111 protein-coding genes and 7 tRNA genes (2 of these 118 only partly in view) are annotated in these 114,118 nt (G+C 54.3%); 78 read left to right on the top strand and 40 right to left on the bottom strand.

From position 1 onward, the window contains the following. A protein-coding gene (gene tal, locus HV242_RS16745; protein ID WP_014171101.1) for a transaldolase crosses the window boundary here: on the bottom strand, nt 1-215 show its 5' portion. Its footprint begins 736 nt before the window's first position; only the first 215 of its 951 coding nucleotides appear in the window; the start codon lies at nt 213-215; its stop codon lies beyond the left edge, outside the window. A 290-nt stretch (nt 216-505) separates the two neighbouring features. Between tal and maeB the strand changes: the two genes are divergently transcribed. Continuing rightward, on the top strand, nt 506-2,785 hold the full coding sequence (gene maeB, locus HV242_RS16740; protein WP_014171100.1) for an NADP-dependent oxaloacetate-decarboxylating malate dehydrogenase: 2,280 nt from the start codon (nt 506-508) through the stop codon (nt 2,783-2,785). 18 nt (nt 2,786-2,803) lie between these two features. On the opposite strand, the gene hemF is transcribed toward maeB, so the two are convergent. Both hemF and amiA read right to left on the bottom strand, forming a co-directional pair. After that, entirely contained in the window at nt 2,804-3,703 is a 900-nt protein-coding gene (hemF, locus tag HV242_RS16735; RefSeq protein WP_025203494.1) for an oxygen-dependent coproporphyrinogen oxidase, read from the bottom strand. Next, nucleotides 3,703-4,578 carry an N-acetylmuramoyl-L-alanine amidase AmiA gene (amiA, locus tag HV242_RS16730; protein WP_014171098.1) on the bottom strand — a complete coding sequence of 292 codons (876 nt, stop codon included), beginning with the start codon at nt 4,576-4,578 and terminating at the stop codon, nt 3,703-3,705. The genes hemF and amiA overlap by 1 nt, the downstream gene beginning before the upstream one ends. A 212-nt stretch (nt 4,579-4,790) precedes the next feature. Between amiA and HV242_RS16725 the strand changes: the two genes are divergently transcribed. The 10 genes from HV242_RS16725 to pdxK all read left to right on the top strand — a co-directional run bounded on the left by HV242_RS16725 (nt 4,791) and on the right by pdxK (nt 13,130). After that, a complete protein-coding gene (locus HV242_RS16725; RefSeq protein ID WP_020883079.1) occupies nt 4,791-5,216 on the top strand; it encodes a GNAT family acetyltransferase in 426 nt (141 codons plus the stop codon). Then, complete coding sequence (locus HV242_RS16720) at nt 5,203-5,652, top strand: DUF2919 domain-containing protein (RefSeq protein ID WP_032678656.1); 450 nt, start codon at nt 5,203-5,205, stop codon at nt 5,650-5,652. The genes HV242_RS16725 and HV242_RS16720 overlap by 14 nt, the downstream gene beginning before the upstream one ends. A gap of 63 nt (nt 5,653-5,715) precedes the next feature. Next, nucleotides 5,716-6,291, top strand: coding sequence for an RpoE-regulated lipoprotein (locus HV242_RS16715; RefSeq protein ID WP_044866813.1), 576 nt, complete (start codon nt 5,716-5,718; stop codon nt 6,289-6,291). A gap of 92 nt (nt 6,292-6,383) precedes the next feature. After that, nucleotides 6,384-7,283: a Dyp-type peroxidase gene (locus tag HV242_RS16710; protein WP_063858280.1), complete on the top strand. Its 900-nt coding sequence runs from the start codon at nt 6,384-6,386 to the stop codon at nt 7,281-7,283. A 175-nt stretch (nt 7,284-7,458) separates the two neighbouring features. Then, nucleotides 7,459-8,472: a sulfate ABC transporter substrate-binding protein gene (locus HV242_RS16705; protein ID WP_050737157.1), complete on the top strand. Its 1,014-nt coding sequence runs from the start codon at nt 7,459-7,461 to the stop codon at nt 8,470-8,472. Continuing rightward, the gene (cysT, locus tag HV242_RS16700) at nt 8,472-9,305 is read left to right on the top strand and encodes a sulfate/thiosulfate ABC transporter permease CysT (protein ID WP_020883084.1); all 834 of its coding nucleotides are present in this window, start codon (nt 8,472-8,474) and stop codon (nt 9,303-9,305) included. The genes HV242_RS16705 and cysT overlap by 1 nt, the downstream gene beginning before the upstream one ends. After that, nucleotides 9,305-10,180, top strand: a complete 876-nt coding sequence (gene cysW, locus HV242_RS16695; protein WP_020883085.1) for a sulfate/thiosulfate ABC transporter permease CysW — start codon at nt 9,305-9,307, stop codon at nt 10,178-10,180. The genes cysT and cysW overlap by 1 nt, the downstream gene beginning before the upstream one ends. Then, complete coding sequence (gene cysA / locus HV242_RS16690; protein ID WP_014171090.1) at nt 10,170-11,264, top strand: sulfate/thiosulfate ABC transporter ATP-binding protein CysA; 1,095 nt, start codon at nt 10,170-10,172, stop codon at nt 11,262-11,264. The genes cysW and cysA overlap by 11 nt, the downstream gene beginning before the upstream one ends. 112 nt (nt 11,265-11,376) lie before the next feature. Further along, nucleotides 11,377-12,288, top strand: coding sequence for a cysteine synthase CysM (gene cysM, locus HV242_RS16685; protein ID WP_044866660.1), 912 nt, complete (start codon nt 11,377-11,379; stop codon nt 12,286-12,288). A gap of 5 nt (nt 12,289-12,293) precedes the next feature. Then, nucleotides 12,294-13,130 carry a pyridoxine/pyridoxal/pyridoxamine kinase gene (pdxK, locus tag HV242_RS16680; RefSeq protein WP_063858281.1) on the top strand — a complete coding sequence of 279 codons (837 nt, stop codon included), beginning with the start codon at nt 12,294-12,296 and terminating at the stop codon, nt 13,128-13,130. Between the two features lie 44 nt (nt 13,131-13,174). Here the strand turns inward: pdxK and crr are convergent, their stop codons facing one another. From crr to cysZ, 5 genes are all read right to left on the bottom strand, one after another. Beyond that, on the bottom strand, nt 13,175-13,684 hold the full coding sequence (crr, locus tag HV242_RS16675) for a PTS glucose transporter subunit IIA (protein WP_003861316.1): 510 nt from the start codon (nt 13,682-13,684) through the stop codon (nt 13,175-13,177). 40 nt (nt 13,685-13,724) lie between these two features. Next, nucleotides 13,725-15,452, bottom strand: coding sequence for a phosphoenolpyruvate-protein phosphotransferase PtsI (gene ptsI, locus HV242_RS16670; RefSeq protein WP_014171087.1), 1,728 nt, complete (start codon nt 15,450-15,452; stop codon nt 13,725-13,727). 44 nt (nt 15,453-15,496) lie between these two features. Continuing rightward, the gene (ptsH, locus tag HV242_RS16665) at nt 15,497-15,754 is read right to left on the bottom strand and encodes a phosphocarrier protein Hpr (protein WP_000487600.1); all 258 of its coding nucleotides are present in this window, start codon (nt 15,752-15,754) and stop codon (nt 15,497-15,499) included. A gap of 317 nt (nt 15,755-16,071) precedes the next feature. After that, on the bottom strand, nt 16,072-17,043 hold the full coding sequence (gene cysK / locus HV242_RS16660; RefSeq protein ID WP_020883087.1) for a cysteine synthase A: 972 nt from the start codon (nt 17,041-17,043) through the stop codon (nt 16,072-16,074). Nucleotides 17,044-17,206: 163 nt separating this feature from the next. Further along, the gene (cysZ, locus tag HV242_RS16655) at nt 17,207-17,968 is read right to left on the bottom strand and encodes a sulfate transporter CysZ (RefSeq protein ID WP_044857952.1); all 762 of its coding nucleotides are present in this window, start codon (nt 17,966-17,968) and stop codon (nt 17,207-17,209) included. Nucleotides 17,969-18,198: 230 nt separating this feature from the next. Between cysZ and zipA the strand changes: the two genes are divergently transcribed. The 3 genes from zipA to HV242_RS16640 all read left to right on the top strand — a co-directional run bounded on the left by zipA (nt 18,199) and on the right by HV242_RS16640 (nt 21,469). Beyond that, nucleotides 18,199-19,167 (top strand): cell division protein ZipA, encoded by a 969-nt coding sequence (zipA, locus tag HV242_RS16650; RefSeq protein WP_181616796.1) that lies wholly within the window; start codon nt 18,199-18,201, stop codon nt 19,165-19,167. 69 nt (nt 19,168-19,236) lie between these two features. After that, entirely contained in the window at nt 19,237-21,252 is a 2,016-nt protein-coding gene (gene ligA, locus HV242_RS16645; RefSeq protein ID WP_025203500.1) for an NAD-dependent DNA ligase LigA, read from the top strand. A 1-nt stretch (nt 21,253) separates the two neighbouring features. Beyond that, nucleotides 21,254-21,469: a DUF3820 family protein gene (locus HV242_RS16640; protein ID WP_014171082.1), complete on the top strand. Its 216-nt coding sequence runs from the start codon at nt 21,254-21,256 to the stop codon at nt 21,467-21,469. Here the strand turns inward: HV242_RS16640 and HV242_RS16635 are convergent. After that, nucleotides 21,466-22,461 carry a bile acid:sodium symporter family protein gene (locus tag HV242_RS16635; RefSeq protein ID WP_050737156.1) on the bottom strand — a complete coding sequence of 332 codons (996 nt, stop codon included), beginning with the start codon at nt 22,459-22,461 and terminating at the stop codon, nt 21,466-21,468. The genes HV242_RS16640 and HV242_RS16635 overlap by 4 nt on opposite strands. Nucleotides 22,462-22,550: 89 nt before the next feature. Between HV242_RS16635 and HV242_RS16630 the strand changes: the two genes are divergently transcribed. Then, complete coding sequence (locus tag HV242_RS16630) at nt 22,551-23,486, top strand: LysR family transcriptional regulator (protein ID WP_044868007.1); 936 nt, start codon at nt 22,551-22,553, stop codon at nt 23,484-23,486. Here HV242_RS16630 and HV242_RS16625 read toward each other — a convergent pair. After that, complete coding sequence (locus tag HV242_RS16625) at nt 23,483-23,824, bottom strand: FlxA-like family protein (protein WP_020883093.1); 342 nt, start codon at nt 23,822-23,824, stop codon at nt 23,483-23,485. The genes HV242_RS16630 and HV242_RS16625 overlap by 4 nt on opposite strands. 207 nt (nt 23,825-24,031) lie before the next feature. Between HV242_RS16625 and xapA the strand changes: the two genes are divergently transcribed. From xapA to HV242_RS16610, 3 genes are all read left to right on the top strand, one after another. After that, nucleotides 24,032-24,856: a xanthosine phosphorylase gene (gene xapA / locus HV242_RS16620; protein ID WP_050737155.1), complete on the top strand. Its 825-nt coding sequence runs from the start codon at nt 24,032-24,034 to the stop codon at nt 24,854-24,856. A gap of 51 nt (nt 24,857-24,907) precedes the next feature. Further along, a complete protein-coding gene (locus HV242_RS16615) occupies nt 24,908-26,164 on the top strand; it encodes a nucleoside permease (protein WP_050737154.1) in 1,257 nt (418 codons plus the stop codon). A gap of 68 nt (nt 26,165-26,232) precedes the next feature. After that, nucleotides 26,233-27,120 carry a LysR family transcriptional regulator gene (locus HV242_RS16610; protein WP_020883096.1) on the top strand — a complete coding sequence of 296 codons (888 nt, stop codon included), beginning with the start codon at nt 26,233-26,235 and terminating at the stop codon, nt 27,118-27,120. Between the two features lie 204 nt (nt 27,121-27,324). Here the strand turns inward: HV242_RS16610 and HV242_RS16605 are convergent. The 4 genes from HV242_RS16605 to HV242_RS16590 all read right to left on the bottom strand — a co-directional run bounded on the left by HV242_RS16605 (nt 27,325) and on the right by HV242_RS16590 (nt 27,702). After that, nucleotides 27,325-27,400 (bottom strand) — tRNA-Lys (locus tag HV242_RS16605). Nucleotides 27,401-27,404: 4 nt separating this feature from the next. Continuing rightward, nucleotides 27,405-27,480 (bottom strand) — tRNA-Val (locus HV242_RS16600). Nucleotides 27,481-27,509: 29 nt separating this feature from the next. After that, nucleotides 27,510-27,585, bottom strand: a tRNA-Val gene (locus tag HV242_RS16595). Between the two features lie 41 nt (nt 27,586-27,626). After that, nucleotides 27,627-27,702: transfer RNA gene (locus tag HV242_RS16590), tRNA-Val, on the bottom strand. Nucleotides 27,703-27,960: 258 nt separating this feature from the next. Here HV242_RS16590 and gltX point away from each other — a divergent pair. After that, nucleotides 27,961-29,376: a glutamate--tRNA ligase gene (gene gltX / locus HV242_RS16585; RefSeq protein ID WP_014171074.1), complete on the top strand. Its 1,416-nt coding sequence runs from the start codon at nt 27,961-27,963 to the stop codon at nt 29,374-29,376. Between the two features lie 44 nt (nt 29,377-29,420). Here the strand turns inward: gltX and HV242_RS16580 are convergent, their stop codons facing one another. After that, entirely contained in the window at nt 29,421-29,813 is a 393-nt protein-coding gene (locus HV242_RS16580) for a YfeC-like transcriptional regulator (RefSeq protein WP_042866304.1), read from the bottom strand. Between the two features lies 1 nt (nt 29,814). Next, nucleotides 29,815-30,177, bottom strand: a complete 363-nt coding sequence (locus HV242_RS16575) for a YfeC-like transcriptional regulator (RefSeq protein ID WP_014171072.1) — start codon at nt 30,175-30,177, stop codon at nt 29,815-29,817. A gap of 217 nt (nt 30,178-30,394) precedes the next feature. Between HV242_RS16575 and HV242_RS16570 the strand changes: the two genes are divergently transcribed. The 3 genes from HV242_RS16570 to HV242_RS16560 all read left to right on the top strand — a co-directional run bounded on the left by HV242_RS16570 (nt 30,395) and on the right by HV242_RS16560 (nt 32,991). After that, a tRNA-Ala gene (locus tag HV242_RS16570) sits at nt 30,395-30,470 on the top strand. A gap of 42 nt (nt 30,471-30,512) precedes the next feature. Beyond that, nucleotides 30,513-30,588 (top strand) — tRNA-Ala (locus HV242_RS16565). A 213-nt stretch (nt 30,589-30,801) separates the two neighbouring features. After that, on the top strand, nt 30,802-32,991 hold the full coding sequence (locus HV242_RS16560) for a sensor domain-containing phosphodiesterase (RefSeq protein WP_050737153.1): 2,190 nt from the start codon (nt 30,802-30,804) through the stop codon (nt 32,989-32,991). Between the two features lie 44 nt (nt 32,992-33,035). Here HV242_RS16560 and HV242_RS16555 read toward each other — a convergent pair whose 3' ends face one another. Continuing rightward, complete coding sequence (locus tag HV242_RS16555) at nt 33,036-34,223, bottom strand: NupC/NupG family nucleoside CNT transporter (protein ID WP_014171069.1); 1,188 nt, start codon at nt 34,221-34,223, stop codon at nt 33,036-33,038. A gap of 350 nt (nt 34,224-34,573) precedes the next feature. Between HV242_RS16555 and HV242_RS16550 the strand changes: the two genes are divergently transcribed. Further along, complete coding sequence (locus tag HV242_RS16550) at nt 34,574-35,812, top strand: Nramp family divalent metal transporter (RefSeq protein ID WP_020883097.1); 1,239 nt, start codon at nt 34,574-34,576, stop codon at nt 35,810-35,812. 75 nt (nt 35,813-35,887) lie between these two features. On the opposite strand, the gene HV242_RS16545 is transcribed toward HV242_RS16550, so the two are convergent. Both HV242_RS16545 and mgrA read right to left on the bottom strand, forming a co-directional pair. Beyond that, nucleotides 35,888-36,235 carry a DUF2502 domain-containing protein gene (locus tag HV242_RS16545; RefSeq protein ID WP_047743015.1) on the bottom strand — a complete coding sequence of 116 codons (348 nt, stop codon included), beginning with the start codon at nt 36,233-36,235 and terminating at the stop codon, nt 35,888-35,890. Nucleotides 36,236-36,362: 127 nt separating this feature from the next. Further along, on the bottom strand, nt 36,363-37,361 hold the full coding sequence (mgrA, locus tag HV242_RS16540; protein WP_063858282.1) for an L-glyceraldehyde 3-phosphate reductase: 999 nt from the start codon (nt 37,359-37,361) through the stop codon (nt 36,363-36,365). Between the two features lie 184 nt (nt 37,362-37,545). On the opposite strand from mgrA, the gene ipdC reads away from it, so the two are divergent. Next, entirely contained in the window at nt 37,546-39,204 is a 1,659-nt protein-coding gene (gene ipdC / locus HV242_RS16535) for an indolepyruvate decarboxylase (RefSeq protein ID WP_063858283.1), read from the top strand. On the opposite strand, the gene HV242_RS16530 is transcribed toward ipdC, so the two are convergent. Continuing rightward, nucleotides 39,205-40,440 (bottom strand): ion channel protein, encoded by a 1,236-nt coding sequence (locus HV242_RS16530; RefSeq protein ID WP_020883101.1) that lies wholly within the window; start codon nt 40,438-40,440, stop codon nt 39,205-39,207. It abuts the gene before it with no gap. A 205-nt stretch (nt 40,441-40,645) separates the two neighbouring features. Here HV242_RS16530 and glk point away from each other — a divergent pair, with 205 nt between their 5' ends. After that, nucleotides 40,646-41,611 (top strand): glucokinase, encoded by a 966-nt coding sequence (glk, locus tag HV242_RS16525; RefSeq protein WP_020883102.1) that lies wholly within the window; start codon nt 40,646-40,648, stop codon nt 41,609-41,611. Between the two features lie 32 nt (nt 41,612-41,643). On the opposite strand, the gene HV242_RS16520 is transcribed toward glk, so the two are convergent. Together HV242_RS16520 and HV242_RS16515 are read right to left on the bottom strand one after the other, a co-directional pair. After that, entirely contained in the window at nt 41,644-42,375 is a 732-nt protein-coding gene (locus tag HV242_RS16520) for a LytR/AlgR family response regulator transcription factor (protein WP_050737151.1), read from the bottom strand. Nucleotides 42,376-42,388: 13 nt separating this feature from the next. Beyond that, nucleotides 42,389-44,086 carry a sensor histidine kinase gene (locus HV242_RS16515; RefSeq protein ID WP_050737150.1) on the bottom strand — a complete coding sequence of 566 codons (1,698 nt, stop codon included), beginning with the start codon at nt 44,084-44,086 and terminating at the stop codon, nt 42,389-42,391. A 385-nt stretch (nt 44,087-44,471) separates the two neighbouring features. Between HV242_RS16515 and alaC the strand changes: the two genes are divergently transcribed. Next, on the top strand, nt 44,472-45,710 hold the full coding sequence (gene alaC / locus HV242_RS16510; protein ID WP_014171059.1) for an alanine transaminase: 1,239 nt from the start codon (nt 44,472-44,474) through the stop codon (nt 45,708-45,710). Nucleotides 45,711-45,762: 52 nt separating this feature from the next. Here the strand turns inward: alaC and ypdK are convergent, their stop codons facing one another. The 3 genes from ypdK to HV242_RS16495 all read right to left on the bottom strand — a co-directional run bounded on the left by ypdK (nt 45,763) and on the right by HV242_RS16495 (nt 47,869). After that, entirely contained in the window at nt 45,763-45,834 is a 72-nt protein-coding gene (gene ypdK / locus HV242_RS16505) for a membrane protein YpdK (protein ID WP_099458937.1), read from the bottom strand. Between the two features lie 354 nt (nt 45,835-46,188). Then, the gene (lpxP, locus tag HV242_RS16500) at nt 46,189-47,109 is read right to left on the bottom strand and encodes a kdo(2)-lipid IV(A) palmitoleoyltransferase (protein ID WP_025203512.1); all 921 of its coding nucleotides are present in this window, start codon (nt 47,107-47,109) and stop codon (nt 46,189-46,191) included. A gap of 283 nt (nt 47,110-47,392) precedes the next feature. After that, complete coding sequence (locus HV242_RS16495) at nt 47,393-47,869, bottom strand: WbuC family cupin fold metalloprotein (protein ID WP_050737148.1); 477 nt, start codon at nt 47,867-47,869, stop codon at nt 47,393-47,395. A gap of 173 nt (nt 47,870-48,042) precedes the next feature. Between HV242_RS16495 and HV242_RS16490 the strand changes: the two genes are divergently transcribed. Further along, nucleotides 48,043-48,717, top strand: coding sequence for an ECs1377 family protein (locus HV242_RS16490; protein ID WP_072126464.1), 675 nt, complete (start codon nt 48,043-48,045; stop codon nt 48,715-48,717). Here the strand turns inward: HV242_RS16490 and HV242_RS16485 are convergent. Together HV242_RS16485 and HV242_RS16480 are read right to left on the bottom strand one after the other, a co-directional pair. Further along, nucleotides 48,677-48,751, bottom strand: a tRNA-Arg gene (locus HV242_RS16485). The genes HV242_RS16490 and HV242_RS16485 overlap by 41 nt on opposite strands. 75 nt (nt 48,752-48,826) lie before the next feature. Beyond that, nucleotides 48,827-49,756, bottom strand: coding sequence for a formate/nitrite transporter family protein (locus HV242_RS16480; protein WP_020883107.1), 930 nt, complete (start codon nt 49,754-49,756; stop codon nt 48,827-48,829). Nucleotides 49,757-50,071: 315 nt separating this feature from the next. Between HV242_RS16480 and mlaA the strand changes: the two genes are divergently transcribed. Next, on the top strand, nt 50,072-50,824 hold the full coding sequence (mlaA, locus tag HV242_RS16475) for a phospholipid-binding lipoprotein MlaA (protein WP_020883108.1): 753 nt from the start codon (nt 50,072-50,074) through the stop codon (nt 50,822-50,824). Nucleotides 50,825-50,887: 63 nt separating this feature from the next. Here the strand turns inward: mlaA and fadL are convergent, their stop codons facing one another. Then, nucleotides 50,888-52,216, bottom strand: coding sequence for a long-chain fatty acid transporter FadL (fadL, locus tag HV242_RS16470; protein ID WP_020883109.1), 1,329 nt, complete (start codon nt 52,214-52,216; stop codon nt 50,888-50,890). A 372-nt stretch (nt 52,217-52,588) separates the two neighbouring features. Here fadL and HV242_RS16465 point away from each other — a divergent pair, with 372 nt between their 5' ends. The 4 genes from HV242_RS16465 (at nt 52,589) to sixA (ending at nt 57,265) form a co-directional block, all read left to right on the top strand. After that, entirely contained in the window at nt 52,589-52,873 is a 285-nt protein-coding gene (locus HV242_RS16465) for a YfcZ/YiiS family protein (RefSeq protein WP_014171053.1), read from the top strand. 239 nt (nt 52,874-53,112) lie between these two features. Then, nucleotides 53,113-54,423 (top strand): acetyl-CoA C-acyltransferase FadI, encoded by a 1,311-nt coding sequence (fadI, locus tag HV242_RS16460; RefSeq protein WP_032678623.1) that lies wholly within the window; start codon nt 53,113-53,115, stop codon nt 54,421-54,423. Continuing rightward, nucleotides 54,423-56,570 (top strand): fatty acid oxidation complex subunit alpha FadJ, encoded by a 2,148-nt coding sequence (gene fadJ / locus HV242_RS16455; RefSeq protein ID WP_050737147.1) that lies wholly within the window; start codon nt 54,423-54,425, stop codon nt 56,568-56,570. Before fadI ends, fadJ begins: the two co-directional genes overlap by 1 nt. Nucleotides 56,571-56,779: 209 nt before the next feature. Then, nucleotides 56,780-57,265, top strand: coding sequence for a phosphohistidine phosphatase SixA (sixA, locus tag HV242_RS16450; RefSeq protein ID WP_050737146.1), 486 nt, complete (start codon nt 56,780-56,782; stop codon nt 57,263-57,265). Between the two features lie 48 nt (nt 57,266-57,313). Here sixA and smrB read toward each other — a convergent pair whose 3' ends face one another. Then, complete coding sequence (gene smrB, locus HV242_RS16445) at nt 57,314-57,865, bottom strand: endonuclease SmrB (RefSeq protein WP_014171047.1); 552 nt, start codon at nt 57,863-57,865, stop codon at nt 57,314-57,316. Between the two features lie 145 nt (nt 57,866-58,010). Here smrB and prmB point away from each other — a divergent pair, with 145 nt between their 5' ends. The 6 genes from prmB to HV242_RS16415 are packed head-to-tail and all read left to right on the top strand — an operon-like array spanning nt 58,011 to nt 62,562. After that, the gene (gene prmB / locus HV242_RS16440) at nt 58,011-58,943 is read left to right on the top strand and encodes a 50S ribosomal protein L3 N(5)-glutamine methyltransferase (protein WP_014171046.1); all 933 of its coding nucleotides are present in this window, start codon (nt 58,011-58,013) and stop codon (nt 58,941-58,943) included. 60 nt (nt 58,944-59,003) lie between these two features. Next, nucleotides 59,004-60,089, top strand: a complete 1,086-nt coding sequence (gene aroC / locus HV242_RS16435; RefSeq protein WP_025203566.1) for a chorismate synthase — start codon at nt 59,004-59,006, stop codon at nt 60,087-60,089. A 2-nt stretch (nt 60,090-60,091) separates the two neighbouring features. Further along, entirely contained in the window at nt 60,092-60,916 is an 825-nt protein-coding gene (gene mepA / locus HV242_RS16430; protein WP_014171044.1) for a penicillin-insensitive murein endopeptidase, read from the top strand. Then, nucleotides 60,916-61,725, top strand: coding sequence for a sulfite exporter TauE/SafE family protein (locus tag HV242_RS16425; protein ID WP_014171043.1), 810 nt, complete (start codon nt 60,916-60,918; stop codon nt 61,723-61,725). Before mepA ends, HV242_RS16425 begins: the two co-directional genes overlap by 1 nt. Further along, nucleotides 61,725-62,270 (top strand): elongation factor P hydroxylase, encoded by a 546-nt coding sequence (locus tag HV242_RS16420; protein WP_050737145.1) that lies wholly within the window; start codon nt 61,725-61,727, stop codon nt 62,268-62,270. Before HV242_RS16425 ends, HV242_RS16420 begins: the two co-directional genes overlap by 1 nt. Nucleotides 62,271-62,283: 13 nt before the next feature. After that, nucleotides 62,284-62,562, top strand: a complete 279-nt coding sequence (locus tag HV242_RS16415; protein WP_020883115.1) for a YfcL family protein — start codon at nt 62,284-62,286, stop codon at nt 62,560-62,562. 49 nt (nt 62,563-62,611) lie between these two features. Here the strand turns inward: HV242_RS16415 and mnmC are convergent, their stop codons facing one another. Continuing rightward, nucleotides 62,612-64,609 carry a bifunctional tRNA (5-methylaminomethyl-2-thiouridine)(34)-methyltransferase MnmD/FAD-dependent 5-carboxymethylaminomethyl-2-thiouridine(34) oxidoreductase MnmC gene (gene mnmC / locus HV242_RS16410; protein WP_050737144.1) on the bottom strand — a complete coding sequence of 666 codons (1,998 nt, stop codon included), beginning with the start codon at nt 64,607-64,609 and terminating at the stop codon, nt 62,612-62,614. A gap of 158 nt (nt 64,610-64,767) precedes the next feature. On the opposite strand from mnmC, the gene fabB reads away from it, so the two are divergent. Together fabB and HV242_RS16400 are read left to right on the top strand one after the other, a co-directional pair. Then, nucleotides 64,768-65,985: a beta-ketoacyl-ACP synthase I gene (gene fabB / locus HV242_RS16405; protein ID WP_014171039.1), complete on the top strand. Its 1,218-nt coding sequence runs from the start codon at nt 64,768-64,770 to the stop codon at nt 65,983-65,985. A 206-nt stretch (nt 65,986-66,191) separates the two neighbouring features. Next, nucleotides 66,192-67,370, top strand: coding sequence for an MFS transporter (locus HV242_RS16400; RefSeq protein ID WP_050737143.1), 1,179 nt, complete (start codon nt 66,192-66,194; stop codon nt 67,368-67,370). 76 nt (nt 67,371-67,446) lie between these two features. On the opposite strand, the gene flk is transcribed toward HV242_RS16400, so the two are convergent. Next, nucleotides 67,447-68,451, bottom strand: a complete 1,005-nt coding sequence (gene flk / locus HV242_RS16395) for a flagella biosynthesis regulator Flk (protein WP_025203569.1) — start codon at nt 68,449-68,451, stop codon at nt 67,447-67,449. A 113-nt stretch (nt 68,452-68,564) separates the two neighbouring features. Here flk and pdxB point away from each other — a divergent pair, with 113 nt between their 5' ends. The 15 genes from pdxB to hisP all read left to right on the top strand — a co-directional run bounded on the left by pdxB (nt 68,565) and on the right by hisP (nt 82,634). Beyond that, nucleotides 68,565-69,701, top strand: coding sequence for a 4-phosphoerythronate dehydrogenase PdxB (gene pdxB, locus HV242_RS16390; protein ID WP_050737142.1), 1,137 nt, complete (start codon nt 68,565-68,567; stop codon nt 69,699-69,701). Nucleotides 69,702-69,768: 67 nt separating this feature from the next. Next, a complete protein-coding gene (locus HV242_RS16385; RefSeq protein ID WP_014171035.1) occupies nt 69,769-70,782 on the top strand; it encodes an aspartate-semialdehyde dehydrogenase in 1,014 nt (337 codons plus the stop codon). After that, entirely contained in the window at nt 70,782-71,594 is an 813-nt protein-coding gene (gene truA, locus HV242_RS16380; RefSeq protein WP_025203571.1) for a tRNA pseudouridine(38-40) synthase TruA, read from the top strand. Before HV242_RS16385 ends, truA begins: the two co-directional genes overlap by 1 nt. 28 nt (nt 71,595-71,622) lie before the next feature. Next, nucleotides 71,623-72,282, top strand: coding sequence for a DedA family protein (locus tag HV242_RS16375; protein ID WP_020883122.1), 660 nt, complete (start codon nt 71,623-71,625; stop codon nt 72,280-72,282). A 154-nt stretch (nt 72,283-72,436) separates the two neighbouring features. After that, entirely contained in the window at nt 72,437-73,342 is a 906-nt protein-coding gene (gene accD, locus HV242_RS16370) for an acetyl-CoA carboxylase, carboxyltransferase subunit beta (RefSeq protein WP_020883123.1), read from the top strand. A gap of 67 nt (nt 73,343-73,409) precedes the next feature. Then, nucleotides 73,410-74,678, top strand: coding sequence for a bifunctional tetrahydrofolate synthase/dihydrofolate synthase (folC, locus tag HV242_RS16365; RefSeq protein WP_050737141.1), 1,269 nt, complete (start codon nt 73,410-73,412; stop codon nt 74,676-74,678). Next, on the top strand, nt 74,668-75,369 hold the full coding sequence (gene dedD / locus HV242_RS16360) for a cell division protein DedD (protein ID WP_014171030.1): 702 nt from the start codon (nt 74,668-74,670) through the stop codon (nt 75,367-75,369). The genes folC and dedD overlap by 11 nt, the downstream gene beginning before the upstream one ends. A gap of 211 nt (nt 75,370-75,580) precedes the next feature. Next, the gene (gene cvpA / locus HV242_RS16355; protein WP_000262116.1) at nt 75,581-76,069 is read left to right on the top strand and encodes a colicin V production protein; all 489 of its coding nucleotides are present in this window, start codon (nt 75,581-75,583) and stop codon (nt 76,067-76,069) included. Between the two features lie 36 nt (nt 76,070-76,105). After that, complete coding sequence (purF, locus tag HV242_RS16350) at nt 76,106-77,623, top strand: amidophosphoribosyltransferase (protein WP_014171028.1); 1,518 nt, start codon at nt 76,106-76,108, stop codon at nt 77,621-77,623. Between the two features lie 89 nt (nt 77,624-77,712). Further along, on the top strand, nt 77,713-78,282 hold the full coding sequence (locus HV242_RS16345) for a UbiX family flavin prenyltransferase (protein WP_014171027.1): 570 nt from the start codon (nt 77,713-77,715) through the stop codon (nt 78,280-78,282). A gap of 290 nt (nt 78,283-78,572) precedes the next feature. Then, a complete protein-coding gene (gene argT / locus HV242_RS16340; protein WP_014171026.1) occupies nt 78,573-79,355 on the top strand; it encodes a lysine/arginine/ornithine ABC transporter substrate-binding protein ArgT in 783 nt (260 codons plus the stop codon). A 226-nt stretch (nt 79,356-79,581) separates the two neighbouring features. Further along, nucleotides 79,582-80,364, top strand: coding sequence for a histidine ABC transporter substrate-binding protein HisJ (gene hisJ, locus HV242_RS16335; RefSeq protein WP_020883126.1), 783 nt, complete (start codon nt 79,582-79,584; stop codon nt 80,362-80,364). Nucleotides 80,365-80,452: 88 nt separating this feature from the next. Then, complete coding sequence (locus tag HV242_RS16330) at nt 80,453-81,139, top strand: histidine ABC transporter permease HisQ (protein ID WP_020883127.1); 687 nt, start codon at nt 80,453-80,455, stop codon at nt 81,137-81,139. Further along, nucleotides 81,136-81,852: an ABC transporter permease gene (locus HV242_RS16325; RefSeq protein ID WP_008502590.1), complete on the top strand. Its 717-nt coding sequence runs from the start codon at nt 81,136-81,138 to the stop codon at nt 81,850-81,852. Before HV242_RS16330 ends, HV242_RS16325 begins: the two co-directional genes overlap by 4 nt. An 8-nt stretch (nt 81,853-81,860) precedes the next feature. After that, complete coding sequence (gene hisP / locus HV242_RS16320; RefSeq protein WP_020883129.1) at nt 81,861-82,634, top strand: histidine ABC transporter ATP-binding protein HisP; 774 nt, start codon at nt 81,861-81,863, stop codon at nt 82,632-82,634. Between the two features lie 2 nt (nt 82,635-82,636). Here hisP and HV242_RS16315 read toward each other — a convergent pair whose 3' ends face one another. From HV242_RS16315 to yfcG, 4 genes are all read right to left on the bottom strand, one after another. Then, nucleotides 82,637-83,191: a GNAT family N-acetyltransferase gene (locus HV242_RS16315; RefSeq protein WP_050737140.1), complete on the bottom strand. Its 555-nt coding sequence runs from the start codon at nt 83,189-83,191 to the stop codon at nt 82,637-82,639. A gap of 41 nt (nt 83,192-83,232) precedes the next feature. After that, nucleotides 83,233-84,126, bottom strand: coding sequence for a TIGR01777 family oxidoreductase (locus HV242_RS16310; protein WP_014171021.1), 894 nt, complete (start codon nt 84,124-84,126; stop codon nt 83,233-83,235). 13 nt (nt 84,127-84,139) lie between these two features. After that, a complete protein-coding gene (gene folX / locus HV242_RS16305; protein WP_020883131.1) occupies nt 84,140-84,508 on the bottom strand; it encodes a dihydroneopterin triphosphate 2'-epimerase in 369 nt (122 codons plus the stop codon). Nucleotides 84,509-84,582: 74 nt separating this feature from the next. Next, the gene (yfcG, locus tag HV242_RS16300; RefSeq protein ID WP_050737138.1) at nt 84,583-85,212 is read right to left on the bottom strand and encodes a GSH-dependent disulfide bond oxidoreductase; all 630 of its coding nucleotides are present in this window, start codon (nt 85,210-85,212) and stop codon (nt 84,583-84,585) included. Between the two features lie 140 nt (nt 85,213-85,352). Between yfcG and yfcF the strand changes: the two genes are divergently transcribed. From yfcF to yfcD, 3 genes are read left to right on the top strand one after another with little or no spacing between them, the layout of a single operon-like run. Further along, nucleotides 85,353-85,997: a glutathione transferase gene (yfcF, locus tag HV242_RS16295; RefSeq protein ID WP_044868745.1), complete on the top strand. Its 645-nt coding sequence runs from the start codon at nt 85,353-85,355 to the stop codon at nt 85,995-85,997. A 54-nt stretch (nt 85,998-86,051) separates the two neighbouring features. Then, entirely contained in the window at nt 86,052-86,603 is a 552-nt protein-coding gene (yfcE, locus tag HV242_RS16290) for a phosphodiesterase (RefSeq protein WP_050737137.1), read from the top strand. Between the two features lie 55 nt (nt 86,604-86,658). Beyond that, a complete protein-coding gene (yfcD, locus tag HV242_RS16285; protein WP_014171016.1) occupies nt 86,659-87,213 on the top strand; it encodes an NUDIX hydrolase YfcD in 555 nt (184 codons plus the stop codon). Nucleotides 87,214-87,216: 3 nt separating this feature from the next. On the opposite strand, the gene HV242_RS16280 is transcribed toward yfcD, so the two are convergent. Further along, entirely contained in the window at nt 87,217-88,236 is a 1,020-nt protein-coding gene (locus HV242_RS16280) for a LacI family DNA-binding transcriptional regulator (RefSeq protein ID WP_014171015.1), read from the bottom strand. A gap of 238 nt (nt 88,237-88,474) precedes the next feature. Here HV242_RS16280 and HV242_RS16275 point away from each other — a divergent pair, with 238 nt between their 5' ends. The 5 genes from HV242_RS16275 (at nt 88,475) to HV242_RS16255 (ending at nt 92,456) form a co-directional block, all read left to right on the top strand. After that, nucleotides 88,475-88,918 carry a PTS sugar transporter subunit IIA gene (locus tag HV242_RS16275; protein WP_050737136.1) on the top strand — a complete coding sequence of 148 codons (444 nt, stop codon included), beginning with the start codon at nt 88,475-88,477 and terminating at the stop codon, nt 88,916-88,918. A gap of 79 nt (nt 88,919-88,997) precedes the next feature. Further along, entirely contained in the window at nt 88,998-89,270 is a 273-nt protein-coding gene (locus HV242_RS16270) for a PTS sugar transporter subunit IIB (RefSeq protein ID WP_014171013.1), read from the top strand. Nucleotides 89,271-89,291: 21 nt separating this feature from the next. Continuing rightward, nucleotides 89,292-90,683 carry a PTS ascorbate transporter subunit IIC gene (locus HV242_RS16265; RefSeq protein WP_020883137.1) on the top strand — a complete coding sequence of 464 codons (1,392 nt, stop codon included), beginning with the start codon at nt 89,292-89,294 and terminating at the stop codon, nt 90,681-90,683. Beyond that, nucleotides 90,680-91,510, top strand: coding sequence for a transketolase (locus tag HV242_RS16260; protein WP_050737135.1), 831 nt, complete (start codon nt 90,680-90,682; stop codon nt 91,508-91,510). The genes HV242_RS16265 and HV242_RS16260 overlap by 4 nt, the downstream gene beginning before the upstream one ends. Then, nucleotides 91,503-92,456 carry a transketolase family protein gene (locus HV242_RS16255; RefSeq protein ID WP_025203581.1) on the top strand — a complete coding sequence of 318 codons (954 nt, stop codon included), beginning with the start codon at nt 91,503-91,505 and terminating at the stop codon, nt 92,454-92,456. Before HV242_RS16260 ends, HV242_RS16255 begins: the two co-directional genes overlap by 8 nt. Before the next feature lie 44 nt (nt 92,457-92,500). Here HV242_RS16255 and pta read toward each other — a convergent pair whose 3' ends face one another. Both pta and ackA read right to left on the bottom strand, forming a co-directional pair. Continuing rightward, nucleotides 92,501-94,642: a phosphate acetyltransferase gene (gene pta, locus HV242_RS16250; RefSeq protein WP_014171009.1), complete on the bottom strand. Its 2,142-nt coding sequence runs from the start codon at nt 94,640-94,642 to the stop codon at nt 92,501-92,503. A gap of 76 nt (nt 94,643-94,718) precedes the next feature. Next, on the bottom strand, nt 94,719-95,921 hold the full coding sequence (gene ackA / locus HV242_RS16245) for an acetate kinase (RefSeq protein WP_014171008.1): 1,203 nt from the start codon (nt 95,919-95,921) through the stop codon (nt 94,719-94,721). Between the two features lie 337 nt (nt 95,922-96,258). Between ackA and yfbV the strand changes: the two genes are divergently transcribed. The 4 genes from yfbV (at nt 96,259) to HV242_RS16225 (ending at nt 99,879) form a co-directional block, all read left to right on the top strand. Further along, nucleotides 96,259-96,714, top strand: a complete 456-nt coding sequence (yfbV, locus tag HV242_RS16240; protein ID WP_008502875.1) for a terminus macrodomain insulation protein YfbV — start codon at nt 96,259-96,261, stop codon at nt 96,712-96,714. 92 nt (nt 96,715-96,806) lie between these two features. Next, nucleotides 96,807-97,301: a YfbU family protein gene (locus tag HV242_RS16235; RefSeq protein ID WP_020883140.1), complete on the top strand. Its 495-nt coding sequence runs from the start codon at nt 96,807-96,809 to the stop codon at nt 97,299-97,301. Between the two features lie 11 nt (nt 97,302-97,312). Continuing rightward, entirely contained in the window at nt 97,313-97,972 is a 660-nt protein-coding gene (locus HV242_RS16230) for a sugar phosphatase (RefSeq protein ID WP_044866750.1), read from the top strand. 74 nt (nt 97,973-98,046) lie between these two features. Further along, complete coding sequence (locus HV242_RS16225; RefSeq protein ID WP_014171004.1) at nt 98,047-99,879, top strand: SLC13 family permease; 1,833 nt, start codon at nt 98,047-98,049, stop codon at nt 99,877-99,879. Nucleotides 99,880-99,919: 40 nt separating this feature from the next. Here HV242_RS16225 and yfbR read toward each other — a convergent pair whose 3' ends face one another. Together yfbR and alaA are read right to left on the bottom strand one after the other, a co-directional pair. After that, entirely contained in the window at nt 99,920-100,519 is a 600-nt protein-coding gene (yfbR, locus tag HV242_RS16220) for a 5'-deoxynucleotidase (protein WP_014171003.1), read from the bottom strand. Between the two features lie 93 nt (nt 100,520-100,612). After that, on the bottom strand, nt 100,613-101,827 hold the full coding sequence (alaA, locus tag HV242_RS16215) for an alanine transaminase AlaA (protein WP_014171002.1): 1,215 nt from the start codon (nt 101,825-101,827) through the stop codon (nt 100,613-100,615). Between the two features lie 941 nt (nt 101,828-102,768). Here alaA and lrhA point away from each other — a divergent pair. From lrhA to nuoK, 11 genes are all read left to right on the top strand, one after another. Next, nucleotides 102,769-103,707, top strand: a complete 939-nt coding sequence (gene lrhA / locus HV242_RS16210) for a transcriptional regulator LrhA (RefSeq protein ID WP_025203584.1) — start codon at nt 102,769-102,771, stop codon at nt 103,705-103,707. 630 nt (nt 103,708-104,337) lie between these two features. Further along, a complete protein-coding gene (gene nuoA, locus HV242_RS16205) occupies nt 104,338-104,778 on the top strand; it encodes an NADH-quinone oxidoreductase subunit NuoA (RefSeq protein ID WP_014171000.1) in 441 nt (146 codons plus the stop codon). A 15-nt stretch (nt 104,779-104,793) separates the two neighbouring features. Beyond that, nucleotides 104,794-105,468, top strand: coding sequence for an NADH-quinone oxidoreductase subunit NuoB (gene nuoB, locus HV242_RS16200; RefSeq protein ID WP_003861482.1), 675 nt, complete (start codon nt 104,794-104,796; stop codon nt 105,466-105,468). A gap of 89 nt (nt 105,469-105,557) precedes the next feature. Then, the gene (nuoC, locus tag HV242_RS16195) at nt 105,558-107,360 is read left to right on the top strand and encodes an NADH-quinone oxidoreductase subunit C/D (RefSeq protein WP_014170999.1); all 1,803 of its coding nucleotides are present in this window, start codon (nt 105,558-105,560) and stop codon (nt 107,358-107,360) included. A gap of 2 nt (nt 107,361-107,362) precedes the next feature. Next, complete coding sequence (gene nuoE, locus HV242_RS16190) at nt 107,363-107,863, top strand: NADH-quinone oxidoreductase subunit NuoE (protein ID WP_014170998.1); 501 nt, start codon at nt 107,363-107,365, stop codon at nt 107,861-107,863. Further along, nucleotides 107,860-109,197 carry an NADH-quinone oxidoreductase subunit NuoF gene (gene nuoF / locus HV242_RS16185; protein WP_014170996.1) on the top strand — a complete coding sequence of 446 codons (1,338 nt, stop codon included), beginning with the start codon at nt 107,860-107,862 and terminating at the stop codon, nt 109,195-109,197. The genes nuoE and nuoF overlap by 4 nt, the downstream gene beginning before the upstream one ends. Nucleotides 109,198-109,250: 53 nt before the next feature. After that, nucleotides 109,251-111,977: an NADH-quinone oxidoreductase subunit NuoG gene (nuoG, locus tag HV242_RS16180; protein WP_020883144.1), complete on the top strand. Its 2,727-nt coding sequence runs from the start codon at nt 109,251-109,253 to the stop codon at nt 111,975-111,977. Continuing rightward, nucleotides 111,974-112,951, top strand: coding sequence for an NADH-quinone oxidoreductase subunit NuoH (gene nuoH / locus HV242_RS16175; RefSeq protein WP_014170994.1), 978 nt, complete (start codon nt 111,974-111,976; stop codon nt 112,949-112,951). Before nuoG ends, nuoH begins: the two co-directional genes overlap by 4 nt. Nucleotides 112,952-112,964: 13 nt before the next feature. Next, entirely contained in the window at nt 112,965-113,507 is a 543-nt protein-coding gene (gene nuoI, locus HV242_RS16170; protein WP_003861491.1) for an NADH-quinone oxidoreductase subunit NuoI, read from the top strand. 10 nt (nt 113,508-113,517) lie between these two features. Continuing rightward, entirely contained in the window at nt 113,518-114,072 is a 555-nt protein-coding gene (nuoJ, locus tag HV242_RS16165) for an NADH-quinone oxidoreductase subunit J (RefSeq protein WP_014170993.1), read from the top strand. After that, a protein-coding gene (gene nuoK, locus HV242_RS16160) for an NADH-quinone oxidoreductase subunit NuoK (protein WP_003861496.1) crosses the window boundary here: on the top strand, nt 114,069-114,118 show its beginning. It continues 253 nt past the right edge of the window; only the first 50 of its 303 coding nucleotides appear in the window; its start codon is at nt 114,069-114,071; its stop codon lies beyond the right edge, outside the window. Before nuoJ ends, nuoK begins: the two co-directional genes overlap by 4 nt.

Here is a 114,118-nt window from a genome sequence, read left to right as displayed (position 1 = left end):
GCTTCGGCGACCTGCTGCTCCTGTGTTTTACCGCGCTGTTTACCGTAGTCGATAGCGTCATCAATCAGATGACTAAAATGAGCAAGACCGGCCGCTTTGAGCAGCAGCGAAGGGTTAGTGGTCGCATCTTCGGGCTGATAGTGGCGAATCGACTCGATATCACCGCTGTCGGCGACCACGGTAGTGAATTGTTTGATGCCGTCTAGTTGGTTCATAAATAATTACTCCTTGGAAATAAAAGAGTTACTCGAGTGCGTTAGTTCACACTTCTGCGAAAATCATGATGGACTTAACAAAAAAGCATAGCAGACGGGGGAGGCATTGCTTTCTGAGACGGGTAACATGGCTGTTATAAATTGATAACAATTTTTATTCTGCAATGGTGAGAGTTTGGCAGCCTTCAAAGTTTATGTGGCTGCCTGCGGCGATACTAGGCGGCACACCAGGGTGTGCTTCAGGATCGCAAACGTCACCCTTTTGACCGATACGTGAAAGGAAAAATAAGATGGATGATCAGTTAAAACAGAGTGCTCTCGATTTCCACGAGTTCCCTGTCCCAGGTAAAATTCAGGTCTCCCCGACAAAACCGCTGGCGACTCAGCGCGATCTGGCGCTGGCCTACTCGCCCGGCGTCGCGGCGCCGTGCCTCGAAATCGAAAAAGATCCGCTGGCAGCCTATAAATATACCGCGCGTGGCAACCTGGTCGCCGTGATCTCTAACGGGACGGCGGTGCTGGGATTAGGCAATATTGGTGCGCTGGCCGGTAAGCCCGTGATGGAAGGCAAGGGCGTTCTGTTCAAGAAATTTGCCGGTATTGACGTGTTCGATATCGAAGTGGATGAGCTCGATCCTGATAAATTCATCAACGTGGTTGCCGCGCTGGAACCGACCTTCGGTGGGATCAACCTCGAAGACATCAAAGCGCCGGAATGTTTCTATATCGAGCAGAAACTGCGCGAGCGTATGAACATTCCCGTGTTCCATGATGACCAGCACGGTACTGCGATTATCAGCACCGCGGCCATTCTGAACGGTCTGCGTGTGGTTGAGAAAAATCTCTCTGACGTGCGTATGGTGGTCTCCGGCGCAGGCGCGGCGGCAATCGCCTGTATGAACCTGCTGGTGGCGCTGGGCATGCAGAAGCACAACATTGTGGTCTGCGACTCCAAAGGCGTTATCTACAAGGACCGTGAGCCGAACATGGCGGAAACCAAAGCGGCCTACGCGGTAGAAGACGACGGTAAACGCACGCTGGAGGACGTGATTGACGGCGCGGATATCTTCCTTGGCTGTTCAGGCCCGAAAGTGCTGACCCAGGAGATGGTGAAGAAAATGGCGCGTGCGCCAATGATTCTGGCGCTGGCAAACCCGGAACCGGAAATTCTGCCGCCGCTGGCAAAAGCCGTGCGTGAAGATGCCATTATCTGTACAGGTCGTTCCGATTACCCGAACCAGGTGAACAACGTTCTCTGCTTCCCGTTCATCTTCCGCGGGGCGCTGGACGTGGGCGCGACGGCGATCAACGAAGAGATGAAGCTCGCGGCCGTTCATGCTATTGCGGAACTGGCGCACGCCGAGCAGAGCGAAGTGGTCGCCTCGGCATATGGTGACCAGGATCTGAGCTTTGGCCCGGACTACATCATTCCAAAACCATTCGACCCGCGTCTGATTGTCAAAATCGCCCCGGCGGTTGCTAAGGCGGCAATGGACTCCGGCGTGGCGACGCGCCCTATCAAAGATTTCGATGCTTACGTCGATAAGCTCACCGAGTTTGTCTACAAAACCAACCTGTTTATGAAGCCCATTTTCTCCCAGGCGCGTGCCGACGCGAAACGCGTGGTGCTGGCGGAAGGGGAAGAGGCGCGCGTTCTGCATGCCACGCAGGAGCTGATCACCTTAGGTCTGGCGAAGCCAATCCTGATTGGTCGTCCGAGCGTTATCGAAATGCGTATTCAAAAGCTGGGGCTGCAGATCAAAGCGGGTGTGGATTTTGAGATCGTTAATAACGAATCCGATCCGCGCTTTAAAGAGTACTGGAACGAATACTACGCGATCATGAAACGTCGCGGGATCACCCAGGAGCAGGCGCAAAAGGCCGTGATCAGCAACACCACGGTGATCGGGGCGATCATGGTCCACCGCGGTGAAGCGGATGCGTTGATCTGCGGCACGATCGGTGATTACCACGAGCACTTCAGCGTGGTGCAGGAGATCTTCGGCTATCGCGAAGGGGTCCACACCGCCGGGGCGATGAACGCGCTGCTGCTACCAAGCGGCAACACCTTTATTGCCGACACCTACGTCAACGACGATCCGAGCCCGGAAGAGCTGGCGGAGATCACCGTGATGGCGGCAGAAACCGTGCGTCGCTTTGGTATTGAACCGAAGGTAGCGCTGCTGTCGCACTCCAACTTCGGTTCGTCAAAATCAGCGGCGGCGTGCAAAATGCGCCAGACGCTGGAGCTGGTTCGTCAGCGTGCGCCGGAACTGATGATTGACGGCGAGATGCACGGTGATGCTGCGCTGGTGGAGAGCATTCGTAACGAACGCATGCCGGACAGCCCGCTGAAAGGTTCTGCAAACGTGCTGATTATGCCGAACGTGGAAGCGGCCCGCATCAGCTACAACCTGCTGCGTGTCTCCAGCTCTGAAGGGGTCACCGTAGGACCGGTGCTGATGGGCGTGGCGAAGCCAGTGCACGTGTTGACGCCGATTGCTTCGGTGCGTCGTATCGTGAATATGGTGGCACTGGCGGTGGTTGAAGCGCAGACGCAGCCGCTGTAAGCGCTGCGCCTGCCGGTATTACACCCAGTCCCGAATCGTAATAAAGTCTTTCAGGGCAGCCTCCGGGCTGCCTTCTTTTGGCTCGTAGCTGTACTCCCAGCGAACCAGCGGCGGCATCGACATCAAAATGGACTCCGTGCGCCCGCCGGTCTGCAGGCCAAACAGCGTGCCGCGATCCCATACCAGGTTGAACTCTACGTAGCGCCCGCGGCGGTAAAGCTGGAACTCGCGCTCGCGCACGCCGTAGTCGGTATCTTTACGTCGCGCCACGATCGGCAGATAGGCCCCGGTATACCCTTCACCTACCGCCCGCATAAAGCTGAACGCGGTATCAAAATCTGGCGTGTTGAGATCGTCAAAGAACAGCCCGCCAATGCCGCGCTGCTCATCGCGGTGCTTCAGATAAAAATAGTCATCGCACCATTTTTTAAATTTCGGGTAGATGTCATCCCCAAACGGCTGACAGAGATCGCGTGCGGTGGTGTGCCAGTGCACGGCATCTTCTTCAAACCCGTAGTAGGGCGTTAAGTCAAAACCGCCGCCAAACCACCAGACCGGATCGGCCCCGGGTTTTTCAGCAATGAAAAAGCGCACGTTGGCATGGCTGGTCGGCACATACGGGTTGTGCGGATGAACCACCAGCGATACGCCCATTGCTTCGAAGCTGCGGCCTGCCAGTTCTGGTCGATGGGCCGTGGCGGAAGCGGGCATCGCGTCTCCGTGGACGTGGGAAAAATTGACGCCAGCCTGCTCAAAGATGCCACCGTTACGCAGCACGCGGCTGCGTCCGCCGCCACCGGCTTCGCGCTGCCAGCTATCTTCCTGAAATTCACCGCCATCTGCGGCGGCCAGTTTCTGGCAAATCTCATCCTGCAGCTGCAGCAGGAATGTTTTTACCAGCTGTGCATTGGGTTTCATCAACGTTTCCTGGAGTGCGCTTTCTGGTTATCGAACCAGTTGAAGTAACTGATTATGCCTGAGGCGATGGCGTTGGCGATCTTCTGGCGAAACGCGGTGGTGCCGAGCAGGCGCTCTTCCTCCGGGTTGGTGATGAACGACGTCTCCACCAGCACGGACGGAATTGATGGCGACTTAAGCACCACGAACGCCGCCTGTTCGGTGCTCCTGCTGTGCAGGCGATGCACCGGTTTAATCTTCTTCAGAATATGCGAGCCGAGCGTCAGGCTGTTTTTAATGGTGTCCGTCTGAACGAGGTCAAACAGCACCTGCTGTAAGAGATGATCTTTGTCGGTGGCTTTTTTCCCCGCAACCTCATCCGCCCGGTTTTCACGATCGGAGAGATATTTCGCCATGGCGCTACTCGCCCCACGGTTGGAGAGGGCGAACACCGAAGCCCCCGCCGCCGACGGGTTGGTAAAACCGTCCGCGTGAATCGACATAAACAGATCGGCACCGTGCTGGTGGGCGATCTCTACGCGGTCGTACAGCGGAATAAACGTGTCGCCAGAACGCGTCAGGCGGGCGTCAATGCCATTGCTGCGTAAAATTGCGCGCACATTTTTTGCAATCGCTAACACGACATGCTTTTCTTTCGCACCGTTTTTACCAATAGCGCCGGTATCAATTCCGCCGTGACCGGGGTCCAGCATGACCAGACGCTTCGCGCCCGGCTTTTTCGATTTCGGTTTACTGTGTCCGTTACTGGTTTTGAGCGTGCTCTCTTCTTTAGCCTGAGCCTGCTGTGCGATGCCCGTTAACGTTAAGGCCGCCAGCCCCGCTTTGAGAACCTGACGACGCGATGTGAGTGCTTTTAATGGTTTGAATGTGCTCATGCGGCCTGAATTGTAAAAATTGGGGTCCTGGTGTTATATCGTATCGTGATTAGCGTTACGACAGTCCTTATTGAGAATTGTTTTACTTTTCATTTCAATACGTGACAAAGTGACATTATGCCAAATTTTGGCGAGTTTTTCCCCGGTTATTGGCTAAACGCGATGTTCACGCCATAATCACTGTTTTTAAACCCGAAAAGGCGGTTAATACCATGGAGATACGCGTTTTTCGCCAGGAAGATTTCGAAGAGGTGATCACCCTTTGGGAGCGCTGCGATCTGCTGCGTCCGTGGAACGATCCGGAAATGGATATTGAACGTAAGCTGAATCATGACGTCAGTCTGTTTCTGGTGGCAGAAGTCAACGGCGAGGTGGTGGGAACAGTGATGGGCGGGTACGACGGCCATCGCGGCTCGGCCTATTATCTGGGCGTGCACCCGGAATTTCGTGCGCGCGGCATCGCCAATGCGCTGCTCAATCGGCTGGAAAAGAAACTCATTGCCCGCGGCTGCCCGAAGATTCAGATCATGGTGCGGGAAGATAACGACGTGGTGCTGGGCATGTATGAACGCCTGGGTTATGAACATGCGGACGTACTGAGCTTAGGTAAGCGCCTGATAGAAGATGAAGAGTACTGAGATCCATCCGGCAGATTATGATGCGCAAGGGCGTGTCAGGCTGCCCTTTTTGTTCTGGTGCGTTCTGCTGCTGCAGGCCCGTACCTGGGTGCTGTTTGTGATGGCCGCCGCGTCGCGCGGGCAGGGCGATACGCTTCTGACGCTCTTTTATCCCGATCACGATGCCTTCTGGCTCGGCTTGCTACCGGGCGTGCCGGCAGTGATGGCGTTTTTATGCAGCGGGCGACGGCATACGATCCCGCGCCTGTGGGGTGCGCTTCGCTGGCTGCTGATCCTCGCTCAGCTTGCGCTGCTCGTCTGGCAACCGGTGCTCTGGTGGAGCGGTGAACCGCTTACGGGGATCGGTATTGCGCTGGTCGTGGCGGATATCGTGGCGCTGCTGTGGCTGCTGACGAATCCCCGCCTTCGCGCCTGTTTTACGCATCAGGAAGATTAACCTGGCACTTTTTGCCGATACCGCACTCCAACAAGCGTTGATTTAACACGTAAGGACGTTTCAATGAAATCGCTGCGTTTACTTTTATGCGCTCTCCCGCTGGCGTTAACCGGCTGTTCAACGCTCTCATCAATTAACTGGTCTGCGGCCTATCCGTGGAACTGGTTTGGCTCTTCAACGGAAGTGACCGAGCAGGGCGTGGGGAAAATTACCGCCGCGACGGCACTGGATCAGGACACCCTTCAGGATGCTCTGGGTGGCGGTTATCGCCTGCGCAGCGGCATGAAAACAGAAAACGGCAATATCGTGCGTTATTTCGAAGCGCTGAAGGGTGACACGCTGGCGCTGGTGATTAACGGTGATAAAGGCACGGTAAACCGCATTGCTGTGATGGACGACGACATCCCAACCGAAAGCGGTGTGAAAGTGGGAACCCCGTTTAGCGAACTCTATAAACAGGCCTTCGGCAACTGCACCAGTGCCCCGTCTGACGACGGCGTGGCGGTGGAATGTAAAGCGCAGGGCAGCCAGCATATCAGCTATCTCTTCACCGGTACCTGGAGTGGTCCGGAAGGTTTAATGCCATCTGACGACACGCTGAAAAGCTGGAAAGTGAGCAAAATTATCTGGAAGCAGTAATTTGCGCCTGGACAAACCGTCTCGCTGAAATACGGGTATAATAGCCGCCATCAATGCCACGCTGACGTGGCATCTTTATTTCAGGAGGAGCGATGTCTCAGGTTCAGAGTGGCATTTTGCCAGAACATTGCCGCGCGGCGATTTGGATTGAAGCCAATGTTAAAGGGGATGTGGATGCCCTGCGTGCGGCCAGTAAAGCGTTCGTTGATAAGCTGGCCACCTTCCAGGCCAAATTCCCGGATGCCCATCTGGGCGCGGTCGTTGCCTTTGGTCATAACGTCTGGCGTCAACTGAGCGGTGGCGAAGGCGCCGAAGAGCTGAAGGATTTTATCCCTTACGGTAAAGGCCTGGCGCCCGCAACGCAGTTCGACGTGCTGATCCACATTCTCTCGCTGCGTCATGATGTGAACTTCTCCGTTGCCCAGGCGGCGGTTGCGGCTTTTGGTGACAGCATTGACGTTCAGGAAGAGATCCACGGTTTCCGTTGGGTGGAAGAACGCGACCTGAGCGGCTTCGTTGACGGAACTGAAAACCCGGCGGGTGAAGAGACGCGTCGTGAAGTGGCAGTGATCAAAGACGGCGTCGACGCGGGCGGCAGCTATGTGTTCGTCCAGCGCTGGGAGCACAACCTCAAGCAGCTGAACCGCATGAGCGTGCATGACCAGGAGATGATGATTGGCCGTACGAAAGAGACCAACGAAGAGATCGACGGCGATGCCCGTCCTGTCACCTCTCACCTGAGCCGCGTTGACCTTAAGGAAGACGGGAAAGGTCTGAAGATTGTTCGCCAGAGCCTGCCATACGGCACAGCAAGCGGTACCCACGGTCTTTACTTCTGTGCGTACTGCGCGCGCCTGCATAACATCGAACAGCAACTGCTGAGCATGTTTGGCGATACCGACGGCAAGCGTGACGCCATGCTGCGCTTCACCAAACCGGTGACCGGCGGCTACTACTTCGCCCCGTCCGTCGAGCGTCTGCTGGCGCTGTAAGTGCTGTCCACCCTCTCCCGCACGGAGAGGGCTGGGGTGCGGACCACGACGGGCTGCACCCTTATTCTCTTTTCTGCTTGTAAATCACCAAACGGTATATAAAACCGTTACTCCTTTCGTCCTCGTTATAAATATTATGACTATAAGATAGTCATCACATTTATAAGGGTGCGCAATGGCCGTTACTGTACTGAAAAAAGGATCGCTGGCACTGGCAGGTTTGCTGCTGGTGGCACAGGCGCAGGCTAATGAGCTGCTGAACAGTTCGTATGATGTTTCCCGCGAGCTGTTTGCCGCCCTTAACCCACCGTTTGAACAGCAGTGGGCGAAAGACAACAACGGCGACAAGCTGACCATTAAACAGTCACACGCAGGGTCGTCCAAGCAGGCGCTGGCCATTCTCCAGGGGCTGAAAGCGGATGTGGTGACCTATAACCAGGTCACTGACGTGCAGATCCTGCACGACAAAGGCAAACTGATCGCCGCTGACTGGCAGAGTCGTTTGCCGAACAACAGCTCGCCGTTCTACTCCACCATGGGTTTCCTGGTGCGTAAGGGCAACCCGAAAAATATCCACGACTGGAATGACCTGGTGCGTTCCGACGTGAAGCTGATTTTCCCGAATCCAAAAACCTCCGGTAACGCGCGCTATACCTATCTGGCAGCGTGGGGCGCGGCGGACAAAGCTGACGGTAACGATAAAGCGAAAACCGAGCAGTTCATGACCCAGTTCCTGAAAAACGTCGAGGTGTTTGATACCGGCGGTCGCGGCGCGACCACAACCTTTGCAGAGCGCGGCCTGGGCGATGTGCTGATCAGCTTTGAGTCGGAAGTGAATAATATCCGCAAACAGTACGACGCGCAGGGCTTCGAGGTCGTTATCCCGAAAACCAATATCCTCGCCGAGTTCCCGGTAGCGTGGGTAGATAAAAACGTGCAGTCCAACGGCACAGAGAAAGCGGCAAAAGCTTACCTCAACTACCTGTACAGCCCACAGGCGCAGACGATCATTACCGATTACTACTACCGCGTGAATAACCCGGATGTGATGAACAAACTGAAGGATAAATTCCCGCAGACCGAGCTGTTCCGCGTGGAAGACCATTTCGGCTCCTGGCCTGATGTCATGAAAACGCATTTTGCCAGCGGCGGTGAGTTAGACAAATTGCTGGCGGCGGGGCGTAAGTAATGTTTGCAGTCTCTACCAGACGTGTGCTGCCGGGCTTTACCTTAAGCCTTGGGACCAGCCTGTTGTTCGTCTGCCTGATCTTATTGTTGCCGCTCAGCGCGCTGGTGATGCAGCTTGCGCAAATGAGCTGGGCGCAGTACTGGGAAGTGATAACCAACCCGCAGGTCGTCGCAGCCTATAAAGTGACGCTGCTGTCGGCGTTTGTGGCGTCCATTTTTAACGGGGCCTTTGGCCTGCTGATGGCGTGGATCTTAACCCGCTACCGTTTCCCGGGCCGTACGCTGCTCGACGCGTTAATGGACCTGCCGTTTGCGCTGCCGACGGCGGTGGCGGGGTTAACCCTTGCCTCGCTCTTTTCCGTGAACGGGTTTTACGGTGAGTGGCTGGCAAAACTTGATATCAAAGTGACCTATACCTGGCTCGGTATCGCGGTCGCGATGGCCTTTACCAGCATTCCTTTTGTTGTACGCACCGTGCAGCCAGTGCTCGAAGAGTTAGGCCCTGAATACGAAGAAGCGGCGGAAACGCTGGGTGCCACGCGCTGGCAGAGCTTCCGCAAGGTCGTCCTGCCTGAGCTTTCTCCGGCGCTGCTGGCCGGTATCGCGCTGTCGTTTACCCGTAGCCTCGGTGAGTTCGGCGCGGTTATTTTCATTGCCGGGAACATTGCGTGGAAAACCGAAGTCACCTCGCTGATGATTTTTATCCGCTTGCAGGAGTTTGATTACCCGGCGGCGAGCGCGATTGCCTCGGTCATTCTTGCCGCATCGCTGCTGCTGCTCTACTCAATTAACACTCTGCAAAGTCGCTTTGGTCGACGCGTGGTAGGTCACTGATGGCGGAAGTTACTCAATTGAAGCGATACGATGCTCCCCGTATCAACTGGGGAAAATGGTTTCTGATTGGTACGGGCGTGCTGGTGTCCGCCTTCATTCTCGTCGTGCCGACGATTTATATTTTTGTTCAGGCGTTCAGCAAGGGGTTGATGCCCGCGCTGGAAAACCTGGCGAACCCGGATATGCTGCACGCCATCTGGCTGACCGTCCTGATTGCGCTTATCACGGTGCCGGTCAACCTGGTGTTCGGTACGCTGCTGGCCTGGCTGGTAACGCGCTTTAACTTCCCGGGACGTCAGCTGCTGCTGACCCTGCTGGATATCCCGTTTGCCGTGTCGCCGGTAGTGGCCGGTCTGGTTTATCTGCTCTTCTACGGCTCTAACGGCCCGCTGGGCGGCTGGCTGGATGAGCATAACCTGCAGGTCATGTTTGCCTGGCCGGGCATGGTGCTGGTCACGGTGTTTGTAACCTGTCCGTTTGTGGTGCGCGAACTGGTCCCGGTGATGTTAAGCCAGGGCAGCAATGAAGACGAAGCGGCAATTCTGCTGGGCGCATCCGGCTGGCAGATGTTCCGCCGCGTGACGCTGCCGAATATTCGCTGGGCGCTGCTCTACGGCGTCGTGCTGACCAATGCCCGCGCCATTGGCGAGTTCGGTGCAGTTTCGGTCGTCTCGGGCTCCATCCGCGGCGAAACGCTGTCGTTACCGTTACAAATTGAATTACTGGAACAGGACTACAACACCGTCGGTTCCTTTACTGCCGCAGCGTTACTGACGCTGATGGCGATTTTGACCCTGTTTTTGAAGAGTGTGGTGCAGTGGCGTTTAGAGAACCAGGAAAAACGTCAGCACCAGGAGGGAAATCATGAGCATTGAGATTGCCAATATTAAGAAGTCTTTTGGTCGCACCCAGGTGCTGAATGATATCTCGCTGGATATCCCTTCCGGACAAATGGTGGCACTGCTCGGGCCGTCTGGCTCGGGTAAAACCACGCTGCTGCGCATTATCGCCGGGCTTGAGCATCAGACCAGCGGACATATTCGTTTTCACGGTACCGACGTAAGCCGTTTGCACGCCCGCGACCGTAAAGTGGGCTTTGTGTTCCAGCATTACGCGCTGTTCCGCCATATGACCGTGTTCGATAACATCGCTTTCGGTCTGACCGTCCTGCCTCGCCGCGAGCGTCCGGATGCGGCCACCATCAAAGCGAAAGTGACCAAACTGCTGGAGATGGTACAGCTTGCGCATCTGGCTGACCGCTTCCCGGCGCAGCTTTCCGGCGGCCAGAAGCAGCGCGTCGCGCTGGCGCGGGCCCTGGCCGTTGAGCCGCAAATTCTGCTGCTGGATGAGCCGTTTGGCGCGCTGGATGCGCAGGTGCGTAAAGAGTTACGCCGCTGGCTGCGTCAGCTGCATGAAGAACTGAAGTTCACCAGCGTCTTCGTCACCCACGATCAGGAAGAGGCGATGGAAGTCGCGGACCGCGTGGTGGTGATGAGCCAGGGGAACATCGAACAGGTTGATGAGCCAGAGCAGCTCTGGCGTGAACCGGCAACCCGATTTGTCCTCGAGTTTATGGGTGAAGTTAACCGGCTTCAGGGCACCATCCGCGGTGGGCAATTCCACGTGGGTGCACACCGCTGGCCGCTGGGATACACCTCCGCACATCAGGGGCCGGTCGATCTGTTCCTGCGTCCCTGGGAAGTGGACGTGAGCCGCCGAACGAGTCTGGATTCACCGCTGCCGGTGCAGGTGCTGGAAGCTAGCCCTAAAGGGCACTACACCCAATTGGTGGTACAACCGCTGGGCTGGTATACCGAGCCGCTGACGGTGGTGATGCGTGATGACGAGCCGCCGTACCGGGGCGAACGCCTGTTTGTTGGGCTGCAGCATGCCCGTATTTATCATGGCAATGAGCGCATAGAGACGCGCGAGGATATTGCTCTGGCGGAGTCAGCCTGATAGGTTAATGACACGTAGTTTGGCCGGAGGCGCTGCGCTTAGCCGGTCTGGAATATGATCTCCGTATGCCCGGAGCGCTGCGCGCCACCGGGCTTTTTATTGGACAGCGATCTTGAACACATTAGAACACACCATCGGCAACACCCCTCTGGTCAAACTTCAGCGCATGGGGCCGGACAACGGCAGCGAAATCTGGGTCAAACTCGAAGGCAATAACCCTGCCGGTTCGGTGAAGGACCGGGCTGCATTGTCCATGATTGTGCAGGCCGAGAAACGCGGTGAAATTCAGCCCGGCGACGTGCTGATTGAAGCCACCAGCGGTAACACCGGTATTGCGCTGGCAATGATTGCCGCGCTGAAAGGCTATCGCATGACGTTGCTGATGCCCGATAACATGAGCCAGGAGCGCCGTGCGGCGATGCGCGCCTATGGTGCTGAACTGATTCTGGTCTCTAAAGAAGAGGGGATGGAAGGGGCGCGCGACCTGGCGCTAGCCATGGCCGAACGCGGTGAAGGCAAACTGCTCGATCAGTTTAATAACCCGGATAACCCGTACGCTCACTACACCACTACCGGTCCGGAAATCTGGCAGCAGACCAACGGGCGCATCACTCACTTCGTCTCCAGCATGGGCACGACAGGGACCATTACCGGCGTATCCCGTTTTCTGCGCGAGCAGGAAAAGGCGGTAACGATTGTGGGTCTGCAGCCGGAAGAGGGGAGCAGCATACCGGGTATTCGCCGCTGGCCGGCGGAATACATGCCGGGCATTTATAACGCCCAGCTGGTGGATCAGGTGCTGGATATTCATCAACGCGAGGCGGAGAATACGATGCGTGAACTGGCCGTGCGTGAAGGTATCTTCTGCGGGGTCAGCTCGGGTGGCTCGGTAGCGGGAGCATTGCGTGTTGCGCAGGCACATCCCGGGGCTGTCGTGGTGGCGATTATCTGCGACCGCGGCGATCGCTATCTTTCTACCGGCGTCTTTGGTGAAGAGAGTTATACGCAGGGGGCGGGGATTTAAGCGTCATGGAGATGATTTTATTCCGGGATAACACCCGGGCGCAGCAAACCGATATTGTCGCGGTACAGTCGCAGGTGGTTTACGGCAGCGTGGGGAACAGCATTGCGGTGCCGAACATTCGTACCCACCGGCTGACCGTCACCGCCGTGCCGACCGTGCTGTTCAGCAACACGCCGCACTACGATACCTTTTACGGCGGCGTGATCCCCGATGAATGGTTCAGCGGGTATCTTAAGGCGCTGGAAGAGCGCGAGATCCTGCGCGAGCTTAAAGCCGTTACCACGGGCTACATGGGCAGCGCCAGCCAGATAAAATGCCTGGCGCAGTGGCTCACCACGATCAAAGCGCAGCATCCTGACCTGCTGGTGTTGGTTGACCCCGTTGTTGGCGATATTGACAGTGGGATGTATGTGAAACCTGATATCCCTGAGGCGTATCGGGAGTACCTGCTGCCACTGGCGCAGGGGATCACGCCTAACGTCTTTGAGCTGGAAGTGTTAAGCGGTAAACCGTGTCGTACGCCTGAAAGTGCCATAGCGGCAGCGCAGGGGTTACTTTCCGACACGCTGAAATGGGTGGCCATTACCAGTGCGCCGGTGGCGGACGATCCGGAGAATATTCACGTGGTGCTGGTTACCCGAGACGGTGTGACCGTCAGTGCGCATCCGCGTGTTGAAACGGACCTGAAAGGCACGGGCGATCTCTTCTGTTCAGAGCTGGTAAGCGGGATCGTTGAGGGCAAAACCGTTGCCGATGCGATTCGCATGGCCGGAGACCGCGTCACAGATGTGATGATTTATACGCAGTCGAAAGGCTACGACGAGCTTATCCTGCCCGCATAAACAAAAATGGCGCCCGAAGGCGCCATTTTTCTGTGCGGCAAGAATTACTTCTTGATGCGGATAACCGGGGTTTCACCCACGGTGACGCTGCCAGACAGTTTGATCAGTTCTTTGATTTCGTCCATGTTGGAGATAACAACCGGCGTCAGGGTAGACTTGGCTTTTTCTTCCAGCAGTGGCAGATCGAATTCAATGACCGGGTCGCCAACTTTAACACGCTGGCCTTCTTCCGCGATACGTTTGAAGCCTTCGCCTTTCAGTTCAACGGTGTCGATACCGAAGTGAACGAACAGTTCGATACCGCTATCAGATTCGATAGAGAACGCATGGTTGGTTTCAAAAATTTTACCGATGGTGCCGTCAACTGGAGCAACCATTTTGTTGCCAGTTGGTTTGATAGCAATGCCATCACCAACGATTTTCTCAGCAAACACTACATCCGGCACGTCTTCGATGTTGACGATCTCGCCGGAGAGCGGAGCAACAATCTCAATAGTTCCGGAGTCTTTCTTATCATCAGAAACCAGAGATTTCAGTTTATCGAACAAACCCATGATCTTCTCCTAAGCAGTAATTTGGGCCGCATCTCGTGGATTAGCAGATTGTTTTTTCTTCAATGAACTTGTTAACCAGCGTCATTAACTCGTCCGTTGTCGGTTGAGCAAGAGCCTGCTCTGCTAACACCTTCGCATCTTCGAAGTTCGTGTTACGGATAATCTTCTTAATGCGCGGGATGGAAATGGCGCTCATAGAGAATTCGTCCAGACCCATACCCAGCAACAGAAGTGTAGCACGTTCGTCGCCTGCAAGCTCACCACACATGCCAGTCCATTTACCTTCTGCATGAGAAGCATCAATAACTTGCTTGATCAAGTTCAGTACGGACGGTGACATTGGCTGGTAGAGATGTGAAATCATATCATTACCACGGTCAACTGCCAGGGTGTACTGCGTTAAATCATTGGTACCGATACTAAAGAAATCAACTTCTTTGGCTAAATGACGCGCAATGGTCGCCGCCGCAGGTGTTTCCACCATCACGCCGATCTCAATTGACTCGTCAAATGCTTTACCTTCGTCGCGCAGTTCCTGTTTGTAGATTTCGATCTCTTTCTTCAGTGCACGCACTTCTTCAACAGAGATGATCATCGGGAACATGATGCGCAGTTTACCGAAAGCAGACGCACGCAGGATAGCGCGAACCTGATCGCGCAGGATCTCTTTACGATCCATCGCGATACGAATCGCACGCCAGCCCAGGAACGGGTTCTCTTCTTTCGGGAAGTTCATGTACGGCAGCTCTTTGTCGCCACCGATATCCATGGTACGGACGATAACCGCCTGAGAGCCACACGCTTCAGCAACAGCTTTGTACGCAGCAAACTGTTCTTCTTCAGTTGGCAGCGCGTCACGGTCCATGAACAGGAATTCAGTACGATAGAGACCCACACCTTCCGCGCCGTTGCGCTCAGCGCCATCGACGTCACGTACGGTACCGATGTTTGCGCACACTTCAACCTGATGACCGTCCAGAGTGATGGCTGGCAGGTCTTTCAGCTTAGCGAGTTCCGCTTTTTCAGTCGCAACTTGCTCCTGAACCGCGCGCAGTTTTTCGATCTCTTCGTTAGTTGGGTTGACGTAAACCACGTTGTTTACGGCATCCAGAATCAGATAATCGTCGTTTTTAACCTGAGAGGTGACGCTACCGGTACCCACAATGGCAGGCAGTTCCAGAGAACGCGCCATGATAGAGGTGTGGGAGGTACGGCCGCCCGCGTCAGTGATGAAACCGAGGACCTTTTTCAGGTTCAACTGTGCGGTTTCAGACGGGGTCAGATCGGCGGCAACCAGGATGACTTCATCCTGAATAGCGCTCAGGTCGATAATGGCCAGACCCAGGATGTTGCGCAGCAGGCGCTTACCGATGTCACGTACGTCAGCCGCACGTTCTTTCAGGTATTCATCATCCAGTTCTTCCAGGGCAGTTGCCTGACCTTCGATAACTTCATGCGCAGCAGCGTCTGCCGTCATGCTTTTATCTTTAATCAGGGCTATGATTTCCTGCTCCAGCTCCTCATCTTCGAGCAGCATGATGTGCCCTTCGAAGATGGCTTCTTTTTCTTCACCGAAAGTTTCGCCAGCTTTAGTCTTGATTGCTTCCAGTTGCGCAGATGCCTTGGCACGACCGCTCAGAAAACGTTCAACTTCCTGATCAACCTTGTCGGCAGAAATTTTTTTCCGGTCGATGACGATCTCGTCTTCTTTCAGCAGCAGTGCTTTGCCGAAAGCGATACCCGGGGATGCTAAAATGCCTGAAATCATAACCCTACCTTACTTGTGACTGATATTTAAAAGAACCCGGAAACTTACTCGAGCTCAGCCATCAGTTTTACCAGATGCTCAACTGCTTTCTGCTCGTCTTCACCTTCAGCAGAGATGGTGACAACGGTACCCTGAGTCAGACCCAGAGTCTGCAGTTTGAACAGGCTTTTTGCGCTGGCGCTTTTGCCGTTGGAAGTCACAGTGATTTCAGAAGTGAAGCCTTTCGCTTCTTTAACAAACTGAGCAGCAGGGCGGGTGTGCAGACCGTTCGGAGCGGTAATGGTAACTTCTTGCTGGAACATTGTATTTCCCCAACTTATAGGTTTAGTGTTGTGGAACTAAAGTCTAGCCTGGCGACTTAACTTTAGCCTGTATTGTTAGCGCTGACGTTTCGATCGTCATTAAACATTATGCAGCGAAAGCAAGACTTGAACCAAATCATAAAATCGATTCAGCAAGGCTATTTCGTTCACTGATTAATTTCACGCATCAAAATAATTGCTGGTTTAAATACCAGACCCAACGGGGTGAATCAATGCCAGGAGGGGTAAAACTTTGAAGCAGGCCACAAAAAAGCACCCAAAAAGGTGCTTTTTTACGCGTTATTAACATGCTGGCATTACTGTTGCAGTTCTTTTTCAGTGAACAGATCGGCAAACAGTGCGGTGCTCAAGTAACGCTCACCCGATGAAGGCAGGATAACCACAATATTCTTATTGGTAAAGGCCTCGTCTTCCTGAAGTTTGAGCGCTGCCGCAACAGCAGCACCGGAAGAGATGCCCGCCAGAATACCTTCCTCGTCCATCAGACGACGTGCGGTAGAGATAGCTTCTTCGTTGGTGATGGTCACCACTTTATCAATAAGCTTCAGATCCAGGTTGCCCGGAATGAAGCCGGCACCGATACCCTGAATTTTATGTGGGCCGGGTTTGATCTCTTCGCCCGCCAGCGCCTGGGTGATCACCGGTGAGTCGGTTGGTTCCACGGCAACGGTGATCAGGTCTTTTTTACCTTTTGTGCCTTTTATATAGCGCGACACGCCAGTCAGGGTTCCGCCGGTGCCTACACCGGAGATAAATACATCAACCTGACCGTCGGTATCTTCCCAAATTTCCGGGCCGGTGGTCTTTTCGTGAATTTCCGGGTTCGCCGGGTTGCTGAACTGCTGCAGCAGCAGATATTTCGCCGGATCGCTGGCGACAATCTCTTCTGCTTTCTGAATCGCACCCTTCATGCCTTTGGCACCTTCGGTCAGCACCAGGTTCGCGCCCAGCGCTTTCAGCAGTTTGCGACGTTCGATGCTCATAGTTTCAGGCATGGTCAGCGTCAGTTTATAACCGCGCGCCGCCGCAACATAGGCCAGTGCGATACCGGTGTTACCGCTGGTTGGTTCAACCAGCTCAACGCCTGGCTTCAGCACGCCACGTTTTTCAGCATCCCAAATCATATTTGCACCGATACGGCACTTCACGCTGAAGCTCGGGTTACGTGATTCGACCTTCGCCAGAATGCGTCCATTACCGATACGGTTCAGTCGAACCAGGGGCGTATGACCGATAGTCAGCGAGTTGTCTTCATAAATCTTACTCATGGCCTGTCCTTAACTGTATGAAATTGGGATACCGTCCCAGCATACCTGTTGAACAGGTAGGGGGAAGTAAGGAATTCGCATATCTATATACTGCAAGGAAATAATGGGGATCAGTATGGAATAAGGGGCGGCATAAGCCACCCCCTTTTTACACATTTTTGCATTACTTCCATAACGCGTGCTTAGCACGGTAGCAGTCAACCCACATCGCCGTTGCGCCGCAAACGGCGACCGGCATGATGAACAGGTTGAGCACCGGGATCATGGTGAACAGACTGGTCAGCGCCCCGAACTGCATATTCGCGACTTTTTGCGTGCGCAGGGCGCTGCGCATCGTTTTGAACGGCACCTTGTGGTTATCGAACGGATAATCGCAGTACTGGATTGCCAGCATCCAGGCGCTGAACAGGAACCACAGCACCGGGGCCACCGTCTGACCGACGCCAGGGACAAAATAAAGGATAAGCAGCACAATGGCGCGGGGAAGATACCAGGCAAACTTCTGCCATTCGCGCTTCATGATGCGTGGGAGATCTTTCATGATCCCCAGCATGCCCGTATCCGGCGGCGTTGCGCCGGTAAGACGTGCTTCCAGCTGTTCTGCCAGCAGGCCGTTAAACGGCGCAGCTATCCAGTTTGCAATCGTCGAGAAGAAGTAGCCGAACACCAGCAGCACGGAGATGACCGCTACCGGCCAGAGCAGGTAGTTCAGCCACTGCAGCCAGTCCGGCACATGGCTCATCAGCGAAGGGATCCAGCTCTCCAGTCTGGTGAACAGCCACCAGAACGCGCCGCCCATCAGGATAATGTTAATCAGCAACGGCAGAATGACGTAGCGACGAATCCCCGGCAGTGAGACCAGTTTCCAGCCCTGAGAAAAATACCAGACGCCGCTGCGCGGGGGAGAAGATGATGTTGAAACCATAACCAGGCTGTACTCCTTTTTTCACAACCAGTGGAATTGCCCGCCTATATTATCCACTTACGGACCAATGACCAGTTCGGAAATGTTCGAAAAAACAGCAAAAAGCACGATTTAGTTCATCTTTATGCTGTGAATGCTCTGCACACACTTGCACTTGACGTAAACGGCAAATACTCTTAGTGAGTAAATGTTTGCCGTGGTGGCAAGGTGTTAGAACAACAGAGAATATAATGATGCAGGATTTGCGTCTGATATTAATCATTGTTGGCGCGATCGCCATAATCGCTTTACTGGTACATGGTTTCTGGACCAGCCGTAAAGAGCGTTCCTCTATGTTTCGCGATCGCCCACTGAAGCGCATGAAGTCCAGTCGTGATGACGATGACAGTGAAAATGACATCGACGGAAGCGACGACGACGGCGTGGGTGAAGTTCGTGTTCATCGGGTCAATACTGCGCCCGGCGCGGCTCATGGGGAGCATGAAGCCCCTCGTCAGCCTCCGCAGCACCAGTATCAACCGCCGTATGCTTCTGCACAGCCGCGCCAGCAGGCGCCGCAGCCTGGAGAAGAGCCGGTGCGTCAGCCGCCGCAACAGCCTGTCCATCAGCAGCCTGCTGCGCCACAGCCGGTTCAGCAACAGCCTGTGCAGCAACCCGCGCCACAACAGCCTGCACAGCCGGTACACCAACCGCAGCAGCCTGTTCACGTGCAGCCTGCACCTCAGCCTGCGCCGGCCCCGCTCGTTGAGCCAGAACCGGTTGTTGAAAAACCGCAGCGTAAAGAAGCGGTCATCATCATGAACGTGGCTGCGCATCATGGCACCCACCTGAATGGCGATGTCCTGCTTAACAGCATTCAACAGGCAGGCTTCAAGTTTGGCGACATGAATATTTTCCATCGTCACCTGAGTCCTGACGGTAGCGGTCCGGCGCTGTTTAGCCTGGCCAATATGGTCAACCCTGGCACCTTTGACCCGGAAATGACCGGTGATTTCGTGACGCCGGGTGTCACTATCTTCATGCAGGTGCCGTCCTACGGTGATGAACTGCAAAACTTTAAGCTGATGCTGCAGTCCGCACAGCACATTGCTGACGAAGTCGGTGGTGTGGTGCTCGACGATCAGCGTCGTATGATGACGCCGCAGAAACTGCGCGAGTATCAGGACCGCATCCGCGAAGTTAAGGAAGCCAACGCGTAATCATCGCGTTTACATCGACTCCTCCTCAACCCCCGCATGTCGGGGGTTTTTTCTCATTGATGGTGTGATATGGACTCAATCGAACAACAACTCACTGAACTGCGAACCACGCTTCGCCATCATGAATACCTCTATCATGTTATGGACGCGCCGGAAGTGCCGGATGCGGAGTATGACCGTCTGATGCGCGAGCTGCGCGAGCTAGAGGCGCAGCACCCGGAATTGATTACGCCCGACTCACCCACGCAGCGCGTGGGCGCGGAGCCGCTGGGTGCTTTCAGTCAGGTACGTCATGAAGTCCCAATGTTGTCTCTGGATAACGTCTTTGATGAAGAGAGCTTCCTCGCGTTTAACAAGCGCGTGCAGGATCGCCTCAAAAGCAGCGACTCCCTGACCTGGTGCTGCGAGTTGAAGCTGGATGGTCTGGCGGTCAGCCTTCTCTATGAAAACGGTGTGCTGGTGCGTGCCGCGACGCGGGGTGATGGTACGACGGGTGAAGACATTACCACCAACGTACGCACCATCCGTGCGATCCCGCTGAAGCTGCAAGGGGATAATATTCCAGCCCGACTGGAAGTGCGCGGTGAAGTATTCCTCCCGCAGGCGGGCTTCGAGAAAATCAACGAAGAGGCGCGCCGTACCGGCGGGAAAGTGTTTGCTAACCCGCGTAATGCGGCGGCAGGCTCCCTGCGCCAGCTTGATCCCCGTATCACCGCGAAGCGACCGCTTACTTTCTTCTGCTATGGCGTCGGGATTCTGGAAGGCGGTGAACTGCCGGATACCCATCTCGGACGTTTATTGCAGTTTAAAGCGTGGGGCCTGCCGGTGAGTAACCGTGTTCAGCTGTGCGACTCCCCGGAAGCCGTGCTGGCGTTCTACCACAAAGTGGAAGAAGACCGCCCGACGCTTGGTTTTGATATTGATGGCGTGGTTATCAAGGTTAACTCACTTGCGCTGCAGGAGCAGTTAGGCTTTGTGGCGCGCGCGCCACGCTGGGCAGTGGCGTTTAAATTCCCGGCGCAGGAGCAGATGACCTTTGTCCGTGACGTGGAGTTCCAGGTGGGCCGTACGGGCGCAATTACCCCGGTTGCCCGTCTGGAGCCGGTGCAGGTTGCCGGCGTGCTGGTGAGTAACGCCACGCTGCATAACGCCGATGAAATTGAACGTCTTGGCCTGCGCATTGGTGACAAAGTGGTGATTCGTCGCGCGGGCGATGTTATCCCGCAGGTGGTGAACGTGGTTGAGTCAGAGCGTCCTGACGATACGCGCGCCATCGTGTTCCCGACGCATTGCCCGGTATGCGGATCTGACGTTGAGCGCGTTGAAGGTGAAGCGGTGGCTCGCTGTACGGGGGGCTTAATCTGCGGGGCACAACGTAAAGAGTCACTGAAGCACTTCGTTTCCCGTCGGGCGATGGACGTCGACGGAATGGGCGACAAAATTATCGATCAGCTGGTAGAGAAAGAATATGTTCATACGCCTGCAGATCTCTTCAAACTGACCGCGGGTAAACTCACGGGTCTTGATCGCATGGGACCTAAGTCGGCCCAGAATGTGGTTAATGCCCTGGATGCTGCCAAAGAGACAACCTTTGCCCGATTCCTTTATGCGCTCGGTATTCGCGAAGTGGGCGAAGCCACAGCGGCGGGGCTGGCGGCGTATTTCGGTACGCTGGAAGCTCTGGAAAAAGCGAGTATTGACGAGCTGCAGAGAGTCCCGGACGTGGGGATTGTCGTCGCGACGCATGTCTTTAACTTCTTTGCCGAAGAGAGCAACCGCGAGGTGATCGGCAAGCTGCTGGAAGAGGGCATCAGATGGCCGGCTCCGGTCGTGGTCAACGCTGACGAGATCGACAGCCCGTTTGCCGGCAAAACGGTCGTTCTGACCGGCAGCCTGAGCCAGCTTTCCCGTGATGATGCTAAAGCACGACTGGTTGCGCTGGGCGCAAAAGTGGCAGGCAGCGTGTCGAAGAAAACCGACCTGGTTATTGCCGGGGAAGCCGCCGGTTCGAAGCTTGCTAAAGCTCAGGAGCTGGGCATTGAGGTTATCGACGAAGCGGAAATGATGCGCCTGTTAGGAGAGTAACGTGGAGAAAGAGCAGCTCGTTGAGATCGCCAACACGGAGATGCCATTCGGTAAATATAAGGGCCGCAGGCTGATTGATTTACCGGAAGATTATTTGCTGTGGTTTGCCCGCAAAGATGGGTTCCCGGCCGGACGACTGGGTGAGCTGATGGCTATCACGTTACTGATTAAAACCGAGGGGCTGACGCAGTTGGTCCAGCCCCTGAAACGTCCTTAAGCTTTCGCGGCGCGGGTCTCTTCCTGCGCCAGTTTTTCCGTCTGGCGTTTGTAACGACGTGCCAGCACCGCGCAGACCATCAGCTGGATCTGATGGAAAATCATCAGCGGCAGTACCATCATCCCTATCATTGAGGTCGGGAAGAGAATGTTTGCCATAGGAATGCCGTTCGCCAGGCTCTTCTTCGAGCCACAGAAGACAATGGTAATTTCATCGGCTTTGTTGAAGCCGCACTTGCGGGCCACAAAGACGTTTACGGCAATCACAATCGCCAGCAGAACAAGGCTGACCACCACGATAAACAGCAGCGAGCCTGCGCCCACCTTATGCCAGATGCCATTCACAACCGCTTCACTGAAGGCTGAATAGACCACCAGCAGAATCGATGACTGGTCGGTTTTTGAGATCCATTTTTTGTGCTTTGCAACAAACGCGCCCGTCCACGGACGAGAGAGATGACCCAGCACAAACGGCAGCAGCAGCTGCAGACAGATTTTACCTACCTGTTCCAGGTTACCTTCCGCGCCGTGCATGTTCATCAGCAGACCCACCAGCAGCGGCGAAACGAAAATCCCTAACAGGCTGGATGCCGACGCTGAACAGACTGCGGCTGCGACGTTACCGCCCGCCAGAGAGGTAAACGCGATAGCGGACTGCACGGTGGCCGGCAAAATGCACAGATACAGGAAGCCGGTATAAAGGGCCGGGTCGACATTCACCGGCGCCCACCATGCGAATAGCACGCCGAGTACAGGGAAGAGGATGAACGTGCTGCACATCACCCACAGGTGCAGTCGCCAGTGGCTCCCCCCCGCAATAATGGCTTCGCGCGAGAGCTTTGCGCCGTGCATAAAGAACAACAGCGCGATGGCCGCGGTCGTCAGTCCTTCAAAAAAAGGAACGAACCCGCCCCGCGCGGGGAAGAAGGAGGCCAGTAATACCGTGACAACCAGAGTAAGCGTAAACGGATCAAGAATACGAAATAGTTTCATAATGACTCCTGAAAACAGATATCGTTATTGTGCTTTTTTCCGTTTGAGAAATAAAATTGATTTATTGCATCCATTCATGAATTAAAAAGATGAATTATTCCTTACGCCAGCTTCGCATCTTCGTCACCGTAGCCCATGCCCGCAGCTTCAGTCGGGCAGGGGAGATCATCGGCCTGAGCCAGTCCGCGGTAAGCCACAGCGTGAAAGAGCTGGAGAGCCAGACGGGTGTCCGGTTGCTTGATCGCACAACGCGTGAAGTCGTGCTCACGGAAGCCGGACAGCAGTTGGCTCAGCGCCTTGAACGGCTGCTGGACGAACTCAACAGTACGCTCAGAGATGTAGGTCGACTGGGGCAGCAGCTGTCGGGTACCGTACGGGTTGCGGCCAGCCAGACGATATCCGCGCACCTTATCCCGCAGTGTATTGCAGAGGGTAATCATCGCTATCCGGATATCGATTTTGTTTTGCATGACAGGCCGCAGCAATGGGTGCTGGAGAGCATCCGTCAGGGTGATGTGGATTTTGGTATTGTTATCGATCCCGGTCAGGTGAGTGACCTGGAGTGTGAAATTGTGCTGTCTGAGCCATTTCTGTTGCTTTGCCGGGACGACGATCCGCTAGCCGCGCAGCCGTCTGTTCACTGGCAGGCGCTGCAGGGAGCGAACCTGGTATTACAGGATTATGCCTCAGGTAGTCGTCCGCTGATTGATTCTGCGCTGGTGACGCAGGGCGTTGAGGCGACCATTGTGCAGGAGATTGGACACCCGGCAACGCTGTTTCCCATGGTGGAGGCCGGCATAGGGATCAGTGTATTACCCGCCCTGGCGCTCCCTTTGCCGCAGGGAAGCCGTCTGGTCGTGAAGCGACTGACGCCTGCTATTGAGCGAAAACTGATGCTGGTACGGCGAAAAAACCGTTCGCTCTCCGGGGCTGCGCAGGCTATCTGGGAAGTGGTGCGTATCCAGGCGCAACGATTAACCGAGGCCCGTATACGCGATCCACTGTTTAACTCAACAGAGCGTTAGACGTAGATGTCTATTTGATGATTGTCTGATGCGTTCTTCGGACCTTCCACGTTGACCAGACTTTGCTCTTGTTTCTTCTGGGCTTCTTCCGCCTGCTGGCGCTGCAGCTGTGCGAGCTGTGCCTGCAGCACTTTGATTTGCACCTGGATAAGCTCCTGCTGCTTCTTCTTCTCTTCCGCACTGCCGGAACCGTTCGCAACCTCTTTTAGCTGTTGAGTCAGCTTGGTTATCTTGTCAGTGATGCGGCTGATTTGGGCAGCGATATCGTTGCCGCCGGAAGAACGACTCCCGCCACCGCTGGTTTGAATGGGCTGGGTTGTAGCCTGAATGGTCGTCATACTTTTTCCTCTCGCTGTAAAACAGAGGTATCGGCGCCAACGCAATTAGCTTGAGCAAAACTGCCATATCTGGCAGGGAAAGGTATTGATACCAAATCAGTATTGATGGTGCAGAGAAAGTGTATTGGAGGTAACCCGCAGGCTCCAGATATAAGACTAAGGTCATGCGATCGGTGATATCGCGATCTTAATTCTCAAGGAGCTTTTATGACCCTCTCGAATAATCCCTGGTTCTCTGCCGACATCATTCGTGCCGCTAAACCTGATTTCACTCCGCGGGTTGCGTTTATTCTCGGCTCAGGTCTTGGCGCGCTCGCCGAGCAGATTGTTGACGCTGTGGTACTGAGCTATGAAAAACTGCCGGGCTTCCCGGTGAGCACCGTTCACGGTCACGCCGGTGAGCTGGTGTTGGGGCATCTTGCCGGTGTTCCGGTCGCCTGCATGAAAGGGCGCGGTCACTTCTATGAGGGCCGCGGCATCGCCGTCATGACCGATGCAATCCGCACCTTCAAACTGCTGGGCTGCGAACTGCTGTTCAGTACCAATGCCGCCGGTTCATTACGTCCGGAGGTTGAACCGGGAAGCCTGGTTGCCCTCAGCGACCACATCAACACCCTGCCGGGTACCCCGATGGTCGGGCTGAACGATGACCGTTTTGGCGACCGTTTTTTCTCGCTGGCCAATGCTTATGATGCAGATTGCCGTGCCCTGCTGCAGACCGTGGCGAGCGAGAAGGGCTTTCCATTGCATGAGGGGGTGTTTGTCTCTTATCCAGGCCCTAACTTCGAAACCGCGGCTGAGATCCGCATGATGCAGATCATCGGCGGAGATGTGGTGGGAATGTCAGTGGTGCCGGAAGTGATCTCGGCGCGCCACTGTGGCCTGAAGGTGGTCGCCGTTTCGGCCATAACCAACCTTGCTGAAGGTTTGAGCGATGTAAAACTGTCGCATGAACAAACACTTGCCGCCGCCGAACTCTCTCGCCAGAACTTCATCAATCTTATCTGCGGTTTTCTGCGCCAGCTTGCCTGAGCGAAACAACACCGTGGCCCGTGAGGGCCACTCTGCTATAAGGAATCGGGTATGAACATCACGACGCGCTTAAAGATGATGTCCTTTATGCAATATTTTATCTGGGGAAGCTGGCTCGTTACTCTCGGCGCTTACATGATTAACACCCTGGGTTTTTCCGGCTCGGACGTGGGTATGGTCTACAGCTCGAAGGGGCTTGCCGCGATCGTCACGCCCTCGCTGGTGGGCATTATTGCCGATAAGTGGCTGCGGGCAGATCGTGCATATGTGATTTGCCATCTCGTCTGTGCCGTTGCGCTTTGCTATGCCGCGCAGGTCAATGAACCGGGGCTGATGTTCTGGGTCATGCTGGTTAATGCCATGGCCTTTATGCCAACCATTGCGCTTTCGAATACCCTTTCCTACTCCTGTCTTGAGCAGGCAGGGCTGGACACGGTGACCCATTTTCCAACGGTGCGGGTCTATGGCACGGTAGGCTTCATTGTGGCGATGTGGGCCATAAGCCTGATGGGGGCAGAGTTAACTAACATTCAGCTCTACATTGCTGCTGCCGCGTCGCTGGTACTGGCGCTCTATTCACTGACTTTACCGGCCATTCCGGTGGCGAAGAATAAAACCTCATCGACGCTGGCAAGCAAACTTGGCCTGAATGCGTTCGTCCTGTTTAAACAGCCCCGAATGGCGGTGTTCTTTTTGTTTGCGATGCTGCTGGGCGCCGTGCTGCAAATCACCAATACTTTCGGTAGCCCCTTTCTGCATGATTTTGCGCGTAATCCGGCGTATGCGGAAAGCTTTATCGTTAAATACCCTTCTATTTTGCTCTCCGTCTCGCAGATGTCAGAGGTGCTGTTCATCCTGACCATTCCTTTCTTCCTCCGACGTTTTGGCATAAAAACCGTGATGCTGATGAGCATGGTGGCCTGGATGCTGCGTTTTGGACTCTTTGCGTATGGCGATCCTTCCGCGACAGGCGTCGGGCTGTTGATACTGTCAATGCTGGTCTACGGTTGCGCGTTCGACTTCTTCAACATCTCCGGTTCGGTGTTTGTCGAACAGGAGGTAAGCGCTGATATCCGCGCCAGCGCGCAAGGGCTGTTTATGACGACCGTTAACGGTATAGGTGCTTATTTCGGATCGGTATTGAGCGGCGCGGCGGTAGATTATTTCTCCGTGGACGGGGTGAAAGACTGGCAGACCATCTGGCTGGTATTTGCGGCGTATGCGTTGGTGCTCGCCGTGGTATTTTATTTCAGCTTTAACTATCGCCACACCAGTAAAAACAGCGAGTTGCGCACAGTTGCGCATTAAAGTTTTCCCGGCAGGCGGTGAAAGGCTTTAAGGTGGGAGCATAAGTGTTATCGCCAGGATATGTGTTGATGGAACGCGTCTACCGAACCGACCTCAAGCTGCTGCGCTATTTTCTGGCCGTCGCTGAGGAACTTCATTTTGGACGGGCTGCGGCCCGGCTCAATATGTCGCAGCCGCCGTTGAGCCTGCATATAAAAGAGCTGGAAAGTCAGCTCGGTACCTTACTGTTTATTCGCCACTCACGAAGTGTCGCCTTGACCCATGCGGGTAAAGTATTGATGGAAGAGTCCCGTCGACTTCTTGCCAGCGCAAACCAGGCACTGGCGCGGGTCGAACAAATTGGACGGGGTGAGGCAGGGCGGATTGCGCTGGGCATTGTCGGTACCGCCATGTGGAGCGAAGTGCGCACGGTCATGCGCACATTTTTAAAAGAGCATCCGAACGTTGATGTCGTTTTTCGCGAAAAGTCGCCGGTAATGCAAATGGCGCTGCTGGAGCGTCGGGAGCTGGATGTCGGGATCTGGCGAATGGCTACCGAGCCCACCGCAGGGTTTACCAGTATCCGCTTACGGGATGCGGCGTTTCTGGTTGCGCTGCCGGAGGATCACCGGCTGGTGGGGGAAAGCGCAATTGCGCTCACCGAACTACAGAATGAGTACTTTGTCACTATGCCGTCTGCGCATTCTGACTGGTCGTTCTTACAGCGAGTGTGTCAGCAGGCCGGTTTTTCACCGATGATAGTGCGTGAAGCCGATGAACCGCAGACGGTGCTGGCAATGATCAGTATGGGAATGGGGATTACGTTAGCTGCTGACAGCTATGCGCAAATGCAGTGGCCCGGTGTGGTATTTCGTCCATTACAGGTACGTATACCGGCAGATTTGTATGTGGTGTATGACGAGAAGCAGGCGACACCGGCGATTAAGTCGTTGATCGCAACGTTGACGGAAGAGTAATGTTATACCGCAGATAGCAAAAAAGCGCCTTTAGGGCGCTTTTTTACATTGGTGGGTCGTGCAGGATGACTCGCTTCGCTCGCCCTTCGGGCCGTCGCCGTAAACGGCTCCGTTGCCTCACTGCGTTCGGCTTGGACCTGCTGCAGGTTCGAATCATCCATACCGCAGATAGCAAAAAAGCGCCTTTAGGGCGCTTTTTTACATTGGTGGGTCGTGCAGGATTCGAACCTGCGACCAATTGATTAAAAGTCAACTGCTCTACCAACTGAGCTAACGACCCGAAATGGTGGGCGATGACGGGCTCGAACCGCCGACCCCCTCCGTGTAAAGGAGATGCTCTACCAACTGAGCTAATCGCCCATTTCGGAACTGCTGCGATAAGGTGAGAATGGTGGGCGATGACGGGCTCGAACCGCCGACCCCCTCCGTGTAAAGGAGATGCTCTACCAACTGAGCTAATCGCCCAATCTCAATACTTATCTACACTGCGAGTCTACTTAAGTAGATGGTGGGTGATGACGGGCTCGAACCGCCGACCCCCTCCGTGTAAAGGAGATGCTCTACCAACTGAGCTAATCACCCCCGCTGTGTGGAGTCGCATTATAGGGAGAGTTGAAAATGAGTCAACGCATTTTCTAAAGTTTTTATTCGTTCGTCGTAAAATTAAACAAAACGATCGCGAAACGGGCGATGACGCATGATTTCTAAACAAAAATCGCAAACTCCCTCACGATAAAGGGATCAACATTGAGGAATCCCCCCACAGTGATAGAATATTGCCCATTGTTTTTTTCCCAGGATTTGCCGATTGCCGGCATCTTTATAACGTAAGGCCATTTCATGAAAATCAAAACTCGCTTCGCGCCGAGCCCGACAGGCTATCTGCACGTCGGTGGTGCACGTACCGCTCTCTATTCCTGGCTTTTTGCACGCCACAACAAAGGTGAGTTCGTACTGCGTATTGAAGACACCGATCTTGAGCGCTCCACGCCGGAAGCAATTGAAGCCATTATGGATGGTATGAACTGGCTGAATCTGGAGTGGGACGAAGGCCCGTATTTCCAGACCAAACGTTTTGACCGCTACAACGCCGTGATTGATGAGATGCTGGTCGCGGGTACAGCGTATAAATGCTATTGCTCCAAAGAACGCCTTGATGCGCTGCGTGAAGATCAGATGGCGAAGGGTGAAAAACCGCGTTATGACGGCCGCTGCCGCCATGACCATAGCGAGCATGCTGCTGATGAACCGTGCGTGGTGCGTTTTGCTAACCCGCAGGACGGCTCGGTAATTTTTGACGACCAGATCCGTGGCCCGATCGAATTCAGCAACCAGGAGCTGGACGATTTGATCATCCGCCGCACCGACGGTTCCCCAACCTATAACTTCTGCGTTGTGGTTGACGACTGGGATATGGAAATCACGCATGTTATCCGTGGCGAAGACCATATCAACAACACCCCACGTCAAATCAACATCCTGAAAGCGCTGAACGCCCCTGTTCCGGTCTATGCGCACGTGTCCATGATCAATGGCGACGACGGCAAAAAACTGTCTAAACGCCACGGTGCGGTCAGCGTCATGCAGTATCGCGACGACGGCTATCTGCCGGAAGCGCTTCTGAACTATCTGGTGCGTCTGGGCTGGTCCAGCGGCGATCAGGAGATCTTTAGCCGTGAAGAGATGATCAATCTGTTCTCTCTGGGCGCGGTGAGCAAATCTGCGAGCGCGTTTAACACTGATAAGCTGCTCTGGCTGAACCACCACTACATCAATACCATGCAGCCGGAATATGTGGCGACATACCTGCAGTGGCACATCGAGCAGGCAAATATTGATACTCGTACTGGCCCTGAACTGGCGGAACTGGTGAAACTGCTCGGCGAGCGTTGCAAAACGCTGAAAGAGATCGCTGAAAGCTGCCGCTACTTCTATGAAGAGTTTGACGAGTTCGATGCAGACGCGGCGAAGAAGCACCTGCGTCCGGTTGCGCGTCAGCCACTCGAAGTGGTGCGTGACAAACTGGCGGCGATGACTGACTGGACTGCCGAGAATGTGCATCATGCCATTCAGGCGACGGCAGATGAGCTGGAAGTTGGTATGGGCAAAGTGGGTATGCCACTGCGTGTGGCAGTCACCGGTGCGGGTCAGTCTCCGGCACTCGATGTTACCGTTCATGCCATTGGTAAATCACGCAGCGTAGCGCGCATTAACAAGGCGCTGGATTTTATTACTGAGCGCGAAAACCAGCAGTAATAACGCCTGAACCATGAAAAACGGCAGGGAGACCTGCCGTTTTTTTATGCATTAAATTCAGCAATGCCGAGACGTGCAAGAAAGCCGCGTATCCCTTCACGCTTTAGTAAGGCATCCAGACGCTCCTGCTCAAGGTGCGTCATATTCTCCAGCGTCTCGATGATCCCAGGACGCAGAGTAGAGGAGGGTTCACTGTACAACGATGTCACCTCCGCCAGATGGTACACCGCCTGACGGTTACGGACAGCCGGGAGGCTCATGATGTGCTCCTTCACGCGGGCATCAATGTGAATCAGCCGTGCACGTCCGCCTTTCACCCCATTGACGCCCTCGGTTTTCCATCCCTGCTGGCGTATCCAGCGGTTCACCGTTTGCCGTGCAACACCCAAATTTTCTGCCAGCTCTTCGGTGGTCATTTTGCTACGGAATCTTTTCATATCAGTTTTGGTCGCGTATCCCTAAACGTTGCAACAATCCGGTAATCCCTTCCCGCAGTAACAGTGATGTCATCTGCCTTTGCTCTTCCGGCGTCATTTCATTTGCCAGCGTCAGGAGCAGGGAGTGAAGCGAGCCATCATGGCTGGCACTTTCTGGTATCTCAGACGTTTCACTTGCCCGGCGCGCGCTGCGGATAAACTCACGCACTTTTTCATTAACGTGCACCAGACGCGCTTTGCCGCCCTGGACTCCTGGTTTTGGCGATGTAATCCAACCCTCTTTGCGTACCCATTTATTGATGGTCTGGCGGCTATAGCCAGTGAGCAGGGCTAACTCTTCTGGCGTCATTCGTTCCTTGATCATGCAATTTCCTGAATATTCGTGGGGTTAATTAACGGCTCATTTTATAGCACCGTTTTAGAGGAAAATGTGACAGGCTTAACTCATGACTGCGAGCAGACTCGCAAAGTGATTCATTTGCATGATTTTTCGGCGATTGAACCGCCGTCATTGATTTTGCCGTTGACACTCCGCAGCGGAATTCATATTATGCCGCCCGTCAACATGACAGCTTTACGATGGGGCTATAGCTCAGCTGGGAGAGCGCTTGCATGGCATGCAAGAGGTCAGCGGTTCGATCCCGCTTAGCTCCACCATACTCTGAACCCAACAGAGTGCGGTCAGTAAAGTCAACATGTGGGGCTATAGCTCAGCTGGGAGAGCGCTTGCATGGCATGCAAGAGGTCAGCGGTTCGATCCCGCTTAGCTCCACCAAAATTTGAACCCTCGTCGAAAGACGGGGGTTTTTTTATGCTTTTGTAAAACTCTTCACCCTAATTTGTTGCTGAAATAGAGGTATTTTTGTACCTCACCTCAATCAAAATCAATAAAGCGGTCTATAAATAGACTTCAACTTGATTCGCGCAATTAATAAACCTATTATCCATCCGGTCAATGATACGAATGGAAAATAGATTATCTAACTTAATGAATAGAAAAACTTACAATAATGTAAAGATATTTATAACTGCCCTCGCGCTTTGCCTGGTTGCGGTGCCATTCTCCCGTTATATCTCTCCGCGCGCTGTTGTTAATGGTCATGACGTATATTTAGCATGGCTGCCTTTAAGCGTAATGCTGGCGGTTATTCTGGTATTTGGGCGCCGGGCGGTTATTCCTGTTCTGTTAAGTTTTACTATCACTAATATATTCAGCATTGATTTAGCACCGCTACAATATTCAGTTTTATTGTTCTGTCAGACGTTCTCGGTGTTTGCGGGGTGCGGCATCCTCAGGATCATACTGGGCAAGCGCTGGCGCTACTGCGTGCCGAACAAGCATATTGGGTTACGGATATTTTGGCTCGGCTTTATGGTACCGATAGGCATAAAAGTGTCGATGTACCTGGCAGGTTATTTGTTCCATTTCCCGGTTACTATCTCAACCTTCTTCGGTGAAGGTACCGCAATTTATAACGTAGTCGATATACAAAGTCTGATCTGCGCGGCGTTGATATTTACCATGATGTTCTATTACCCGTTAAGAATGATAATTAATCCACGTTATGCCATCACCTTCTGGCGACGCAGTGTGAAGCCCGTGTTTTTTCAAAAGAAATCGCTATATATATTAGTCTGGCTGATGCTTTTAATCGTCATCCTCGCAATTTTATGTGCTCCTTTTGAGTCACCTATTATTGCGGGCTATTTAATGCCAGTGATTTTTATTCTCTTTACGTTAGGGATCAGTCGCCTGAGCTACGCGCTCATTTCTCTTTTCTGGGCGGCATCCGCACTTCTGCTGTTGACCTATAACTATAATTTCCTCAATGGTGTGGAGTCAGGCCATTCGCTCTCCTTTATTTTGTCTGTCCTTATCTCTTTCGCCATCTGTTTGCTCTACATGTCGCGGATTTATCAGCGCAGCGAGTGGCTGAAGCAGGACTGGCAGGACAGGGCGCTAACCGATCCGCTGACCGGTTTACCGAACATTCGTGCACTGGAAGATTTTTTGCAGGACCACCCTGATGCCAAAGTGTGCTGTCTGCGAATGGACAACCTCGAGTTCTTGAGTCGTCACTACGGCATTCTTATGCGGGTACATTGCAAACGGATGGTGACCACCTCGCTGCAGCCATTTTTGCAAAAAGATGAGCGGCTTTTCCAGCTCCCGGGCAGCGAACTGGTGCTGGTATTGCTGGGGCCGGGAACCGCTGAGCGCCTGCAGCATATGGTCGATCAGCTGAACAGCCGTAAGATTGTCTGGAACAACACCGGGCTGGATATTGAATTTGGCGCTTCCTGGGGAATGGTTGAAAACGGTGAGAAGTTACACCATACGCTGGGGCAGCTCAGCTGGCTGGCTGAGCAATCTTGCGGAGCGCATAATGTACTGGCGCTCACCAATAGCCTCGAGGTGGCATCAGGACAAACAACCGAGCGGGTTTTGATGTTAGCGCGCATTAAACATGCTCTGGATGCCGGACAGTTTCATTTATACGCCCAGCCAATCCAGAAGGCAGATGGTAGCGGGTATTACGAAATACTGACGCGCATGGAAAGCGAGGGCGAGATCATCACCCCAGACCGCTTTATACCGCTGATTGCCCAGTTTAACCTGAGCCACCGCTTCGACATGTGCGTGATGGAAAAATTACTGGTGTGGCTGCGCGATCATCCAGCGACGCATGCCGGAGTGCGTTTTTCTGTCAATCTGATGCCCCTGACGTTGATGCAAAAAGAGGTGGCCATCGAGATTTGCTCGCTCTTTGAACGCTATGGGGTTGCACCACAGGCGGTGGTGATTGAGATCACCGAAGAGCAGGCTTTCTCTAATTCGGGCAGCAGTATCAAAAACATTCAGCAGTTGCGGGATTGCGGTTTCCGGATCGCGATTGATGATTTCGGCACCGGATATGCCAACTACGAACGTCTCAGACGTCTGCAGGCGGACATCATCAAAATTGACGGGTGCTTTGTAAAAGATATCTGTACCGACGATATGGATGCGATGATCGTGCAGTCGATTTGCAACCTGGCGAAGACGAAATCACTGAGTGTGGTGGCCGAATATGTTGAAACGCCGGAACAGCGGGAGAAGCTGCTTCACTTCGGGGTCGACTATCTGCAGGGTTACCTGATTGGCAAACCCAAACCGCTTAATGAATTACGGATATAAAAAAACCGGGAGCTGAGCTCCCGGTTTTTATTTCGCTACAGGTGTTACAGTACCAGTGCCGCAATAGAGGCAGACAGTACGCTCACCAGCGTAGAACCGTAAACCAGCTTCAGACCGAAGCGAGAAACCACGTTACCCTGTTCTTCATTCAGACCTTTAATCGCACCGGCGATAATACCGATGGAAGAGAAGTTAGCGAAGGAGACCAGGAACACGGACAGGATGCCTTCCGCGCGTGGCGAGAGCGTGCTGGCAATTTTCTGCAGATCCATCATCGCAACGAATTCGTTAGAGACCAGTTTAGTCGCCATGATACTGCCTACCTGCAGCGCTTCATGTGCAGGAACACCCATCACCCAGGCAACCGGGTAGAAGATGTAGCCCAGAATGCCCTGGAAGGAGATACCCAGAACCGCTGCGAACAGGGCGTTCAGAGCAGAAATCAGGGCAATAAAGCCGATCAGCATCGCCGCAACGATAATCGCCACTTTGAAACCAGCCAGAATGTACTCACCCAGCATTTCGAAGAAGCTCTGACCTTCATGCAGATTTGCCATCTGCAGGTTTTCTTCGCCTTCGTCAACACGGTACGGGTTGATCAGAGAGAGAACGATAAAGGTACTGAACATGTTCAAGACCAGCGCGGCAACCACGTATTTAGGTTCCAGCATCGTCATATACGCACCCACGATAGACATGGAGACGGTAGACATTGCGGTGGCTGCCATGGTGTACATGCGGTTGCGGGACATCTTACCGAGGATGTCTTTATAGGCGATGAAGTTCTCAGACTGACCCAGGATCAGGGAGCTGACGGCGTTGAACGATTCCAGTTTACCCATGCCGTTAACTTTGGAGAGTACGGTACCAATGGCGCGGATAACGACGGGCAGCACACGAATGTGTTGCAGAATACCGATCAGCGCAGAGATGAAGACGATAGGGCACAGTACCTTCAGGAAGAAGAACGCCAGACCTTCGTCGTTCATTTTACCGAAGACAAAGTTCGTCCCTTCGTTGGCGAATCCGAGCAGTTTTTCGAACATTTCGGAGAAGCCTTTTACGAAGCCAAGCCCCACGTTGGAGTTCAGGAAGAACCACGCGAGCAAAACTTCAATAACGAGAAGCTGAACAACAAAGCGGATGCGGATTTTTTTACGGTCATGGCTGACCAGTAACGCAAGCGCAGTAACGACAACGAGTGCCAGGACAAAATGAAGGACGCGGTCCATATTTGCTCCAAATATGAGGCAGGTTTAATTTTCGTGCACATTCTATGTAACAAGCGAAAAGAAAACGAGATCAAGGACACACTATAGTTACATCCTGTGACGAGTCTCAAAATTAGTGATCCACAATACATTTTTGTTATGTTAGGTAAATGCGTGAAAAGTTAAGTTTGTGTGCTAGTCTTCACAAAAGCGTGCGCGATTGCAGGTTTTGTTAGATCGCCCCACCTTACCCGCCCGTCTATTGTTCAAAGCTATCAGAGAAATCACTATAAACTCACTAAATGATCTTGATAATCATTCTCATTTTGATAGCATTAAACATAGCAAAGGCTATATTTCCAGAGGCAGAAATGACAAACAGTCGCGTAGAGGGTAGCAGTGGCAGAGCAGCGCGCAAGTTGCGGTTCGCGTTAATGGGACCTGCGTTCATTGCTGCCATCGGCTATATCGATCCAGGTAACTTTGCGACCAATATTCAGGCCGGGGCCAGCTTCGGCTATAAGCTGCTCTGGGTGGTCGTGTGGGCTAACCTGATGGCCATGTTGATCCAGATGCTGTCTGCGAAGCTGGGGATTGCCACGGGCAAAAACCTGGCTGAACAAATTCGCGATCATTATCCGCGTCCGGCGGTATGGCTTTACTGGGTTCAGGCGGAAATTATCGCCATGGCAACCGACCTCGCCGAATTCATCGGGGCCGCGATTGGTTTTAAATTGATCCTCGGCGTCTCGCTGCTTCAGGGCGCGGTGCTCACCGGGATTGCCACTTTCCTGATCCTGATGCTGCAGCGTCGCGGTCAAAAACCGCTGGAAAAAGTTATCGGCGGGCTGCTGCTGTTTGTGGCGGCGGCCTATATCGTCGAGCTGATTTTCTCTCAGCCGAATCTGGCACAGCTCAGCAAAGGGATGATTATCCCGAGCCTGCCAACCTCTGAAGCGGTGTTCCTGGCCGCCGGGGTGCTGGGCGCAACCATCATGCCGCATGTCATTTACCTGCATTCCTCGCTGACACAGCACCTGCACGGTGGGACGCGCAAAGAGCGTTACTCTGCGACGAAATGGGATGTGGCGATCGCCATGACCATTGCCGGTTTTGTGAACCTGGCGATGATGGCGACCGCTGCCGCCGCTTTCCATTTTAACGGTCACACCGGTATTGCCGATCTCGACCAGGCATACCTTACGCTGGAACCGTTACTGAGCCACGCTGCTGCCACGATATTCGGGCTGAGCCTGGTGGCGGCCGGTCTCTCGTCAACGGTTGTGGGGACGCTGGCAGGGCAGGTGGTGATGCAGGGCTTTGTCCGTTTCCACATTCCGCTTTGGGTTCGTCGCTCCGTGACCATGCTGCCCTCCTTTGTTGTGATTCTGATGGGGCTGGATCCCACGAGAATTCTGGTCATGAGCCAGGTACTGCTGAGTTTTGGTATCGCGCTTGCACTGGTGCCGCTGCTGATCTTTACCAGTGACAAAAGCCTGATGGGCGAACTGGTGAACAGCACGCTGGTGAAACGAACCGGTTGGGTCATTGTGGCGGTAGTGGTGTCGTTGAACCTGTGGCTCCTGGTCGGCACTGCTCTGGGGTTATAGCATCGCGTTGAACCAAATAAAAAGGAGCCGGGAGGCTCCTTTTTGCATTATTGATGATGCATTACTGATGACGCATTAGTGATGATGGCCGTGACCACCGCGTCCTCTGCCACCGTGACCCCAGCCACCGCGGCGGTCGTCACGATCGTTCCAGCCTTCACGGTAACCACGTTCATAGGCGTTGTTTTTGTACCAGCCGCGATGCAGGCCATTATCATGTCTGCGCCAGCGGTCGCCGCGCCACTCATAGTGACGGTTCCAGTAATCACGGTCGCGCCAGTAGCCACCGTCCCAGTATCTGCCGTAGTCGTCACGATCGCCAATTTGTAATTTAACTGATGGCAACAGGGTGATTTCGCCCGCAGTGGCGATCAGCGGGGCCGAAGCCAGTAATACCGCTGCAAGAATCAGTGACCTGAACATACTCTTTCTCCTTCACGATCGGGGCCTTTGTGGGGCCTGTTAACGCAATATTACGAGTTGGTAAAGGCTCGTTTCATCGCCTCAACTCCTAATTCATGAATGAGAGCACTTTTTGCTAAAAGTGATTTTATTTTGAGCTGTTCAGGATCCCATCAATGATTGCCAGTTCTTCCGCCGAGAAATGGCGGTTTTCCAGCATTGCCACGGCATCGTCAATCTGGGCAGTTTTACTGGCCCCAATCAGGACTGACGTTACCGACTCGTGGCGTAAAATCCACGCCAGCGCCATCTGTGACAGTTTCTGGCCGCGGCTTTCCGCCAGCGCGTTCAGTTGACGAACCTTATCCAGCTTCTCTTCGGTGATCTGATCGGGGTTCAGGAACTTACTGCCGCTTGCCGCACGCGAGTCTGCAGGAATACCGTTCAGGTAGCGGTTAGTCAGCTGTCCCCCTGCCAGCGGCGAGAAGGGAATGCAGCCGACGCCTTTTTCCTGCAGCACGTCCAGCAGGCCTTCCTCTGGCGCACGTTCAAACATCGAATATTTCGGCTGGTGGATCAGACACGGCGTCCCAAGGTCGTTCAGGATATCGATAGCCTTGCGGGCCTGTTCTGCAGGGTAATTTGATAACCCGACGTAAAGGGCTTTTCCCTGGCGCACCACATGGTCAAGCGCTTTCATGGTTTCCAGCAGTGGCGTTTGTGGGTCAGGACGGTGATGATAAAAGATATCCACATATTCCAGCCCCATACGCTTCAGGCTTTGATCCAGGCTGGCAACCAGATATTTGCGTGACCCCCAGTCGCCGTAGGGGCCATCCCACATGGTATAACCCGCTTTGGTCGAGATGATCAGCTCGTCGCGCCATGGCAGGAAATCTTCCTGCAAAATGCGACCGAAGTTACGTTCGGCTGAGCCGGGAGGAGGACCGTAATTATTGGCAAGGTCGAAATGCGTAATACCCAGATCGAACGCGCGTTGTAAAAGTTGACGGCTGTTTTCGACAAGCGTGGCGTCGCCAAAATTGTGCCACAACCCGAGTGAGATGGCGGGCAACCTGAGTCCGCTTTGCCCGCAGCGGCGATACTGCATTGTCTGATAACGATTTTTGTCCGGCTGGTAACCCATTCTGATGCCCTCTGGCGCTGAAAGGAAAAATCAGTGTATACGTTTACATTTACATGAAAAAAAAGAGCATAGCGCAGCCTTTTTTGTAAAGCATTCTTTCCATGCCCTTCTTACGACCAATTCTGGACAGCCATCACGCTTCTTTAATACTCAAAGTGAGGTCAACGTCAGAAGGACACCTGTTATGCTAACCCCATACTGCGTCGCCGATTACCTGCTGGACCGTCTTACAGATTGTGGTGCCGATCATCTGTTTGGCGTGCCGGGCGACTATAACCTGCAGTTTCTCGACCACGTAATAGACAGCCCGGATATTTGTTGGGTGGGCTGTGCCAATGAGCTGAACGCATCCTATGCCGCTGACGGATACGCCCGATGTAAGGGCTTTGCCGCGCTGCTGACCACATTCGGCGTTGGGGAGTTAAGTGCCATGAACGGCATTGCCGGCAGCTATGCCGAGCATGTCCCGGTTTTACATATTGTGGGGGCGCCGGGTACGGCGGCACAGCAAAGGGGAGAGTTGCTGCATCATACGTTGGGGGATGGGGAGTTCCGTCACTTTTATCATATGAGCGAGCCGATCACCGTCGCACAGGCGGTCCTTACCGAACAAAATGCCTGTTATGAAATCGACCGTGTGCTGACAACCATGCTTCGGGAACGTCGCCCCGGTTATCTGATGTTACCCGCCGATGTGGCAAAAAAAGCCGCCACGCCGCCTGTAAACGCTCTCACTCATAAGCAGGCTCATGCCGATAGCGCCTGCCTGAAAGCGTTCCGGGATGCTGCTGAGAACAAACTGGCGATGAGCAAACGTACCGCGCTGCTGGCCGACTTCCTTGTTCTGCGCCATGGCCTGAAGCATGCGCTACAGAAGTGGGTGAAAGAGGTACCGATGGCCCATGCCACCATGCTGATGGGGAAAGGGATATTCGACGAGCGTCAGGCGGGTTTTTACGGTACATACAGTGGTTCAGCCAGCACCGGTGCGGTAAAAGAGGCGATTGAAGGGGCTGACACGGTATTGTGTGTTGGCACGCGTTTTACCGATACCCTGACGGCCGGGTTTACGCACCAGCTTACCCCGGCGCAAACCATTGAAGTCCAGCCGCATGCCGCACGCGTCGGGGATGTCTGGTTTACCGGCATCCCAATGAACCAGGCGATTGAGACGCTGGTCGAACTCTGCAAACAGCACGTGCATGCTGGCCTTATGTCGTCATCATCCGGCGCAATACCGTTCCCGCAGCCGGACGGTTCGCTTACCCAGGAGAATTTCTGGAGAACGTTGCAAACCTTTATTCGCCCGGGGGACATTATCCTTGCCGACCAGGGAACATCCGCCTTCGGCGCGATTGATCTGCGTTTACCGGCTGATGTGAATTTTATCGTCCAGCCGCTGTGGGGCTCGATTGGTTACACGCTGGCGGCGGCGTTTGGTGCACAAACCGCATGCCCGAACCGACGCGTGATTGTGCTAACGGGGGATGGCGCGGCCCAGCTCACCATTCAGGAACTAGGCTCGATGCTGCGTGATAAACAGCACCCCATTATTCTGGTGCTCAACAACGAAGGATACACGGTTGAAAGGGCTATCCATGGGGCGGAGCAGCGGTATAACGACATTGCTTTGTGGAACTGGACGCACATTCCGCAGGCGTTGAGCCTCGATCCTCAGTCTGAGTGCTGGCGGGTCAGTGAAGCGGAACAGCTGGCGGACGTACTTGAAAAAGTGGCGCACCACGAGCGGCTCTCGTTGATTGAGGTGATGCTCCCGAAAGCGGATATCCCGCCGCTGCTCGGGGCGCTTACCAAAGCTCTGGAAGCGCGTAATAACGCCTGATTACTTGTCGTTTCGCCAGGCCATCATCATCGGTTTGCCCGCCAGCAGGAGCCAGGCGGGCAACATCACGATACAGAGCAGGGGGAAGAGCGTTGAATCCGGCACCACTACCGCCGCCATAAACAGGCTCAGCCACGCATCGCGCGTCACCACCAGCACCAGCCCCAGAATTGAGCAAGAGACCGTTATCGCTGCCGGCACCGCATCCACATGCTCATGCAGCATCAGCCCCAACGCCACGCCGATAAACACCGCCGGGAAGATACGCCCACCGCGGAACCCACATGCTGCAGCTACCACCAGCGCCGCCAGTTTAACCAGCGCAAACAGCAGGTAATCAGACACGCTGAACACCTGGCTGAAAGCCAACTGCTGCATTTCATCAAGGCCTTTAAACAGCGTTACCGTTCCGCCGATAGCCCCTAATACGCCCAGCATCAGACCACCCGCCCCCAGAATCAGCACCGGGTGCTTCAGCCGGTGCATCAGACGGTGCAGGCGCGGAAGGCACCATACCGCAATCATCCCAAGTGCAATGGCGATCGCGACGACGATGGCACCGCTGAAAATATCGGCAATATGCATCTGACCGTAGTGGGGCAGAGAGAGTGAGAAATGAGGATGGAAAAACAGACTGGTCGTGAGCGCGCCAGCCGCAGCGGCCATCAGCGGCGCAAAGAGTTTATCCCAGAGCGGGACGTCGTTATTGCTGGTAAGCGTCTGAGAAAAAATAAGGGCGGCGGCAACGGGTGTGCCGAAAAGCGCCCCGATGGTGCCTGCAGAGGCGAGGATGGTCCAGTCCAGCGCACCGACCCGGGGTAAAATGCGCGAACCGAGAAAGACCGCCATACCAATGTTTACCGCCATGATGGGGTGTTCAGGACCAAGGCTGACACCGCCCGCCAGACCCAGGATCAACGCGATAATCAGCCCCGGCAGCGCCGAGGGGGGAACGGGCGCACCGATCAGTGGCTCAAGCGCCGGATCCGGCCCGGCGTGCCCGGGGCTAAAGCGGATCACCAGACCCACCGCAACGCCGGTGAGCGTCAGCATCAACATGATCCATCCCGGCGAATCCACGCTGACGCCCAGTTGTGCAGGAAGCGCCGTCCATAACATCGCCTGCAACACCGACGCGACTTTCATCACGACAATGAGCACCAGACTTGAGGCAACGCCAATGATCAGCGCCGGTATTGCCAGTAAGAGCATGGTTCTGGCTCGCGGATGGAGCATGATGATTTCCTTGTACAAAACGCTATTACGTTACTTTGCACAATCAGCTTTATGGCAATAGTGCAAAAGGTGCTGAAACGGTAAAGTTATTCTGTGACGAAGATCGATAATCCACGGGCATTCACCTTCCGGTCGTTGTTGTTATCACGCCTTGAACTTACAGTGTCCCAAAGATTTATTCTGACTTTAGCGGAGCAGTAGAAGAATGACAAAGTATGCTTTGGTAGGCGATGTGGGCGGCACGAATGCTCGCCTTGCCCTATGCGATGTAAATAGCGGTGAAATTTCCCGGGCGAAAACCTATTCAGGGCTGGATTATCCAAGTCTTGAGGCCGTTGTTCGGGTCTATCTTGAAGAGCAACAGGTGAGCATCGAAGACGGATGTATCGCCATTGCCTGCCCGATTACCGGTGACTGGGTGGCGATGACCAACCATGTCTGGGCATTTTCCATCGCTGAGATGAAAAAAAACCTTGGTTTTGCGCATCTTGAAATCATCAATGACTTTACTGCCGTGTCCATGGCGATCCCGATGCTGAAGCCAGAGCATCTGATCCAATTTGGCGGTACAGCGCCAGTAGAAGGTAAGCCGATTGCGGTCTACGGTGCCGGTACCGGTCTTGGCGTTTCACATCTGGTTCACGTCGACCAGCGTTGGGTAAGCCTGCCGGGTGAGGGCGGTCACGTAGACTTTGCGCCCAACAGCGAAGAAGAGGGCATTATCCTCGAAGAGCTGCGTGCTGAAATCGGCCACGTCTCCGCCGAGCGCGTGCTTTCCGGTCCGGGTCTGGTGAATCTGTACCGGGCGATTGTAAAATCAGACGGCCGTCTGCCGGAGAATCTGCAGCCAAAAGATGTGACCGAGCGCGCGCTGGCGGATAGCTGCATCGACTGTCGCCGTGCGCTGTCGCTGTTCTGTGTGATCATGGGACGGTTTGGCGGCAACCTGGCGCTGACGCTGGGTACCTTCGGGGGAGTCTACATCGCGGGCGGGATCGTACCACGTTTCCTCGACTTCTTTACAGCCTCAGGCTTCCGCGGTGCGTTTGAAGACAAAGGTCGCTTCAGAAGCTATGTGCAGGACATTCCTGTGTACCTGATTGTGCACGATAACCCTGGCCTGCTTGGCTCGGGCGCGCACCTGCGTCAGGTACTGGGTCAAATCCTCTGACGACTATCCCTCTCCTGCGGGAGAGGGGATTTTTACAGATGCATCAGCTGGCGGAACTCTTTCACCTTGCTGCGACTCACCGGGACCTGAAAATCAAGATCCTTCAGACGCAAAATATAGGTGTTGTTAAACCACGGTTCGATCTCGCGGATCTTGTTTAGATTGACGCAAAACGAACGGTGGCAGCGGAAAAAGTGTGCCGCCGGCAGTTTGTTGCAAAACTCGGTGATGTTCATTGCCATCACGTACGATTCACGCCGTGTATAGACAAACGTCATCTTCTCGTGCGCTTCGGCATAGTAGATATCGTCGATAGGCGTCACGATGATGCGTTCATCCTTGACCAGGTTTATGGTGTCGTTTTCACGTATCGCCGGGCTTGCGTTAGCAGGCGTGGCCTGTTGTTGCCATGCGGCTTCCAGCTTTCGCAGCATGCTGACAATACGCGATTCCTGGTAAGGCTTCAGAATATAGTCAAACGCTTCCAGTTCGAAGGCTTCTACGGCGTGCTCTTTCCAGGCGGTGACGAAAACAATAAACGGCTTATAAGCAAACTGATTAATATTTTGCGCCAGTAATACACCGTCCAGTGATGGAATGTTGATATCCAGAAAAATGGCGTCGACCCGGTTATGCTGCAAGAACTTGAGCACGTCCAGACCATCCTCAAAGGTACCCACAATCTCCATCTGGCTGTGCGTTTTGATAAGCCAGCTCAGCTCCTGTTGAGCCAGAATTTCATCTTCCACGATGATGACTTTCATTGATTACTCCGGCCTATGGCAACAGTGATGTCGCCGCATGAACGGGGGAGCGTTCATTCGGGACGTAAAAAGCAATTTCGGTGCCGGGTTCGAGACGGTGAATGTGCAGTCCGTCGCCGAACAACAGCTTGACCCGATGGTGCACGTTCAGCAGTCCAATTTTATTGCCCGGCATTTCGTTAGACTCCACGCGCTCAATGACTTTTGGATCAATACCGTGGCCGGTATCGCGCACGGCAATGCGCACGCGGTTACCGCTTTCGGTTACGCTGATGGTGACCACGCCTTTACCTTTACACGGCTGAATGCCGTGAACAATCGCGTTTTCCACCAGCGGCTGGATCAGCAGGCTTGGGATCACACAGTTGACCTCTTCATCGATATCGTAAATCACCGTGAGCTTGTCGCCAAAACGGGCCTGCTCAATCGCGATATAGTCCTTGATCTGATACAGCTCTTTTTTGATGTCGATCTGCTCGTCATCGTTCAGTTCAATGTTGTAGCGCAGGTAGCGCGACAGATTGAATATAAGTTGACGCGCGGTGTCCGGATTCATCCGGATGGAGGACGAGATGGCGTTCAGCGCGTTAAACAGAAAATGAGGATTGATTTTGCTCTGAAGCGCGCGCAGCTCTGCCTTATTTGCCATCTCGCGCAGCTGTTCTGCACGGGAAACTTCCAACTGGGTAGAGATAATCTGCGACAGGCCGATGGCCATCTCCTGAAGCGTGGAGGTGATCTGGTGCGCGTGGCAGTAGTAGATTTTTAGTGTGCCCGTTACCACGCCTTTTTCCCACAGCGGAATCACCAGCATGGAGTGGATTTCCGGCGTTCGGTGAGCTTCATCATTGTTCTTAATGATGATTTTACCGTAGTTGATCGCCTGTCGGGTGGTGGGGCTAATGGTATCGTCATTATCGCGGTAATTGTGTTCCCCGACGCCGACGTAAGCCAGTACGTGGTCGTTATTGGTAATGGCGACCGCATCGGCATGAATATCGCGGCGGATAATATCGCAGACCTGACGTAATGACTCCGCGTTCACATGGCGGAAGAGTGGCAGCGTTTTGTTGGCGATATCCAGCGCAAGCTTGGCCTGACGCGCGGCACTGGCCTCTTTTTCTCCCTCAACGCTTTGTACCAGCAGCACGATAAAACCGATGCAGACGCTGCCGAGGATCATGGGAATACCGATTTTCGAAACGATATCCAGCCCCAGTGCGATAGTGGGGGCCCACACCACCACCAGGATCATGGTCAGCGTTTCGCACACCATGCCGGCGATGATCCCGGCGCGCCAGCGCTGCTTTTTCGGGATCTTGCGGTTAATCCATCCTGACAGTATCCCGGCAATAATACTGGTAATAAAACAGGGAATTGCCGTCACGCCACCGATATCAATCAGGTAACGGTGCGTACCGGCAATCAGTCCGGTGATGACGCCGACCCACGGGCCAAACAAAATCCCGCCGGACATGACGGCAATGATGCGCACGTTAACCAGCGATCCCTCGACCGGCACGCCGGACCAGGTGCTGAACAACGCGAACAGCGAGAAGATAGCCGTTACGGCCAGCAGCTCTTTTGGCGAGTGCGCAGACTTGTGCAAAAGCTCGCGGAACAGGCGAATGCGGATAAGGAAAAACAGGCAAATCAGCATTAATGCCGCGCGGTCAAAAACCGCCAGCAGCATATTGAATATTTCGTGCACGAGTAGACCAGGGAAAACGGGAAAGAATCATGATAAAAAACCTGGCGCGTATTGACCAGCTATCCGTCAGGTTTATCAAATGGGGAAAAACCCTGTTTTGCAAAGGGGATTATCAGGAGAGGGCTGAAGTCTCCCGATTTTTTGTGATAACGCCTGAGCAGGTAACGGTTTTGATATCATCGTGTTACACAACAGATATCAGAAAGAGGCTGTCACTTCGGACGCTTCCGCTTTTCAATGCAGCAGGGTTCCGATTTTAGCGCGCACTCTTTTTTTTCATTTCCCTCTCGACAGCATGATTTTTTTCAGGTTATTTTCTAAACATGCCACATCGGTGGCAGCGTCGCTCGGACGGTCCGGGCGCTAACGTTAATCTGAGGAATCTATGGCTGAATTCAGTCCTGAACGCCGTTTTACGCGTATCGATCGTCTCCCCCCTTATGTATTCAACATCACTGCTGAACTGAAAATGGCTGCGCGTCGGCGCGGCGAAGACATTATTGATTTCAGTATGGGTAACCCTGACGGCCCAACACCACCGCATATTGTTGAGAAATTATGTACGGTTGCTCAGCGTCCGGATACGCACGGCTACTCCACCTCTCGCGGTATTCCTCGATTACGTCGTGCAATTTCTCGCTGGTATCAGGATCGCTACCAGGTCGATATCGATCCTGAAAGCGAGGCGATTGTCACCATCGGCTCAAAAGAGGGTCTGGCGCACCTGATGCTGGCGACTCTGGATCATGGTGATACCGTACTGGTGCCCAATCCGAGCTACCCGATTCACATCTATGGCGCAGTGATTGCCGGAGCGCAGGTTCGCTCCGTACCACTGGTGGAAGGGGTCGATTTCTTTAACGAACTGGAACGTGCGATTCGCGAAAGCTACCCGAAACCTAAGATGATGATCCTCGGTTTTCCGTCGAACCCGACGGCGCAGTGCGTAGAGCTCGATTTCTTTGAAAAAGTGGTCGCCCTGGCTAAACGTTACGACGTGCTGGTGGTGCATGATTTAGCCTATGCCGATATTGTCTATGACGGCTGGAAAGCCCCTTCGATTATGCAGGTTCCTGGCGCACGCGATGTGGCGGTTGAGTTCTTTACGCTGTCGAAAAGCTACAACATGGCTGGCTGGCGCATCGGCTTTATGGTGGGCAACAAGACGCTGGTGAATGCCCTGGCGCGCATCAAGAGTTATCACGACTACGGTACCTTTACCCCGCTTCAGGTCGCGGCTATTGCAGCACTTGAAGGCGATCAGCAGTGTGTGCATGAGATTGCTGCGCAGTATAAGCGTCGCCGTGATGTGCTGGTCAAAGGGTTGCATGAAGCGGGCTGGATGGTGGACATGCCGAAAGCGTCCATGTACGTCTGGGCTAAAATTCCGGAGCCGTATGCGGCAATGGGATCGCTGGAGTTTGCCAAAAAGCTGCTGCAGGACGCGAAGGTATGTGTCTCGCCGGGCATTGGCTTTGGTGATTATGGCGACACCCATGTGCGATTCGCTCTGATTGAAAACAGTGACCGCATCCGCCAGGCGGTGAGGGGCATCAAGAGTATGTTCCGCGCCGACGGACTTCTCTCATCGAAAAGCGTCACCGAACCTCACGCGTCATCATGACATAAAAAAACAGGAGCCATCGGCTCCTGTTTTTTTGACTGCATGTTCTTCACTAGATCATCAGGGCAAACGTTCCGGCCCAGACTAAAACAATCACCGAAATGCCCATAAAGAAATATTTCACGTTTCATCGCTCCGCGTATCTTGTGGTACGCATTTAAAAACAGAGTCCACCTGATTATAGAGAGCTGAAGTTGGCTTATAGCGGAAATAAGATTTTTCCCGTAATACCGCCGACTCCCGCTCAGAATTCTGTACTTTCCTGTTGCCAGACGGCGCTAATGTACGCCTAAAAATGGGGGGTGACAAGAGGGATTTTTTTAAATAATTTCCGTCACTTACGGGTGTCGTGGAACGGCGACAGTTTGATTTCAGAACGCAATAAATTCACTTTGAGCGACGCAAAGAAAGACAGTACACAGCGTGATTACAGGTCATTGAAAAGGTTAGTTTCTTAACGAAACTAACCTTCTGGAATTTAGATATACAGCGAGGCTTCGCCAAGAGGGCGTGTTTTGAAACGGCGATGCATCCAGAGATATTGCTCAGGCGCACGCATGATTTCCATTTCGATAACTTTATTGATGAACGTAGCGGCTTCGCCTTCGTTTTCCGGATAGTTAGCCATCTCAGGGGAGATATGCAGGCGATAGCCTGATTTATCCGCTTTTCTGACCATCGTGACGGTCAACATGGAGGCACCGGAAAGGCGTGAAATCACAAAGGTACCATTGGTCGTGGCGACATCTTTCACTGCAAAGAACGGAGCGAAGCTACTGCCTTTACGCCCATAATCCTGGTCCGGTGCGAACCAGACGGCCTCACCTTTTTTCAGTGCGCCAACCATGCCGCGCAGGTTGTTACGGCTGATCATCGCCTTATTCGAGCGCATACGACCACGTGTCTGCACCCATTCCATCACAGCGCTGTTGTGCGGACGGTAGGTTGCCATCATCGGCTGGCAAAGCCCCATGACGCGCCCCCCCAGTTCCAGAGACATAAAATGAACGCCGACCACCATCACGCCGCGGTTTTGCAACTGGGCACGTTTCAGGTTATCCAGGCCTTCCACATCAAACCATTTACGAACACGCTCATCAGACCAGAACCATGCCATACCGGTTTCAAGCAGAGCCATGCCGATAGATTTAAAGTTTTCAGCAATCAGTTTTTCGCGCTGTTCCGCATTGTACTGTGGAAAGCAAAGTTCGAGATTTTTACGCGCAATAGACTCACGACGCTTAAGGAAGTGGCGCGATGCGCTGCCAAGCCTGGAGCCCAGAATGCGGATTACGGGATAAGGAAGCTGAACCAGTAACCAGAGCACGCCAAGACCAAACCATGTGAACCAGTAACGCGGGTGCAGAAACGCGCGTTTGAATTTGGATTGTGACAAAATAATGGGAACCTATATAAAGTCGGTGAAAGTCACGCATTGCGTAACCACGTACCTGTTAGACCGTAGTACAAGGTCATGGTTGCAGGCTTTACCGATCTTTACGGCGTTGCCTGGCCATTGCTGACGTTGGGTGGGCGGTATAATGTAGCACCCTTTATACGGTATGTGCTATTACTCGTTCTTGATTAAAAAAGCGGCAATTCGAAAGGTCTTTGATTTTTCTGTTTTTATAAACCAGAACAGATGCGCGACGGCATCTGTTTGGATATTTTGAAAGCAGTCGCTATGTTTTCCAGGCCGCATCGCCAGGCTGTACCTGTTTATACCATGCCATCAGCGCGGCTGTACCGGGCTCTCCCTCGGCGGGGGCCCAGGTAACGAAATCCTCATCAGCCACCGGTTGATAGCCACCGTGTTTAACTTCAAAAATAACGCCGCCGTGATCCAGTGACAGCACGGCATGCCAGGTTCCCGCCTCCATCTCCAGCGCCATACACGCTTCACCTAATACGACGCGACGGGTGACGACGCCCTGGTCGTCAAAATTCAGCACGACAAAACGCCCGCGAAGGGGAAGTAACAGCTCAAAGGTATGCGGATGACGATGAGGGCGAACATAGGTGCCAGGTTCCATCGCGATGGCCAGTCGCTGAACCGGGTCGCTCAGTTCAGGATGAAAGTTACGATGTGCGCGTAAACGCGGGGCGTTAGCCGCCGCTTCACTTTGTTGCGTCAAATCGGAGAGCGTGATTTTTTTCATGATGGTTGCCTAAAGAGAAGAGGGCCTGTGGAGCAAAGCAGTGGAATTGTAATACGGAATAACATAACCCGTATAAATAAGGGTTCAATCTCTGCACATCACCTCTGGAGCATAATAACCTGTGCTGCTAAATTCTCTTTAGCGGCTAAAACGTGACTGACAGGGAAAAGCGGGTGACAGAGCAAATCGATTATCAGATTGAAAAATACAGATTTACCGAGGCGAATGAACCTCCGCGTCTTACCCGTCAGTGGGCCGACGTTTTAAGCGAGTGCAAGGCGATCCAGGCCGGGGCCGAGGCGCGTCTGCGTATTGCCCTGATCAATGTCGATTACGTTACCAGCTTTGAGCTGCCTTTCCGCCTGCTGCTCGTGCGGACACCTCAGTTAATTGCCGGCTTGCGTGATGAACTGCAGCTCAGCCAGAAGAATGTCATTTTTAACGGGAAACGGTTTGGCTGTGTCTGGAGCGTGAAGTCCGATTTGAGCGATGTACCTGACGTTTTTCAATATCATCTGTCCACACGTATACGGCGAACGGAAGCGACACAATTGACCGCGGAACCTTTTCTGCAGATAGCCAAAGAAATTAAGCCCCCCACGGAACGTCTGAAGCGTGCTCTGTTAAGTGGTCTGGAGGTAACCGCGCTTGATGCGCTGTTCTGGTTTGGGATCCAGCGGATTGCTGCTGAGGTGTCACGTCTGAGAAAGGCCGGAATGAGAATTATCACTGCGGAAAAACAGGTATTTGATAATCTTACCGGAACCACTCGCCTTGTACCGGTGTATCGGCGCGCCGATGAGAGCATGGTGTCCCCTGCAGGAATCGAACCTGCAACTAGCCCTTAGGAGGGGCTCGTTATATCCATTTAACTAAGGGGACAAGGCGGCACGAGTATAGCCTCATTTACACTTTGCGTTAAGCTCATCGCCGCCTGACTGCTCAAAGAGTCACCATTCAGGTCGATTTTTTTGCAGATTTATCATCGTTTTCCCGCGCTTTCTGTTCGGCCTTGCGCTTATTAGACATGTCGTTACGGATTTGCGCATGGCTTAACAGTGCGAAGATAAACGTTCCGCCGCAGATATTGCCTGCCAGCGTCGGCAGGGCGAACGGCCAGAAAAAATCGCTCCAGTGAAGCGTACCATTAAAGACCAGATAGAGGATTTCAACGGTTCCGACCACGATGTGCGTGGTGTCAGCCAGTGCTATCAGCCAGGTCATTAATATGATCACGACAATTTTGGCACTGCCCGCGGAAGGAAACATCCACACCATGGTCGCGATTATCCAGCCGGAGATGATGGCATTCGAGAACATTTCGAACGGCGTGTTTTTCATTACGTCCATACCGATTTTCACGAAGGCATCCCGGGTGGGCTCATCGAATATCGGCATATATTCAAATGCCCATGCCGCCACGCCTGTACCGATGATATTCCCCAGCAGCACCACGCTCCATAAACGCATCAGTAAACCGAAATTACCGAGGGTAGGGTTTTGCATCACCGGGAGAACGGCGGTAACGGTGTTTTCAGTAAACAGCTGCTGGCGCGCCATAATGACAATCACAAAGCCAAAGGTGTAGCCGAGATTTTCAAGTAAAAACCCACCGGGTACCCCTTCCAGTTGCACATGGAATATGCCCTTGGCGAGGAGTGAGGCGCCCATCGACAAGCCTGCCGCGATGGCCGACCAAAACAGAGCCATGGCATCACGCTCCATCTCTTTTTCGCCATCCTGTCGGATATGTTCATGGATCGCCATCGCACGGGAAGGAAGGCGATCTTCATTGATTTCTATCTCCTCACCGCGCTCTTTTTCCTCGCTTTCAATTTCAATTTCCTCATTACTCTCGCCAATTTTTTCTTCGCCCACTTCTTTCATAGCCACTCCAACACGATGATCTTTCTATAAAGCGTAGCGGCTTTTAATGAAATGCCCGTGGGGATGCTCTTAAATTGGCGGCAATGGCAACAAAGGCGATACATCTCATTAAAAGACATTATAAAATTGCCAGCGAAACGAATTCTAAAAGCCAGGCTATGCTGAGATCAGAGTGACGGTGGTTACTGCCCGTAATTGTGCTCGTAGACATCGGTAAACGTGCTGTTACAATCACTTGCACGTTTACAGGCGGAGCAACCCATGCTCCGTTACGGATGGCAATCAACGATAGCCATACTGAACAGGGAGATATTTATGAAACTTCGGCTGTCGGCGCTTGCGCTGGGCGCGACGATGCTTGTGGGCTGCGCCAGCTCTGGAGAGCAAACGGGACGCTCCGATCCTCTCGAAGGATTTAACCGCTCAATGTACAGCTTCAACTACAACGTGCTGGACCCGTATGTGGTTCGCCCGGTGGCAGTTGCATGGCGTGATTATGTTCCACAACCTGCGCGTAACGGGTTGAGTAACTTCACCAGTAACCTGGAAGAACCTGCGGTGATGGTGAACTACTTCCTGCAGGGCGATCCGTATCAGGGTATGGTGCACTTTACCCGCTTCTTCCTGAACTCATTGCTGGGGATGGGGGGCTTCATCGATGTTGCCGGTATGGCGAACCCGAAACTTCAGCGTGAGCAACCGCACCGTTTCGGCAGTACGATGGGGCATTATGGCGTGGGTTATGGTCCGTATGTTCATCTGCCATTCTACGGCAGTTTCACCGTACGAGATGACGGCGGCGACATGGTGGATACGCTGTATCCGGTTCTGTCGTGGCTGACCTGGCCGCTGTCGGTAGGGAAATGGACGGTGGAAGGGATCGAGACGCGTGCGCAACTGCTTGATTCGGACGGTCTGCTGCGTCAGTCTTCTGACCCGTATATTATGGTCCGCGAAGCTTACTTCCAGAATCACGACTTTATTGCCAATGGTGGCAAGCTGAAGCCGGAAGAGAATCCGAACGCGAAAGCAATCGAGAACGAATTAAAAGATATCGACTCGGAATAAAGATATCGAACCGGAATAAAGAAAAAAGGTGAGCCATGCTCACCTTTTTTAATCCCTGCGCGATTAGAACGCGTAGTTGAAGTTCATGCCATACAGCCAGGCTTTACCTTCAGAAGAGAACTCATACGGCCCCTCCTTAAAGTTAACTTTTTGACCGTGCATGTAAGAGATGCCCGCATCGATAGAAGCATCTTTATTGAAGGCATAGGTTGCACCTGCGCTCAGCCAGAAGCGGTCCTGGTCCGGAATGGAGATGGAACGCTTGTCAGCCGGTACCGGACTATCATCGAAGGCAATACCGGTACGGAATGTCCAGTTGTCATCCATATAGTAGGTGGTACCCAGCGCGATACGGTAGGCATCACGGAAGCTTTCATCTTTATAGAAGAGCGTGTCACCATTGCTGTTGGTCGCTTTCAGCTCCTGGAACTGGCTCCAGCTGGTGTAGGTCAGGCTATAGTGAACCGCCCACTGCGGCGCCACTTTGTTATAACCCGACAGTTCCCACATTTCTGGCAAGTGCAGGCTCAGAGAACCGCCAGTGGTACGGCCGTCGGTGCCCATTGGCAGGCCGAAGCTACCCAGAATCTGGTTATAGGCTGAAGGCAGGCTGCTCTTATAATCGCCATCGAAGTCAATTTTCACTTCGGAACGGTAGGTTAAACCGTAGCGGTTATTTTTATCGATTTCATAAAGGATACCGGCGTTCCAGCCGAAGCCCCATTCGTCACCCTTAAGGTAAGCAATCTGGGTATCTGCCGGAATACCTGCAACCTGCTGTGCCAGACCCGGAATCGGCGGCAGAGCGCCTGAGCCAGCAACGACTTTACCCAGGTCACCCGCGTAGCGCTCGATCTTCGCTTTAGCATAAACCGCATCAAAGCCGACGCCGAAGCTCCAGTGGTTGTCCAGACGGTAAGCACCGCTCAGGTTCAGGTTCAGGGTTTCAAGGTCGGTTTTACCGCCATACGCCCCTGCGGCGTAGTTATTATTAAACTCGGTAGCCAGGCCGTAGTTAGACGTCACGGAAGCGCCCCAGCCGAACTGGTCATTAATTGGCGCAACGAAGTGGAGGTTTGGCACCCAGGCTGTTGGCGCGATGTTGTCTGCCTTCAGGCTGGCGCCTGTTGGCGAGCGGCCCGAGATATCAACACCCGGATCAACAAAGATTGCACCAGCAGAGAAGGTCGGACGATCGAACATCATGATCAGTGCAGGGTTACGACTCGCGTTGCCCGCATCATCAGCAATTGCGCCTTCCCCGGAATACGCACGGCCAAGGCCAGAGGAAGAAAATTCGTTTAACTGAAAGCCCGCGGACCAGGCGGACGTAGAGACGATTGCCACTGCGACTGCCAGCGCAGTCTTTTTGAACAGGGTTTTCTGGCTCATGACCATAACCTCATTGAGTTATTTTTATTCAATAATTGTTACATACCGTAACAGGAGCGCGAAGTGTAGGGTCTGAGGTATGACATACAAATCAGACCAGTGGCGAGAGTATAGGTCTGACCAGCCAGAATGTTGCAAGTTTGTTTATTAATATTTTCAAACATGTTTCTTGAAACGAGATCTGGTTGGCAAAATTGTGACCATTGCGAATCGTCTGAAAGGGTGATTTTTGTTCTAGATCATTTTTTAGTGTGATATTGGTCACTTATCCGCTTTTGCGCCATTAACGGCTGGAGAGAGCCAGCCCCGGGGCGTAAAATAGCAGCATCGTGTTTATCTCGCGCCTTGCGCGAATACAGAGGAAATTGAGCTATGAGTAAATGCAGTGCTGATGAAACCCCGGTTTGCTGCTGTATGGATGTTGGTACCATCATGGACAACTCCGATTGCACCGCCTCTTACAGCCGTGTATTCAGCAACCGCGCCGAAGCGGAAGAAACCCTGGCCGCGCTGAGCAAACGTGCACGTGAGGTCGAATCCGATCCGTGCGAAATCAAATCCACCTTTACTGACGTGGACGGCGGTGTGAAGCTGGATATCGACTTTGTGTTCGCCTGCGAGGCGGAAACGCTGATTTTCCAGCTGGGTCTGCGCTAACCTCAACGGCGTAATGCCCTCATCCTGGCCCCTCTCTCACAGAAGAGGGTGCACACTAAAACGGTAACCTTCGGGTTACCGTTTTGCTTTTGTTTTCGCAGAGACATTTTCTTTTTCTTCTCTGTGCCTTAGCTCGCACTTTTTCGTTTCCCTGATTGGCTGAATGTAAAAAAATGGTTAAGACTGTTATCAGGTCAGACCACTTTATGTTTGAGTAAAAAATTTTACAGGGGAAGGTTATGAGTCAGGCGTTACCGCTTATTACCCGTCAGGGCGATCGCATTGCCATTGTCAGTGGATTACGTACGCCATTTGCACGTCAGGCGACAGCGTTTCATGGCATACCGGCTGTCGATCTGGGGAAAATGGTGGTGGGGGAGATGCTGGCTCGCAGCGAAATTCCGCCTGAGGTCATCGAGCAGCTGGTTTTTGGCCAGGTTGTGCAGATGCCTGAAGCACCCAATATTGCGCGCGAAATCGTCCTCGGTACGGGGATGAACGTCCACACTGATGCCTACAGCGTCAGCCGGGCATGTGCTACCAGCTTCCAGGCGGTGGCTAACGTGGCTGAAAGCCTGATGGCAGGTACCATTCGCGCTGGGATCGCCGGCGGGGCGGACTCCTCTTCGGTTCTGCCGATTGGGGTCAGTAAAAAGCTGGCCCGGATCCTGGTTGACGCCAACAAAGCCCGTACCGTCGGTCAGAAACTCAAACTTTTCTCACGCTTACGCCTGCGTGACCTCATGCCTGTACCGCCCGCAGTGGCGGAGTATTCCACCGGTCTGAGAATGGGCGATACCGCCGAGCAGATGGCAAAAACTTACGGGATCACCCGTGAGCAGCAGGATGCGCTGGCTCATCGCTCACATCAGCTGGCGGCGAAAGCCTGGTCGGAAGGCAAACTGGCTGATGAAGTCATGACGGCGTACATCCCGCCATACCGTGAACCGCTCTCAGAAGATAACAATATTCGCGGCAGTTCGACGATGGCGGATTACGCCAGGCTCCGTCCGGCATTTGACCGCAAACACGGTACCGTCACGGCCGCCAACAGTACTCCGCTGACGGACGGTGCCGCCGCAGTGATCCTGATGACGGAATCCCGTGCCAAAGAGCTGGGCATAAAACCGCTGGGCTACCTGCGCAGCTACGCCTTCACGGCGATTGATGTGTGGCAGGACATGTTGTTAGGGCCGGCGTGGTCCACACCGCTGGCGCTGGAACGCGCGGGACTTACCCTCGCGGATTTAACCCTCATTGATATGCACGAAGCCTTTGCCGCACAAACCCTGGCAAACATACAACTGCTGGCGAGTGAGCGTTTCGCGCGCGATGTTCTTGGCCGGGCGCATGCCACTGGCGAAGTGGATCAGAGCAAATTTAACGTCCTGGGTGGCTCCATCGCCTACGGTCATCCATTTGCGGCGACGGGGGCGAGGATGATCACCCAGACATTACATGAGTTACGCCGCCGGGGCGGTGGTTTTGGTCTCGTAACCGCCTGCGCAGCGGGTGGTCTGGGCGCGGCAATGGTTCTGGAGGCTGAATAATGGATATGCCATCTGCATTTAATCTGACGGTACGCCTCGATAACGTCGCCGTTATTACTATCGATGTTCCCAACGAAAAGATGAACACCCTGAAAGCCGAGTTCGGCGTTCAGGTGCGCGCGATGCTAAAGCAGATCCGCGAGAACAAAGCGATTCGCGGCCTGGTGTTTATCTCAGCGAAACCGGACAACTTTATTGCCGGAGCCGATATCAACATGATTGCCAGGGCGCAAAACGCTCAGGAAGCCGAAGAGCTGGCGCGTCAGGGGCAACAGGTCATGGCGGAGATCCATGCGCTGTCTATCCCGGTCATCGCGGCGATCCACGGTGCCTGTCTGGGCGGTGGGCTGGAGCTGGCGTTGGCCTGTCACAGCCGCATTTGTACCGACGATGCGAAAACCGTTTTGGGCCTGCCTGAAGTACAGTTAGGCCTCCTGCCAGGCTCCGGCGGGACGCAGCGTCTGCCGCGTCTGGTTGGGGTCAGCACTGCGCTGGAAATGATATTAACCGGCAAACAACTGCGTGCCCGTCAGGCGCTGAAAGCCGGCCTGGTCGACGAGGTGGTTCCTCACGCCATTTTGCTTGAGGCGGCGGTTGAACTGGCGCTCAAAGGACGGCAGGCAAAACGTCCTCTGCCGGTGCGTGAGCGCGTGCTGGCCGGGCCACTGGGCCGCACACTCCTGTTCAGCATGGCGGGCAAGAAAACCGAACAAAAAACCAAAGGTAACTACCCGGCGGCGAAACGTATCCTTGAGGTTATTGAAGTGGGCTTATCTCAGGGCAGCAGCAGCGGCTATGCCGCAGAAGCAAAAGCCTTTGGCGAGCTGGCGATGACGCCGCAGTCTCAGGCGCTGCGTAACATCTTTTTTGCCAGTACAGAGGTAAAAAAAGACCCCGGCAGCGAGGCGCAGCCTGCCCCGCTGCATGCCATTGGCGTACTGGGTGGCGGGCTGATGGGGGGCGGAATATCTTTTGTTACCGCCAGCAAAGGCAAATTGCCTGTACGTATCAAAGACATCAATGCGAAAGGAATCAATCACGCGCTGCAGTACAGCTGGCAGAACCTTGATCAAAAGGTTAAACGCCGCCATATCAAGGCCAATGAGCGTGATAAAACCCTGGCACTGATCTCCGGCACGACAGATTACAGCGGTTTTGCCCATCGCGATCTGGTGATTGAAGCGGTGTTTGAAGACCTGGCGCTTAAGCAGCAGATGGTGGCTGACGTTGAGCAACATTGCGCACCCCATACCATTTTTGCGTCGAACACCTCGTCATTGCCCATTGGCGATATTGCGGCCAGAGCCCAGCGTCCGGAGCAGGTGATTGGCCTGCACTATTTCAGTCCGGTTGAAAAAATGCCGCTGGTGGAGGTTATCCCGCACGCCAGCACCAGCCCACAAACCGTTGCTACCGTGGTTAAACTGGCCAAAATGCAGGGGAAAACACCGATAGTGGTGGCGGACAAAGCCGGCTTTTACGTTAACCGCATTCTGGCGCCTTATATAAATGAAGCGATGCGGCTTCTGACGGAAGGGGAGAAGATCGAACACGTCGACGAGGCGCTGGTGAAGTTTGGGTTCCCCGTTGGCCCAATCCAACTTTTGGATGAGGTGGGAATTGACACCGGCACTAAAATTATACCTGTGCTGGAAGATGCTTATGGAGATCGTTTTAGCCCGCCTGCAAACATTGTTTCTGCAATTTTGAAGGACGATCGCAAAGGCAGAAAAAATGAACGCGGTTTCTATCTTTACGGCGCGAAAGGGCGTAAAAGCAAGAAACAGGTCGACCCTTCGGTTTATGGGCTTATTCCGACAACCGGTCAGGGAAAACTGTCATCCGTTCAATGTGCTGAACGGTGTGTGATGATGATGCTTAATGAAGCGGCACGCTGCTTTGGTGAGCAGGTGATTAAAAGCGCGCGCGATGGTGACATCGGTGCGGTATTTGGCATTGGTTTCCCGCCGTTCCTCGGCGGCCCGTTCCGTTACATGGACACTCTCGGTGCGGGTGAAGTGGTTGCAATCCTGCAACGTCTGGCCTCGCAATACGGTCCGCGGTTTACACCGTGTGACGAATTATTGCAGATGGCGGAACGGGGCCAGACATTTTGGCCTTCAAGGGAAACTGTCCTCGTAAGTTGAGGTCAAAAAAGGGTAAATCCTGAAGTGTATGAACCTGTTTTGGCGATTTTGTAAACAGAGATTGACTATACTTACGCCATTGAGGTAAAAAACAGCGTTTCATTCACCGAATGGATCAGGCACAATGCCCGACCATCGGGTTTTCTACCTCGGAGCGGTAATCGCGGGTAGTCAACGCCGGTGATTCTGGTTAACAAAAGCGGTGCAATATGCAAGTTTTTATCATGCGTCACGGCGACGCGGCACTCGATGCCGCCAGTGACTCAGTACGTCCTTTGACCGTCTGTGGCTGCGACGAATCTCGTCTGATGGCGACCTGGCTTAAAGGTCAAAAAGTGGACATCGAACGCGTTCTGGTGAGTCCGTTCCTGCGTGCAGAACAGACGCTGGAAGTGGTGGGGGAGTGTATGAACCTGCCAGCCAGTGTGGATGTTCTCCCGGAACTCACTCCGTGCGGTGATGTCGGCCTTGTCAGCGTTTATCTTCAGGCGCTGTGCAATGAAGGTGTCGCTTCCGCGCTGGTCATTTCCCACCTGCCACTCGTTGGCTATCTGGTATCTGAGCTGTGCCCGGGCGAGACGCCGCCGATGTTCACGACTTCCGCCATTGCCAACGTCGCTCTCGACGAAACGGGCAAAGGGGTCTTCAACTGGCAAATGAGTCCGTGCAATCTGAAGATGGCAAAAGCTATCTGATGTGACGTGCGATATGGCGGGGAGCAGAACATGCCTCCCGCCGTCCTGTCAGGGTAATTCTGGCGGCTGCCACTCTTCTACTTCAATCAACACCAGTAATGCGGCATCTCCGCCGTACTCTTTGGGTGCCTGATGAAACGCCATCACGTGGGGATGCTGAGCCAGCCACAGCGGTGTTTGTTGCTTCAGGATATGTTTGCCGTGGCCGTGCATCACGCAGGCGCAGAAAACATGTTCGCGACGACAGGCGGCAATTAACGCGCCCAGCTCCTGCTTCGCCTGCATCTGCGTCAAACCGTGCAGATCAAGAAACAGTTCGGGCGAGTAATCCCCCCGGCGTAATTTTTTCAGCTCAAAGTGGCTGACATCTTCCCGTACGTACTTCACCGCGCCCTGCGTATTGAGCAGGGGCTGAAATTCATCTGAAAAATAGTGGCTATTATCCGCCTGCTCCTGGAGCAATCGCTTGACCGGGACTTCCGTGATTTTTTTGCGCATCGGACGGTGGACAATGATGTCCTGCTTGATTTGACGCGTCCCGGTCATCAGCTGACGGAAGAGCGCCTGATCCTCCTCGCTAAGGGATGTTTTCTTTTTCATGGGTCATTCTCATCTCGTATTTCCGACAGTGTACCCGACTAAACGCATTTTTTAACCTCAAGCGCGACGCGTCATTGCTGATTTATCGCCGTCTTCATGGCAAACTAGCCGCCGAAAATTATGCGAGCATGCCCTGGAGGAAAGAGTGGATAAAATTTTTGTCGATGAAGCAGTAAACGAGCTGCATACCATACAGGACATGTTGCGCTGGTCGGTTAGCCGCTTCAGCGCCGCAAATATCTGGTACGGGCACGGTACCGATAACCCGTGGGATGAGGCCGTTCAACTGGTGCTGCCGTCCCTCTACCTGCCGCTCGACATTCCGGAAGACATGCGTACCGCACGCCTGACCTCCAGCGAAAAGCACCGTATCGTGGAGCGTGTTATCCGCCGCGTTAACGAGCGCATTCCGGTTGCCTATCTGACCAACAAAGCCTGGTTCTGTGGACACGAGTTCTATGTTGATGAACGCGTTCTGGTGCCGCGCTCGCCGATTGGCGAACTGATCAACAACCACTTTGAAGGCCTGATTAACCATCAGCCAGAGCATATTCTTGATATGTGTACCGGCAGCGGCTGTATCGCGATTGCCTGTGCGTACGCCTTCCCGGAAGCGGAAGTGGATGCCGTGGATATCTCCACCGATGCGCTGGCTGTGACCGAGCACAATATTGAAGAGCACGGTCTGATCCATCACGTTACGCCAATCCGCTCCGATCTGTTCCGCGATCTGCCAACGCTGCAGTACGATCTGATCGTCACCAACCCGCCGTATGTAGATGCAGAAGACATGTCCGATCTGCCAAACGAATATCGCCACGAGCCGGAGCTGGGTCTGGCGTCAGGCTCTGATGGCCTGAAGCTTACCCGTCGTATTCTGGCCTGCGCGCCGGATTATCTGACCGACGACGGTGTTCTGATTTGTGAAGTGGGCAACAGCATGGTACATCTGATAGAGCAGTACCCGGATGTGCCGTTCACCTGGCTTGAGTTCGATAACGGCGGTGACGGCGTCTTTATGCTGACCAAAGCGCAACTGCTTGACGCGCGCGAATACTTCAGCATTTACAAAGATTAATCCAGCGGGCTTCGGCCCGTTTCACAACGCTCAAACACAAATAACGACATCGGAGCCGTGATGGCAGGAAACAGTATTGGACAATTATTCCGGGTGACCACCTTTGGTGAATCGCACGGGCTGGCACTGGGCTGTATCGTTGACGGCGTACCGCCAGGCATCGAACTGACCGAAGCCGATTTACAGCACGACCTCGACCGTCGTCGTCCGGGGACTTCTCGCTACACCACGCAGCGTCGCGAACCGGACCAGGTCAAAATTCTTTCCGGCGTTTTCGAAGGCCGCACCACCGGCACCAGCATCGGGCTGCTGATTGAAAATACCGATCAGCGTTCGCAGGATTACGGCGCCATCAAAGATGTGTTCCGTCCCGGACACGCCGATTACACCTACGAACAAAAGTATGGCTTCCGTGATTATCGCGGCGGCGGACGTTCGTCTGCCCGTGAAACCGCGATGCGCGTTGCGGCAGGGGCTATCGCCAAAAAATACCTGCAGCAGAAATTTGGCATTGTGATCCGCGGCTGTCTGACCCAGATGGGCGATATTCCACTGGCTATCAAAGACTGGGATTTGGTCGAGCAAAATCCGTTCTTCTGTGCCGATGCAGATAAGCTGGAAGCGCTGGACGAACTGATGCGTGGCCTGAAAAAAGAGGGCGACTCCATTGGTGCCAAAGTCACCGTCGTGGCTGATGGCGTACCGCCAGGCTGGGGTGAACCGGTATTTGACCGTCTGGATGCGGACATCGCTCACGCACTGATGAGCATCAACGCGGTGAAGGGCGTAGAAATTGGCGACGGTTTTGACGTCGTTGCGCTGCGGGGCAGCCAGAACCGCGACGAAATCACCAAAGACGGTTTCCAGAGCAACCACGCGGGCGGTATCCTCGGCGGTATCAGCAGCGGTCAGCAGATTATTGCCAATATTGCGCTGAAACCGACCTCCAGCATTACCGTGCCAGGCCACACGATTAACCGCTCTGGCGAAGAAGTTGAGATGATCACTAAAGGACGTCACGATCCTTGTGTGGGGATCCGTGCGGTGCCGATTGCAGAAGCGATGCTGGCGATCGTACTGATGGATCACTTCCTGCGCCAGCGCGCGCAGAATGCGGATGTGACGACCACCATTCCACGCTGGTAAACATGAAAAAAACCGTCATTGCTCTGCTGGCACTGCTTGCCAGTGGAGCCAGTCTGGCCGCGACGCCATGGCAGAAAATTACCCATCCTGTGGCGGGCAGCGCGCAGTCAATTGGCGCGTTCTCGAACGGCTGTATCGTTGGGGCACAGGAACTTCCGCTGCAGTCCGATACCTATCAGGTGATGCGTACCGACCAGCGTCGTTATTTTGGCCACCCGGATCTGGTGCTGTTTATCCAGCGTCTGGGAAACCAGGTGCATAACCTGGGGCTGGGCACGATGCTGATTGGCGATATGGGGATGCCTGCTGGCGGTCGGTTCAACGGCGGACACGCCAGTCACCAGACCGGTCTCGATGTCGATATCTTCCTGCAACTGCCGAAAGCGCGCTGGAGTTCAGCCCAGTTGCTGAAACCGCAGGCGCTGGATCTGGTGGCGCGCGACGGTAAAAACGTCGTGCCATCGTTGTGGACGCAGGACGTCTTCAGCATGATTAAGCTGGCGGCGAAAGATAACGATGTCACGCGGATTTTCGTGAACCCGGCCATCAAGCAGCAGCTCTGCCTGGATGCCGGCACCGATCGCGACTGGCTGCGTAAAGTGCGCCCGTGGTTCCAGCATCGTGCACATATGCACGTTCGTCTGCGCTGCCCGGCAAACAGCCTGGAATGTGAAGATCAGCCGTTACCCCCGCCAGGTGATGGCTGTGGTGCGGAACTGCAGAGCTGGTTTGAGCCGGCAAAACCTGGAACCTCTAAGCCTGAGAAGAAGACACCGCCTCCGTTGCCGCCTTCCTGCCAGGCGCTACTGGATGAGCATGTACTTTAATGGATAATTTCGTCGAACTGTTTATGGTGTCGCCGCTTCTGCTGGTGGTGCTTTTCTTTGTGGCGATGCTGGCCGGGTTTATTGATGCTCTGGCGGGCGGCGGTGGTTTGTTAACCGTACCGGCGCTGCTGGCCGCGGGCATGAGCCCGGCACAGGCGCTCGCCACTAACAAGCTTCAGGCGTGCGGCGGCTCGCTCTCCGCGTCGCTCTATTTTATTCGCCGTAAGGTCGTCAGTCTGGCTGACCAGAAGCTCAATATTCTGATGACCTTTATTGGCTCGACCTCGGGTGCACTGCTGGTTCAGCATGTACAGTCCGATATTCTGCGGCAGATCCTCCCCATTCTGGTTATCTGCATCGGTCTCTACTTTTTGTTGATGCCAAAGCTCGGGGAAGAAGACCGGCAGCGTCGTCTGCATGGCCTGCCGTTCGCTCTTATCGCGGGTGGCTGCGTCGGGTTTTACGATGGCTTCTTTGGCCCCGGAGCAGGCTCGTTCTATGCCCTTGCGTTCGTGACGCTGGCCGGCTTTAACCTCGCTAAATCCACCGCCCACGCCAAAGTGCTCAATGCGACGTCAAACGTCGGCGGCCTGCTGCTGTTTATCATTGGTGGCAAAGTTATCTGGGCAACCGGGTTTGTGATGATGGCAGGGCAGTTTTTAGGCGCACGTGCGGGCTCGCGTCTGGTATTAAGCAAAGGACAGAAGCTCATTCGCCCGATGATTGTTGTCGTCTCAGCGGTCATGAGTGCCAAACTGCTTTATGACAGCCATGGACAAGAGATCCTCACCTGGCTGGGAATGAATTAATGAACACAACGCATAAATACGAACAGCTGATTGAGATTTTTGATGGCTGTTTTGCTGATGATTTTAATACCCGTCTGATTAAAGGCGACGACGAACCGATCTATCTTCCTGCTGATGCGGACGTGCCGTATAACCGTATCGTGTTCGCGCACGGCTTTTACGCCAGCGGGTTACACGAGATTTCGCACTGGTGTATAGCGGGGAAAGCGCGTCGTGAGCAGGTGGACTTCGGATACTGGTATTGTCCGGACGGCCGTGACGCCGCCACGCAGAGCCAGTTTGAAGATGTGGAGGTGAAACCGCAGGCGCTGGAATGGTTATTCTGTGTGGCGGCAGGTTTCCCGTTCAACGTCAGCTGTGACAACCTCGAAGGAGAGGTCGAGCCAGACCGTATTCTCTTCCAGCGCCGCGTTCATGCGCAGGTGATGGAGTATCTTGAGAAAGGCATCCCGGAACGCCCGGCGCGCCTGATCGAGGCCTTACAGAATTATTACCACACGCCGGAGATCACGGCGGAATGCTTCCCTTGGCCGGAAGATCTTTAACAGAGGAAAGAAGATGATCGCAGAATTTGAATCACGCATTCTGGCGTTAATTGATGACATGGTGGAACACGCCAGTGATGATGAGCTGTTCGCCAGCGGTTATCTGCGTGGTCACCTGACGCTGGCTGTCGCTGAGCTGGAAGCAGGGGACGATCACTCTGCCGAGGCCATTCATGATGAAGTGAGCCGCAGCCTGGAGAAAGCGATCCAGGCAGGGGAACTCTCTCCGCGAGACCAGTCATTAGTGCTGGGTATGTGGGACACCCTGTTCCAGCAGGCAAAAGCCAGGTAGTCATTTTCCTCCCTCTCCCGGTGGGAGAGGGAGGACATCGGCCCGCACGTTACTTCACCCTTTTTCCTTTCAGTAACTTCCGTACCCACAAACGGTTGGGATTGAGCCCCGCAAGCGTAACGCTGTCCAGCGGAACGGGCTCATCACTCATCTGTGCCGCCAGCACTTCGGCCAGCAACGGCGCTGAGCACAATCCCCGTGAACCGAGCCCCCCGAGCATAAACAGCTGCGGATAAACTGGCGCACTCACCGCGGTATCACGGTTTTCAGCAAGATCCTGATAGGCCTCAAGCGTTGCTTCATAGTCAGGCACATTTCCCGCCATCGGCAGATGGTCCCGGGTGGCGCAGCGTACGCCACAGCGCGCGTCACCGGCGCTGGTATCAACCTCTTTTGCCCAGTCGGCCTGCGGGAAGCAGTTGAGCAGGCGCTGGCGATTTTGCTGCTGATCGTCTTCGCTGTAGCGCATGTCGGTCTCACCGCGATGGTAGCTGGCACCAATGCAGTGGTGGCCGTTGGACGGATTTTGTGGCGTCAGATAGCCGTCGTAGCAGAGTACCTGCTTCAGTTTTTCCAGCGCTGGCGAGGTGGGGATATGGCTGACCTGGCCGCCGACAGGGTAAAGCGGCAGCTTTTCCGTCTGGATGAACTGGCTGATAGGGTGACCGTTGGCCAGCACTACGCAGGTATGCTGCGCCACGTCTCCCGTGGTGAAATGCAGGTTCCAGTGCTCCGTGTGGTGAAGTGAGGCGACCTGGCGGGAATAGTGCACCGTCAACCCGCGCGACTGCGCCAGCGCAATGGCTGCCGTCGTCAGATCTGCCGGACACAGCCAGCCACCGAGCGGATAGTGGATACCGTCGCAGCCCGTATTGACGCCCGCGGTTTCGGTTATCTGCTGCGCATTCACCGCCCGGGCAATTTCGAGCGGCAGACCCAGCGACAACATGTGCGCGATTTTTTGCTGGCTCTTCTCATCCCAGCCCAGTTGCGTAACGCCACACCAGTCGTGGTCAAACGCCACAGGCAGGGCATCATACAGGCGCCGGGCAAAGGTAAAGGCTACCGGGAAAAACTGGCTCAGCGCCGGATCGTGAGCGCTTAACAGTGGGTAGAGCGCCCCCTGGCGGTTGCCGGAAGCGCCCTTTGCCGGCGCGTCGTCGGCGCAGTAGAGCGTTACCTGCCAGCCACGGTGTAAAAGCGCGAGCGAAAGCAGGGCGCTGGCAATCCCGCCGCCGACAATTGCTACCTCTCGTGAAGTGCTGGCGCTGCGTGAAAACCAGGGCGTCTGAGCGGGGATCTCCAGCATCTGATCCATTCTTCCGACCAGCATGTCGCGCTTGCGACCAAAACCTTTGGTCTTTTGCATGGTAAAGCCGGCCTCCTGCAATCCGCGGCGGACAAAGCCTGCCGAGGTGAAGGTCGCGAGCGTTGCGCCAGGACGTGCCAGGCGTGCCATTGCGTTAAACAGATGCTGGCTCCACATGTCCGGATTCTTGGCGGGGGCAAAACCATCGAGGAACCATGCGTCCACTTTCTGGTTCATCGAATCATCAAGCTTATCGGTCAGATCATTGATGTCGCCGAGCCACAGATCCAGCGTGACGCGCCCGCCGTCCAGCAGCAGACGATGGCAACCGCCGAGGTGCGGCGGCCACTGCGCCTGAAGCTGCTCCGCCCATGGCGCAAGTTCCGGCCAGTGTTGATGGGCCAGACGAAGGTCATGCGCGGTGAGCGGAAATTTTTCAAAACTGATGAAATGTAATCTTTGCAGTGTAGCGTCAGGGTGAGCAGCGTGAAACTGATCGAACATCTGCCAGAGGGTGAGAAAATTCAGACCGGTACCAAACCCGCTCTCGGCGACCACGAACAGACTGCGCGGATGCGTGGGGAAACGGGCGTTTAACTGGTTTCCGTCGAGGAAAACATAGCGGGTTTCTTCCAGTCCGTTATCATTAGAAAAGTAGACGTCATCAAAATCTCGGGAAACAGGTGTACCCTCAGCGTTGAATTCGAGGTTGGCGGGTTGTATAGCGTTTTGTTTCACGTAAGTTACTCGTCTGACAGGCAGTGACACGATCTTAACGATGTGCGTCCATCGGTGCAAATTTCCGCAGAAAATGTCTGATCGGACTTGTTCGGCGTACAAGTGTACGCTATTGTGCGACTCGAAACTTAATATAGTGCGACTTACAGAGGTATTGAATGAAACGTGCAGTGATTACTGGCCTGGGCATCGTTTCCAGCATCGGTAATAACCAGCAGGAAGTCCTGGCATCTCTGCGTGAAGGACGCTCCGGGATCACTTTCTCTGAAGAGTTTAAAGATTCAGGTATGCGTAGCCACGTATGGGGTAACGTCAAACTGGACACCACCGGTTTGATTGACCGTAAAGTGGTTCGTTTCATGAACGATGCCTCTATTTATGCTTATCTCTCCATGCAGGAAGCGATTGCGGATGCGGGTCTGAGCGCGGAAGTTTACCAGAACAACCCACGCGTAGGTCTGATCGCCGGTTCCGGTGGCTCATCTAAAGCGCAGGTTTTTGGTGCCGACGCAATGCGTAGCCCACGTGGTCTGAAAGCGGTAGGTCCTTATGTTGTGACTAAAGCCATGGGTTCAGCGGTTTCCGCTTGCCTGGCGACCCCGTTCAAAATCCACGGCGTTAACTACTCCATCAGCTCTGCCTGTGCGACCTCCGCACACTGCATCGGTAATGCGGTTGAGCAGATCCAGCTGGGTAAACAGGACATCGTGTTTGCTGGCGGCGGCGAAGAACTGGGCTGGGAAATGGCCTGTGAATTCGACGCAATGGGGGCACTGTCCACCAAATATAACGAAACTCCGGATAAAGCATCCCGTACCTATGATGCGCACCGTGACGGTTTCGTTATCGCAGGCGGCGGCGGTATGGTTGTGGTTGAAGAGCTGGAGCACGCGCTGGCACGTGGTGCGCACATCTACGCTGAGATCGTGGGCTACGGTGCAACGTCTGACGGCGCTGACATGGTGGCTCCATCCGGTGAAGGCGCAGTGCGCTGCATGAAGATGGCGATGCACGGCGTTGACACGCCAATCGACTACCTGAACTCCCACGGTACCTCTACTCCGGTAGGCGACGTGAAAGAGCTGGGTGCGATCCGTGAAGTGTTCGGTGACAACAGCCCGGCTATCTCTGCGACCAAAGCCATGACCGGTCACTCTCTGGGTGCTGCTGGCGTTCAGGAAGCGATCTACTCTCTGCTGATGCTGGAAAATGGCTTTATCGCCCCAAGCATCAACATTGACGAGATGGACGAGCAGGCCGCAGGTCTGAACATCGTGACCCAGCCAAAAGAAGCGACACTGACTACCGTCATGTCCAACAGCTTCGGTTTCGGCGGTACTAACGCCACGCTGGTGATGCGTAAGTACAACGCATAAGTTCTGACTGATTCAAAAGGGGAGCCTGACGGCTCCCTTTTTTTATGCATTGACAAGCGGCTGATCTCGCAGGCAAACTTCCTACCTCAACATTATCCTCACGATAATGCGTAAGCGTTCAACGTCAACCAACGCACCTAAATCCTGGTTATCAGGAAGAGGGGGCGTGGTTTTTCCCCGCCTTACTCTTCATTTCGGAGTAAAGCATGACTGCAGTCACTCAAACAGAAACAACCTCTTCAGCGAACGTCTCGCTGTTTCGCATCGCGTTTGCGGTGTTCCTGACCTATATGACCGTCGGCCTGCCGCTGCCGGTGATCCCGCTGTTTGTTCATCAGGAGCTGGGCTATGGCAACACCATGGTCGGCGTCGCCGTGGGTATTCAGTTCCTGGCTACGGTATTAACCCGCGGTTATGCCGGACGTCTGGCGGATCAGCACGGGGCAAAACGCTCGGCGTTACAGGGCATGTTCGCCTGTGGTCTGGCAGGAGGTGCATGGCTGCTGGCCGCTCTTCTGCCGGTTGACGCTGCGTATAAATTTGCGCTGCTGATCGTGGGGCGTTTAATCCTGGGCTTTGGTGAAAGCCAGCTCCTGACCGGTACGCTGACATGGGGTATGGGACTGGTGGGGCCTGCGCGCTCCGGCAAAGTCATGTCCTGGAATGGCATGGCCATTTATGGCGCGCTTGCCGCAGGTGCCCCGCTCGGGTTGCTTATCCACAGCCACTTTGGCTTTGCCGCGCTGGCAGCGACCACTCTGATACTGCCGCTGCTGGCATGGGCATTCAACGGTCCGGTGCGTAAAGTCCCTGCCCATAAAGGGGAGCGCCCGTCTTTGTGGAGCGTGGTGGGTCAAATCTGGCAGCCGGGCCTTGGCCTGGCCCTGCAGGGCGTCGGTTTTGCGGTAATCGGTACGTTCGTCTCGCTCTACTTTGTGAGCCGCGGCTGGGCGATGGCAGGTTTTACGCTGACCGCCTTTGGTGGCGCATTTGTCTTAATGCGCGTGCTGTTCGGCTGGATGCCGGATCGTTTTGGCGGCGTGAAGGTTGCAGTGGCATCACTGGTGATTGAAACCCTGGGTTTGCTATTACTGTGGAATGCACCCGTTGCGTCCGTAGCGTTGTTAGGCGCGGCGTTGACCGGCTGCGGATGCTCGCTTATTTTCCCGGCGCTGGGTGTGGAGGTGGTAAAGCGTGTCGCCCCGCAGGTGCGTGGCACGGCGCTTGGCGGCTATGCGGCGTTTCAGGATATCTCATACGGGGTAACCGGGCCGCTGGCAGGTCTGTTAGCGACATCGTTCGGGTATCCGTCTGTTTTCCTGGCGGGCGCGGTTGCAGCGGTTGTGGGCATTGTGGTGACGCTGGTGGCGTTTCGTCAGTCTTAGCGGTTAAGTGCCGGGGCGGCAAGCCTTCCCCGGTATGCTGTCGGCCCGGCAGGCGTAGCGCCACCGGGCGAAACCGTTATGCGACCAGCCAGAAAATCGCCAGTGCAATCATTAACGCAATAAACATCAACCCTGGACGGGCAGAGAGGGTTCTGAACGTTTCCACCACCGGCGCAAACAGCGGATTGTAGATTGGCTGAATGTTTCGTGCTTCCGGCACGCCCCCTTCGCGTTCGGCGCGGCGAACGAAAATCTGATTGAGCACATCCTGCACTTGCGCGGTGGTCAGTACCGTTTGCGGTGTGGCCTGCCAGGTTTGCTGGGCGTAATCACGAATGGCGTCAAATTCGTTCGGCTCCAGCGGCTGCTTAAGTGCCGCCTGAACCGTGTGCAGGGTTGGAGCGGTCTGGGTGCTGAGCGTCTGACGCGCCTGTAGCCAGGTCACCAGATGCGTAAACTGTTTCGCCGGGATCAGCTCGCCCGCTTTTACGCCGGAGAGTTCCAGCATTGATTGCCAGATAAGCTTCGTCGGTTCGCCGGTGGCGGCGGCCAGCTTGGTCACCATCTGCTTGAGCGTATTGTGCTCGGCAGGCAGCAGCGGACGCTCGGTCGCAGGGCGTTGCTGAGGCTGTGGAATTGACAGCTGATTGGTTTGCAGCAGCGTCAGTACGGTTTTGAGCTGTTCCGGGGTCAGCTGGCTCAGGGCGGTCTGACCAAACTGCTGGCGAATAAAATCACTCACCGCCTGGCGGTTATTTCCCTGGCCCAACAGCTCGGTCAGCTGCGAGACAATCTGGCGTGTGCTGTGATTCTGCTGTGCAGTATCAATCCGCTGGTTCAGGTTTTGCTCGGCAGCAGGGAAATGGCGCGACTGCAAAGGTGCGTCGTTCCTGACACCTAAATCGTGCTTTACCCCAGCCCAGACTTCCGCGTTTTGCTGCGACGTCAGCGCGATCAGACGCGTGATCAGTCGCTCCAGCACGGTGCGCTGTTGTGTGGATAGCGGTTGTTCGCCTGCAACGTTTGGTGTGACAGGGCCTTCACCCGGAGGGCGCGGCGGCGTACCTGAAATGGGCTGCATCGTCAAAAATCCTTAAAGTCAAAACTCAGCGTAAACCTGGCAGACGTATATGCCTGGCGGCCAGATTATGGCACACTTGATGGGTTTTCTTCCTCTCAAACAGGTACTCAGACGTGAAAATCCTCGTTGATGAAAATATGCCTTATGCCCGCGAGCTCTTTAGCCGCCTCGGCAACGTTAAGGCTGTCCCGGGTCGGCCGATCCCGGTAAACGAGCTGGATGATGCAGACGCGCTGATGGTGCGCTCGGTAACCAAAGTAAATGAGGCGTTGCTCTCCGGCAAAGCGGTGAAATTTGTCGGGACCGCAACGGCAGGGACGGATCATGTGGATGATAAATGGCTTAAGCAGGCGGGGATCGGTTTTTCAGCCGCGCCGGGCTGCAACGCCATTGCGGTCGTGGAATATGTCTTCTCCTCCCTGCTGATGCTGGCAGAGCGCGACGGTTTTGCGTTGCAGGACCGTACCGTCGGGATTGTTGGTGTGGGCAACGTGGGCGGGCGCCTGCATAAACGCCTTGAGGCGTTAGGCATTCGCACTCTGCTGTGCGATCCGCCGCGTAAAGACAACGGTGATGAAGGCGACTTCCGTTCGCTGGATGAACTGGTTGCACAGTGCGATGTGATCACTTTCCATACGCCGCTGTTTAAAGAGGGGCCTTATAAGTCGCAGCACCTTGCTGACGAAGCCCTGATCCGTCGTCTGAAGCCTGGCACTATTCTGATAAATGCCTGCCGGGGTCCGGTGGTCGATAACCTTGCGCTGCTGAAATGTCTGGACGAGGGGCAAGCGCTTAGCGTGGTGCTGGACGTCTGGGAGCCGGAGCCTGAGCTTAACGTTGCGCTGCTTAACAAGGTGGACGTCGCAACGGCGCATATTGCCGGTTATACCCTTGAAGGAAAAGCCCGCGGCACAACGCAGGTCTTTGAGGCCTATAGCGCCTTTATCGGCCATCCACAGCAGGTGGCGCTGGATACCTTACTGCCTGCCCCTGAGTTTGGCCGCATCACCCTGCACGGGCCACTCGATCAGGCAACGCTGAAACGACTGGTCCATTTGGTGTATGATGTGCGCCGCGATGACGCGCTGCTGCGTAAAGTGGCGGGTATTCCGGGTGAGTTTGATAAGCTGCGCAAGAACTATGTTGAGCGCCGCGAGTGGTCTTCCCTGTATGTGATTTGCGACGACGCAACGGCTGCGACGCAGCTGCATAAACTGGGTTTTAACGCCGTTCATCACCCGGCACATTAATGTCTTCTTAATGCTCCCTGTTGGATACTCCGACAGGGACGCTTTTTTATTTCTGGAGTAAACCACCATGTCTGAAGGCTGGAACATTGCCATTTTAGGTGCCACGGGTGCCGTGGGTGAAGCCCTGCTCGAAACCCTTGCTGAGCGTCAGTTCCCGGTGGGTGATATCTATGCGCTGGCGCGTACAGATAGCGCGGGTGAACATCTGCGTTTTGGCGGTAAATCTGTCATGGTTCAGGATGCGGCCGGGTTCGACTGGACTCAGGCGCAGCTGGCGTTTTTTGCAGCCGGTGCTGAGGCTACGGCGTCTTACATTGAAGAGGCCACCAACTCGGGTTGTCTGGTGATTGATTTAAGCGGCCTGTTCGCGCTTGAGCCGGATGTGCCGCTGGTGGTGCCGGATGTGAACCCGTTTGTGCTGGCAGACTACCGAAACCGCAACGTTATCGCCGTACCGAACAGCCTGACCAGTCAGCTGCTTACCGCGCTGAAACCGCTGATCGACGAAGGCGGCCTGTCGCGTATCTTCGTCACCAGCCTGCTGTCTGCGTCTGCCAACGGCAAGCAAGCGGTTAACGCACTGGCCGGGCAGAGTGCGAAATTGCTGAGCGGCGTTCCGATTGATGAAGACGACTATTTTGGTCGCCAGCTGGCGTTTAACATGCTGCCACTGCTGCCGGATCGCGAAGGCAGCGTGCGAGAAGAACGCCGTATTGTCGATGAAGTCCGTAAAATTCTGCAGGATGACGGCCTGATGATCTCTGCCAGCTGCGTGCAGTCTCCTGTCTTCTACGGCCACGCGCAGATGGTCGGTTTTGAAGCGCTGCGCCCGCTCGCCGCAGAAGAAGCGCGTGACGCGTTTGGTCGTGGTGAGGATATCGCCCTCTCCGAAGAGAGTGAGTTCCCGACGCAGGTTGGTGATGCGACCGGTAGCGCACATCTGTCTGTTGGCTGCGTGCGTAACGATTACGGAATGCCTGAGCAGATCCAGTTCTGGTCAGTTGCCGATAACGTTCGCTTTGGCGGCGCGCTGATGGCGGTGAAAATTGCGGAGAAACTCGTGCAGGAGTACCTGTACTGATGTCAGAAGTGGATCACAAGCCTGTTCATAAAATTGCCCTCGGTATTGAGTACGATGGCAGTAAGTATTATGGCTGGCAGCGTCAAAATGAGGTGCGCAGCGTCCAGGAAAAACTGGAAAAAGCGCTCTCTCAGGTGGCGAACGAACCGATAAGCGTTTTCTGTGCCGGGCGTACGGATGCCGGCGTTCATGGCACGGGGCAGGTGGTTCATTTTGAAACCACCGCTGTGCGAAAGGACGCTGCATGGACGCTGGGGGTGAATGCGAATTTACCTGGAGACATTGCGGTTCGTTGGGTTAAAGATGTTCCCGATGATTTTCATGCGCGTTTCAGCGCCACCGCGCGCCGTTACCGCTATGTCATCTACAATCAGCGTCTACGTCCGGCGGTGTTAAGCCAGGGCGTGACGCATTTTTATGAACCGCTTGATGCTGAACGTATGCATCGTGCGGCGCAGTGTCTGATTGGTGAAAATGACTTTACCTCGTTCCGTGCGGTGCAGTGCCAGTCCCGTACGCCGTGGCGTAATGTCATGCACATAAACGTCAGCCGTTATGGCGCGTATGTGGTGGTGGATATCAAAGCCAATGCCTTTGTACATCATATGGTGCGGAATATTGTGGGCAGCCTGATGGAAGTGGGTGCCGGACACCAGCCGGAGAGCTGGATTGCAGAACTGCTGGCAGCGAAGGACAGAACGCTTGCGGCAGCCACGGCGAAAGCGGAAGGGCTGTATCTGGTCTCGGTAGACTATCCGGATCGGTTTGACCTGCCGAAACCGCCAATGGGCCCGCTGTTTTTAGCGGACTAATCAAAGGTGCAATTAAGGCTTAGACAAAATGGACGTAATACGTTTTTTGATTGATTTCATCCTGCATATTGATGTTCACCTGGCGGAGCTGGTCGCGCAGTACGGCGTCTGGGTTTACGCTATTCTGTTCCTCATTCTGTTCTGTGAAACCGGTCTGGTTGTCACCCCGTTCCTGCCGGGGGATTCACTGCTGTTCGTGGCCGGCGCGTTATCCGCGTTACCGACTAACGATTTGAATGTGCATCTGATGGTTGTGTTGATGGTTATCGCCGCGATTATTGGTGATGCGGTGAACTACACGATTGGACGGGTGTTTGGTGAGCGGCTTTTCAGCAATCCGGACTCGAAAATTTTCCGTCGCAGCTATCTCGATAAAACCCATGCGTTCTATGAACGCCATGGCGGCAAAACCATTATCCTTGCCCGTTTTGTGCCTATTGTGCGTACATTTGCACCGTTTGTGGCGGGAATGGGGCATATGTCCTATCGTCACTTTGCGGCATATAACGTTGTTGGCGCGCTGCTGTGGGTGTTGCTGTTTACCTATGCCGGCTACCTGTTTGGCGATCTCCCGGTGGTCCAGGAAAACCTTAAGTTACTGATTGTAGCGATTATTGTGCTTTCGGTACTGCCTGGCGTTATTGAGATTATTCGTCACCGACGTGCGGCAGCAAAGCAAGCGAAGTAAATGCATACTGGCGGTTCGACCACTTTTTTATCCAAAGTTTCGGGCTGTTATGTTTTAATGTGCAACATTCATGGTCTGTTGGAGGCAAAAATGGCATTATTCGCCTCTTATAGCAAAACTGGCATATGACCAGGTTCAGGCAGAAAGGTTATCAATGAGCTGGATTGAACGAATTAAAAGCAACATAACCCCGACTCGTAAAGCGAGCATTCCTGAAGGGGTATGGACGAAGTGTGATAGCTGCGGCCAGGTTCTGTACCGCGCAGAGCTGGAACGCAATCTTGAGGTGTGTCCGAAATGTGACCACCATATGCGTATGACGGCGCGTAATCGCCTGCATAGCCTGCTGGACGAAGGTTCTCTGGTAGAACTGGGTAGCGAGCTTGAGCCAAAAGACGTGCTGAAGTTCCGTGATTCCAAAAAATACAAAGACCGTCTGGCCTCTGCACAGAAAGAGACCGGCGAGAAAGACGCGCTGATCGTCATGAAAGGCACCCTGCACACGATGCCGGTGGTGGCTGCCGCGTTTGAGTTCTCCTTTATGGGTGGCTCAATGGGCTCTGTCGTGGGTGCGCGCTTCGTGCGTGCCGTTGAGCAGGCGCTGGAAGACAACTGCCCGCTGATCTGCTTCTCCGCCTCCGGTGGTGCACGTATGCAGGAAGCGCTGATGTCGCTGATGCAGATGGCGAAAACCTCTGCTGCGCTGGCGAAAATGCAGGAGCGCGGTTTGCCGTACATCTCCGTGCTGACCGACCCGACGATGGGTGGCGTTTCCGCAAGCTTTGCCATGCTGGGCGATCTGAACATCGCTGAGCCGAAAGCGCTGATCGGTTTTGCGGGTCCACGCGTTATCGAACAGACCGTACGTGAAAAACTGCCGCCGGGCTTCCAGCGCAGTGAGTTCCTTATCGAGAAAGGCGCTATCGACATGATCGTCCGCCGTCCGGAGATGCGCCTGAAACTGGCAAGCATCCTGGCGAAGCTGATGAATCTGCCAGCGCCGAACCCGGATGAGCCGCGCGAAGGCGTGGTGGTACCGGATCAGGAACCCGAGGCCTGATAACTGAAAAGGGCAGGGCCGGATGGCGCTGCCCTTTTGCTTTCTCAACTGTTAATGACCGGGCATCATGGAAAATAAAAGCATTCCCCAAGCCACGTCGCCCCTGGCCGCGTGGCTTTCTTATCTGGAAAACCTGCACAGTAAAACCATCGATATGGGGCTTGAGCGCGTAAGCCAGGTTGCCGCGCGTCTCGACGTACTGAAACCAGCGCCGTTTGTGTTCACCGTTGCCGGAACGAACGGTAAAGGCACGACGTGTCGCACGCTGGAATCTGTCCTGATGGCAGCAGGCTATAAGGTTGGTGTTTACAGCTCTCCACACCTCGTGCGGTATACCGAGCGGGTGCGTGTGCAAAATCGCGAGCTGCCGGAATCAGCGCATACCGCCTCTTTCGCGGAAATTGAAGCTGCGCGCGGTGAAATTTCATTAACCTATTTTGAATACGGCACTCTGTCGGCACTGTGGTTGTTTAAGCAGGCGCAGCTGGACGTGGTGATTCTGGAAGTCGGCCTCGGCGGGCGTCTTGATGCCACCAACATGGTGGATGCGGATGTGGCCGTCGTGACCAGCATTGCGCTGGATCATACCGACTGGCTGGGGCCGGATCGCGAAAGCATTGGTCGCGAGAAAGCCGGGATTTTCCGGGCGAATAAACCTGCCGTGGTCGGCGAGCCGGATATGCCTCACACCATTGCAGAGGTGGCGAATGAGACGGGGGCGCGTCTGCTGCGCCGTGGCGTAGAGTGGCAGTATGAGGTTCAGGCAGACGGCTGGCGCTTTAGCGATGCGCAGGGCGCACTGGACAACCTGCCATTGCCGCAGGTGCCGCAGCCTAACGCGGCAACCGCGCTGGCGGCATTGCGTGCAAGCGGTCTGGCGGTGAGCGAGCAGGCGATTCGCGAGGGCATTGAGCGGGCGATCCTGCCCGGGCGTTTCCAGATTGTCAGCGAGTCACCGCGCCTGATCCTCGATGTGGCGCACAACCCGCATGCCGCGGCGTATCTCGCGGGACGTCTCAAATCGTTACCAAAAACCGGGCGCGTGCTGGCGGTTATCGGTATGCTTCATGATAAAGATATTGGCGGTACGCTGGCCTGCATGGAGAGTGTGGTCGATAGCTGGTATTGTGCTCCTCTGGAGGGGCCACGCGGGGCGACCGCTGAGCAGTTGATGGAACATCTCGGCAAAGGCGCAATCTATAATAGCGTGGCTCAGGCCTGGCATGCCGCGATGGCGGATGCTAAACCAGAAGATACCGTGCTGGTGTGTGGCTCGTTCCACACGGTGGCACATGTCATGGAAGTGATGGACGCGGGGAGAACCGGTGGCGAGTAAGTTTCAGAACCGTTTAGCAGGAACAATAGTGCTGGTGGCGCTGGGAGTCATTATTCTTCCGGGCCTGCTCGACGGGCAGAAAAAGCACTATCAGGATGAGTTTGCAGCCATTCCACTGGTACCGAAACCGGGCGATCGCGACGAGCCGGATATGCTGCCTGCGGCGACACAGGCCCTTCCTGCTCAGCCGCCGGAAGGCGCAGCGGAAGAGGTTCGCGCGGGCGATGCGGCTGCGCCGTCTCTTGATCCGTCTCGTCTGGCGGCGAGCAACACCAACGATATCGATCCTGTACCGGTTCCGGTCGTGCAGCCTAAACCGGCTGAGAAACCGAAGCCGGTCGAAAAAACGCAGCCGAAACCGCAGCGTGATAAAACGAGCGAACAGCTTGCCGCAGCGACAGAGACACCGCCTCCGGCGAAACCGGCTCAGCAGGAAGCCGCTCCGACGGGCAAAGCCTACGTCGTGCAGCTGGGTGCGCTGAAAAATGCCGATAAGGTCAATGAGGTGGTGGGTAAACTGCGCAGTGCGGGATATCGTGTTTACACTTCACCTTCCACGCCGGTACAGGGTAAAATTACCCGTATTCTCGTGGGGCCAGAAGCGTCCAAAGATAAGCTTAAAGGATCGCTGGGTGAGCTGAAGCAGATCTCCGGCCTGAGCGGTGTGGTGATGAGCTACAGCGCGAACTAACCCCTCCCTCACCCTTATCCTTTCTATGAGGAGAGGGTGGGGGGAAGAGTGACGGCAGACGTCCACAGAGACGTAAAAAGCCACGGCGTTGAACATTTTTTCAGCGCCTTTTTTATTTACGCGCGGGAAGGAAATCCCTACGCAAACGTTTTCTTTTTCTGTTAGAATTCGCCCCGAACTGGATGACAGGGCGTTAAATCGTGGGACACATATGGTCTGGATTGATTACGCCATCATTGCGGTGATTGGTTTTTCCTGTCTGGTTAGCCTGATCCGTGGCTTTGTTCGTGAAGCGTTATCGCTGGTAACCTGGGGTTGTGCTTTCTTTGTTGCCAGTCATTACTACACTTACCTGTCTGTCTGGTTCACGGGCTTTGAAGATGAACTGGTCCGAAATGGAATCGCTATCGCGGTGCTGTTTATCGCGACGCTGATTGTCGGCGCTATCGTAAATTACGTGATAGGTCAGCTGGTCGAGAAAACCGGTCTGTCAGGAACAGACAGGGTACTCGGGATCTGTTTCGGCGCACTACGAGGCGTGCTGATTGTGGCCGCGATCCTGTTCTTCCTGGATACCTTTACCGGGTTCTCCAAAAGTGAAGACTGGCAAAAATCGCAGCTCATTCCAGAGTTCAGTTTCATCATCAGATGGTTCTTTGACTATCTGCAAAGCTCGTCGAGTTTCTTGCCCAGAGCGTAATGCGCTCTGAGATGTGGCTTAACGAGGAAAAGACGAATGTGCGGTATTGTCGGTATCGCCGGTTTCATGCCGGTAAACCAGTCGATTTATGACGCGTTAACGGTGCTTCAGCACCGTGGGCAGGATGCTGCGGGTATCATCACCATTGATGCAAACAACTGCTTCCGTTTACGTAAGGCGAATGGTCTGGTAAATGATGTGTTTGAAGCCCGCCATATGCAGCGTCTGCAAGGTAATATGGGGATCGGTCACGTTCGTTATCCTACTGCTGGCAGTTCCAGCGCCTCTGAGGCTCAGCCTTTCTACGTCAACTCACCGTATGGCATCACGCTTGCCCACAATGGCAACCTGACCAACGCGCACGAGCTGCGTAAGAAGTTGTTCGAAGAGAAACGTCGCCACATTAACACCACCTCTGATTCTGAAATTCTGCTCAATATCTTTGCCAGCGAGCTGGATAACTTCCGTCACTACCCGCTGGAAGCAGACAACATTTTTGCCGCCGTTGCCGCGACTAACCGCCAGATCCGTGGTGCGTATGCCTGCGTGGCGATGATTATCGGCCACGGGATGGTTGCCTTCCGCGATCCAAACGGCATCCGCCCGCTGGTGCTCGGTAAGCGCGATCTCGGTGATGGTCGTACCGAATACATGGTTGCCTCTGAAAGCGTGGCGCTGGATACCCTGGGCTTCGAGTTCCTGCGTGATGTTGCGCCTGGCGAAGCGGTCTATATCACTGAGAAGGGCCAGCTGTTCACCCGCCAGTGTGCTGACAACCCGGTGAGCAATCCGTGCCTGTTTGAATATGTTTACTTCGCCCGTCCGGACTCGTTTATCGACAAGATTTCCGTTTACAGCGCGCGCGTGAACATGGGGACAAAACTTGGCGAGAAGATTGCCCGCGAATGGGACGATCTGGATATCGACGTCGTTATTCCTATTCCGGAAACGTCCTGCGATATCGCTCTGGAAATCGCCCGCATTCTGGACAAGCCATACCGTCAGGGGTTTGTGAAAAACCGCTACGTTGGTCGTACCTTTATCATGCCGGGTCAGCAGCTGCGCCGTAAGTCCGTGCGTCGTAAACTGAACGCAAACCGCGCTGAGTTCCGCGACAAAAACGTCCTGCTGGTGGATGACTCCATCGTTCGTGGCACCACCTCAGAACAGATTATTGAGATGGCGCGCGAAGCGGGTGCGAAGAAAGTGTATCTGGCCTCAGCCGCACCGGAAATTCGTTTCCCGAACGTGTACGGCATCGATATGCCAACCGCCAACGAGCTGATCGCTCACGGTCGTGAAGTGGACGAAATTCGTCAGATCATCGGTGCCGACGGCCTGATTTTCCAGGATCTGAACGATCTTATCGACGCAGTACGCGCTGAGAACCCGGATATTCAGCAGTTCGAATGCTCTGTGTTTAATGGCGTCTACGTGACGAAAGACGTTGACCAGCAGTACCTCGATTACCTTGATTCGCTGCGCAACGACGATGCGAAGGCCGTCCAGCTGCAAAACGATCTCGAAAGTTTAGAGATGCACAACGAAGGTTGATGTCTGTGCAAGTGAGGGCATTTGCCCTCACTTGCAACTCCCCGCAAAATCCTGCACAGTCTGCCCTGAAATCAGTTAGGGCGAAAATCATGAAACGACTCATTGTTGGGCTCAGTGGTGCCAGTGGCGCGATTTACGGCGTACGTCTGTTACAGGTGCTGCGTGACGTGGCAGAAGTGGAAACGCATCTGGTCATGAGCCAGGCGGCACGTCAGACCCTCTCTCTTGAAACCGACCTCTCACTGCGTGATGTCCAGGCGCTGGCGGATGTGGTTCACGATGCCCGCGATATCGCCGCCAGCATCTCCTCAGGCTCGTTTAAAACGGCCGGCATGGTTATCCTGCCATGTTCCATTAAAACGCTCTCCGGCATTGTAAACAGCTATACCGACACGCTGGTGACCCGCGCCGCGGACGTGGTGCTGAAGGAGCGTCGTCCTCTGGTTCTCTGCGTGCGGGAAACGCCGCTGCACCTGGGACATCTGCGTTTAATGACTCAGGCTGCTGAACTCGGCGCGGTGATCATGCCACCGGTACCGGCGTTCTATCACCGGCCCGTTTCACTGGATGATGTGATTAATCAGACGGTTAACCGCGTTCTCGATCAGTTTGATATCGACCTGCCCGAAGACCTCTTCACCCGCTGGCAGGGTGCCTGAATCTGTGCACCCACAGCGTGCATGAAAAGATAACGTGCCCTGTTTCAGGGCAATTATGCAACGGCGATCATATCCTCGACATTTAATTCGCTTTTTCCCTTTTTCTCTTTCCGGTTCGTTCGGCAGACCTGCTATCTTTCACCATTAAGGCAATATCGCAACGTTTTATTAACATATTTAACGTCGAACTTTTCACCAGACGGCAATGTGGCATAAGACCTGCAAGAGAAGCCTGCAACACAACACACAACACAATACATAATAAAATCACGGTACTTGAGGGTAAATGTATGAAGAAGACGGTTCTGGCTCTGTCTTTGCTGGTGGGGTTAAGTGCGGCAGCAGGTAGCTACGCAGCGCTTCCACAGACAGTTCGTATCGGTACAGACGCAACCTACGCGCCATTCTCTTCCAAGGATGCGAAAGGCGATTTCGTTGGGTTTGATATCGATCTGGGAAATGAAATGTGCAAACGCATTGCGGTGAAATGCACATGGGTGGGCAGCGACTTTGATGCGTTAATCCCGTCGCTGAAAGCCAAGAAAATCGACGCCATTATCTCTTCTCTCTCTATCACCGAAAAACGTCAGCAGGAGATTGCCTTCTCTGACAAGCTTTACGCTGCAGATTCACGTCTGATTGCCGCTAAAGGCTCCCCGATTCAACCCACCATCGACTCGCTGAAAGGCAAGCATGTCGGCGTGCTTCAGGGCTCAACGCAGGAAGGGTTTGCCAATGCGAACTGGCGTGAGAAGGGCGTCGATGTGGTGGCGTACCAGAACCAGGATCTGATCTACTCTGACCTGGCGGCAGGCCGTCTGGATGCGGCATTCCAGGATGAAGTCGCCGCGAGTGAAGGCTTCCTGAAACAGCCAGCGGGCAAAGAGTACGCTTTTGCTGGCCCGTCCGTGAAAGACAAAAAGTACTTTGGTGACGGTACGGGTATCGGCCTGCGTAAGGACGATACCGAGCTGAAAGCCGCCTTCGACAAAGCGTTTGCTGAGCTGCGTAAAGACGGTACCTACGACAAACTGGCGAAGAAATACTTCGACTTCAACGTCTACGGTGACTAATACCTGACGACAATGCACTGCTGAGGTGCATTGTCAGGCGGGATGATCCAATATGGTGCAATTAATGCACTGTATTGGATCGCTGTGTGCATACTTACGCATTTATAATGCAAAAAATCCCGGCTCAAAGGCATTATTCTTTGCCTGACGGAGGGGATTGATGGCACATTAGCACCACCCCGTCGTCGTAAAAATCCCGTATGTAGACAGTTTGTTGAGGACAGATATGAAAAAACTAGTATTGTCACTTTCTCTGGTGCTGGCCTTTTCCAGCGCCACCGCGGCATTCGCAGCAATTCCGCAGAAAATTCGAATCGGTACCGATCCTACCTATGCACCGTTCGAATCGAAGAATTCTAAAGGTGAATTGGTTGGTTTTGACATCGATCTGGCCAACGAACTGTGCAAACGCATCAAAGCGCAGTGTACCTACGTTGAGAACCCACTGGATGCGCTGATCCCGTCGCTGAAAGCGAAAAAAATCGACGTGATTATGTCCTCGCTCTCCATCACTGAAAAACGCCAGCAGGAGATTGCTTTCACGGACAAACTCTACGCGGCAGATTCACGTCTGGTTGTCGCCAAATCTTCTGACATTCAGCCTACTCTCGAGTCGCTGAAAGGCAAACGCGTGGGCGTGCTGCAGGGGACCACTCAGGAAACCTACGGTAACGAACACTGGGCGCCGAAAGGGATTGAAATCGTCTCTTATCAGGGCCAGGAAAATATCTACGCTGACCTGACGGCAGGTCGCATTGACGCAGCGTTCCAGGATGAAGTTGCGGCGAGCGAAGGCTTCCTGAAACAGCCGGTCGGCAAAGACTATAAGTTTGGCGGTCCATCCATCAAGGATGTGAAGTTGTTTGGTGTAGGCACCGGTATGGGCCTGCGCAAGGAAGACAACGAACTGCGTGAAGCGCTGAACAAAGCCTTTGCCGAAATGCGCGCTGACGGCACGTACGAGAAAATTGCGAAAAAATACTTCGATTTCAATGTTTACGGCGGCTAATCGCCCCGTCAAATAACGTGCAGCCCCTCCCACTGTGGGAGGGGAAAAGACACGGTTCCACCACTCACGATACGACAGGGCTCGCGGTATGCTGTACGGATTTTCTGGCGTTATTTTACAGGGCGCGCTTGTCACCCTTGAGCTGGCTCTCAGCTCCGTGGTGCTGGCGGTGCTGATAGGTCTGGCGGGCGCAGGGGCGAAGCTTTCGGCTAACAAGCCGCTGGCGCTGATTTTTGAAGGCTATACGACGCTGATTCGCGGTGTTCCCGATCTGGTGCTGATGCTTCTGATCTTTTACGGTCTGCAGATTGCGCTTAACAGCGTGACGGACGCAATGGGTATGGGACAAATCGATATCGACCCGATGGTGGCCGGTATTATTACGCTCGGTTTTATCTACGGGGCCTATTTCACCGAAACCTTCCGCGGCGCGTATATGGCTGTGCCGAAAGGCCACATTGAAGCGGCAACCGCATTCGGTTTCACCTCCTCACAGACGTTTCGTCGAATCATGTTCCCGGCCATGATGCGCTATGCGCTTCCAGGTATCGGTAACAACTGGCAGGTTATTCTTAAGGCAACCGCGCTGGTCTCTCTGCTTGGCCTGGAAGATGTGGTGAAAGCGACCCAGCTTGCCGGCAAAAGCACCTGGGAGCCGTTCTACTTTGCGGTGGTATGTGGCGTAATCTATCTGGTCTTTACAACCGCCTCCAATGGTGTGCTGCTTCTGCTCGAACGTCGCTACTCCGTGGGTGTGAAGAGGGCTGATCTGTGATTGAGATTATTCAGGAATACTGGAAATCGCTGCTGTGGACAGATGGCTATCGCTTCACCGGCGTCGCCATTACGCTCTGGCTTCTGATCTCCTCTGTGGTGATGGGCGGCATTCTGGCGGTATTTCTCGCCATTGGTCGTGTGTCGAACAATAAATTTATCCAGTTCCCAATCTGGCTGTTTACCTATGTGTTTCGCGGTACGCCGCTGTACGTGCAGCTGCTGGTGTTCTATTCGGGGATGTACACGCTTGAGATCGTAAAAGGCACTGAAATGCTCAATGCGTTCTTCCGCAGCGGTCTGAACTGTACGGTGCTGGCATTGACGCTCAATACCTGCGCCTATACCACCGAGATTTTCGCAGGGGCGATTCGCTCTGTCCCGTACGGTGAAATTGAAGCGGCGCGTGCGTACGGCTTCTCCTCCGTGAAGCTTTACCGTTGCATCATTCTGCCGTCGGCGCTGCGTATTGCGTTACCGGCGTACAGTAACGAAGTGATTCTGATGCTGCACTCCACGGCGCTGGCCTTTACCGCCACGGTGCCGGACTTACTGAAGATTGCCCGGGATATTAACTCGGCAACCTATCAGCCGTTTACCGCATTCGGTATTGCGGCAGTGCTTTATTTGATAATTTCATACGTCCTGATTAGCCTGTTCCGTAAGGCAGAAAAACGCTGGTTGCAGCATATAAAACCTTCTTCGACGCACTGAGAATGATGATGGCTGAGAACAAATTAAACGTTATTGATCTGCACAAACGCTACGGCGAACATGAAGTGCTGAAAGGGGTGTCGCTGCAGGCAAACGCGGGCGATGTCATCAGTATTATCGGCTCATCCGGCTCCGGTAAAAGTACTTTCCTGCGCTGCATTAACTTCCTCGAAAAACCGAGCGAAGGCTCAATTGTGGTGAGCGGGCAGAACATCAATCTGGTGCGTGACAAAGACGGCCAGCTGAAGGTGGCGGATAAAAATCAGCTACGTCTGTTGCGTACGCGCCTGACGATGGTTTTCCAGCACTTTAATCTCTGGAGCCATATGACGGTGCTGGAGAACGTAATGGAAGCGCCAATCCAGGTGCTGGGTCTTAGCAAACAGGACGCCCGAGACCGTGCGGTGAAATACCTGGCGAAAGTGGGTATTGATGAGCGCCAGCAGATGAAGTATCCGGTACATCTGTCCGGCGGGCAGCAGCAGCGTGTATCCATAGCCCGTGCGCTGGCGATGGAGCCGGAAGTCTTGCTGTTCGACGAACCGACCTCCGCGCTGGACCCGGAACTCGTTGGCGAAGTGCTGCGCATCATGCAGAAGCTCGCCGAAGAGGGCAAAACGATGGTGGTGGTGACGCACGAGATGGGCTTTGCCCGGAACGTTTCTAACCACGTCATCTTCCTGCATCAGGGTAAAATCGAAGAGCAGGGGCATCCCGATGAGGTGTTAGCGAACCCGCAAAGCCCGCGTCTGCAGCAGTTCCTGAAGGGGTCTTTGAAGTAGGTTTAGCCTTTCCCCTCTCCCGGTGGGAGAGGGCCGGAGTGTGGGCAACAGACCGCACCACACTCCAGTCGATACACCCAGTCGTCATACCGCACACCGTTAATCTCATACGCTTTTTCCAGCACCTGCGTGCGCACAAAACCCGCTTTCTCCAGTACCCGGACTGACCCGCCGTTGTCTGCCAGCACATATGCGTTAATCGCCTTTACGCCCGTCTGGTTAAATGCGTAGTCACACACCGCGCGCAGTGCCTCACTGGCGATGCCCTGGCCCTGCGCGGCAGGCACGACCGTATAGCCGATATCCGCCTCTTCACGATTTTCAGCGCTAATTTGCAGGCCGATATCGCCCAGCGGGGTCTCTTCATCGCGTAAGCGGATAACGAACACATGCGCTGCCGTCAGACGTGCGGCAAACAGGCGTCGGGTCTCTTTTTCCGGGGCGATAGCGGCCATATACTGCATGATGGCGCGATCCTCGCGCAGGGCACGGAAAAAAGGCCAGTCAGTGGGTTCGAAGGGCGTGAGGTGGAGCCGGGGAGTGGTAATGGTTGCCATAGATATGCCATTTCGTCGGAACATGGCATATCACTGTAACATTATCTCACCACATCCCCCAGCGCCTCTTCTAAGTCATACCAGCGGAACGCAAACCCGGCCGCTTCCAGCCGTTTTGGCAGGGCCCGTTGCCCGCCTAATACCAGCACGGACGCTTCACCCATCATCAGGCGGATCACCGTAGCAGGCACGCGCAAAATCGCCGGGCGATGCAGGGCATGTCCGAGAGCATGGGCAAACTGTTCATTTCGTACCGGGTAGGGCGCAACCATATTAAACGGCCCGCGCAGATCGTTATCCAGCAGCCAGAGAATACCGTTGACCATATCGTCGATATGGATCCACGCCAGATACTGACGACCATTGCCGATTGGCCCGCCAAGACCGAGCCTGAAAGGGGGGAGCATCTTCGCCAGAATGCCGCCTTTCGGGGCAAGGACCACACCGGTGCGTAGCAGGCAGACGCGGGTATGATCGCTTTGCGCAGCACAGGCGATACGCTCCCACTGGGCGCAAAGTTTATGGGTGAACTCGTTGTGCGGCGGCTCTTCTTCCGTTACCACCACCTCGCCGAGATCGCCGTAATACCCTACGGCGGAACCCGAAATGAGAACCGACGGCGGGGTATGACTGTTACGGATAAGCTCAACCAGCTTCTCGGTGAGGGTCCACCGGCTGCTGCAGAGGAGCTGTTTTTGCTCTTCCGTCCAGCGCTTATCGGCGATCGGTTCGCCTGCCAGGTTGATGACGGCGTCAAATCCGTCCAGATTCTGCTGCTCGGCCAGATTTCTCCAGATGTCGATACCTGCGCCCAGCACCTGGCGCGCTTTCTCTGGACTGCGCGTCACCACGGTGATGTCGTGATGCAACGCCTGCAGACGCGCAATGAGATGACGACCAATCAGGCCGGTACCGCCGGTCAGCAAAATCTTCATACAACCTCCAGGGTTACGCCTGGCGTTGCCAGCTTAACGTCATCGAGACGGAATCGGCGTAACGCAGGGCGTGAAGTTTATCGATCTCTACTTCAGCATAAGTGACCCAGTGATGATCGCGTGCGATGTCGAGCACATCCTGAGTTAATTTTTCCAGTAAAGAGAAGCGGTTGTTTTCCACGTACTGGATGATTTTTTTGGTTATCGTGCGGTAGTTCAGCGCATCATTAATGTCTTCGCTGGCCCGCGCTTTCTCAGCCGGGTAGTGGATAACCACATTAATCACGATATCCTGACGGTTGGCGATCTCTTCCTCTTTGATTCCGATGAAGGTGCGTAGGCGTAAATTTTTTATACGAATAATAGCGTCATGCTGTGACATTGCAGGTCTTCTCCGTGTCAGAATTTCCTTCACATAATACATGAGAGCCTCTCCGGCACACACCAGCCACCGGCTTAAATTTGCTGGATTTTTTGCATGGCGCGTTCGGTGGCCGGACGCGTGCGGATTCGTTCAAACCAGTTGTTCACCGCCGGGTAAGACGCCAGGTCAATGCGGTGCTTTTCATGGGTATTCACCCAGGGCCAGCAGGCAATGTCGGCGATGCTGTAATGATCCCCGCCGAGCCACGGTGCTTTCTCCAGCCGACGGTTCAGAACGCCGTATAACCGCTGGGTTTCCACCTGATAGCGTTCGATAGCATAAGGAATCGGCTGCGGTGCGTAGGCAGTAAAATGGTGGTTTTGTCCGAGCATCGGCCCCAGACCGCTCGTCTGCCAGAAAAGCCACTGCAGCGTGTGGTGACGCTCGCGCAGATCTCCGCTCAGCAATTTGCCTGTCTTCTCTGCCAGATAGAGCAATATTTCTCCGGATTCAAACAGGCTCAACGGCTTGCCCCCATCGGCAGGATGGTTATCAATAATGGCCGGGATTTTATTGTTTGGCGATATAGCCAGAAAGAGAGGACTGAACTGATCGCCTTTGCTGATATCCACGCGAATGATCCTGTAATCCAGTTCGGCTTCCTCAAGAAAGAGGGTGATCTTATGGCCGTTCGGGGTGGGGGCATAATAAAGGTCGATCATTCTCAACTCCTGTCAGTGAAAATAGTGACGCCATGAAAAATGAGTATAGGTGGTTGTTGTAAATCGTGAGTTTTCATCAAGTGACAGCGAGGCAAAGAGATTATATGTTGAATGAAAACCGATCAGCCGATGAGGATGTTATGAACCAGCCCGTAATCACGTTATGGTCCGATGCAGATTTCTTTTCTCCCTATGTTCTGAGCGCGTATGTGGCGCTGGCCGAAAAAGGACTGTCATTTACGCTAAAGACGGTGGATCTGGACGGCGGTGAACATCTGAAACCCCAGTGGCAGGGCTACGCCCTGACCCGTCGCGTACCGGTGCTGGACATTGATGGCTTCGCGCTGAGTGAATCGTCGGCGATCGATGAGTATCTGGAAGAGCGGTTCGCACCACCTGAGTGGGAGCGCATCTACCCACACGATCTGCAAAAACGTGCCCGCGCACGTCAGATCCAGGCGTGGCTGCGCAGCGATCTGGTGCCGATTCGCGTGGAACGCTCCACGGATGTGGTGTTTGCCGGGGTGAAAAAACCGGCGCTGAGTAAAGACGGTGCGGACAGTGCCCAAAAACTGATCGATACCGCGTCTTCTCTGCTGGCTCATGGTAATCCGAATTTATTCGGCGAGTGGTGTATTGCCGATACCGATCTGGCGCTGATGCTGAACCGTCTGATCCTCAATGGAGATGAGGTGCCTCAGCTGCTGGTGGATTATGCCGCGTTTCAGTGGCAACGCGCCTCAGTGCAGCGCTATGTGGCACTCTCCGCTAAGCGGGCGGGCTGATATAGCCTGACGCTTCAGGTATGATAGGGCAGTCTGATTTCCAGGGAGTGACTGATGAAACTGATGTTTGCGTCTGATATCCATGGTTCGCTGCCCGCGACCGAGCGTGTTCTTTCTCTGTTTGCTCAAAGCAGGGCGCAATGGCTGGTGATTCTGGGGGATGTGTTAAATCATGGTCCGCGCAATGCGCTGCCGGAAGGCTATGCACCGGCGCAGGTAGCGGAAAAACTCAATCAGTATGCTTCGCGCATTATCGCCGTTCGCGGTAACTGCGACAGTGAAGTGGACCAGATGTTGCTGGATTTTCCCATCACTGCCCCCTGGCAACAGGTGCTGATGGAAAATAGCCGTCTGTTCCTGACCCATGGTCATCTTTTTAGCCCGGAAAATCTCCCGGCACTGGCGGCTGGCGATGTCCTGGTTTACGGTCATACTCATATTCCGGTGGCAGAAAAACGCGGCGAGATATATCACTTTAACCCCGGTTCGGTCAGCATACCGAAAGGTGGAAATCCAGCAAGCTATGGCATGCTCGATGAGAATACGTTAAGCGTAATCGCACTTAATGATCAGCAAGTTATTGCGCAAATAGCGATTAATCCGTAAGTTACACCTCAACTGCAAACGCGCCGAAAGAGCGCTTAGACGAGAAGGTTTCCCGATGGTGGAGCAGAGTCATTTGGCAAGTACAGAGTGGGTTGACATTGTCAACGAAGAGAATGAAGTGATCGCGCAGGCCAGCCGCGAACAAATGCGCGCGGAGCGTCTGCGTCACCGTGCGACATACATCGTTGTGCATGACGGGATGGGCAAAATTCTGGTCCAGCGCCGCACGGACACCAAAGATTTTCTCCCTGGTATGCTGGATGCAACTGCAGGCGGCGTTGTTCAGGCGGATGAAGTTCTGCTGGACTCCGCGCGTCGTGAAGCGGAAGAAGAGTTAGGGATTGCCGGCGTGCCGTTTGCCGAGCATGGTCAGTTCTATTTCGAGGACGAACATTGCCGCGTCTGGGGCGGGCTGTTTAGCTGCGTTTCCCATGGCCCGTTCGCCCTGCAGGAAGAAGAAGTGAGCGAAGTGAACTGGATGACGCCGGAAGAAATTACCGCGCGTTGCGACGAGTTCACCCCGGATTCGTTAAAAGCGCTGGCGCTGTGGATGACCCGCAACGCTAAAAACGAATCCACGAAAGCGGAAAAAGAGGAAGAGGCGGAGTAAGCCTCAACAGCTCTCCCGAAGACACAGGCTGGACGCGATGGGTTTATGGTCGCGCCAGTCTCCATCATTCAGACGTTCCAGTAATGCGCGTCCCGCTTCAATCCCAATCTTACGATGTGGCACTGCCATGGTCGTCAGCGGTGGCTGACAGACCCGGCTGACGTCGCTATCGCCAAAACCCACCACGGCCAGATCGTCCGGTACTTTTATACGCCGACGCTGGCATTCATAAAGTGCCCCGCAGGCCAGTTCATCCGACACGCACACCAGTGCATCCAGCTCTGGCCACGCCAGCAGGAACTCCGGCAGTTGCGCCGCACCCGTGGAAAAACTCGGTGGCATGGCGGCGTTAATCACCCGGTTTGGTGACATATGGTGGCGAAGCATCGCTTTGTACCAGCCCTGTAAATGCTGCTGGAAAATCCACTGCTCCTGGTTAGCGCACAGCAGGCCAATATTCTGGTAGCCACGCTTAATAACCATCTCCGTCAGTTCGTACATCGCCGCGACGTTATCAATCCCGATATTCATATCGATAGGATCGGCGCGCATGGCCCCCATTTCCATGACCGGAATGGAGGCGTTTTTCAGCCAGTGGCGGACAGTATCGGAGTGTTCAACGCTGAGCAAAATCGCAGCGGCAATGTTCGACGCCAGCAGCGTCTCCAGCAATTTTTCTTCCTGCTCGAGTCGATGCTGTGATTCGGCCAGCATGATCTGGTAGCCGGCAGGCTGCAGCACCTGCTGAAGCCCGGCGAACATCTCCGAGCAACCGGATTCGGAGAGATTAGGAACGACCATCGCAATCGTCCATGACGATGCCGAGGCCAGCGCGCTGGCAGCGAGATTAGGCATGTAACCCAATTCCTGTACAGCGGCTTCTATTTTTTCTCGCAGTTTATCGGAAACCTGTTCAGGCGTGCGGAGTGCACGGGACACGGTCATCGTGCCCACCCCGGCAAGCTGTGCGACATCGGCGAGTGTCACTTTACCGGTACTGCGCCGTTTTCGGGTTAGAGACATACACCTTCCTGCTGACCAGACGCGTTTTTATTATCATCCTTCGTTTCACGTGAAACGCAGTATACGCCTTAAATCCCTTTTTTTGCTGTGAATTCACGCCATGATTACAATTTGATAGCGCTATCACACTTCTGAATGTTAGCGATTGGTAGCGCTATCTTTGTGATCCCGATCGCAGTCAATAAGGGATGTGTTGAATAAAGTTTGCTCATCTTTTGCATTGTGGCGGGACGGAGAAATGCTGAAAAAGTGGATATATGATACAACCATCACGCTGCAGGAGAGCGTGGAAAGCTGGCCGCAGGCGCTGGAAATATGCGCGAAACCGTTGCTGGATCTGCAGGTGATTGACCCGGAATACGTGACGGCCATCATTGAGCAGCATCATGCATTAGGACCTTATTATGTGCTGGCACCAGGGCTGGCCATGCCGCATGCGCGGCCGGAAGAGGGGGCCAAAGGATTAGGCCTCTCATTATTAAAACTGAAAAAGGGAGTCTCTTTTGGTGCCGGTGAGTTCGATCCCGTGGATGTTATTATTATGCTCGCGGCGCCGGATAAACACAGTCACATCGACATGATCTCTGCCCTCGCTGAATTATTTTCCAGCGACGACGATATGGCTGAATTGCATCAGGCGAATACCCTGGAGGACATTAAAACGATTATTGACCGCTTCTGATTTAATTCTCTCATCCGATTTATCACAACATTACGTTTAGCGTGATGGGGCGTGCTCTACTCAAAAAAAGGGGACAACAATGAAAATTATGGCTATTTGCGGTTCAGGCCTGGGCAGTAGTTTTATGGTCGAAATGAATATTAAAAAGGTGCTCAAGAAGCTGGCCATTGACGCCGACGTTGAACACTCCGATCTCTCCTCGGCAACGCCGGGTGCCGCCGATCTTTTCGTGATGGCGAAAGACATTGCCGCCAGCGCCAGCGTGCCGGAAAGCCAGCTGGTGGTGATCAACAACATCATTGATATCAACGAACTCGAAGCGCAGCTCCGCGCCTGGTTCGACAGACAATAATCCTGATAAGGCGAGGTGGATATGTTTATCCTTGAAACGCTGAATTTCGTTGTTGATATATTAAAAGTACCCTCGGTGCTGGTGGGTTTAATAGCCTTAATTGGCCTGGTCGCTCAAAAGAAATCTTTTTCTGATGTTGTGAAAGGGACCATTAAAACCATACTCGGTTTTATTGTGCTTGGCGGTGGGGCTACGGTGCTGGTTGGGTCATTAAATCCGTTAGGCGGAATGTTTGAACACGCCTTTAATATTCAGGGCATTATTCCCAATAACGAGGCAATTGTTTCCATTGCGCTGGAGAAATACGGTGCCTCTACCGCGCTGATTATGGCATTCGGTATGGTGGCAAATATCATTGTCGCCCGCTTTACGCGTCTGAAGTATATCTTCCTGACCGGGCATCACACCTTCTACATGGCATGCATGATTGGGGTCATCCTCACCGTGGCGGGCTTTGAGGGCGTTGGTCTGGTCTTTACCGGGTCGCTGATCCTCGGTCTGGTGATGGCCTTCTTCCCGGCGCTGGCGCAGCGTTACATGAAGCGCATTACCGGCAACGATGACATCGCTTTTGGTCACTTCGGTACCCTGGGCTATGTTCTCTCCGGCTGGATTGGCAGCAAGTTCGGCAAAGGCTCTCGCTCGACTGAAGAGATGAACCTGCCGAAGAACCTGAGCTTCCTGCGCGACAGCTCTATCTCCATCTCGCTGACCATGATGATCATCTACCTGATCATGGCGGTGAGCGCCGGGCGTGACTACGTTGAGGCGACTTTTAGCGGCGGTCAGAACTACCTGGTCTATGCCATCATCATGGCCATCACGTTCGCCGCGGGGGTGTTCATCATCCTGCAGGGTGTGCGCCTGATTCTGGCGGAAATCGTCCCGGCCTTTACCGGCTTTTCTGAAAAACTGGTGCCGAATGCACGTCCGGCTCTGGACTGTCCGGTTGTCTATCCGTATGCGCCAAATGCGGTGCTGATTGGCTTCCTGTTTAGCTTCCTTGGCGGGCTGGTGGGGCTGTTTATCTGTGGGCAATTCAGCTGGGTGCTGATTCTGCCTGGTGTGGTGCCGCACTTCTTCACCGGCGCTACCGCGGGCGTGTTTGGTAACGCCACCGGGGGACGTCGTGGAGCGATGATTGGTGCGTTTGCCAACGGTCTGCTGATCACCTTCCTGCCGGTTCTGCTGCTGCCGGTGCTGGGGGCAATTGGATTTGCCAATACCACGTTCTCAGACGCTGACTTTGGCGCTGTCGGGATTGTGCTGGGTAACCTGGCGCGCTTCCTGTCGCCGCTTGCCATTACCGGCCTTGTTGTGGCGTTGTTCGCACTGCTGGTGGCCTACAACGTGTTCGCTAAAAACAAATCTGCGGGCGATAACGCGCAGGAAAACACCGGAGCCAAATCATGAATGAGAATGAGATAACCCATCTGGCGCGTCAGATCCGCATTGAAACGCTGAAAATGCTGACCCAACTGGGCTTTGGTCACTACGGCGGCAGTATGTCGGTTGTTGAAACCCTGGCCGTGTTGTACGGCGCAGTGATGAAAATTGATCCAGCCGACCCGGACTGGCCAGAGCGTGACTACTTTGTCTTGTCAAAAGGACATGCTGGCCCGGCGCTGTACAGCACCCTGGCGATCAAAGGCTATTTCCCGATGGAAGAGCTGAGCACGCTGAACCAGAACGGTACGCGTCTGCCGAGCCATCCGGACCGGCTAAAAACGCGCGGCGTGGATGCCACCACCGGCTCGCTGGGGCAGGGGATTTCCATCGCCGGTGGAATGGCGCTATCGCATAAGTTGGCGGGACGCCCCAACCGGGTTTTCTGTATCGTCGGCGACGGCGAGCTGAATGAAGGGCAGTGCTGGGAAGCGTTCCAGTTTATTGCACACCATCGCCTGAATAACCTGACGGTATTCGTTGACTGGAACAAACAGCAGCTTGATGGCGAACTCGACGACATTATCTGTGCGTTCGATCTGGAAGGAAAATTCCGTGCCTTCGGGTTTGACGTGGTGACGGTGAAAGGAGATGACATTCCGGCACTGCTGGAGGTGACATCGCTGGTTCCGGCGGCGGATGCTCGCCCGCTGGTGGTGATCCTCGACAGTATCAAAGGGCAGGGCGTGCCGTATCTGGAGCAACTGAGTAACTCGCACCATCTGCGATTAACCGCCGAGAGCAAGGCGGCCCTCAACGAGACGATTCGCCAACTGGAGGCTTCACATGATTAAGGTTGCACCTGCAGGTCAGAAAGACGCCGTCGAGATGCGTAAAGTCTACGCGGGGTTTGTGGCACAGCAGATTGAAGCCGGGAGCGACATTATCGCCCTCGAGGCGGATCTGATGAGCTCAATGGCGATGGATGGCGTGGCACGTGATTATCCGCAGCATGTGATTAACTGCGGCATCATGGAAGCTAACGTTATGGGGACGGCGGCGGGGCTGTCGCTGACCGGACGCAAGCCGTTCGTGCATACCTTTACCGCCTTCGCCAGCCGTCGCTGTTTCGACCAGCTGTTTATGTCCCTGGACTACCAGCGTAACAATGTGAAGGTCATTGCTTCAGATGCCGGCGTGACGGCCTGTCATAACGGCGGCACGCATATGTCGTTTGAAGATATGGGCATCGTGCGGGGGCTGGCCCATTCGGTGGTGCTGGAGGTAACGGATGCGGTGATGTTTGAAGATGTACTGCGCCAGCTTATTGACCTCGAAGGTTTCTACTGGGTGCGTACCATCCGTAAGCAGGCCCCGAGCGTGTATGCGCCGGGTTCGACATTTACGCTTGGCAAGGGCAACGTACTGCGCGAAGGCAGTGACATCACCCTGATTGCCAACGGCATTATGGTGGCGGAAGCGCTTGAAGCGGCGCGTCAGCTCGAACAGGAGGGCGTCAGCGCCGCGGTGATCGACATGTTTACCCTTAAGCCGATTGACCGGATGCTGGTGAAAAACTACGCCGAGAAAACCGGACGTATCGTGACCTGCGAAAACCACAGCATTCATAACGGGCTGGGATCGGCAGTGGCGGAAGTGCTGGTGGAAACCTGTCCGGTGCCGATGCGTCGGGTGGGCGTGAAGGAGCGTTACGGCCAGGTGGGGACACAGGACTTCCTGCAGAAGGAGTATGGCCTGACGGCACACGACATTGTGTCGGCGGCGAGGGAGTTGTTGTAAATAAAAAAGGCGACCCTCGGGTCGCCTTTTTAGTCAGTAACGTATTACTGCTGTTGTGAAGACTGGATCGCGGTCAGAGCGATGGTGTAGACGATATCGTCAACCAGCGCGCCACGGGACAGGTCGTTCACAGGTTTGCGCATACCCTGCAGCATTGGCCCGATGGAGATCAGGTCTGCAGAACGCTGTACCGCTTTGTAGGTGGTGTTACCGGTGTTCAGATCCGGGAAGATGAACACGGTAGCGCGACCCGCAACCGGTGAGTTCGGTGCTTTGGATTTCGCAACGTCAGCCATAACCGCGGCATCATACTGCAGCGGACCGTCGATCATCAGATCAGGACGTTTTTCCTGTGCCAGACGCGTCGCTTCACGGACTTTCTCTACATCGCTACCTGCACCAGAAGTACCGGTGGAGTAGGAGAGCATTGCCACGCGAGGTTCAATACCGAAGGCAATCGCGGAATCGGCAGACTGAATAGCAATCTCAGCCAGCTGCTCTGCAGTTGGATCCGGGTTGATCGCACAGTCACCGTAAACGTAAACCTGTTCAGGCAGCAGCATGAAGAACACGGAAGACACCAGAGAACTGCCTGGCGCCGTTTTGATCAGCTGCAGCGGTGGACGGATGGTGTTCGCCGTGGTGTGAACCGCACCGGAAACCAGGCCGTCAACTTCGTCCTGCTCCAGCATCAGCGTGCCCAGCACAACGTTGTCTTCAAGCTGCTCACGCGCAACGGCTTCGGTCATGCCCTTGCTCTTACGCAGCTCAACCAGGCGCGCAACATAGCTTTCGCGAACCACTTCCGGGTCGACGATTTCAATACCTGCACCCAGCTCAACGCCCTGAGAGGCAGCAACGCGGTTAATTTCATCCGGGTTACCCAGCAGCACACAGGTCGCGATGCCGCGCTCTGCACAGATGGCAGCCGCTTTAACGGTACGTGGTTCGTCGCCTTCTGGCAGAACAACACGTTTGCCCGCTTTACGCGCCAGCTCGGTCAGCTGGTAACGGAAGGCCGGAGGAGACAGACGACGGCTGCGCTCGGAGGTCGCCGTCAGGGATTCAATCCAGTCTGCGTTGATGTAGCCCGCAACGTATTCCTGCACTTTCTCGATACGCTCATGGTCATCAACCGGCACTTCCAGGTTGAAGCTCTGCAGGCTCAGAGAGGTCTGCCAGGTGTTGGTGTTCACCATAAAGACTGGCAGGCCAGTGGCGAACGCACGCTCGCACAGCTTGCTTACGCGTGGATCCATCTCGTAAGCACCGGTCAGCAGAATGGCGCCGATTTCCACACCGTTCATCGCGGCCAGGCACGCAGCAACCAGCACGTCAGGACGGTCAGCGGAGGTCACGAGCAGGGAGCCTGCGCGGAAGTGTTCCAGCATGTGCGGAATGCTACGCGCACAGAAGGTCACAGACTTCACGCGGCGGGTGTTGATGTCGCCTTCGTTAATCACGGTAGCGTTCAGGTGACGCGCCATGTCGATTGCACGGGTAGCAATCAGGTCGAAGCTCCATGGCACCACGCCCAGTACTGGCAGCGGGCTGGAATCCTGCAGAGTCGCCGGATCAACTTTAACCACTTTCGCTTTAGAAGAGTCATCGAAGATTTCGGACAGGTCAGGACGGGTACGACCTTGTTCATCAACCGGTGCGTTCAGTTTGTTAACGATAACGCCGGTGATGTTGGTATTTTTCGCGCCGCCGAAGCTGCTGCGGGTCAGTTCGATACGCTCTTTCAGCTGTTCCTGGTTATCGGTACCCTGGGACATGACGAACACGATTTCCGCATTCAGCGTTTTCGCGATTTCGAAGTTCAGAGACTGAGCGAACTGGTGTTTGCGGGTCGGGACCAGGCCTTCAACCAGCACCACTTCCGCGTCTTGCGTGTTAGCGTGATAGTTGGCGATGATCTCTTCCATCAGCACGTCTTTCTGGTTGCTGGACAGCAGAGATTCAACGTGGCTCATCTTCAGCGGTTCAGCCGCTGGCAGATTGGAGTTCTTACGCACGATGGTGGTGGTCTGGTCTGGCGCATCGCCACCGGCACGAGGCTGGGCGATAGGCTTAAAGACGCTCAGACGAACGCCTTTGCGTTCCATAGCACGGATAACGCCAAGGCTGACGCTGGTCAGACCGACGCTGGTTCCGGTAGGGATCAGCATAATAGTACGGGACACGGTTTATCCTCTTTCGTTACCGCCGACAGGGGGCGGGCTACAAAACAGCACCGCCAGCATTGCTGGCGGTGTGGAATCAGGCAGTCAGGCGGTGCGCGTCTTGCGCGATGACCAGCTCTTCGTTAGTAGGGATAACGATAGCCGGACGGGTGCCTTCTTTGTTGATGAAGCCAGACTTGCCGAAGCGGGCAGCCAGGTTACGCTCGTGGTCAACTTCGAAGCCCAGAACACCCAGTTTACCCAGGGACAGTTCACGAACCATTGCCGCGTTCTCACCGATACCACCGGTGAAGATAACCGCGTCCAGACGACCGTCCATCAGCGCAGTGTAAGAGCCGATGTACTTCGCCAGACGGTGGCAGTAAACGTCCATTGCACGTTTAGCGTCTGCTTTTTCTGCGTAGTTGTCTTCAACATAACGGCAGTCGCTGGTGACTTCGGTCAGACCCAGCAGGCCAGACTCTTTGGTCAGCATTTTGTTGATCTGATCAACGCTCATGCCCAGGGTGTCGTGCAGGTGGAAGATGATCGCCGGGTCGATGTCACCGGAACGGGTACCCATCACCAGACCTTCCAGCGGGGTCAGACCCATGGATGTATCAACACATTTACCGTTGCGGATAGCAGAAACAGAACCACCGTTGCCCAGGTGGCAGGTGATGATGTTAACTTCTTCAACCGGCTTGTTCAGCACTTTAGCGGCTTCCTGAGTCACATAGAAGTGGCTGGTGCCGTGCGCGCCGTAACGACGAACGCCGTGCTCTTTGTAGAGGCTGTACGGCAGGGCATAGAGGTAAGATTCTTCCGGCATGGTCTGGTGGAACGCAGTGTCGAACACAGCCACGTTTTTGTCTTTCAGCTGCGGGAAGGATTTCAGCGCTTCAGCGATACCGATCAGGTGAGCTGGGTTGTGCAGCGGTGCGAAAGAGGCAGAGTCTTTAATGCCCTGGATAACCGTTTCGTCGATAACGACGGAACGGGTGTATTTTTCGCCGCCGTGGACGATACGGTGACCAATCGCAGTCAGCTGAGCAGACAGTTCTGGTTTTTGTGCCAGAATAGTGTTAACGATAAAGTTCAGCGCTTCACTGTGAGCGGCGCCTGCACCTAAAGCCGCTTCCTGTTTGCTGCCGTCCATCTTCCACTTGATACGTGCTTCAGGCAGATGGAAACATTCGGCCAAACCAGAGAGGTATTCGTCACCGTTGAGCGCATCGATGATGGCGAATTTCAGTGAGGAGCTACCGCAGTTCAGAACCAGTACTAACTTACTCGACATGGAAGTACCTATTATTGATACGTGGCTAAAAAAACGTCAGGGAGTCTAAAAGCGTAACGCATAATGACTCAGACATTTATGATTAACATCATGCCAAACGAACATTGTGGCATGATGGAAGAAATACATATGATTTTATGCCATTTTGAACATTTTTCAGCCAATGGCATAATATGCGATAATTTGACGAGTTAATGGTTCTCGTCTAAGGGCCTATCAGGCTGGCACAGAATACCCGATACGGGGTGCTGATGACAAAATATTTTGAACGTTGTCATAGCCTGTTGTGGTTTTGCACGAAAATTTTAATTTTTATATGTGAAGTTGAGGTACAGCCATGTCGACACCAGAGAACCCGTCCGTGAATTTTTTCAGTCTGTTTCGTCGGGGACAGCATTACGCAAAGACGTGGCCAATGGAAAAGCGCCTTGCGCCCATGTTTATTGAGAATCGCACGATCCGCGCCACGCGCTATGCGATTCGCTTTATGCCACCTGTCGCCATCTTTACGCTCTGCTGGCAAATCGCGCTGGGCGGGCAGCTTGGCCCGGCCGTTGCGACGGCACTTTTCGCGTTAAGTCTGCCGATGCAGGGTCTGTGGTGGTTAGGTAAACGTTCTATCACGCCACTCCCGCCTTCTATTTTACACTGGTTTTATGAAGTTCGCGGGAAACTGGAGGAAGCCGGGCAGGCGCTTGCCCCGGTCGAAGGCAAGCCCGATTACCAGGCGCTGGCTGACACGCTCAAGCGCGCTTTTAAGCAACTCGACAAAACATTCCTCGATGACTTGTGATTGATCATCGAAACGACGAATAAAAGAAGGCACAGTAACTCACCGTTACCGTGTCTTTTTTTTACAGTGCAATGCGCTACAGGAGTCGAAAGATGGAAATGACCCATGCTCAACGTCTGATTTTGTCCAACCAGTACAAAATGATGACTATGCTTGATCCCGATAACGCTGAGCGCTACAGCCGCCTGCAGACAATCGTCGAACGTGGCTTTGGTTTGCAGATGCGTGAACTGGACCGCGAGTTTGGTGAGATGAAAGAAGAAACCTGCCGCACCGTGATCGACATTATGGAGATGTATCACGCCCTGCATGTTTCCTGGACCAATCTCAAAGATCAGCAGTCCATTGACGAACGTCGCGTCACCTTCCTGGGCTTTGATGCCGCAACGGAAGCGCGTTATCTGAGCTATGTGCGTTTTATGGTGAACACGGAAGGGCGCTATACCCATTTTGACGCGGGCACACACGGCTTCAATGCGCAGACCCCAATGTGGGAAAAATATCAGCGCATGCTGAGCGTCTGGCACGCCTGCCCGCGCCAGTACCATTTAAGTAACAATGAGATTCAACAAATTATTAATGCCTGACGGAGGTGCTTGTGCAGTGTAGAGGTTTTCTGTTTGATTTGGACGGTACGCTGGTGGATTCGCTGCCGGTTGTGGAGCGTTCATGGTGCCATTGGGCGGACAGACATGGCATTGACCATCAGGAAGTACTGAATTTTATCCATGGCAAACAGGCCATAACCTCATTGCGGCACTTCTTAGCAGGACGTTCTGAGGAAGAGATTCAGGCGGAGTTCAGCTATCTTGAGCACATTGAAGCCACCGACACGGATGGCATCACAGCGCTGCCGGGGGCGCGTGAACTGCTTGAACATCTGAACGAAGCCCAAATCCCGTGGGCGATCGTCACCTCCGGCTCGGTGCCCGTTGCCCATGCCCGCCACAAAGCCGCAGGCTTACCGACGCCCGAAGTGTTTATCACGGCAGAGCGCGTGAAGCGCGGCAAGCCTGAACCGGATGCCTTTTTACTCGGTGCCGAACTGCTTGGCCTTGCACCAGCCGATTGTGTGGTGGTGGAGGATGCGGCAGCAGGCGTCCTGGCGGGGTTGAACGCCGGAAGCCACGTCATCGCCGTTAACGTTCCGGCGGGGTCATCCCGCCTGAACGAGGCGGATCTGGTGCTTAACACGCTGACGGCGATTAACGTTGCGAAGGCACCGGACGGAGTTGTAACCGTCTCGCTTAAAATGTAATCCCATGATATAGCCCCACATTGTTGGGGTTTTTTATGGCAAAATTTTGTCTCCTCCACTGACAAGGATATGTTGTGAACGGTGAACTGATTTGGGTCCTGAGCCTGCTTTTAATCGCCATCCTTCTCTTTGCCTCAGGCAAGGTGCGCATGGATGCCATCGCCTTGTTTGTCATCGTTGCCTTTGTGCTGAGCGGTACGCTCACGCTGCCGGAGGCTTTCTCCGGATTTAGTGATCCCAACGTTATCCTGATTGCCGCCCTGTTTATTATTGGCGACGGGCTGGTGCGCACCGGCGTGGCGACCATTATGGGGTCGTGGCTGGTCAAGGTGGCCGGCAACAGCGAAACCAAAATGTTGATCTACCTGATGCTGACGGTTGCCGGGCTGGGGGCGTTTATGAGCTCCACGGGCGTCGTCGCCATCTTTATCCCGGTGGTGCTGAGCGTCTCCATGCGGATGCAAACCTCGCCGTCGCGCCTGATGATGCCTCTGAGCTTTGCCGGTCTTATCAGCGGGATGATGACGCTGGTGGCGACCCCGCCGAACCTGGTCGTCAACAGTGAGCTAATCCGCGAAGGGTTTGAAGGCTTTAGCTTTTTCAGCGTGACCCCACTTGGACTGGTGATTCTGGTGCTGGGCGTGGTCTACATGCTGTTAACCCGTTTTGCCCTGAAGGGGGAAAAACAGGATAAAAGCAAAGACGGCTGGAAACGACGGACCTTCCGCGATCTGATCAAAGAGTACCGTCTGACCGGGCGGGCGCGCCGTCTGGCTATCCGCCCCGGCTCGCCCCTCATTGGCCAGCGTCTAGACGACCTGAAGCTGCGCGAGCGCTATGGCGCGAACGTGATCGGTGTAGAGCGCTGGCGTCGTTTTCGGCGGGTGATTGTTAACGTCAACGGGGTGTCGGAATTCCGTGCACGCGACGTTTTGCTGATTGATATGTCCACCGCCGATGTCGATTTGCGCGAGTTTTGCAGTGAACAGTTGCTGGAACCCATGGTGCTACGTGGGGAGTATTTCTCAGACCAGGCGCTGGATGTCGGCATGGCCGAAGTGTCGCTGATCCCGGAATCAGAATTACTGGGTAAAACCGTGCGCGAAATCGGCTTCAGGACCCGCTATGGGCTAAACGTGGTGGGCTTAAAGCGTGATGGCGTGGCGATGGAAGGGGCGGTAGTGGATGAGCCTATCCTGCTCGGTGATATCTTCCTGGTCGTCGGCAACTGGAAACTGATCGGTCAGCTCGGGCAGAAAGGCCGCGACTTTGTGGTACTCAATATGCCGGTTGAAGAGAGCGATGCTTCTCCGGCGCACAGCCAGGCACCGCATGCGATTTTTTGCCTGGTGTTGATGGTCGCACTGATGCTGACTGACGAAATTCCAAACCCCATTGCGGCCATTATCGCCTGTCTTCTGATGGGGAAATTCCGCTGTATTGATGCCGAAAGCGCCTACAAAGCCATTCACTGGCCGAGCATCATTCTGATTGTCGGGATGATGCCCTTTGCCCTGGCGTTACAAAAAACCGGTGGGGTGGATTTGATCGTCAAGGGACTCATGGACGCAGGCGGTGGATACGGGCCTTACATGATGCTGGTCTGCCTGTTTATCATGTGCGCCACGATAGGCCTGTTTATCTCCAATACGGCCACGGCCGTCCTGATGGCACCCATTGCACTGGCGATGGCGAAATCAATGGGGGTTTCGCCGTACCCGTTTGCCATGATCGTCGCTATGGCGGCATCTGCAGCGTTTATGACTCCGGTCTCGTCACCGGTCAATACGCTGGTGCTTGGCCCGGGAAATTACAAATTCAGTGATTTTGTGAAGATAGGCGTGCCCTTCACCGTGCTGGTGATGGTGGTGTGCGTGATACTGATTCCCGTACTGTTCCCGTTTTAAACCCTGATGCCGGGTAGCGATGTCGCGACCCGGCATACCGTCAGAGAGGGGAGTCCTGACTGATCTCGTCCAGCGACAAATGGAAGCTCGGCACAAACACCTGCATGAAATAATCCATCTCTTCGCTGCGGCGTGATTCCAGCGTTTTTTCCAGACGTGTTTTCGCCAGCAGAAATTCGTTATTCCCCGCGGACAGCTCTTCCAGACATTTCAGGTAAGCGCATAGCGCATCCGCCTGCTTAACCAGCAATTTTTCCTCTTCTGTGTACTGATGCTCATCAATCAGCGGCTCAAAAATATCGCGCAGCTCGTCCGGCACCATGTCGATCAGTTTCTGCTGAGCAATCTTCTCAATGGCCTTATATTCCTGGGCTATCTGCGAGTTGAAATATTTCACGGGTGTCGGTAAATCCCCGGTCAGCACTTCCGAGGCATCGTGATACATCGCCAGCAGGGCAATACGTTCAGCGTTAACCTGCCCATTGAATTTCCGGTTTTTAATGGCAGCCAGAGCGTGAGCGACCATCGCAACCTGCAGACTGTGCTCCGACACATTCTCGGTGCGGACATTGCGCATCAGCGGCCAGCGGTTGATCAGTTTAAGGCGGGAGAGGTGGGCAAAAAAATGACTCTGACTCATAGGTTACCTTTTGTCTTCACTGCGACAGACTTCATTGTGCGGGGAGGGGAGGCAAGATGCAAATCAGGCTACCGGAGTAGCCTGATTTTAAGATTACTGGTGGTAACCTGAGAGGAAACGTCCAAAGCGGCTGATGGCCATCTCGAGGTCATCTTCACGCGGCAGGGTAACGATACGCACGTGATCCGGCCACGGCCAGTTAAAGGCGGTACCCTGAACCAGCAGCACTTTTTCCTGCAGCAGGAAATCGAGCACCATCTTCTGGTCGTCATGAATATTAAAGCGTTTCGCGTCGATTTTCGGGAACATGTAGAGCGCGCCGTTCGGCTTCACGCAGGAGACGCCTGGAATATCGTTGATAAGCTCCCACGCGCGGTTACGCTGCTCATATAAACGCCCGCCCGGCACGATAAACTCGCTGATGCTCTGATAGCCGCCGAGTGCGGTCTGGATAGCATGCTGCGCCGGCACGTTGGCACATAAACGCATAGAGGCGAGCATTTCCAGCCCTTCAATATAGCCTTTCGCATGTTTTTTCGGGCCGTTTAAGACCATCCAGCCCTGACGGAAACCGGCCACGCGGTAGGTTTTAGACAGGCCATTAAAAGTCACGGTCAGCAGGTCCGGAGCCAGTGCGGCGATAGAGTGGTGCTGCGCCGCGTCATACAGGATCTTGTCGTAAATTTCGTCGGCAAAGATGATCAGGTTGTGCTGGCGGGCGATCTCCACGATCTCCATCAGCAGCTCTTTTGAGTAGACCGCGCCCGTTGGGTTGTTCGGGTTAATAATGACGATGCCGCGCGTGCGTGGGGTAATTTTCGCGCGAATATCATCGAGATCCGGGAACCAGTCAGAGGACTCATCGCAAAGATAGTGCACGGCTTTACCGCTGGACAGGGATACGGCCGCCGTCCACAGCGGATAATCCGGCGCGGGAACCAGCATTTCGTCGCCGCTGTTCAGCAGCGCCTGCATGGCCTGCACGATCAGCTCAGAGACGCCGTTGCCGATATAGATATCTTCAACGGTAACATCACGCATATCGCGCGCCTGGTAGTGCTGCATGATGGCTTTTCGTGCGGAGTAAAGTCCTTTTGAATCGCAATAGCCTTGCGCAGTAGGCAGGTTGCGGATCACATCAACCAGAATTTCATCCGGCGCTTCAAAACCAAATGGCGCAGGGTTACCAATGTTGAGTTTCAGAACCTTATTGCCTTCTTCTTCAAGGCGTTTAGCCTCTTTCAGAACCGGGCCACGGATGTCGTAACAGACGTTATCTAGCTTGCTGGATTTTTCGATAGGGGACATGAACCTTTAACCTTTTCGCGATTGTTGCCACTCCCTGCCGTGGAAGTCAGCACGGAATAATGTACTCCCCCCTCGCTGCGTTTTGAAGGGCGGGCAGGAGAAGATTTTGTGGAGTGAATGAAAATGGGGTGAATCTTTTTCGCTATCAGCGAACAATTTAACTGACGTAAAGTAAGGTTAATGGTGTGAAAGTAGGTTTATTGTGCTGTTAAATAATATAAAAGTTGTATATTGTGCTGATGAAAATAAATAATATCCGCAACCTGCGTGGCAGTTACGCTGAGTGACCTTTCGTAAAACCTGAATGCTTCGTTACGTGGCGTTGTAATAGTGTGCATTGGCTAAAAGTTACTCATGTGAAATTAATGTTAAGTGTTATTAATGAATGGCCTTAATCTAAATTAAAATTTATTTATTATTAACCAACAAAATGCAACTTTAGTTAATTTTAATAAAATTAGTTGAGAAGCTTAACAACCCTCATAAATCCGCAATATTGCAATAAGACTTATAAATAAAGTGGATTTGGGTTAAGATGTCTTTCAGGAAAGCTGGGCACAGATACATATGTTTTGTATTTGTGGAACAGGTTTTCTGAATTAATTGATTGTTATTGTTAGAGTTATCTCTGGCCGGAATGGGTTAAACATCTCCTGCTACGTTGACAGCACTGCGAGAAAGATGGCAGAAAGGGTGTATCACCCTTAATGGAATTTACATAAACCTGCAAACATCTAAATATCCTGAACGTTTAAGAGAATAAAAATAACGTCATGAAACGTGCTTTCTGACTGTTGATATTAAAACAGCACAATAACTATCTGTCAGGCAGTCTGCCGGGCCGGGATGCGAAGGAAAACCTTCAGAGGGAATTGCTTAACTGTTACACACACAGCTTCAACCCGGGCAGCTCCGCACGAGCAACCTGAAAGTGAAAAGATATGATAAATGCAAATCGTCCGATAATGAATCTCGACCTCGATCTGCTGAGAACGTTTGTTGCGGTCGCCGATCTCAACACTTTTGCAGCCGCTGCTGCCGCCGTTTGCCGAACCCAGTCCGCCGTTAGCCAGCAAATGCAACGGCTGGAACAACTGGTTGGTAAAGAGCTCTTTGCCCGTCACGGGCGTAATAAGCTCTTAACGGAACACGGTATTCAGCTTCTGGGTTATGCCAGGAAAATACTTCGCTTTAATGACGAAGCATGTATGTCATTAATGTATAGCAACCTGCAAGGGGTGCTAACGTTAGGTGCGTCTGATGAGTCAGCAGACACAATATTGCCATTTCTTCTCAATCGAATTAGTTCGGTTTATCCGAAGCTTGCGCTGGACGTTAGCGTAAAACGAAATGCTTTTATGATTGAGATGTTAAATGAGAATAAGGTCGATCTGGTGGTGACCACGCACCGTCCAGGGCAATTTAATTGCCTGACGTTGCGCACGTCTCCGACGCATTGGTATTGCGCTGCTGAATATGTGCTGCAAAAAGGTGAGCCAATTCCATTGGTATTACTGGATGATCCGAGTCCGTTCCGCGATATGGTGTTGGCGGCGCTCAATGAGGCCAATATTCCATGGCGTCTGGCTTATGTGGCTTCCACATTGCCAGCGGTACGTGCTGCCGTGAAAGCGGGGCTTGGGGTAACGGCCCGTCCGGTCGAAATGATGAGCCCGGATCTGCGCGTACTGGGTAAATCAGATGGTCTTCCTGCTTTGCCTGATACGGAGTATCTGCTCTGCCACAATACGTCCAGCAATAACGAACTGGCGAAAGTCGTGTTCGAGGCGATGGAAAACTACCATAATCCATGGCAGTTCGAACATGTTACCTCCGAAGGGGGGGATGATTCCCTGATCGTTGAAGGGGACTTTGAGTGATCGACAGCTCAAAATTCTGGTAACAATTTGTAAATGTAAAAAAAAGCCACTCACGCGATTTTCGCCTGCAGTGGCTTTTTTTTGGCAGTAATACCCGCGATCACCGCGTGGATTTTCAGGATAGTCGCTATTTATCAGTAAGATAAATGCTTTTGTTCAAATGTTGTGCGTTTCCCGTTCAGTCTCCCTCCAGCTCGCCTCGATGTTAATAAAACAGGAAATATGTTGCTGGTTTTTTGGGTGAATTAACAAAAGCGTGTCTCAGATCAAGAAAATACTCCTCTTTGGGGGGAGGAATCGTTGGCAAATCCTGTCAAAATAGGAGGGTTATTTTTTTTACTTCCAAAACGGACACGATTCAACAACATGCATTTGACGTAAACTCAGGTACCCACCAGGGTTAAAGGGCACCAAATGTTAATGAGAATCGCTCGATGTAATTTAATGTGAAGAAACCTTTGTTAAAGTTGACAAAAGGTTATAGAAAGGAGTAAAAAACCCCATCATTTTGCTGTCTACGTCTCATTTCTGACAGTTAGTGTAAGGTTTTTCGTTCCTCCCCATGAATCGATGTGATGCCCATCTGCCAGCAAGAGCAGTGTCGTAGGTATCACTTTTGATGAGTAAGCAATGAGTATGTCAACATCCACAGAAGTCATCGCTCATCACTGGGCATTCGCAATCTTTCTTATTGTAGCCATTGGCCTGTGCTGCCTGATGTTAGTCGGCGGCTGGTTCCTGGGCGGTCGCGCCCGTGCAAGGCACAAGAACACACCTTTCGAATCAGGTATTGATTCAGTAGGTTCCGCTCGCTTACGCCTGTCTGCCAAGTTCTATCTGGTAGCCATGTTCTTCGTCATCTTTGACGTGGAAGCGCTTTACCTTTTCGCATGGTCAACTTCCATCCGCGAAAGTGGTTGGGTGGGCTTTGTCGAGGCCGCAATTTTCATTTTAGTGTTACTGGCCGGTCTGGTTTATCTGGTGCGTATTGGCGCGCTTGACTGGACGCCTGCGCGTTCACGTCGTGAACACATCAACCCGGAAAACAGTATCTCTAATCGTCAGCAGTAACAGCGAGGCAATAAGATGGATTATACGCTCACCCGCATAGATCCTAACGGTGAGAATGACCGTTACCCCCTGCAAAAACAGGAGATCGTAACCGACCCCCTGGAGCAAGAAGTCAATAAAAGCGTGTACATGGGCAAACTCGAGCATGCCATGCACGATATGGTCAACTGGGGTCGTAAGAACTCCATCTGGCCTTACAACTTTGGCCTTTCTTGCTGCTACGTTGAAATGGTGACGTCATTCACTGCGGTGCATGACGTTGCGCGTTTTGGGGCAGAGGTACTGCGTGCTTCCCCACGTCAGGCTGACCTGATGGTGGTGGCAGGTACATGCTTTACCAAGATGGCACCTGTTATTCAGCGTCTGTATGACCAGATGCTGGAGCCAAAATGGGTTATTTCCATGGGCGCATGTGCAAACTCTGGCGGTATGTACGACATTTATTCCGTCGTACAGGGCGTAGATAAGTTTATTCCAGTGGATGTTTACATCCCGGGTTGTCCGCCGCGTCCCGAAGCTTACATGCAGGCGCTGATGCTGCTGCAGGAGTCTATCGGTAAAGAACGTCGTCCGCTCTCCTGGGTGGTTGGCGATCAGGGTGTTTACCGCGCCAACATGCAGTCTGAGCGCGAGCGTAAACGCGGCGAACGTATTGCAGTAACCAATCTGCGTACGCCTGACGAAATTTAATTTGCGCCTGTGGGCATGGAGTAAACCTTCGCATATCACTACTCAAATAGCGCGAAGCCACGCCCTACAGTCACCACGGACCATTTGCAATGGTGAACAATATGACCGACTTAACCGCGCAAGAAGCCGCCTGGCAAACACGGGATCATCTGGATGACCCTGTCATTGGCGAACTGCGCAACCGTTTTGGGCCGGATGCCTTTACTGTTCAGGCGACCCGCACCGGGGTACCCGTTGTTTGGGTGAAGCGTGAGCAATTACTGGAAGTGGTCGATTTCCTCAAGAAATTGCCAAAACCTTACGTCATGCTGTTTGACTTACACGGCATGGATGAACGTCTGCGTACGCACCGCCAGGGTCTCCCTGCTGCGGATTTTTCCGTTTTCTACCACCTGATCTCAATAGACCGTAATACGGATATCATGCTCAAGGTGGCATTGTCTGAAAACGACATGCATCTGCCGACGATCACTAAACTTTTCCCGAACGCTAACTGGTATGAGCGTGAAACCTGGGAAATGTTCGGGATGACCTTCGACGGCCACCCGCATCTGACGCGCATCATGATGCCGCAGACGTGGACCGGCCACCCGCTGCGTAAAGACTACCCGGCACGTGCAACTGAATTCGACCCGTTTGAGCTGACGAAAGCCAAGCAGGATCTGGAGATGGAAGCGCTGACCTTCAAGCCGGAAGACTGGGGCATGAAACGCGGGACGGAAAACGAGGACTTCATGTTCCTCAACCTCGGTCCAAACCACCCCTCTGCGCACGGTGCTTTCCGTATTATTCTTCAGCTTGATGGCGAAGAGATTGTCGACTGCGTACCGGACATCGGTTACCACCACCGTGGTGCTGAGAAGATGGGCGAGCGTCAGTCCTGGCACAGCTACATTCCGTACACCGACCGTATCGAGTACCTCGGCGGTTGCGTAAACGAAATGCCTTACGTGCTGGCCGTTGAGAAACTGGCAGGTATCACCGTACCGGATCGCGTTAACGTCATCCGCGTGATGCTCTCCGAACTGTTCCGTATTAACAGCCACCTGCTGTATATCTCCACGTTCATTCAGGACGTTGGCGCGATGACACCGGTTTTCTTTGCCTTTACCGATCGTCAGAAAATCTACGATCTGGTAGAAGCCATCACCGGTTTCCGTATGCACCCGGCCTGGTTCCGTATTGGCGGTGTGGCACACGATCTGCCGCGCGGCTGGGAGCGTCTGCTGCGTGAATTCCTCGACTGGATGCCAAAACGTCTGGCTTCTTACGAGAAAGCCGCACTGCGTAACACCATCCTGAAAGGCCGTTCCCAGGGCGTTGCAGCCTACGGTGCGAAAGAAGCGCTGGAGTGGGGTACGACAGGTGCGGGTCTGCGCGCAACCGGTATTGATTTCGACGTGCGTAAAGCCCGTCCTTACTCTGGCTATGAAAACTTCGACTTCGAAGTCCCGGTTGGCGGCGGTGTTTCCGACTGCTACACCCGCGTGATGCTGAAAGTTGAAGAGTTGCGCCAGAGTCTGCGCATCCTTGAGCAGTGCCTCAACAACATGCCGGAAGGCCCGTTCAAGGCGGATCACCCGCTGACGACGCCGCCGCCGAAAGAGCGCACGCTGCAACATATCGAAACCCTGATCACCCACTTCCTGCAGGTTTCCTGGGGTCCGGTCATGCCGGCGCAAGAATCCTTCCAGATGATTGAAGCGACCAAGGGTATTAACAGTTACTACCTGACCAGTGACGGCAGCACCATGAGCTACCGTACCCGCGTGCGTACACCAAGCTTTGCGCACCTGCAGCAGATCCCGTCCGCCATCCGCGGCAGTCTCGTCTCCGACCTGATTGTGTATCTGGGTAGTATCGATTTTGTTATGTCAGATGTGGACCGCTAATTATGCACGAGAATCAACAACCACAAACCGAGGCTTTTGAGCTGAGTGAAGCAGAACGTGCCGCCATTGAGCACGAGATGCACCACTACGAAGACCCGCGTGCGGCGTCCATTGAAGCGCTGAAAATCGTACAGAAACAGCGTGGTTGGGTGCCGGATGGGGCGATCTATGAGATCGCAAAAGTGCTGGGCATTCCGGCAAGTGACGTAGAAGGCGTAGCCACGTTCTACAGCCAGATCTTCCGTCAGCCGGTGGGTCGCCATGTGATCCGCTACTGTGACAGCGTGGTTTGTCACATTACCGGTTATCAGGGCATTCAGGCAGCGATTGAGAAAAAGCTCAATATCAAGCCAGGCCAGACCACGTTCGATGGCCGCTTTACGCTGCTGCCAACCTGCTGCCTGGGGAACTGCGACAAGGGGCCGACCATGATGATTGATGAGGATACTCACAGTTATCTGACGCCGGAAGCCATTCCTGACCTGCTGGAGCAGTACAAATGAAAACTGTAATTCGTACTGCTGAAACTCATCCACTGACCTGGCGTCTGCGTGATGACAAACAGCCGGTATGGCTCGACGAATACCAGAGCAAAAACGGCTATGCCGGTGCGCGTAAAGCCCTGGGCGGCATGGCGCCGGACGACATCGTCAGTGCGGTTAAAGACGCTGGCCTGAAAGGGCGCGGCGGCGCAGGCTTTTCCACCGGTCTGAAGTGGAGCCTGATGCCAAAAGACGAATCCATGAACATCCGTTACCTGCTGTGTAACGCTGATGAAATGGAGCCGGGCACCTATAAAGACCGCCTGCTGATGGAACAGTTGCCGCACCTGCTGGTGGAAGGCATGCTGATCTCCGCGTTCGCACTGAAAGCGTACCGGGGTTACATCTTCCTGCGCGGTGAATACATCGAAGCGGCTGAAAACCTGCGTCGCGCGATTGCCGAAGCCACTGAAGCGGGCCTGCTGGGTAAAAACATCCTTGGCACCGGTTTTGACTTCGAGCTGTTCGTGCACACCGGGGCAGGGCGTTATATCTGTGGTGAAGAGACCGCACTGATTAACTCCCTGGAAGGCCGCCGTGCGAACCCACGTTCCAAGCCACCGTTCCCGGCAAGCTCTGGCGTCTGGGGTAAACCGACCTGTGTAAACAACGTCGAAACCCTGTGTAACGTCCCGGCAATCCTCGCCAATGGCGTGGAGTGGTATCAGGGCATCTCGAACAGTAAAGATGCCGGTACCAAGCTGATGGGCTTCTCCGGTCGCGTGAAGAACCCTGGCGTCTGGGAACTGCCGTTTGGCACCACCGCACGTGAAATTCTTGAAGACTACGCTGGCGGCATGCGTGATGGCCTGAAATTCAAAGCCTGGCAGCCAGGCGGTGCAGGGACCGACTTCCTGACCGAGGCCCATCTTGATCTGCCGATGGAATTCGAAAGCATTGGTAAAGCAGGCAGCCGTCTGGGTACGGCGCTGGCGATGGCCGTCGACCACGAGATCGGCATGGTATCGCTGGTGCGTAACCTCGAAGAGTTCTTTGCCCGCGAGTCCTGCGGCTGGTGTACACCGTGCCGTGATGGTCTGCCGTGGAGCGTGAAGATCCTGCGTGCTATCGAACGTGGCGAAGGCCAGCCTGGCGATATCGAGACACTTGAGCAACTGTGTCGATTCCTGGGCCCAGGGAAAACCTTCTGTGCCCACGCACCAGGCGCCGTTGAGCCACTGCAGAGCGCGATTAAATATTTCCGCGACGAATTCGAAGCAGGCATCAAGCAGCCGTTCAGCAATACCCATGCCATCAATGGGATTCAGCCGAACCTGCTGAAAGCGCGCTGGTAAAACAGAATTTTGATTAACGCTCAGTTACGACTGAGCCAACTGGAAGCATGCTAATGGCTACGATTCATGTAGACGGCAAAGAGTATGAGGTCAACGGGGCGGACAACCTGCTGGAAGCTTGTCTGTCGCTCGGCCTTGATATTCCGTATTTTTGCTGGCATCCGGCGCTGGGCAGCGTCGGTGCTTGCCGCCAGTGTGCGGTGAAGCAATATCAAAACGCGGAAGACACGCGTGGTCGCCTGGTGATGTCCTGTATGACGCCAGCCACCGAAGGCACTTTTATTTCGATTGATGACGAAGAAGCCAAACAGTTCCGTGAAAGCGTTGTGGAATGGTTGATGACCAACCACCCGCACGATTGCCCGGTCTGTGAAGAGGGCGGTAACTGCCACCTTCAGGATATGACCGTAATGACCGGTCACAGCTTCCGTCGCTATCGCTTTACCAAACGTACCCACCGCAACCAGGATCTGGGGCCGTTCATCTCTCACGAAATGAACCGCTGCATCGCCTGCTACCGCTGCGTGCGTTACTACAAAGATTACGCAGACGGACAAGATCTGGGCGTTTATGGCGCGCATGACAACGTCTACTTCGGTCGTCCGGAAGACGGTACGCTGGAAAGCGAATTCTCCGGTAACCTGGTCGAGATTTGTCCAACCGGCGTCTTCACCGATAAAACCCACTCCGAGCGTTACAACCGTAAGTGGGACATGCAGTTTGCACCAAGCATCTGCCAGCAGTGTTCGCTGGGCTGTAACACCAGCCCGGGTGAGCGCTATGGCGAACTGCGTCGTATTGAAAACCGTTATAACGGTACCGTTAACCATTACTTCCTGTGCGACCGCGGTCGTTTCGGCTACGGCTACGTGAACCTGAAAGACCGTCCACGTCAGCCCGTTCAACGCCGTGGTGATGACTTCATCACCCTGAACGCTGAACAGGCGATGCAGGGCGCGGCAGATATTCTGCGCCAGTCGAAGAAAGTGATCGGTATCGGCTCCCCGCGCGCCAGCATCGAAAGTAACTTTGCGCTGCGTGAGCTGGTTGGGGCGGAAAACTTCTACACCGGTATCGCTCAGGGCGAGCAGGAACGTCTGCAGCTGGTACTGAAAGTGCTGCGTGAAGGCGGTATTCATACCCCAGCGCTGCGTGAAATTGAATCTTATGATGCGGTTCTGGTGCTGGGTGAAGATTTGACGCAGACCGGCGCTCGCGCTGCCCTGGCGGTTCGTCAGGCGGTCAAAGGTAAAGCTCGTGAAATGGCGGCGGCTCAGAAAGTGGCTGACTGGCAGATTGCGGCAATCCTCAACATCGGTCAGCGTGCGAAGCATCCTCTGTTTGTGACCAACGTCGACAGCACGCGTCTGGACGATATCGCGGCGTGGACCTACTGCGCGCCGGTTGAAGATCAGGCCCGTCTTGGCTTTGCGATTGCTCATGCGCTGGACAGTAATTCTCCGGCCGTTGAAGGTCTCGATCGCGACCTGCAGAACAAGGTTGATGTGATTGTTCAGGCCCTGGCGGGTGCGAAGAAACCCCTGATTGTTTCCGGGACTAACGCCGGTAGCGCGGAGATCATTCAGGCTGCCGCGAACGTGGCTAAAGCGCTGAAAGGCCGTGGTGCAGACGTTGGCGTGACCATGATTGCCCGTGCGGTGAACAGCATCGGTCTGGGAATGATCGGCGGTGGCTCTCTGGAAGCTGCGTTAAGCGAACTGGAATCCGGTGCTGCAGACGCCGTTGTGGTGCTGGAAAACGACCTGCATCGCCATGCTTCTGCCGCACGCGTTGACGCAGCGCTCTCCAAAGCGCCGCTGGTGATGGTTATTGACCATCAGCGCACCGCGATCATGGACAAAGCGCACCTGGTGCTCTCTGCGGCAAGCTTCGCGGAAAGCGACGGTACGGTTATCAACAACGAAGGCCGCGCACAGCGTTTCTTCCAGGTGTATGACCCGGCGTACTACGACAGCAACACCATAATGCTGGAAAGCTGGCGCTGGCTGCACTCTCTGCACAGCACCGTTCAGAGCCGTGAAGTGGACTGGACGCAGCTCGACCATGTTATCGACGCGGTCGTGGAAAAACTGCCTCAGCTGGCTGGCATCAAAGATGCGGCTCCTGACGCAAGCTTCCGTATTCGTGGCCAGAAACTGGCGCGTGAGCCGCACCGTTACAGCGGTCGTACCGCGATGCGAGCCAACATCAGCGTTCACGAACCTCGTCAGCCGCAGGATAAAGACACGATGTTTGCCTTCTCAATGGAAGGGAACAACCAGCCGTCTGCACCGCGCTCTCAGGTTCCGTTCGCATGGGCACCAGGCTGGAACTCCCCGCAGGCATGGAACAAATTCCAGGCTGAAGTGGGCGGCTCTCTGCGCCACGGTGACCCGGGCGTGCGTCTGATTGAAGCTTCCGACACCGGTCTGGACTTCTTCACCACCGTGCCGGCGAGCTTCCAGGCGCAGGAAGGGAACTGGCGTATTGCGCCGTACTACCATCTGTTCGGCAGTGACGAATTGTCCCAGCGTTCTCCGGTATTCCAGAGCCGCATGCCGCAACCGTACATCAAGCTTAACCCGGCAGATGCCGCGAAGCTTGGCGTTAACGCGGGTGCGAACATCGCCTTTAGCTATGATGGCCAGACAATCAGCTTGCCGCTGATTATCTCTGAAAGTCTGACTGCAGGGCAGGTGGGTCTGCCGATGGGTATGCCTGGCATCGCGCCGGTACTGGCGGGTGCGCGTCTTGATAATCTGCAGGAGGCAAAAGCATGAGTTGGTTAACGCCGGATCTTATCGACATCCTGCTGAGCATTCTGAAAGCGATAGTTATCCTGCTGGTGGTCGTCACCTGCGGCGCGTTCATGAGCTTTGGTGAACGTCGTCTGCTCGGTCTGTTCCAGAACCGTTACGGACCGAACCGCGTGGGCTGGGGTGGTTCACTCCAGCTGGTAGCGGACATGATCAAGATGTTCTTTAAAGAGGACTGGATCCCGCGCTTCTCTGACCGCGTGATCTTTACTCTGGCACCGATGATCGCCTTTACCTCGCTGCTGCTGGCGTTCGCGATTGTTCCTGTCAGCCCGACCTGGGTGGTGGCTGACCTGAACATCGGCATTCTGTTCTTCCTGATGATGGCAGGCCTCGCCGTGTATGCGGTGCTGTTCGCGGGCTGGTCCAGTAACAACAAATACTCCCTGCTGGGTGCGATGCGTGCTTCTGCGCAGACGCTGAGCTACGAAGTATTCCTGGGGCTTTCCCTGATGGGTGTGGTGGCGCAAGCCGGTTCATTCAACATGACCGACATCGTCAACAACCAGGCTGACATCTGGAACGTTATCCCGCAGTTCTTTGGTTTTATTACCTTTGCTATCGCGGGCGTGGCGGTGTGTCACCGTCACCCGTTTGACCAGCCAGAAGCCGAACAGGAACTGGCCGACGGTTACCACATCGAATATTCCGGTATGAAATTCGGTCTGTTCTTCGTGGGCGAGTACATCGGTATTGTCACCATTTCCGCGTTGATGGTAACGCTGTTCTTTGGTGGCTGGCATGGCCCGTTCTTACCGCCGTTCATCTGGTTCGCGCTGAAAACCGCGTTCTTCATGATGATGTTCATTTTGATTCGCGCAGCGTTACCGCGTCCGCGTTATGACCAGGTAATGTCCTTCGGCTGGAAAGTGTGCCTGCCGCTGACGCTCATCAACTTGCTGGTAACGGCGGCTGTCATTCTCTGGCAGCAGCCATAAGGGGCTATAGACCATGACCTTAAAAGAATTATTGGTAGGTTTCGGCACTCAGGTACGCAGTATCTGGATGATCGGCCTGCACGCGTTTGCCAAACGCGAAACCCGGATGTACCCGGAAGAGCCGGTATATCTGCCGCCGCGCTACCGTGGCCGTATCGTGCTGACGCGCGATCCGGACGGTTCAGAGCGCTGCGTTGCCTGTAACCTGTGTGCGGTAGCGTGTCCGGTGGGCTGTATCTCTCTGCAGAAAGCAGAGACGGTAGATGGCCGCTGGTATCCTGAGTTCTTCCGCATCAACTTCTCACGCTGCATTTTCTGCGGTCTGTGTGAAGAAGCGTGCCCAACCACGGCGATTCAGCTGACCCCGGACTTCGAACTGGGTGAGTATAAGCGTCAGGACCTGGTGTACGAGAAAGAGGATCTGCTGATTTCCGGTCCGGGCAAATACCCGGAATATAACTTCTACCGGATGGCGGGTATGGCAATCGACGGCAAAGATAAGGGCGAAGCAGAGAACGAAGCTAAGCCTATCGACGTCAAGAGCCTGTTACCGTAAGGAGAGGGCAATGGAATTCGCTTTTTATATCTGTGGCCTTATCGCCATCCTGGCTACGCTGCGAGTGATTACGCACACCAATCCGGTGCATGCGCTGCTGTACTTAATTATCTCGCTGCTGGCTATTTCCGGGGTGTTCTTTGCGCTGGGCGCGCACTTTGCTGGTGCGCTGGAGATCATCGTCTACGCCGGGGCCATCATGGTGCTGTTCGTCTTCGTGGTGATGATGCTGAACCTGGGCGGCTCTGAAATTGAGCAGGAACGTCAGTGGTTAAAACCGCAGGTCTGGATTGGCCCGGCGATCCTGTCGGCCATCATGCTGGTGGTCATTGTTTACGCCATTCTGGGTGTGAATGATCAGGGCATCGACGGCACGCCAATCGGCGCTAAAGAGGTGGGTATTACGCTGTTTGGCCCATACGTCCTGGCGGTTGAACTGGCCTCTATGCTGCTGCTGGCGGGCCTGGTTGTTGCCTTCCACGTTGGCCGCGAAGAGCGTGCTGGTGAGTTGCTGAGCAACCGCACTGACGACCGCGCGAAAAGAAAAACGGAGGAACGCGCATGATCCCCTTAACACATGGACTGATCCTCGCTGCGATTTTATTCGTTCT

Source organism: Enterobacter sp. RHBSTW-00593 (genome assembly GCF_013784105.1).
GTDB lineage: Bacteria > Pseudomonadota > Gammaproteobacteria > Enterobacterales > Enterobacteriaceae > Enterobacter > Enterobacter ludwigii.
This window is presented reverse-complemented; position numbering and strand designations above follow the sequence as displayed.

Excerpts from the sequence above, each read along its gene's own strand:
- maeB (WP_014171100.1), top strand. The coding sequence starts at position 506 with ATGGATGATCAGTTAAAACAGAGTGCTCTCGATTTCCACGAGTTCCCT.
- hemF (WP_025203494.1), bottom strand. The coding sequence starts at position 3,703 with ATGAAACCCAATGCACAGCTGGTAAAAACATTCCTGCTGCAGCTGCAG.
- amiA (WP_014171098.1), bottom strand. The coding sequence starts at position 4,578 with ATGAGCACATTCAAACCATTAAAAGCACTCACATCGCGTCGTCAGGTT.
- HV242_RS16725 (WP_020883079.1), top strand. The coding sequence starts at position 4,791 with ATGGAGATACGCGTTTTTCGCCAGGAAGATTTCGAAGAGGTGATCACC.
- HV242_RS16720 (WP_032678656.1), top strand. The coding sequence starts at position 5,203 with ATGAAGAGTACTGAGATCCATCCGGCAGATTATGATGCGCAAGGGCGT.
- HV242_RS16715 (WP_044866813.1), top strand. The coding sequence starts at position 5,716 with ATGAAATCGCTGCGTTTACTTTTATGCGCTCTCCCGCTGGCGTTAACC.
- HV242_RS16710 (WP_063858280.1), top strand. The coding sequence starts at position 6,384 with ATGTCTCAGGTTCAGAGTGGCATTTTGCCAGAACATTGCCGCGCGGCG.
- HV242_RS16705 (WP_050737157.1), top strand. The coding sequence starts at position 7,459 with ATGGCCGTTACTGTACTGAAAAAAGGATCGCTGGCACTGGCAGGTTTG.
- cysT (WP_020883084.1), top strand. The coding sequence starts at position 8,472 with ATGTTTGCAGTCTCTACCAGACGTGTGCTGCCGGGCTTTACCTTAAGC.
- cysW (WP_020883085.1), top strand. The coding sequence starts at position 9,305 with ATGGCGGAAGTTACTCAATTGAAGCGATACGATGCTCCCCGTATCAAC.
- cysA (WP_014171090.1), top strand. The coding sequence starts at position 10,170 with ATGAGCATTGAGATTGCCAATATTAAGAAGTCTTTTGGTCGCACCCAG.
- pdxK (WP_063858281.1), top strand. The coding sequence starts at position 12,294 with ATGGAGATGATTTTATTCCGGGATAACACCCGGGCGCAGCAAACCGAT.
- crr (WP_003861316.1), bottom strand. The coding sequence starts at position 13,684 with ATGGGTTTGTTCGATAAACTGAAATCTCTGGTTTCTGATGATAAGAAA.
- ptsI (WP_014171087.1), bottom strand. The coding sequence starts at position 15,452 with ATGATTTCAGGCATTTTAGCATCCCCGGGTATCGCTTTCGGCAAAGCA.
- ptsH (WP_000487600.1), bottom strand. The coding sequence starts at position 15,754 with ATGTTCCAGCAAGAAGTTACCATTACCGCTCCGAACGGTCTGCACACC.
- cysK (WP_020883087.1), bottom strand. The coding sequence starts at position 17,043 with ATGAGTAAGATTTATGAAGACAACTCGCTGACTATCGGTCATACGCCC.
- cysZ (WP_044857952.1), bottom strand. The coding sequence starts at position 17,968 with ATGGTTTCAACATCATCTTCTCCCCCGCGCAGCGGCGTCTGGTATTTT.
- zipA (WP_181616796.1), top strand. The coding sequence starts at position 18,199 with ATGATGCAGGATTTGCGTCTGATATTAATCATTGTTGGCGCGATCGCC.
- ligA (WP_025203500.1), top strand. The coding sequence starts at position 19,237 with ATGGACTCAATCGAACAACAACTCACTGAACTGCGAACCACGCTTCGC.
- HV242_RS16635 (WP_050737156.1), bottom strand. The coding sequence starts at position 22,461 with ATGAAACTATTTCGTATTCTTGATCCGTTTACGCTTACTCTGGTTGTC.
- HV242_RS16630 (WP_044868007.1), top strand. The coding sequence starts at position 22,551 with ATGAATTATTCCTTACGCCAGCTTCGCATCTTCGTCACCGTAGCCCAT.
- HV242_RS16625 (WP_020883093.1), bottom strand. The coding sequence starts at position 23,824 with ATGACGACCATTCAGGCTACAACCCAGCCCATTCAAACCAGCGGTGGC.
- xapA (WP_050737155.1), top strand. The coding sequence starts at position 24,032 with ATGACCCTCTCGAATAATCCCTGGTTCTCTGCCGACATCATTCGTGCC.
- HV242_RS16615 (WP_050737154.1), top strand. The coding sequence starts at position 24,908 with ATGAACATCACGACGCGCTTAAAGATGATGTCCTTTATGCAATATTTT.
- HV242_RS16610 (WP_020883096.1), top strand. The coding sequence starts at position 26,233 with ATGGAACGCGTCTACCGAACCGACCTCAAGCTGCTGCGCTATTTTCTG.
- gltX (WP_014171074.1), top strand. The coding sequence starts at position 27,961 with ATGAAAATCAAAACTCGCTTCGCGCCGAGCCCGACAGGCTATCTGCAC.
- HV242_RS16580 (WP_042866304.1), bottom strand. The coding sequence starts at position 29,813 with ATGAAAAGATTCCGTAGCAAAATGACCACCGAAGAGCTGGCAGAAAAT.
- HV242_RS16575 (WP_014171072.1), bottom strand. The coding sequence starts at position 30,177 with ATGATCAAGGAACGAATGACGCCAGAAGAGTTAGCCCTGCTCACTGGC.
- HV242_RS16560 (WP_050737153.1), top strand. The coding sequence starts at position 30,802 with ATGAATAGAAAAACTTACAATAATGTAAAGATATTTATAACTGCCCTC.
- HV242_RS16555 (WP_014171069.1), bottom strand. The coding sequence starts at position 34,223 with ATGGACCGCGTCCTTCATTTTGTCCTGGCACTCGTTGTCGTTACTGCG.
- HV242_RS16550 (WP_020883097.1), top strand. The coding sequence starts at position 34,574 with ATGACAAACAGTCGCGTAGAGGGTAGCAGTGGCAGAGCAGCGCGCAAG.
- HV242_RS16545 (WP_047743015.1), bottom strand. The coding sequence starts at position 36,235 with ATGTTCAGGTCACTGATTCTTGCAGCGGTATTACTGGCTTCGGCCCCG.
- mgrA (WP_063858282.1), bottom strand. The coding sequence starts at position 37,361 with ATGGGTTACCAGCCGGACAAAAATCGTTATCAGACAATGCAGTATCGC.
- ipdC (WP_063858283.1), top strand. The coding sequence starts at position 37,546 with ATGCTAACCCCATACTGCGTCGCCGATTACCTGCTGGACCGTCTTACA.
- HV242_RS16530 (WP_020883101.1), bottom strand. The coding sequence starts at position 40,440 with ATGCTCCATCCGCGAGCCAGAACCATGCTCTTACTGGCAATACCGGCG.
- glk (WP_020883102.1), top strand. The coding sequence starts at position 40,646 with ATGACAAAGTATGCTTTGGTAGGCGATGTGGGCGGCACGAATGCTCGC.
- HV242_RS16520 (WP_050737151.1), bottom strand. The coding sequence starts at position 42,375 with ATGAAAGTCATCATCGTGGAAGATGAAATTCTGGCTCAACAGGAGCTG.
- alaC (WP_014171059.1), top strand. The coding sequence starts at position 44,472 with ATGGCTGAATTCAGTCCTGAACGCCGTTTTACGCGTATCGATCGTCTC.
- HV242_RS16495 (WP_050737148.1), bottom strand. The coding sequence starts at position 47,869 with ATGAAAAAAATCACGCTCTCCGATTTGACGCAACAAAGTGAAGCGGCG.
- HV242_RS16480 (WP_020883107.1), bottom strand. The coding sequence starts at position 49,756 with ATGAAAGAAGTGGGCGAAGAAAAAATTGGCGAGAGTAATGAGGAAATT.
- mlaA (WP_020883108.1), top strand. The coding sequence starts at position 50,072 with ATGAAACTTCGGCTGTCGGCGCTTGCGCTGGGCGCGACGATGCTTGTG.
- fadL (WP_020883109.1), bottom strand. The coding sequence starts at position 52,216 with ATGAGCCAGAAAACCCTGTTCAAAAAGACTGCGCTGGCAGTCGCAGTG.
- HV242_RS16465 (WP_014171053.1), top strand. The coding sequence starts at position 52,589 with ATGAGTAAATGCAGTGCTGATGAAACCCCGGTTTGCTGCTGTATGGAT.
- fadI (WP_032678623.1), top strand. The coding sequence starts at position 53,113 with ATGAGTCAGGCGTTACCGCTTATTACCCGTCAGGGCGATCGCATTGCC.
- fadJ (WP_050737147.1), top strand. The coding sequence starts at position 54,423 with ATGGATATGCCATCTGCATTTAATCTGACGGTACGCCTCGATAACGTC.
- sixA (WP_050737146.1), top strand. The coding sequence starts at position 56,780 with ATGCAAGTTTTTATCATGCGTCACGGCGACGCGGCACTCGATGCCGCC.
- smrB (WP_014171047.1), bottom strand. The coding sequence starts at position 57,865 with ATGAAAAAGAAAACATCCCTTAGCGAGGAGGATCAGGCGCTCTTCCGT.
- aroC (WP_025203566.1), top strand. The coding sequence starts at position 59,004 with ATGGCAGGAAACAGTATTGGACAATTATTCCGGGTGACCACCTTTGGT.
- mepA (WP_014171044.1), top strand. The coding sequence starts at position 60,092 with ATGAAAAAAACCGTCATTGCTCTGCTGGCACTGCTTGCCAGTGGAGCC.
- HV242_RS16425 (WP_014171043.1), top strand. The coding sequence starts at position 60,916 with ATGGATAATTTCGTCGAACTGTTTATGGTGTCGCCGCTTCTGCTGGTG.
- HV242_RS16420 (WP_050737145.1), top strand. The coding sequence starts at position 61,725 with ATGAACACAACGCATAAATACGAACAGCTGATTGAGATTTTTGATGGC.
- HV242_RS16415 (WP_020883115.1), top strand. The coding sequence starts at position 62,284 with ATGATCGCAGAATTTGAATCACGCATTCTGGCGTTAATTGATGACATG.
- fabB (WP_014171039.1), top strand. The coding sequence starts at position 64,768 with ATGAAACGTGCAGTGATTACTGGCCTGGGCATCGTTTCCAGCATCGGT.
- HV242_RS16400 (WP_050737143.1), top strand. The coding sequence starts at position 66,192 with ATGACTGCAGTCACTCAAACAGAAACAACCTCTTCAGCGAACGTCTCG.
- flk (WP_025203569.1), bottom strand. The coding sequence starts at position 68,451 with ATGCAGCCCATTTCAGGTACGCCGCCGCGCCCTCCGGGTGAAGGCCCT.
- HV242_RS16385 (WP_014171035.1), top strand. The coding sequence starts at position 69,769 with ATGTCTGAAGGCTGGAACATTGCCATTTTAGGTGCCACGGGTGCCGTG.
- truA (WP_025203571.1), top strand. The coding sequence starts at position 70,782 with ATGTCAGAAGTGGATCACAAGCCTGTTCATAAAATTGCCCTCGGTATT.
- HV242_RS16375 (WP_020883122.1), top strand. The coding sequence starts at position 71,623 with ATGGACGTAATACGTTTTTTGATTGATTTCATCCTGCATATTGATGTT.
- accD (WP_020883123.1), top strand. The coding sequence starts at position 72,437 with ATGAGCTGGATTGAACGAATTAAAAGCAACATAACCCCGACTCGTAAA.
- folC (WP_050737141.1), top strand. The coding sequence starts at position 73,410 with ATGGAAAATAAAAGCATTCCCCAAGCCACGTCGCCCCTGGCCGCGTGG.
- cvpA (WP_000262116.1), top strand. The coding sequence starts at position 75,581 with ATGGTCTGGATTGATTACGCCATCATTGCGGTGATTGGTTTTTCCTGT.
- purF (WP_014171028.1), top strand. The coding sequence starts at position 76,106 with ATGTGCGGTATTGTCGGTATCGCCGGTTTCATGCCGGTAAACCAGTCG.
- HV242_RS16345 (WP_014171027.1), top strand. The coding sequence starts at position 77,713 with ATGAAACGACTCATTGTTGGGCTCAGTGGTGCCAGTGGCGCGATTTAC.
- argT (WP_014171026.1), top strand. The coding sequence starts at position 78,573 with ATGAAGAAGACGGTTCTGGCTCTGTCTTTGCTGGTGGGGTTAAGTGCG.
- hisJ (WP_020883126.1), top strand. The coding sequence starts at position 79,582 with ATGAAAAAACTAGTATTGTCACTTTCTCTGGTGCTGGCCTTTTCCAGC.
- HV242_RS16330 (WP_020883127.1), top strand. The coding sequence starts at position 80,453 with ATGCTGTACGGATTTTCTGGCGTTATTTTACAGGGCGCGCTTGTCACC.
- hisP (WP_020883129.1), top strand. The coding sequence starts at position 81,861 with ATGGCTGAGAACAAATTAAACGTTATTGATCTGCACAAACGCTACGGC.
- HV242_RS16315 (WP_050737140.1), bottom strand. The coding sequence starts at position 83,191 with ATGGCAACCATTACCACTCCCCGGCTCCACCTCACGCCCTTCGAACCC.
- HV242_RS16310 (WP_014171021.1), bottom strand. The coding sequence starts at position 84,126 with ATGAAGATTTTGCTGACCGGCGGTACCGGCCTGATTGGTCGTCATCTC.
- folX (WP_020883131.1), bottom strand. The coding sequence starts at position 84,508 with ATGTCACAGCATGACGCTATTATTCGTATAAAAAATTTACGCCTACGC.
- yfcG (WP_050737138.1), bottom strand. The coding sequence starts at position 85,212 with ATGATCGACCTTTATTATGCCCCCACCCCGAACGGCCATAAGATCACC.
- yfcF (WP_044868745.1), top strand. The coding sequence starts at position 85,353 with ATGAACCAGCCCGTAATCACGTTATGGTCCGATGCAGATTTCTTTTCT.
- yfcE (WP_050737137.1), top strand. The coding sequence starts at position 86,052 with ATGAAACTGATGTTTGCGTCTGATATCCATGGTTCGCTGCCCGCGACC.
- yfcD (WP_014171016.1), top strand. The coding sequence starts at position 86,659 with ATGGTGGAGCAGAGTCATTTGGCAAGTACAGAGTGGGTTGACATTGTC.
- HV242_RS16280 (WP_014171015.1), bottom strand. The coding sequence starts at position 88,236 with ATGTCTCTAACCCGAAAACGGCGCAGTACCGGTAAAGTGACACTCGCC.
- HV242_RS16275 (WP_050737136.1), top strand. The coding sequence starts at position 88,475 with ATGCTGAAAAAGTGGATATATGATACAACCATCACGCTGCAGGAGAGC.
- HV242_RS16270 (WP_014171013.1), top strand. The coding sequence starts at position 88,998 with ATGAAAATTATGGCTATTTGCGGTTCAGGCCTGGGCAGTAGTTTTATG.
- HV242_RS16265 (WP_020883137.1), top strand. The coding sequence starts at position 89,292 with ATGTTTATCCTTGAAACGCTGAATTTCGTTGTTGATATATTAAAAGTA.
- HV242_RS16260 (WP_050737135.1), top strand. The coding sequence starts at position 90,680 with ATGAATGAGAATGAGATAACCCATCTGGCGCGTCAGATCCGCATTGAA.
- HV242_RS16255 (WP_025203581.1), top strand. The coding sequence starts at position 91,503 with ATGATTAAGGTTGCACCTGCAGGTCAGAAAGACGCCGTCGAGATGCGT.
- ackA (WP_014171008.1), bottom strand. The coding sequence starts at position 95,921 with ATGTCGAGTAAGTTAGTACTGGTTCTGAACTGCGGTAGCTCCTCACTG.
- yfbV (WP_008502875.1), top strand. The coding sequence starts at position 96,259 with ATGTCGACACCAGAGAACCCGTCCGTGAATTTTTTCAGTCTGTTTCGT.
- HV242_RS16235 (WP_020883140.1), top strand. The coding sequence starts at position 96,807 with ATGGAAATGACCCATGCTCAACGTCTGATTTTGTCCAACCAGTACAAA.
- yfbR (WP_014171003.1), bottom strand. The coding sequence starts at position 100,519 with ATGAGTCAGAGTCATTTTTTTGCCCACCTCTCCCGCCTTAAACTGATC.
- alaA (WP_014171002.1), bottom strand. The coding sequence starts at position 101,827 with ATGTCCCCTATCGAAAAATCCAGCAAGCTAGATAACGTCTGTTACGAC.
- lrhA (WP_025203584.1), top strand. The coding sequence starts at position 102,769 with ATGATAAATGCAAATCGTCCGATAATGAATCTCGACCTCGATCTGCTG.
- nuoA (WP_014171000.1), top strand. The coding sequence starts at position 104,338 with ATGAGTATGTCAACATCCACAGAAGTCATCGCTCATCACTGGGCATTC.
- nuoB (WP_003861482.1), top strand. The coding sequence starts at position 104,794 with ATGGATTATACGCTCACCCGCATAGATCCTAACGGTGAGAATGACCGT.
- nuoC (WP_014170999.1), top strand. The coding sequence starts at position 105,558 with ATGGTGAACAATATGACCGACTTAACCGCGCAAGAAGCCGCCTGGCAA.
- nuoE (WP_014170998.1), top strand. The coding sequence starts at position 107,363 with ATGCACGAGAATCAACAACCACAAACCGAGGCTTTTGAGCTGAGTGAA.
- nuoF (WP_014170996.1), top strand. The coding sequence starts at position 107,860 with ATGAAAACTGTAATTCGTACTGCTGAAACTCATCCACTGACCTGGCGT.
- nuoG (WP_020883144.1), top strand. The coding sequence starts at position 109,251 with ATGGCTACGATTCATGTAGACGGCAAAGAGTATGAGGTCAACGGGGCG.
- nuoH (WP_014170994.1), top strand. The coding sequence starts at position 111,974 with ATGAGTTGGTTAACGCCGGATCTTATCGACATCCTGCTGAGCATTCTG.
- nuoI (WP_003861491.1), top strand. The coding sequence starts at position 112,965 with ATGACCTTAAAAGAATTATTGGTAGGTTTCGGCACTCAGGTACGCAGT.
- nuoJ (WP_014170993.1), top strand. The coding sequence starts at position 113,518 with ATGGAATTCGCTTTTTATATCTGTGGCCTTATCGCCATCCTGGCTACG.